Here is a 115,343-nt window from a genome sequence, read left to right as displayed (position 1 = left end):
CGACCGGGCCGAGGCCGCCGTCGAGGCCACCGCGCGGGAAGCCGACGAGCCGGTCGCCATCGTCGCCATGGCCTGCCGCTACCCCGGCGGGGTCGGCACCCCCGAGGAGCTGTGGCGGCTGCTCGCCGAGGGCGGTGACGGCATCGGCGCCTTCCCCGCCGACCGCGGCTGGGACCTGGACGGCCTGTACGACCCGGAGCCGGGCAAGGCCGGTCACTCCTCCACCCGGGCGGGCGGATTCCTCTACGACGCCGCCGACTTCGACCCCGACTTCTTCGGCATCGGCCCGCGCGAGGCGCTCGCCATGGACCCGCAGCAGCGGCTGCTGCTGGAGACGTCCTGGGAGGCGCTGGAGCGGGCCGGCATCGACCCGCACTCCGTGCGCGGCTCCCGCACCGGTGTCTTCGCGGGCGTCATGTACCACGACTACGGCAGCCGGCTGCGGCACGTCCCCGAGTCCGTCCGGGACTACCTCGGCAACGGCAGCCTCGGCAGCGTGGCCTCCGGCCGGGTCGCCTACGCCCTCGGTCTGGAGGGCCCGACGCTCACCGTCGACACGGCCTGCTCCTCGTCCCTGGTGGCACTGCACCTGGCCGCGCAGGCGCTGCGCCAGGGCGAGTGCACCCTGGCCCTGGCCGGCGGTGTCTCCGTGATGTCGACCGTCGACACGTTCGTGGACTTCAGCAGGCAGCGCAACCTGGCCGCCGACGGCCACGCCAAGTCCTTCGCCGACGCCGCCGACGGCACGGCCCTGTCCGAGGGCGCCGGCATGCTCGTCCTGGAGCGGTTGTCGGACGCGCGGCGCAACGGGCATCCGGTGCTGGCCGTCGTCCGGGGTTCGGCGGTGAACCAGGACGGGGCGTCCAACGGTCTGACCGCGCCGAACGGTCCGTCGCAGCAGCGGGTGATCCGGCAGGCGCTGGCGTCCGCGCGGCTGTCGGCGGCGGACGTGGACGCGGTGGAGGCGCACGGTACGGGTACGACGCTGGGCGACCCGATCGAGGCGCAGGCGCTGCTGGCCACCTACGGCCAGGAGCGCACCGAACCGCTGTGGCTCGGCTCGGTGAAGTCCAACATCGGGCACACGCAGGCCGCCGCCGGTGTCGCCGGTGTCATCAAGATGGTGATGGCGATGCGCAACGGCGTCCTGCCCAGGACCCTGCACGTGGACCAGCCGTCCACGAAGGTCGACTGGGACGCCGGACGGGTACGGCTGCTGACGGAGGAACAGCCCTGGCCCCGCGCCGGGCGTCCGCGCCGGGCCGGCGTCTCCTCCTTCGGCATCAGCGGCACCAACGTCCACACCATCATCGAGGAGGCCCCCGAGGAGGAGCCGGCGGACGCCGAACCGGACACGGACGCGGCACCGGCCCCGCTGCTGCCCCTCGTGCTCTCCGGCGCCACCCCCGAGGCACTGGCCGCGCAGGCCGCACGGCTGCGCGCGGTCGCCGACCGCCCCCTGCCCGACCTCGCCCGCTCCCTGGCCACCGGCCGCGCCGCCCTCCCCCACCGGGCCGCCGTCGTCGCCCGCGACCGGGACGAACTCCTCGCCGGACTCGCCGCGCTGAACGACGGCACCGCCTCCGACACCGTGGTCCGCGGCCGGCCCGCCGACGGCAAGGCCGCCGTCCTCTTCACCGGCCAGGGCGCCCAGCGCCCCGGCATGGGCCGCGCCCTCCACGCCGCCCACCCGGCCTTCCGCAAGGCCCTCGACGAGGTCTGCCAGGCGCTCGACGCCCATCTCGAACGCCCGCTGCGGGACGTGATGTGGGCGGAGCCCGGCACCGAGGAGGCCGGCCTGCTCGACCACACCCTCTACACGCAAAGCGCCCTGTTCGCCGTCGAGACCGCCCTGTACCGGCTGCTGGAGTCCGCCGGCGTACGGCCCGACTGGCTCGCCGGGCACTCCATCGGCGAACTGACGGCCGCCCACGTCGCCGGCGTCTGGGACCTGGCGGACGCCGCCCGGCTGGTTGCCGCGCGCGGCCGGCTGATGCAGGCGCTGCCCGCCGGCGGCGCGATGCTCGCCGTCGACGCCACCGAGGAGGAGGTGCTGGAGCACCTCGGCCCCGAGGTGTCCGTCGCCGCCGTCAACGGACCCCGCGCCGTCGTCGTCTCCGGCACCGAGGCCGCCGTCGCCGCCGTCGCCGAGGCCTTCTCCGGCCGCCGCACCAAGCGGCTGCGGGTCAGCCACGCCTTCCATTCCCCGCTCATGGACCCGATGCTGGCGGAGTTCGAGAAGACGGCCCGCGAGCTGCGGTACGCGCCGCCCGCGATCCCCGTCGTCTCCAACGTGACCGGCGCACGCGCGAGCGAGGACGAGCTGTGCGCGCCCGAGTACTGGGTCCGGCACGTCCGCGAGGCGGTCCGCTTCGGCGACGGCGTCCGGACGCTGGAGGCCGACGGCGTGCGCACCTTCCTCGAACTCGGGCCCGACGCCGTCCTGACGGCGATGGGCGCGCAGGCCGTCGCCGACGCCGAACGGTCGGCGTTCGTGCCCGCGCTGCGCCGCGACCGCGACGAGGAGCGGACCTTCGCGACGCTGCTCGGCACCGCCCACGTGCGCGGCGTGAGCGTCGACTGGCAGCGGGTCTTCGCCGGCACCGGCGCCCGCCGCACCGATCTGCCGACCTACGCCTTCCAGCGGCGGCGGCTGTGGCTGGACGACGAGCCCGGCGCGGTCGGCGACGCCGGCGGGCTGGGCCAGGCACCGGCCGGGCATCCGATGCTGGGCGCCGCCCTCGAACTCGCCGGCGACGACCGGGTGGCCCTCACCGGCCGGCTCTCCCTCGCCACCCACCCGTGGCTCGCGGACCACGCCGTTGCCGGGGTCGTCCTCGTCCCGGGCAGCGCCCTCGTCGAACTGGCCGTCCAGGCCGGCGACCGCACGCACTGCCCGCGCGTGGAGGAACTCACCCTGGAACGGCCCCTGGTCCTGCCCGAGCGGGGCGCCGTCCACCTCCAGGTGGCCGCGGCGGCACCCGACGCCGACGGGCGCCGGCGGCTGACCGTGCACGCCCGGCCCGAGGGCTCGGACGGGGAGTGGACCCGGCACGCCACCGGCGTCCTCGCCCCGCACACCGCCCCCGAACCGGCCCCGGTCACCGACTGGCCGCCCGCCGGAGCCGTCCCCGTGGACGTCAGCGGCACCTACGACCACCTCGCCGAGCAGGGCTACCACTACGGCCCGTCCTTCCGCTGCCTGCGCGGCGCCTGGCGGCTCGGCGAGGAGGTGTGGGCCGAACTGGCCCTGCCCGATGCCGAAGCGGCCGACGGCTTCGCACTGCACCCCGCGCTGCTCGACTCCACGCTCCACGCCATCGACCTGCTCGAAGGCCAGGACCCGACCGTGATGACCCTGCCCTTCTCGTGGGAGGGCGTCACCCTGTACGCCACCGGCGCCACGGCCGTCCGGCTGCGCCTCACCCCGCACGGCACCGACCACATGACCCTGCGCCTGTACGACGGCACGGGCGCCCCCGTCGCCGAGGTGAGCGCGCTGCGCGTCCGCCAGGTCACCGCCGAACAGCTGAACGCGGCCGCACCCGCCCCCGGCGACCTGTTCCGCGTGCGCTGGACCGAACTCCCCCTCACCCCCACCGACTCGGCACCCGAGCCCCGCACCCTCACCGTGACGGCGGAGGACGAGCCCGCCGACGGCCTGCCCGCGCTCGCCCGGGGGACCGCCGTGCGGGCACTCGCCGCACTGCGGCGGGACCTCGCCGACGCGCCGGACGGCACACCGCTGGCGGTGGTGACCCGCTCCGCCGTCGCCGTCCGCGCCGACGCCGTGCCCGACCCGGCGCAGGCCGTGCTCTGGGGCATGGTGCGCGCGGCGGCGGTCGAGCACCCCGGCCGGTTCGTGCTCGTCGACACCGACGACGACCCCGCCTCGGCCGCCGTCCTCCCGGCCGCCGTCGCCACCGGCGCACCCGAACTCGCCCTGCGGGCGGGCACGGTGTACGTGCCGGAACTGGCCAGGGCCACGGACGCGGAGCCCGGCCCGGCGCCCGCGCTCGACCCGGACGGCACCGTCCTCGTCACCGGCGGCACCGGCAGCCTCGGCCGGCTGCTGGCCCGGCACCTGGTCACCCGGCACGGCGTACGCCACCTGCTGCTGACCGGCCGGGGCGGGCGGCTGCCCGAACCCGGCGCGCTGGACGACCTGGCCGCCCTCGGCGCGAAGGTGACCGTGGCCGCCTGCGACGCCACCGACCGGGACGCGCTCGCCGCCCTGCTGGCGTCCGTGCCGGCCGAACAGCCGCTGACCGCCGTGGTGCACGCCGCAGGCGTCCTCGACGACGGGCTGCTCAGCGACCTCACGCCCGAGCGGCTGGAGGCGGTCATGCGGCCCAAGGCCGACGCCGCCTGGCATCTGCACGAGCTGACCCGCGACCTCGGCCTCGCCGCGTTCGTGCTGTTCTCCTCCGCCGCCGGCACCCTGGGCGCGGCGGGGCAGGCCAACTACGCCGCCGGGAACGCCTTCCTGGACGCCCTCGCAGCCCGGCGCCGCGCCGAGGGACTGCCGGCCCTCTCGCTGGGCTGGGGACTGTGGGACACCGGGGAGGGCATGGCGGCCGGTCTCGGTGAGACCGAGCTGCGCCGGCTGGCCCGCGACGGCATCCTGCCGCTGCCCGCCGACCGCGCGCTGGACCTGTTCGACCGCGCGCTGACCGAGGCGGGCGCCCCCGCCGCCGACCGCGCCGTGCTGCTCCCGGTCCGCGTCCAGGTCACCGCCGACGCCCCCGCCCTGGTGCGGGGCCTCGCCCCGGTGGCCGCACGCCGCACCGCCCGGGCGGGGGCCACCGAGGCGCCGGCGGCCGCCGAGCCGCTCCCGCGGCGGCTGGCCCGGCTGAGCGCCGCCGACGCCCTGGGGCTGCTCGTGGAGACGGTGTGCGGGCACGTCGCCGACGTCCTCGGGCACGGTTCCGGAAGCGCCGTCGATCCCCAGCGCTCCCTGGGCGACCTGGGCGTGGACTCGCTCGCCGCGCTGGAGCTGCGCAACCGGCTCGGCGCCGACACCGGCCTGCGGCTGTCCACCACGCTCACCTTCGACTATCCGACCTCCGAGGCCCTCGCCCGGCACCTCTACGAGGAACTGGGCGGGGACGCCTCCGGCGACCCGGTCGACATCGAGGCCGAAGTGGTGCGTCTGGAGACGCTGTTGGGCACGGCACTGGAATCCGCCGCGCTGGACGAGGAGCAGCGGGCCCGGGTGGCCGCCCGGTTGCGCACCCTGAGCGCGCGCTGGGACGGCACCGGCGAGTGGCGGGAGAGCGGCACCGGGTCCACCGGGTCCACCGGGTCCACCGAAGACACGGCACTGGAGACGGCCACGGCCGACGAACTGTTCGGCATCCTGGACGACGAACTGGGCAGCTTCAGCTGAGGCACACGCCCGACGGAGCGCGGCCCCACCGGAGGACACCTCCGATGGGGCCGCGCTCCGTCCGGTGGTCCCGGTGGCGGACGGCGAGCCGCCGGGACCGCTCAGCCCGCGGACGAGTGGGTGCTGGCCCAGCGGTCCGACAGCTTGGGTATGCGGTGGTCCAGCATCTTCGACGGCAGCTCCGAACGGTTGGCCACGTTGAGCTTGCGGTAGACCCGGGTGAGGTGCTGCTCGACCGTGCTGATGGTGACGTGCAGGCGGGCGCTGATCTCCCGGTTGGTGTACCCGAGCGCGGCCAGCCCGGCGACCCGGCACTCCGCGTCGCTCAGGATGGCGGGGCCGGCGTCGGAGTCGGCGCCGTCGGCGCGTACCGGGTCCTCCAGCAGGTGCGCGTCGACCGGCGACTCGATGCGGCACGCCTCGGCCTCCCGTGCGGCCTGCCGCGCCACCAGCCGCGCCCGGGCGTACTCGCCGAGTTCGTAGTGCGCCGCGGACAGGTCGGCGTACGCCTGGGCCAGCGCGTACCGGTCGCCGCACGCCTTGAGCAGGTCGATCGACTCGCGCAGCAGCGAGGCCCGGCGGTGCGGCTTGCAGGTGGCCGCCAGCAGGCGCAGCGCCATCGCCCGGGCCCTGGAACTGTGTCCTCCGGGCAGCCCCAGCTGTTCCTCGGCCCACTCCCGGGCGGTGCGGGCCTTTCCGATCCGCAGGTTGGCCAGGGCCAGGTCGGACCGCCAGGGGATGCCCTTCTGCAGGCTGGGGTTGCCCTCCCGGAGCAGCCGCCCGCAGGTCTCGAAGTCGCCCAGCGCCGCGAAGGGCCGGTCGGTGGCGAGGAAGTGGTGACCGCGGGCACGCAGGTACTGGATCCCGAACACGGTGCGGAACATCGGTTCGGGCACGTCGTGCTTGAGCAGCTCCTCCGCCTCGTCGTAGGAGCCCAGGGCGGTGTGCGCGGAGATCGCCGTCGACAGCGGGAGGCCGATGAGCACGCCCCAGCTCTCGGCGCGCAGGGTGCCGAGCGCGGTGAGCGCGCCCTGCGCGGCGGTGGTCACGTCCCCCTGGAGCAGGGCGATCTCCGCCCGGATGCTGCCGAGCAGGGCCTGCCAGGTCGTCGCCCGGCGTTCCTCGGCCCGCTCCAGCAGCGCGTCGCAGGCCTCGGCGGCGATCGCGGGCCGGTCCGCGTGGGCGACCGCGAGCAGGGACATGGCGACCAGCTCCAGGTTGAGGTGGTCCAGTTGGTGGCCCTGGAGGGCCTGGGCGACGGCCGCCGCGGAGTCGTCGGTGGCCTCGCCGCCGATGAGCGCGGCCACCCGGGCGGCCAGTCCGCCGGCACCGGCGTGCGCCTGCCGGCGGCGCCGGTCGAGGCCGGCCACAGGGGCGCCCTTGCCGGGCAGCGCCACGCCGTAGAACCACTGCCGTACGAACTCGACCTCGGCGACGATCTGGGCGTCTGCGGCCGAGTGCGCGTGGACGAGGGTGGCGACGGCCTGGGCGGCCAGTTCGGTGTCGCCCTGCCACAGCAGGTAGCGCAGGACGGTGGCGGCGTCCCGCATGCTCAGGTCGCCGGCGAGCGCCGCCTCGCGCAGCGGTTCGAGATGGGGCGCGGCGGCCGCCGGGTTCGTGCGCCACTCCGCGCGCGCGAGGGCCACCGACAGCGCGTGGCGTTCCTGTTCGTCGGTGCAGTCGCGCAGGACCAGGCCGAGGTAGTCGGTGCAGCGCTCCACGTCGTCCGCGGCCAGGGCCTGTTCCGCGGCGGTGCGCAGGACGCCCGCGCCCCAGCCCGCCGGGACGAGGTCCGCGAGCCGGAGGTGGTGCGCGACCTCGACGGCGGGCGCGCCGGACCGGTACAGCATCTGGGCGATCCGCCCGTGTAGCCGGGTGCGGGCGGCGGCTTCCATGTCCTCCAGCACCGCGGCGGCGGCGGTGGGGTGTCGGAAGGCGTGACCGTCCAGCAGGCCGGAGGAGTTGAGGACGTCCACGGCCTCCTGGGTGCCGGCCGGTGTGGTGCCGGCCAGGTCTCCCACGGGCACGGTCCCCGCCAGGGCGCCGAGCGCGGCCAGTGCCCGGGCCACCCGGACGTGTCCCGGCTCGCCGCGGTGCAGCAGCGACAGCACCGCCTGGCGGTAGGCCGCGCCGGCGATGGGCGGGCCGATCTCCGGGGCGAAGTGGGCGCTGTCGTCCAGCAGGGCGTGGATGAGGAGCGGGCTGCCGGCGGTGGCCCGGTGGTAGGCGTCGCGGACGTGTCCGGGCAGGGGCCGGCCGGCCTGTGCGGCGAGCAGTTCGCCGACGCTCGCCGCGGACAGCGGAGCCAGGCGCACCCGCCGGTGGGGCTGGCGGAGCAGCTCGGTGTGCGCGGGCGAGCGGGTCTCGCCGAAGTGTCCCGACGTGGCGCACACCACGAGGACCCGCCGGGAGCGGCCGCGGTGCAGCAGGTGGACGATCGTCTGTAACGAGGCCCGGTCCATGGCGTGGGCGTCGTCCACGGCGACGACCAGGGGCCTCTCGCCCCTGGCGAGACGCAGCAGCGTCTCGGTCGCGCTCTCGTGTCCGTCAAAGGCGCCGACGGGCCGGTGCCCGGAGTCCGCGGGCCGGCGGACGTCCCCCGGGATGTGGGCCGCCGGCCGGGCGTGGTGTGATATCGCGCACTCCGCCTCGGCGTTCCGGAGCAATTGCCCGGCCAGACTCATCGGCTGATCTCGTTCGGCCCAGCCGGCGCTACCGGTCAGTATGCGGGCGCCGGTGCTGTTCAGCGTGGTCAGGAATTCATGCACCAGCTGGGTCTTGCCCGATCCCGGACCCCCTGTGATGATCACGAGACGGCCGTGTCCTCGCGCGCTGTCAGCGAACGCCTCACCCAAGGCCTGCAGTTCTCGCGTACGGCCGAAAAGGTGCATCGAGGATCCCCCCTAGATTCATTTTTCCGAGCGAGATGGCGCCGCGTTTTCCCCCGGACGAGGCGGCGTCGTACGACGCGGCGTGGAGAGTTTGTAAGGCGACGGCACTGTCGCAAAGGCGGCGCGCCGGGCTGGCCTGCATGCGGTCGGAACAGCCCCTGACCGGCGGCGAAGAGTATCGCATCGATGTACCCGAATGATTTCGGCCAATTTATGGCTGACTTTGGTTCGGATGTTCGCGGCTTTGCTGGTTAAGTACCGAATAAAGATTAGGTGCCCATAGCAGGCAGAAACGCTATCTGTCCAGGCCAACGTTGTCAACTGTCGCCCGGGATCGCCTCTGGCCTAGTGCGCGGGTGGTTCACCGAGACGTCCTTTTACAGTCTGTTGATTTACCGGACGGTTAAAGAAAGGCGCCGGACACGGTCAATCGTGACATCGGTCACGGGAAAGCGCTTCCGCTGCCCGTTCGGGCGAGGACGATTGCCTGGGGAACCCGTTGAGCCCTTTAGGCCGGGACGGTATACGAAGTGGGTGTGCAGGTGTCCCACCTGTCCCATGCCCGAGAAGCGCCCCCGTTGCCCGCCGGCTCCCGCTTCCGCTGGTCACGCGCGGTTTCCCCGGCACGCAGGCGACGGGCGACGGGAAACCCGCCCACCCCGTCGCGCCGGGGAAGGCTGTGCACCGCACCACCTCTCACGACCACACCAGGAAACGGGGGTCCCGGTCCCCTGGCGGACCGGTGCCATCGGCACACTCATCGCCCTGCTGACAGCTCTCTTCCTCACCGCGCCGGCGAACGCGGCCGAACCGCCCCACCCGTCCGTCCGGCGCGGCGGACGCCGGCCGCGGCGTCCTCGCCCCGGGCGCCTCCGCCGCGGCCGAACGGGCCGTCGACACCGCCTGCGCGCAGGTCGCGGCCGGCGTCTGGTACACCTGGGGCGGCGGCCACGGCGCCCGGCCCGGCCCCACCTACGGCAGGAAGGACCCGACCGACCCGGCCGGCGAACACGACCCCGAACGCCTCGGCTTCGACTGCTCCGGACTGGTCCGCTACGCCTACGCGCGAGCCACCGGCGCCGACATCCTCGACGGCGACGCGAGCGCCCGGTACCACATCCACCGCACCGCCGCCCGCTTCACCGCCGCCGACGGCCTCGCCCCGCTGCGCCCCGGGGACCTGCTCGCCTACGGCACCTCCGCCGGCCTGCACCACATCGCCCCCTACCTCGGCGCGGGGAAGATGGCGGAGGCACGGCAGTCCGGGACCAGGCTGACGGCAGTGACGTCCGCCTGGGCGGCGACTGCTTCGGCGCGGTCCGCGTCGACACCGGCACCGTCGCGGGGCCCGTCCTGCGCACCTGGGGCACCGGCGTCTGGACCAAGGCCCAGCCCTCCGTCCGGGCCGCCCGCGTCTACGCCTTCCCCGGCCCCACGACCGTCCGCGTCGCCTGCCAGGAACACGCCGAGCCCGTCACCGCCGAGGGCTACACCAACGACGCCTGGTCCTGCCTCCCCGACTACCGCGCATGGATCACCAACATCTACATCCAGGGCCCGGCCTGGCTGGACGGCGTACCGACCTGCTCGTGCTGACGCGCCCGACGGGTCCTCGGGTCACGGACTCGTGAGGACGACCAGCTGCCGGGTCGCCCGGGTCATCGCGACGTAGTGGTCCACCGCCCCTTCGACGCCCTCCCCGAACCTCTCCGGATCGACGAGCACGACCAGGTCGAACTCGAGTCCCTTCGACAGCTCCGGCGTCAGGGAACGGACCCGGGAGGCCGGCCGGAACGCGGGATCGCCGATGACACAGGCGATCCCGTCGGCGTGCGCGGCGAGCCAGGCGTCGAGGACCGCGCGCAGCTCGGAGACCGAGCCGTGCACGACGGGGACACCGCTGCCGCGGATGGACGTCGGTACGTTGGCGTCCGGCAGTACGGCCCGGATGACCGGCTCGGCCTCCGCCATGATCTCCTTGGGCGTCCGGTAGTTGACGGTCAGGGACGCCAGCCGGATCCGGTCGAACCCGACCCGGGTGAGCCGTTCCCGCCACGACTCGTTGAACCCGTGCCGGGCCTGGGCTCGGTCCCCGACGATGGTGAAGCTCCGGGACGGGCACCGCAGCAGCAGCATCTGCCATTCCGCGTCGGTCAGTTCCTGCGCCTCGTCCACGACGACGTGCGCGAACGGCCCGGCGAGCAGGTCGGGGTCGGCGGCCGGCAGGACGCTGTCGTCGACCAGGGAGTTGCGCATGTCCTGGCCGTGCAGCATGACCAGCACGCCTTCGCCGTCGTCGTAGGTGTGGGCTTCCAGCAGGTTGTCGACGACCCTGTCCATGCGCTCGCGTTCGGCGGCGAGGGCTGCGGCGTGGCGGCGCTTTCGCCGGGCCGTCTCCGGGTCGCCGAGCCGCTGCCGGGCCGCGTCCAGGAGCGGCAGGTCGGACACCGTCCAGGCCTGGGGCTCCGCGCGCTGCAACAGCCGTACCTCCTCGCGGCTCAGCCACGGGGCGCACATCCGCAGGTAGGCCGGCACCGACCACAGGTCCCCGACGAGATCGGCCGCCTCCAGCAGCGGCCAGGCGCGGCCGAAGGCGGTCAGCAGGTCCCTGTTCCGCAGCAGCGACCTGCGCAGCAGTTCCGGCGGGGCGTCACCGTCGTGCTTGTCCACCAGGATCGTGAGCAGTTCCTCCCACACCTGCTCCCGCGCCTCGTTGTGCGGAGTGCCGGGTTCCGCAGCGTCGAACGCCACGGCCCAGTCGTCCGCGCTCAGCCGGATCTCGGACCAGTGCGTGGTGACCGTCATCCCCTCGGCGGGCGGCTCCTCGTAGAACCGCACGGCCTTCTCGATCGCCCGCACCATGTCCGCGGACGACTTCAGCCGGGCCACCTCCGGATCGGCCTCGGCCACGGCCCCGGCCCCCTCGGCGACCAGGTCCCGCAGGGTGCACGTCTGCACGCCCTCCTCGCCCAGGCTGGGCAGGACGTCGGCGACGTAGGACAGGTACGGCCGGTGCGGACCGACGAACAGGACGCCGCCCCGGCGGTGACCGAGCCGCGGGTCGGAGTGCAGGAGGTAGGCGGAGCGGTGCAGGGCGACGACGGTCTTGCCCGTGCCCGGGCCGCCGTCCACGACCAGGGCGCCGCGCGAGTCCGCCCGGATGACGGCGTCCTGGTCGGCCTGGATGGTGCCGAGCACGTCCCGCATCCGCGGCGACCGGCTGCCGCCCAGACTGGCGATGAACGCGGACTGGTCGTCCAGCGCGGCATGGCCGGCCAGCCCTTCCAGGGTGAACACCTCGTCCCAGTAGTCGGTGATCCGGCCGTCGGTCCAGCGGTACCTGCGGCGGCTCACCAGGCCCATCGGCCGGGCGTGGGTGGCCCCGAAGAACGGCTCGGCCGCCGGGGAGCGCCAGTCGACCAGCAGCCGGCGGCCCGCGCTGTCGGTGAGCCCCAGCCGGCCGACATAGACGGGCTCCCGGCTGTCCGCGCCGACCATGCGCCCGAGGCACAGGTCCAGTCCGTAGCGGCGCAGGGTGCGCAGGCGGGCGGTCAGCCGGTGGATCTCGGCGTCCCGGTCCATCGCCTGCCGGCCCTTGCCGCCCGGCGCCCTGCGCTCGGCGTCGAGACGGCCGGACAGCTCGGCGATCGACTGCTCGAGACACTCCGCGATGGCCGCGAAGTGCCGCTCGTCCTCGGCGATCAGCGCCGGGTCGTCCTTGGCGGCGAGGCGGCCGGAGAGGTCGAAGACACGGGTGGGCAGGGGAAGTTTCACGTCAGGGGCTCCCTTGTGAGGCCGGTCGTGGCCGTGGCGGGCGGTGGGACGGGGGTGGGGCGGACGGGCACGCGGCGGCTACGCGCGGCGGTCCGTGCGCCGCGTGGCCGCTCCCGGCTCAGGCCGACGGGCCCGGCCGCGCCGCGTCGGGCGGCGGCCCCGCGTCCGCCGCGCGGAGTCCCCGCCCGGTGGCACGCACACCCGCGCCTTCGCGCCGGACCCGTACATGGACTGAAGTACACGCACTTCGTGAATCACCCTTTTCCGCAGCTTCCTGGCCTCGGCCGGCAATTCTGCGGTACGACGGGGGCCTTGCCGCAAGCCCCCCGGTGCGCTATAAGTTGAGAGTGGCGAGGAGTGGGTGACTCCTTGCCCTTCTTCTTCTCCTCTTCTTCTCCTCTTCTTCTCCGGAGCACCCCCGCCCGGCGAGGTGCCGGATGCCCCGCGCCGGGTGATTCTGTAGGAATGCGGGATGAGCGAGGTGCGCGGCTCCGGGCGGCCTACGCCGCCTCCGGTCGCCGTGCCCTGCGCGTGACACTCGTGGCCGCGGCCGGCTTCTACGCCTTCCGCTACGTCTTCGACCGCCCCGTGGCCGCGACCTATGCGCTGTTCACCGTGGTCGCGCTGGGCGGGCTGGCCAGGATTCCGGGCACCGGGCGGCAGCGCGCGGCCGTGCTGACACGCCTGCTGCCGGTGTGCTGGGTGCTGGTGGTCGCGGGCACCTATCTGTCGGTGCGGACCTGGAGCGCGGTCGCCGGCATGCTGGTGGTCGGTTTCACGCTGGCCTTCGCCGCCGTCGGCGGACCCCGCCCGGCGGGCGCGGCGCCGGGCCTCCAACTCCTCTACATCCTCCCCTCCTTCCCGCCCTACGACCCCGGCTCACTCGGCGACCGGCTGATCGGTACGACGACGGGGCTGGTCCTCTTCGTCGCGGCCGAGGCGCTGCTCTTCCGGGAGCCGGCCCCGCTGCCGTACCGGGAGCGGGTCGCCCGGGCGGCGGTGGTCGCCGAGCGGTGCGCGGCGAAGCTCGCGGCACACCGGAACGGCCTGACCGGCACCGACGTCCTGGCGGCCCGGGAGGTGAGCCAGTCGCTGCGGTCGCTCAGCGTGCCCGAGGCGGAGCGTCCGGCCGGGCCCGGGGTACGCGCTCGCGCCCTCGCCCACACCGGCCTGGCCACCCGCACCCTGCTCGGCAGGCTGGCCGAGCTGCCCCGGCTGCCGCACCAGGGTCCGGCGCCCGAGGTGACCGCCGTACTGGGGGCGGTGGCGCGCATGGCCACGGCGACCACGAGCTGCCTTCGGACCGGAACGTCCCCCGGGGCACAGCAGCGGGAGCTGACCGAGGCACGCGCGGACCTGTCCGCCGTGTCCGACGGCCCCCCTGCCGCTCCGGCCGACGCCGGCCTCCCGCCCGCCGTCCTGCGCTGCCACGCCGCCGTGCTGGAGATCGCCGACGCGGCGCTGGCCATGGGCGCGGCGGCCGATCTGGCCGTGCGGGGCCGGCGCACCTCGGTGGAACTGCAGCCCGGCCGGTTCTGGTACGCCACCACCCGGACCCCCGTGCTGTGGTGGCACCGGCTGCGCGGCCATGCCGGGCGCCGCTCGGTGTTCTTCCAGAACGCGGTCCGCATCGCCCTGGCCCTGACGGCGGCCCGGCTCGTGGCCGGGGTGGACACGCTGCCGCACGGTTTCTGGGCGATGCTGGCGACCCTCACGCTGACCCGCACCACCTTGGGCGGGACCTGGAGCACCATCCGCCTGGCGCTCGTCGGCACGCTGGCCGGGGCCCTGCTGAGCGCCGGTCTGCTGATCCTCGCGGGCTCCGACACCACCGTGTACGCCGTCCTGCTGCCGCTGTGGATGCTGCTCGGCTTCACGGTGGGGCCGGTCAGGGGCGTGGGATGGGCGCAGGGACTGTTCACCGTGCTCGTGGCGCTGGTCTTCGCGCAGCTCGCGCCGCCGACCTGGCGGCTGGCGGAGGTCCGGGTGCTGAACGTGCTCATCGGCAGTGCGATCGGCGCGGTCTTCGGCGTGCTGGCCTGGCCCCGGGGCGGCCATGAGGAGCTGCGCCGCACGGCGGCGGACCTGCTGCGCAGGGCCGCGGAGATCGTCGTGGCCACCAGTGCCTCGGTGGCGTGCGGCACGGTGTCGCCCCCGCTGTCCAGGGCGCCCGGCCACCGCTGTCTGCAACGTGCCATCGTCCTCGCGGAGTCCGCCTACGCGCAGGTGCAGAGCGAGCCGACGCCGCCGTTCGGGGGCGGCGGGAACCGGGTGCCGCTGCCCGCCGTGGACTGGCAGGCGACACTGATCGCCGGGCACCACACCCTGTGGGGCTCGGCACGGCTGCTGGAGCCGCCGCTCACCCCGCTGAGCCCGGCGGCGGCCCTGTCGGCCGGCATGCTGGGGGAGCGGGTGGCGGGCCGGATGCTGCTCGTCTCGGCCGCGCTGGACCCGGGAGACGACACCCCCGTCGCGGCGACACCACTGATCGACCCGGCCCTCCCCGGCCTCACCGCCGAGCCGCCCGGCGCTCCCCGCAGGTACTACGCGACCGTGGCCTGGCTGGACTCGCTCATGACCGACCTGACGCGCATCACGTACGCCGCCCCGTGGCACCCCTCGGCGAGGGCGACGGCGGACGCCTCCTGAGCCTGCCCCCCGGGTGCCCCGCCGGCCGCGGACGGTCCCGGTCCCGTGGCGCCCGCCGCCTCCCGCGGACCGGCCGGGAAGGCGGCGGGGCCGTTCGCGTCAGGTGGTGCCTTGTGCCGTGACGCAGCCGATGGAACCGGCGGGGACGTTGTTGCCCGTCGATGTGGCGGTGAAGCCGAAGGTGACACTGCCGTCGGCGGGCACGACCCGGTTGTGGTCCGCGTTGCGGACCGTGACCGTGCCGTCGGTGCCGGTGGAAACGGTGCCGTTCCACAGGCTGCTGATCCTGGTGCCGGACCCGGGCTGCCAGGCCACGGCCCACCCGTCGAGCGGCGTGGTGCCGTGGTTCATGACCTCGACGGAGGCCTGGAAGCCGCCGTTCCAGGAGTTCACCACGGAGTACGTCGCCATGCAGGAACCGGTGTGCGGATCCGTGGGAGTCGGTGTGGGCGTGGGCGTCGGCGTACCGCCGGAGGTGCGGATGCCCGTCACCTCGCCGTGGCCGCCGTCGAAGACGATGTCCGAGCAGGAGAAGAAGTTCTCCTGGCTGTCCGAACGCACCCACTGGATGAACAGCAGGGCGTCGCCGGACCGCCCGGAGGGCAGCTTCAGGTCCCAGTAGTAGTGGCCGCCGTCGGTGCCCGGCGAGCCCTGCTGCGGTGGGTTGGTGACCGTCTGGATCAGGTCCAGGTCGGCCCAGCGCAGGGCGGAGGTGGGCGACCAGCCAGGCTTGGTGACGTAGACCCGGAAGTCACCCGGGTGCGCCGCCCAGTTGCTGTACTGCGCCTGGATCGTGGCCCCGCTGGTCAGATGGGTGCGAGGCCAGTCCGAGCGGGCCGCGTTGTAGCCGCGGAAGTCGTACGGCGACCGGTCGCCGGCACTGCACAGGGTGCCGTCCGGGACGTAACCCGCTCCCCGGCCGCCGGCGTTGGAGTCGAGCACCGCGAACCAGTTGTACAACGCCGTCGCACCGCTCTTGGCCAGTGCGTCCCGGCAGGCCGGGTTGGTCGGGTCCAGCCCGCCGGTCGTCGTGTGCGCGTCCAGGTAGCACAGGTAGGTGCGGGATCCGGGCAGCATCGCCACCCCGTGCGCCTGGGCGCTGGTCTGCCCCAGCAGGGTGAGGGCGAGGGCCGCCAGCAGCGTCGACAGGGCCGCTGCCACCGATATCAGTCTGTTGCGTCGAGCCACGTTCAGCTCCTTCCGATTCGGATCAGACGGGCGGTAAACCCCGGGCGGCCGCCGTACCGGAGTACGCGGGGACCGCCGGGGCGTGGGTGGGTGTCACGCCGGTGCCGTGGCCGGCGAACGCCTCGCCGGCACCGGTGCCGGCGGCGGGGTGCGCGGTGAGCTGCCCGGCCAGGCCCAGCGCCAGGGTGGCGAGCGCCGCGCCCAGCGAGGCCGCCCGGTGCCGTCGGCGCCCCGGTCTCGGCCGGTGCGGGGGTGTCCGGCGGTCGGGGTGTGTCATGCGTCCTCCTCGTGCGGGGTGCGGGTGGTGCGGGGCACGTGCGGCCGGCGGGCGCGCACTCAGCTCCCGGAGCAGTGCGGGTCGGGGTGCCGGCGGTGCCTTCAGCGGTGGAGCCGAACGACGTGGTGGCGCCGGGCCGCAGGGAGCCGTCGAAGGCGGTGCCGGGGACGGTGGCCCGGTCCGGCACGCGGGTGGAGGGGTCCTGGTAGGGCAGGGCTCCGGCCGGGCAGGCGGCGGCGGGCTCCGGTGCGGCGGCGGCCGGCGCGGTGCGGGCCAGGGCCGCGGCACACACGGGCAGGACCGTCGCCGGGCGGTGGCGGGCGAGCGGGAGGCTCATGCGGGCGGGCCTTTCCTGGAACGGTCCGGGAACGGGGCGGCGCTGCGGCGGAGCCGGGAGCAGGGCGGCGCCGGGGTGGGGCCGGGGTGGGGCCGGGGTGGAGCCGGGACCCGCCCGATCGGCGGGTGCGGGACGAGCGGGTCCCGGTGCTGGGGTGTGTCACCCGGGCGGTGTGCCGGGGGCGCGGGTCACGCGGTGGCGCAGGCGGCCCCGTTCAGGCTGAAGCCGGAGGGCTTGGCGAACGTGCCGCCATAGCTGCCCTGGAACCCGAAGGACACCTGACCGCCGGGCGCGATCTGCGCGTTGTAGGCGAGACCGCTCGCCGTGACCGACCCCGAGGACGGTGTCACGGTGGCGCCCCAGGTGCTGGTGATCCGCTGCCCCGTGGGCAGGGTGAAGGCGAGCTGCCAGCCGTTGACGGGGGAGGAGCCGGTGTTGGTGACGGTGACGTCGGCGGTGAAGCCGCCCTGCCAGACGTTGGTCCCGTAGGCCACCTTGCAGGCCGCCGGGCTCCCGGGGCCGCCCGGGCCGCCGCTGCCGGTGTCGACCGTGGAGGAGAACGAGGTCACAGCCAGGCCGGCGCCGTTCTGCCAGGGCTCGAAGCCCGCCTGCACGCTGGTCAGGTACCAGCTGTCCTGCGCGAGCCCGCGGGACACGGCCTGCCGGACGAAGTCCATGACGTCGAAGCTCCAGCTGGTGATCGCCGACGGCGCGACGAAGGACAGCACGTCGTTGCCGCCGTTGTTGCCGGACCACACCTGCCACTGACGCCCGGCGACGGTCGCCGTGCCGACCTGCGAGCCCACCGGCTGGATGGGACCCACCTTGTTGAACCACACCATGATCTCGGTCTTGTTGACGCCGTCGGTGCGGGGCGTGGGGTCGAGCCAGATGTCGTACGCGGCGTCGTACACCGCGTTGCTCACATAGCCGTAGGAAATGCTGGTCGGCGCACGGGAGATGCTGCTGAGCCTGGCCGGGAGGTTCGTGCCGGGCGAGCAGTTGGTGTAGTGGCAGCCGTTGTAGACGGACGGGTAGGACTTCGGGGCGCCGTTCGTCGGCACCGAGCCGTCGGCCTGGGTGACGCGGAACCCGGAGTCCGTGACGCCGATGCACTGGGTCTCGGCGGTGCCCCAGCGGTTGTTCTGGACGACGTAGCGGTCCTGGATCGTCGTCGAGCCGTACTGTTCGCAGATCGTGGTGTCGGCCTGGGCGGCGGGAGCGACGGCGAGCAGCGCCGCCAGGGCGGCGAGCGCGGTGAGCAGTGCGCCCAGCAGGCCGCGCGCTCCACGGGAAGGGTGCTTGTACGGTCGCATGCGGGTCCTCTCCATGACGGTGAGGGGAGTTCGGGAGCGCTCCCGGGGCGCAGTTGGATGGGAGCGCTCCCATTCCCTCCGTTGGGCAGGGACTGTAGGGAGAGTTCATGTCCCTGACAAGGCTCCGCGCGGGGTGAGTGTCGAAGAAGTCTCGAATTGGCAGGTGGAAGGCGGCCCGGTCGGCGCGGGCCCCGTGGACTGGGAGCGCTCCCGAAAACCGGCCCGGCCACAGGGCACCGGCGTCCGGCGGGACTACGCCGACTCGCGCACCACCAGCTCCGTACGGAGGATCACGTGCCGCCACGCCACGGGCGACTCCTCCATCTCCTCCAGGAGCAGCCGCACCATGGCCCGCCCGATCTCCTCCAGCGGCTGGCGGACCGTGGTCAGCCGCGGCTCGGTCCGCTCGGCCAGCGGGAAGTCGTCGAAACCGATCACGGCGACGTCCTGCGGCACCCGGCGTCCCGCCGCGCGCAGCGCCTCCAGGGCGCCGGCGGCCGTGGTGTCCGAGGCGGCGAGCACACCGTCGATGTCCGGGTGCTGCCCGAGCAGCCGGGCCATGGCGCGCCGGCCGCTCTCCGCGGTGAAGTCGCCTTCCGCGACCCAGGACGGCGGGGCGTCCAGCCCGGCGTGGGCCAGGGCTTCACGGTAGCCGCGCAGCCGGCACCGGGTGACGTACATGTCCAGCGGCCCGGTGATCGTGGCGATCGTCCGCCGGCCCTTGTCCAGCAGATGGGTGACGGCGCTGCGGGCGCCGCCGACGTTGTCCGCGTCGACGTAGCTGACGTGCTCGTCGGCCGAACGGCGGCCCAGCAGGACGGTGGGCAGCCGGGCCTCGGCGAGCATGTCCGGCAGCGGGTCGTCGGCGTGCACGGACATCATCAGCACCCCGTCGACCCGGCCGCCGCGGGCGTACTCCAGGAAGCGCTCCCGTTCGGTGTCCGAGCGGACCAGGGTCAGCAGCAGCTGCATCCCGGTGTCGGTCAGGGCGTCGCCGAGCGAACGGACGATCTCGGAGAAGAACGGCTCCGCGAACTTCCGCCAGTCCGGCTCCGTCATGACGAGCGCGACGGCGTCGGCCCGTCGCCCGGCGAGCGAACGGGCCGCGAGGTTCGGGACGTAGCCCAGTTCCGCGATGGCCTGCTGTACGGCCCGGCGTGTCGACTCCTTCACACCGGCCGCGTTGTTGACGACGCGGGAGACCGTGCCCCGGCCCACTCCGGCGTGAGCGGCCACCTCCTCCAGCGTCGGCGAGCCAGGGCGCCGCTTGCCCATGACCACCTCCCCCAAGAGATCACCGATATTACGGGCCCGGCGACGGCGGGCCCACGGAAAGTTTCGAACGGGCCGCCGGACGGGCGACACGACCGGTCACCCCCTCGGCCCGCTCGCCGTCCCACCCCGCGCCCCTCCAGCGCGCATATGCCATATTGCGGGTATTGCCGACGTAAGGGGTGTCATGAAGGTCGCAGTCATCGGCGGTACCGGGCTGATCGGGTCGCAGGTCGTCGGGAACCTCAGGGCCGCGGGGCACGAGGCCGTGCCGCACTCGCACTCCACCGGGGTCGACGTCATCAGCGGCCAGGGGCTCGACGCGGCCGTGGCGGGGGCCGACGTGGTGGTGAACACGACGAACTCCCCGACCTTCGACGCGGACTCCCTCGCGTTCTTCCAGACCTCGATGGACAACCTCCGGGCCGCGGCCGTCAAGGGCGGCGTCGGCCACATCGTGATCCTCTCGATCGTCGGCGTCGACCAGGTGCCGGAACTGGACTACTACCGGGCCAAGGTGCTCCAGGAGAACATCCTCGCGGCCGGTCCCGTCCCGTACTCGATCGTCCGGGCCACGCAGTTCATGGAGTTCATGGACGACGTCCTGTCCTGGACCTCCGACGGCGACACCGTGCGGCTTCCCCCGACGCCGATCCAGCCGATCGCCGCCAGGGACGTGGCACAAGCGGTGGCGGAGGTCGCCGTGGGCGCACCGCTGGGCGGCATCCTCGACATCGCCGGTCCCGAGGTCTTCACCCTGGACGAGCTCGGCCGCACGATCCTGTCCCGCAAGGGCGACCCGCGCGCTGTCGTCACCGATCCGGCCGCCGGCATGTTCGCCGTCGTCCAGGGGGACGTGCTCACCGATCCGCACGCCCGGCTCGCCCCCACCCGCTACGAGGAGTGGCTCGCCTGACCCGGCGCCGGACCGGGACGTCAGACGCCCAGGACGTCCAGGAGGGCCAGGGGATCCGGTTCCGAGGCGCCCTCCAGCCGCTGCTCCGCCCAGATGACCTTGCCGCGCGCCGCGTAACGCGTCCCCCACAGGTCCGCGAACCGGGAGACCAGGAACAGACCGCGGCCCCCTTCGTCGGTGGTGGCCGCGCGCCGCAGCCGGGGTGAGGTGTTGCTGCCGTCGGCCACCTCGCACACCAGGGTGCGGCCCAGCAGCAGCCTCACCCGTACCGGCGGGGCGCCGTAGCGCAGCGCGTTGGTCAGCAGCTCGCTGAGGATCAGCTCCGTGCCGAACGCCGTCTCCTCCAGCCCCCACTCGGCGAGCCGCCGGGCCGCCTCGCCGCGCACCCGGGGCACGGCCTCCACGTCGAAGGGGACGTCCCAGGTCGCGACGCACGCCGGGTCCAGCAGCCGGGTCCGGGCGACCAGCAGCGCCACGTCGTCACTGGGATGCCCCGGCAGCATCGTCTCCACCAGGGCGCGGCACGTCTCCTCGGGCGTCAGGTCGGCGTCGGCGACGGCCGAGGACAGCATCGCCAGGCCCTCGTCGACGTCCCGTCCGCGGTTCTCGATCAGCCCGTCCGTGAACAGGACGAGGCGGCTGCCCTCGGCCAGTTCCAGCTCACCGGCCTCGAAGGGATGCCCGCCCACGCCCAGAGGCGGCGACAGCGGGAGCTCGGGGAAGGACACCCGGCCTTGCGGGTCCACCACGGCGGGTGCGAGGTGCCCGGCGCGGGAGAGGGTGCAGTGCCCGCCGACCGGGTCGTAGACGGCGTAGAGACAGGTGGCACCCGTGAGCGGCACCTGGTCGTCGTCGGCGGCCGTCTCGGTCTGGGTGTCCAGCCGGGTCACCATCTCGTCGAGATGCCCGAGCAGTTCGTCCGGCGCCAGGTCCAGCGAGGAGAAGTTCAGCACGGCCGTGCGCAGCCGCCCCATGGTGACCGCGGCCTGGAGCCCGTGCCCCACGATGTCCCCGACGACCAGCGCCACCCGGAAACCGGGCAGCGGGATGACGTCGAACCAGTCGCCGCCCACGCCGGACTCCGCCGGCAGATAACGCGAGGCGACCTCCAGCGCGGCCTGGTCCGGCAGGCCCAGCGGCAGCAGATTGCGCTGGAGCGTCACGGCCAGCGCGTGCTCGCGGGAGTACCGGCGCGCGTTGTCGACGGCGACGGCGGCGCGGGCCACCAGCTCCTCGGCCACGGCGACGTCCTCCTCCTCGAACCGCGGGGAGCCCGCGCCACGCCAGAAGTTGACCATGCCGAGGACCACCCCGCGCGCGCGGAGCGGGACGGTGATCAGCGAGTGGAGGCCGTCGTCCAGCGCCCGTCGCGCTCCCTCCGGGTCCTGTGCCCGCCAGTCCCCGGCACAGCGCAGGTCCGGCACCAGGACGGCCTTGCCCTGCCGCAGCGCCGCCGCCATCGGCGTGTCGGCCGCCAGGAACCGGATCACCTCGCCCACCGCCTGCAAGGGGTGTCCGCCCCGCGTGGCCCGCAGCGCGGTACGACGCATCTCGCGGACCGCGCCCGAGGGCTCCTTGCCGCGCAGCACGGAGTCGAGGAGTTCGACGGTGACGACGTCGGCCATGCGGGGGACCGCCACCTCGGTCAGCTCCTCCGCCGTACGCCGTACGTCGAGCGTGGTGCCGATCCGTACGCCCGCCTCGTACAGGAACGACAGCCGGCTGCGCGCCACCTCGGCCTGCCCGGTGAGCGCCCTCAGCTCCGTGGTGTCACGGAAGGTGGCGACCAGCCCCTGGGCACCGCCGTACGGGGCGGTGGGCCGGGTGTTCACCGCCAGCAGCCGGTCACCGGCCGGGACGACCTCGTCGGACGCCGTCTCGCCCGACAGCAGCAGCCGTGCCAGGCCCGGCCCCAGCCGCAGCTCCCGCACGTGCCGCTGGTCGGCGTCCCCGGGCAGGTCCAGCAGCCGGCGTGCCTCGTCGTTGGCCAGCAGTACGCGCCCGTCGCCCCCGACGATGAGCACGCCCTCGCGCACCGCGTGCAGCACGGCGTCGTGGTGCTCGTACATCCGGGTCATCTCGGCCGGCCCGAGACCGTGGGTCTGCCGCAGCAGCCGGCGGCTGACCAGTGCCGCGCCGCCGGTCGCCAGCAGCAGCGCCCCCGCCGCCATGCCGAGCAGCATCGGGAGCTGCCGGTCCAGCACCTGGCCGACGTTGCTGTACTTGATCCCGGCGGTGACCACGCCGACCACGCGCCTGCCGGGGTCCGTCACCGGTACGACCGCCCGCACGGCGTCGGAGGGCCGGCCGTGGAAGGTCTCGGTGTACATCTCGCCCATGACGGCCCGGCCGACGCCCCCGGCCTTCGTGCCGATCAGGGTGGGGTCGGTGTCGGTGATCCGGACACCGCGCCGGTCGAGGACGCTGACGAAGTCGACGCCGGACCCCTTCCGCACCTGCTCCGTCGCCGGCTGCAACTGGGCGGCCGGGTGCGGCGACCGCAGTGCGAGCGCCGTCCCGGGCGCGTGCGCGAACGTCTCCGCCACGGCCAGGGAACGGTCCTCGGCGGTGCGCTGGGCGTCGTACCGCCCCTGCACCGCCAGGGCGGTGGCCCCCGCCGCCACCAGCAACAGCATGATCAGCGCCTGCAGCACGAAGACCTGCGCGGCGAGCGTGCGGACGCTCAGCGACGGCGGAAGACGGCGTCTGCGGGGCGGCCAGAGTCCGCGGCCACGCGCCGGACCGGGTGAACCCCGTGAGCCGGACGGCGGCGCCGCGCCCGCCCATGGCCAGCGGGAACGTCCGCTCATCTCCCTTTTCTAGCACTGTGCCGCCGGGCTCGGCGACCGGTGGGTCGGCCGATGGGGGTGGGGCGTTGCGTGGCGTGTCGTGTCAGGGCGGGCGGCTGGGTTCGTGCGGGTGGGCCTGTGTGGGTGGCCTGTGCGACTGGGGCGGGGGCGGTGCCGTGCCCTGCCGTTCCCCTCGTCCGCCGGGACCGTGGGCACCCCGGCCCGCGTGCCGGGCGTGCCGCCCGGCGGCCGGGGACCGTCACGCGGCCCGTGTCACGTGACGCCGGGTGACGGCCAGGGCCGCGGCCATGATGCTCAGCTGAGGGTTCACCTCCGGACAGCTCGGCAGGACGGAACCGTCGGCGATCAGTACGCCGTGCACGCCCCGCAACCGCCCTTCCGGGTCGGCCGGCGACCACTCGGGGTCGGCGCCGGCCGCCGCGGTACCGGTGGGATGGAACGCGGAGACGTGCAGGTGGCGCACGCTCACCGTGTCGAGCAGGGCCTCCAGCTGGGCAGGGGTGCGGGCGCGCGGCGCGCGGGGAACGCCCGTCAGCACCTCCTCGGCGCCGGCCGCGAACAGCAGACGTCCCATGGCCCGCTGGGCGCGCAGCAGCCGGCCCGCGTCACGCGCCGCGAGGTCGTAGCGCGGCAGCGGACGGTCCCGGCCGAGGACACGGCCCGACGGACGGTCGGCGATCATCGCGCCGAGCGTCGCCAGCCGGTCCGCCTGTTCGAGTTCCCGCCGCAGTGCACGGCCGATCCCCGGCGGCACGAAGGAACTCATGCCCGGCGGTGCCGCGGTCGCCTCGATCAGGATGCCGTCGGCCCGCAGGTGCTCCACACCGACGCTCTGCAGCACACCCTGCCAGGCGGTCACCGGCCGGTCGAAGCGGCCCGCGACGCTGATGGCGGGGTGCACGCTGAGGTTGCGGCCGAGCCGCCGGTGCCCGCCCAGGCCGGAGCGGCGCAGCAGCGGCGGGGTGTGCAGGGCCCCGGCGGCGACCACGACCAAGGGGCTGAGGATCTCCAGTTCGCTGCCGTCCGGACGGCGGGCGAGCACCCCGGCGGCCCGCGGACCGGCCGGCCCGTCGCGGTCGGTGAGGATGCGCCGTACCCGAGCACCCGTCACGATGCGCGCGCCGGCCGCGCACGCCTCGGGGAGCACGGACAGCTGGACGCTCTGCTTGGCGCCGGTGGGGCAGCCGACGACGCACTGGCAGGAGCCCCGGCAGCCCGGGGCGTTGCGCCGCAGGGGTGCGGCGGCCCAGCCGAGTTCCCGGGCGCCGGCCAGGGCGAGCCGCCCGTTGGCGCCGAGGACGTCCAGCGGCTGCCGCGCCACCCGCAGAACGCGTTCGACCTCGTCCAGATGCGTGGCGAAGTCCTCGGCGGCGGCGAACCCGTGCCGGCGGAGCCAGCGGGCGACGACGTGTTCCGGGGTCCGGTAGCAGGTGCCCGAGTTGACGACGGTGGTACCGCCGACCGCGCGGCCCACGGGCAGGACCAGCGGCGGATTGCCCAGGGCGACGGTCGCGCCGCCGTCCCGGTACAGGCTCGTGAAGCGGTCGAGCGGCGCCCGTCGGCCGAACGACGCGGTGGAGTGGTGCTCACCCTCTTCGACGACGACCACGCGCATCCCGGCAGCGGCGAGCGTCCGCGCGGCCATCGCGCCGCCCGCCCCCGAGCCCACGACGACCGCGTCCGCGGTGGACCGCGCGGGCCAGTCGGAGGAGGGCGTGCAGTCGAGCGGAGGATCCTCGGGCGCGTACGCCGAGGGCGCGTACGCCGAGGGCGTGGAGGGCGAGGGGGTGGTGGCCGAGGGGGTGGTGGCCGAGGGCGTGGTGGGCGAGGGGGCGGTGGGCGAAGAAGCGGGGTGCGAAGGGGCCGGGCTCGGGGCTGCGGGCTGCCAGGGCACGGGGCCCGAGGGCGCGGGGTCCGGGGGTGCGGGGTCCGAGGGCGCCGGCCCCGGCTGGGTGGACTCCGGCGGCGCGGACCGCGGCGGCGTGGGCACCGCGGGCGTGCCGTCGAGCGGCGCACGCCCCGGCGTGGAGACCGACGGGGCGGCACCGTCGTACCGCATGCGTTCGGTGCCCGCGGCCAGCAGGACCGGTACCTTGAGCGCGTCCAGCAGCGGCAGCAGGGCCGGGCGAGCGGCGAGCGACGTCATGACCTGCTCGCGTTCCTCCGCGTCGAGCGCGGACAGCCGCCTGCCGGTACGGGCGACGGCGTACGCGTCGATCGCCACGGCGGCGGCGCGCACCGCCGCGCGGGCCGGGGCCGGCATGACGCCGAGCAGGGCGGCGACGCGCCGGGGTACGGTCCTGGTCCACTCGGCCGTGCCGTCGTCGGCGAGAACGGCGGCCGCAAGTCCCGTCAGTGCCCGGGGAGTTGCGCTCATCGGCTCCCGACCTCCGCGTGCGCGGTGCCCGACAGCCGCCAGGCCGCCTCCGGCCGCCACCGGCCCCACCAGCGCTCCACGCGCACGTCCGCGTCCGCCCGCTCGCTGTTGCGGCACACGGCGGCGGAACCGTCCGGGTCGGTGTAGTCGAGGGCGAGCGTCCCGTCCGGCGGCTGGGTCACCGTCACCCGGATGCGCCGCAGGCCCGCACGGCCCTCGACCCGCCAGCGCGGCAGGCCGATGTCCGCGCGGAACCGGCCGATTCCCGCCCAGCCCACGGCGGTCCGCTCCACCCGCCGGGGCCAGGCGCGGCCGTTCCGGTACAGGCGCAGGAACACCAGAGGGGGCAGCCGGTCGAGTCCGCGCCGCGTCGACACGGCGGCGACGATCTCCAGGACGTCACCTCCTCCCAGGTCGGCGTGGAGCCAGGCCCAGCGGCGGGCGTTGCCGTGGCCGAAGATGCGCGCGCTCGCTCCGGGCGCGTCGGTCAGGCGCAGCTCGCGGGTCCCGTGGCGGACGGTTCCGGTGTAGCGGGCACGGGCGGCGGGCAGCAGGTGTGTGGCCGGCAGCCAGGGGCGCCGCCAGGACCAGCGGGGGAACGTGTGCAGCGGCGGGCCCTGGACCTCCTCGGCGAGCGCCCAGGTGAACGGCCCCGCCGAACCGGTCAGCCGGCCGGGCGCGACACGGACGCCTCCGGCGACGAAGCCGTCGATCCGGCCGGCCGGGTCGCCGGTCAGATCGCCGGTCAGGTCGTCGGTCTGCCCGGCCGGGCCGTCAGTCGGCTCGTCGGTCCGGCCCCCCGCCCACCCGTCGGTCCGTCGCCCCGCCCACCCCCGAGTCGGTCCTCCCGCCCGTCCGCTCCTCCCGCCCTTCCGGCCCGCCCAGGGAACCGGGCCGAACCGGGCGTGCTCCACCGGGCCCTCCTTCGGGAACACGGCGATCCAGCCGTGCGCATAGGCGGGTGCGCCGTCGTGGGGGGCGACGAGTTCGTGGTGCAGCCAGACACCGCTGCCGCTCGCCGGATCGGTCAGGGTCGTGTACCAGACCTCCGTCCGCCCCGGTGTGCCGTCCCAGCGCGGCGCCAGGAACCGGTCGGCGGCGGGCTCGGCCGCCCGGGGGAACCGGAACCCGGCGAGGAAGGGGAGCAGGCCGGTGGCGAGGGGGAAGCGCAGGGTGCCCTCGCCGACGCGCGCGCCGTCCTCGTAGAGCGTGTACGGCAGGACGGTCATCGAGGACAGGGGGTGCCTGAAGGTCACCGACTTCCAGCCGTCCAGCAGCATCCGCCGGCCGTCCAGGTCGAAGCCGAGCCGATAGCGGATCCGGCGGCGCGCCACCGGCGAGATCTCCAACTCGCCCTCGGCCGAGGGGTCGTCGGCCCGTCCCGCGATCCGGACGCGTCCCGTCAGCCGCGCCAGGGTGGTGCGGTGGGGCAGCATCAGGCTGTCCGCGCGGGCCAGCAGGTCCAGCCGTACGGGGCGGTCGGCGCGGTCGCCGGCCAGCCGGACCCGGCCCAGCATCGTCTCCCGGAACACCGCTCCGCGCACGGTCACGAGGCATCCCCCCGGCGGGCGCCGGAGCGCGCGAGCCCTTCGAGCATGATGCGTTCCGTCGCCGACAGGTAGTGCCCGGCGGCTCTGCGCGCCGTCTCCGGGTCGCGTGCGGCCACGGCCTCCACGACCGGTGCCAGGCGGTCGTGCGCGGTCCGGGCGTCCTCGAACGGTCCGGCCAGCGCGGCGCGCACCGGCAGGTAGGCGTTGAACAAGGTGTTGGTCAGCAGCACGTACACGCGGTTGCCCGTGGCCCGGGCCAGCGCCCGGTGCACCTCGGCGTCCGCGAGCTGCGCGGGGTCGCCGCCGTCCGCGTCGGCGACGGCCGCCAGCAGCCGGCGCAGTTCGGCGATGTCGGCGGCGGTGGCACGGGCCGCGGCGCGTTCGGCGATCAGGGCGCCGATGCCGCGGCGGACCTCGAAGACCTCGCCGATCCAGTCGGGGCTGTGGCGCACGAGCATGGGCAGCAGGTCGGCTCCGCCCAGGCGCAGGAAGTCCCGTACGCGGGTCCCCACCCCGTGGCGCGTCTCCAGCAGCCCGGACTGCGCCAGCCGGCCGAAGGCGTGCTTGAGGGTGGTGCGGGTGACCCCGAACCCGTCGGCGAGTTCGCGCTCCGGCGGCAGATAGCTCCCGGCCGGGTGGCGCCCGGCGAGGATGTCCTCGCGCAGCCTCCTCTCCAGTACGTCGACGATCGTCTCGCGGGGCAGTGCTCCCACTCCGGCCTCCAGCGGCTCAGCGGTTACGCGGTGAGTGGTTCAGTGGTTCAGTGGCTGAGCCACTCAACCAATGTCGGTCCAGGGAGTCAATGCCCCTGACGGAACATGCCGTTGAGTGGAGCAATCACGGCGCGTCGCGGCCCCGCGCACCAGGCTGGACGTCTTGTCGAGTTCCTGTGACAGGAGTCCGTGTGCGAAGACCACGTATGCCGAGGGACGGACATACCGGTCGGGAGCCGGAGGACGGAGCCGGCGCGCTCACGCGGTTGTCGGCCCCTCCGGCATGGATGCGCTGGCTACCGGTCCTGTACGTCGCGGCTCTTTTACTGCTGGAACCGGTGACGCCCGTGGAGTGGCCCGTCAGTTTCATGCTGATCGCCCTGCCGCTCGTGGCCGCCTTCGCCCACGTCCCGGCCGTCGTCGGCGGCGCCACCGTGTTCGCCGTCGTCCTGGAAGGCGTGCTGGCCGGTACTCCGTGCTGCGCGGGCCGTGCGGTCGGCTACCTGTGGGACCGCCACTACGTGGCCTCCTACATCTGCACCGGACTGGTCGGCGTCCTCGGCATGATCCTGGCCGCGCACCGCGTCCACCGTGAGCGCACCCTGGCTGACGTACGCTTCGTGGCCGACATCGCCCAGCGGGTCCTTCTGCGACCCGTTCCGCACCAGATCGGCAGCCTCCACCTGGAGAGCCTCTACCGGTCCGCCGCCGCGGAAGCCCGCATCGGCGGCGACCTGTACGAGGCCGTCCCCACCCGGTACGGCGTCCGGCTGCTCATCGGAGACGTCCGGGGCAAGGGGCTGCTCGCGGTGGAGACCGCCGCGGCGCTGCTCGGCGCGTTCCGCGAGGCGGCGCACGACGAACTCGCCCTGCCCGCCCTGGCCGACCGGGTGGAGACGAGCATGGACCGCAGGGCCGTGCTGCTCGGCGGCAGCGAGGTGGGCGAACGGTTCGTCACCGCCGTCTTCGCCGAGATCCCCCTCGGGGAACAGCTGATCCGCGTCGTCAACTGCGGCCATCCGCCCCCGGTCCGCATCCGCTCCGGCGAGGTGTGCGAACTGGACCGGGGCCGCTCGGCGCCGCCGCTGAACCTCGGGGTGCTGCTGGGGGAGCCGTACCACGTCGACGCCTACTCCTTCCGGCCCGGTGACCAGCTCCTGCTGTACACGGACGGCATCACGGAGACCCGCGACGCGGCCGGCTCCTTCTACCCGCTGCTCCAGCGCCTGCGCTCGTGGGGCTCCCTGCCGCCGCGGGAGCTCCTGGAACGGCTCCACCAGGACCTGCTGGCCTACAGCGGCGACCGCCTGCAGGACGACATCGCGGCGCTCGCCGTCCGCCTCCCGGCCGGCGAGCCGTCCGTACCGGCCGCACCACCGCCCGGCTGAGCACGGCGCGCGGCGCCCCGGGCCGCGCGCCGGATCAGAAGGCCGTGTGCGCGACCCAGCGGTCGAGGACCGTGACGTCCCCCGAGACGTCGAAGTCGGGCTCCTGGTACGACCGCCGCCCGTAGAGCAGCAGCAGGAGGTCCGCCGCCTGCCCGCGCACCGTCACCGTCTCCCGGCCGGACCCGGCACCACCGCCGGCCGGCAGCAGCCGGAAGCCGTCCGCGTCCAGCCGTACCCGCCACTGCTCACCGGCCGCGCCACCGGGGCCCGTGCAGCGGAAGGCGACGATCTCCCCGTCGCCGCGCAGCTTCGTCACACCCGGGGCGAAGACCCCCGCGTAGGGCAGGTTGACGAGGAACTCGTCCACGCCGTCCGCGGCCAGTACGGGATCGACGTCCGGCTCCCGGCCGACGGCGCGCTCCGCGTCCACCCGGTGCACCAGCGTCTCGAACAGCATCCGGCGGGCCCAGAACCGGGCGTGCCGGTCCTCGCCCCACGTCCACATCGCCGCGCCGGGGTCCGTGTCGCGCAGGACGGCCGCCACCCCGGGCACCCCGGCCGCCACCCAGTCGGCGTAGTCCCGCGGGTCGTCCGGCAGTCCCAGCTCCACGTCACGGCTGCGCGGAGGTTCCTGCACGCGCCGGGTCAGCAGGGTGCCGAACCAGCGCTGCACCGTTCCCACGTGCCGGGCGAGGTCGGCAAGCGTCCAGTCGGGACAGGAGGGCACGGCACCGGCCAGGTCGGCGCCCCGCACCGCCTCGGCGAACCGGCGGGTCTCCCGCTCGATCGCCGCTCGGTAGGTGTCGTACGGCAGGGGATGCCCCGCCCCGTTCGTCGTCGCCATCTTCTGCCGCCGTTCTGCCCTGGCACGGGTGCCGGTCTCGTCGTCGCGATCAGTGTGCGGGCTTCAGTCCACTCGAAGGCAACTCGACGCGGCGCGGGGGGCGTACCGCCGCGGGCCGGGACCGGGGTCACGGAACCCGGGCCACCGCCGCGTAGATCCCGCTGCCCTCCGGGGCCGTCTCGGTACTGGACACGCCCCACTCCGTGGCCGTCACCAGGCCGGGCGGCACGAGGTCCAGGCCGTCGAAGAAGCGCTCCACCTCCGGGCGCGTGCGGAAACCGAGCTTGATGCCGCCCCTGGCGTACTCGGCGGTGACCTGCGCGGCGAGTTCCGGATAGAGGTCGGACGCGGCGTGCGACAGCACCAGGTGACTGCCAGGAGGCAGCGTGGCGACCAGGTTCCGGACGATCCCGTGGGCGTCCTGCTCGTCGGTGATGAAGTGCATCAGCGCGATCAGCGACAGCGCGATCGGCCGGTCGAAGTCCAGGACCCGGCGGGCGTGCCGGACGATGGAGTCCGCCTCCCGCACGTCGGCCTGGATGTAGTCGGTGACGCCCTCGTCGCCGCTGATCAGCAGCGCCTCGGCGTGGCGCAGGACGATCGGGTCGTTGTCGGTGTAGACGACCTTCGCCGTCGGCACGATCTCCTGGACGATCTGGTGGAGGTTGGGCTGGGTGGGGATGCCCGTACCGATGTCGAGGAACTGGTCGATGCCCTGCCCGGCGAGCCAGGCGGCGGCCCGGTGCATGAACTGGCGGTTCTGCCGCGCCGCGTCCCGCGCCTCGGCCGGCAGCCGCACCCCCACGGCCTCGTCGACCGGGTAGTTGTCCTTGCCGCCCAACAGCCAGTCGTAGACCCGCGCGGGATGCGCCTTGCTGGTGTCGATCTCCAGGGGCGCCGGTGAATCGGTCGTCATAGCAGCTCCGTTGCGCGGGGTGAGCGGTTCAGGCCATGTGTTCGATCATCCTACTCGCGCCCCCCACGTGCCTCGCGCCGTGCGGTGAGCGGGAGTTGGACCGGCGGCCGGCCCGGCTCCCCGCCCGGCCTCCGGCCCCCCGGGCGAAAACCGGGGACCCGGACGGCGGTTGCGCGATAACCTCGGCGGGTGACGGTGCGGTACTACCTGTACATCAGCGACGCCAAGGTCGACATGCTGCTCGCGCAGATCGACCCCGACTTCGGCCGCAGGAGCACCACCGAAGCCGGCGTGAGCGTCAAACTGTTCAGCGCCAGGCGCAGCGTCGAAGCACCGGTGCCGGACCGGACGGCCAAACTGGAGCGCGTCCTGCGGCACCTGGACGAGACCGGGCAGACCGGATCGGTGGACGAACCGGGGCCGTACTTCCGCGGCACCCTGCCCATGCAGTGGGGGCCCCTGGACGGGGGGAACGGCGGGTCACTGGTGTACTTCGGCGGCCGGACCGGACAGACGATCCTCGGTCTCGGCGGCGCCGGCGGTCATGTGCTCGGCTCGAGCGCCCCGCAGGCACAGGAGTTCGCGCCGTCCTCCGTGCCGACGCTCCTGTCCGGTCTGGCCTCGGCGTTCGCCGCCGACAGCGCGACGCCGCCCGCCGAGGAGTCGTCCCTGGCCTGGGTGCACACCGCCGGGCGCCTGCTGCGGGGTCCCCGGCAGCCCGTGGAGTTCGTCGCCCGGCGCCTGCTGTCCGGCCCCAGCCCCTATCCCGAACTCGACGCCAGCCCCGGCATGCGGGTACTGCTCGGCAGTCCCCTGTACGTGGCCCTGGCGGACTGACGGTACGGCGATGGCCCTCGGCACCTGGCGGCCCGGCGCAGTGGTCCTCGAACCGTACGAGGCGCTCGACGACGTGTGCGGCGGCGGCACGGGGGCGGTCCAGCGCGTCCGGCACCGGGGCCGGAACGTGGACCTCGCGGTCAGGACGCCCCGCCCGGATCTGGTCGCCTCCGAGGCGGGCAGACACCGGTTCGAGGCGGAGGCCGGCACCTGGGTGGGGCCGGCACCTGTGTGGGTCTGTGGCCTGCACCCGCACAGGACCCCGGCCTACTGCTCCCCCGAACAGGCCCGCGCCGCGGCCGGGGCCGACTCCGTGTGCTGCTGGGAACTCGACCGGGACCACAGCTGGTGACATGCCGTCCTCCGTCACCCTGAAACCGCGCGGCGCGCCCGCGACCGCCGCGTACGTCTTCACCCACCGCACCACCTGCCTGGTCGGCCGGGCGAGCGAATGCGGGATCCGGCTGCCCCACACCGAGACGAAGGCGTCCCGGCACCACTGCCTGCTCGACGTGAACCCCCCGCACCTGCGCGTGCGCGACCTCGGCAGCCGCAACGGCACCTACGTCAACGGCACACGGCTGGCGCCGGGACCGGCCGGGCGGGACCTCGCCGACGGCGACGAGATCCGCGTCGGCGGCGCGGTGCTCGGCGTCTCCGTCAAGGCGGAGGAGGGACCCTCGCCCGCGTACGACGGCGCACCCGATCCCGTCGACGCGCTGCACACGCTCCTCGACGCGGCCGACGCCGGAGAGCCGGGACTCGCCGGCATCCGCGGCTACCGGCTGCTCCAGGAACTCGGCCGCGGCGGTCAGGGCGTCGTCCACCTCGCGCGGAACGAGGAGACCGGTGAACTCCTCGCGCTGAAGACCCTGCCGGCCCACCGCGCCGTCGATCCCTCCGCCCGCGAGGGTTTCCTGCGCGAGTTCGCCTGCACGCGCGCCCTGCGCCATCCCCACGTCGTCGCCTTCCACGACGGCGGGGTGCACGACAGCACCTTCTACTTCACCTGCGAGTTCTGCCGGCTGGGCAGCGTCGCCGGCCTCGTGGCCCGCGCCGGCGGCCGACTGGGCGTCGAGCAGGCGGTGGGCGTGACCCTCCAGGCGCTGCGGGGACTGCGCTACGCGCATGCGGCGCAGGTGCCGGTACGGCTGGCCGACGGGACGTCGGCGACGCACCGGGGACTGGTGCACCGCGACATCAAACCGCAGAACCTCCTGCTCACCGGGGCCAGGGACCACGCGACCGTCAAGATCGCCGACTTCGGGCTGTCCAAGGCGTTCGACAGCGCCGGGCTGTCCGGTCACACCCTCACCGGTGCGATGGGCGGCAGTCTGGCCTTCATGCCGCGGGGCCAGGTCATCGACTTCAAGTACGTGCTGCCGGAGGTCGACCTGTGGGCCGTGACGGCCTGTCTGTACTGGATGCTCACCGGTTCGCCCCCACGCACCTTCCCGGCGGACGCCGATCCCGTCGCCGTCGTCCTGCGCGAGCCGGTCGTGCCCGTACGCGACCGGCTGCCCACGCTGCCCCGCCGTCTCGCCGCGGTCATCGACGCCGCTCTCGTCGACGAGCCCCGTATCGCCCTCACCACCGCGGCCGACCTGGCACGTGCCATCCGCCAGGCGCTGTGAGCGGGTCGCCGGCCGCGGCCGGGAGCCGTGACGAGTGCCGCCCCGGCGCGGTGTCCGCGGCTGCGCGGCGGACGCGGCGTCGGGGCGTCGGGGCGGCGGTGTGCGGCCGGGACGGGCGGGACCGGGGCGGCCGGGCGATCAGGGCTGGGCGGCCAGCTGGAAGCTCTGGGCGCCGGAGCCGTCACAGGTCCGCTGGGTGAGCTGGACGCTGTCGGCGGCCGTGGCGGACGCGGTTAGGCACTTCCCGCTGTGCCGGGCGGTGAAGTGGTACCGCCCGGTGGCCTCCTTCACCGGCAGCCACTGCTGGTTGGTGCCCCCGCCGTAGGACCACAGCTGCAAGGGCGCGTTGTCCGCCGTGGAACGGTCGACGACGTCGATGACCTGCTGCGCATTGCCGCGGGCGGCGATGCGCGTGTAGCCGCTGTCGGTGGAGCGGAACTGGAACTGCTGTGCCGTGGTGGAGTTGCAGGTGTACTGCTGGACGACGGTGCCGTTGGCCGTGCCGGCGGCACGGGCGTCGGCACACGTTCCGTTGCCGGTGTTGCGCAGCGTGTACCAGGCGGTCTCGGAGATGCCGTCCGCGGGCGGCTGGGACGACGCCGCCCCGCCCAGCCACTTCAGCCCGTCCAGGACGAACTGGTTCTGCGTGGCGCTGGCGAAGGTGGACGACAGGGCCGTGTTGGTGTCGTAGTTCATCGCGTTGTGGCCGAAGTTCGCGTACAGCATCTTGTACTTGGTGTTCGTCCACAGGATCGGGTAATAGCCGCTGTACCAGGTCTGGTTGGGGTCCGTGCCGAGCGGGAAGCTGCTGGGGTCGATGGAGGCCAGGATCTTGATGTCGGGGTTCTGGCGCAGGTCGTTGGACCAGCTGTACCACTCGCTCACCGACGAGGTGAAGGTGGCGGGCAGGTTCCGGGTCGAGGGGTGCGTACGGTCCTCCACGCGCAGGACGGCCGTGGTCGGACCCCAGGTGTTCGAGCGGAAGTTCCCGCTGCCCAGGAACTGGTTGTGGTACCACGGCCAGCTCTGCGCGTCGGTGGTGAAGGCCGAGACGTGGAAGCCCATCCATGCGCCGCCGGCCCGCATGTACTGCTCGAAGCCCGCCCGTTGGGCGGCCGACTGGGGCAGGTCGTCGAGGAAGAGGACCACCTGGTAGCTGTTGACACCGCCGTTCGCGAGGAGGTCCCAGTTGTTGCTGGCGGTGTAGGTGAAGCCGTTCGCCGCCGCCTGCTGGGGGAACCACTGGTTGGCTTCGTGGACGAAGCTGATGTGTGCGGCGTCCCAGGTGCCGTTGTACAGCGCCAGCACACGGAACGGCTCCGCGGCCGGCGCGGCCTGGGCGGGTGGCTGCGCCGTCAGGCCGACCAGCGCCGCGAGGAGAAAGGCCAGCCACATGGGGATGCGTGCCGCGCCGGATCTCACCTGTTGCATCCGATGCTCCCTTCTCGGCCCGGCCCGGGACGGGGTCCAGGCATGAGCGAAGGCGTTCATGAACGTGAGTGCTGGTCGTATGCGTAGATGCTGCTGGCCGGTGAACCTAAAGGTCTGGACCACACCCGTCAAGAGCTGACGTCAAGAAAGTCCCCACGGGACCGGGTGCGTTGAGTACGTGTAACCAACGGGACCGGGGGAGAGGTTCCGCTTCTCCCGTCGGCCCGCGGCCGCCCCGGGCGCGGGTCCGGACACATGACCCGGATGGCGTAGCGAGGAAATGATTCGCCGGGTGAAGGGAGCAGGCGGAAGGCCTACCGGGCCGCCGCTGTCCATGAGCATGGACGCGTGTCCCGGGCGCCCCGCCGCCCGGGCGGCACAGCTTCTTCCCTCCCGCACCCCACGAGGAGTTCGTCGTGCGTGTCCGTCGTCAGCTGACCAGTACCCTCGGTGCCTTCGCCCTCGCCTTCGCCTTCCTGAGCGCCGGCACCGTCACCGCGACCCCGGCGGCCGCCGATCCGTGCGGCTTCTACGAGACCGGCTCCGACGCCTACTACAACCACTGCACCTCCGACGGCTCCCACGTGGTGATCAAGGTCGAGGTGGCACTGGCACCGGACTACGAGCGGTGCGTCGCCCCGGGCCGGACCTGGCTGGGCTCCGCCACCAGGATCCAGGGCGCCCACTACACGGGCCGCACCTGCTGACCCTCGCGCGGCACCCCGGCCCAGTGTTCCGCGAGCGCACCGGAACTGTCCTGTGAGTGCACTCTCGCGCGGGTGCCGGCCGGACCGCCACCGCAAGGGCGGCAGCTCTTCCGTGCGCTCGGGGACCAGAGGCGGTGCGCTGTGAGGCAAACACCGGGCGTCCCCCCGCCCCGGAGGGGTCCCCGGCGCGCCCCCGCCCCTCCGTACCGCCCCCACCCGGCGCCTCCCGTGGCCTCCGGCAGGGTCTTCCGCACCTTGTCGAAGATTTGAACCGGCCCTTTCACGGCTTGTAGAAAGGCCGGGTGAGCGGGAGGGAGACGCCATGGCCGAACGGCGACTGCGCGTCCGGGTGGGCAGCGACGCGCTGCAGGGACTGATCGAGCAACTCGCCGAGCGGCTGCGGCGGTCCGTGGTCGTCGACGACCCCCTGGTACGGCTGATCTGCTCCAGCCAGCACTTCGGCGACGAGGACCCGGTCCGCATACGCAGCCTGCTGCGCGGCCGCGCCGACGACGTCGCCATCCGGTACGTCCTCGACCAGGGCGTGGCCCGCTGGACGAAGCCGGGTCTCATCCCGGGCCGAGACGACCTGGGACTGCTCACCCGCTACTGCGTCCCGCTGCGCGAGCGCGGCGAACTGCTCGGCCTGCTGATGATCGTCGCACCGGACGGAACACTCACCCGCGAGGAGACCGACAGCATCGCGCAGGCGCTGCCGGCGATCAGCGCCCAGCTCCGCGCGGACCAGCTCGCGGCCTCCGCGGGCGAGGTGGACCTCCACGAGACACTGCACTCCCTCCTCGGCACCAGTGAGGCCGCCCGCGCCGCGGCAGGCCGGCAGATCCTCGAGGGCGGCCTCCTGCCCGACGCCCCGCACGCGGTGGTGAGCGTCGTCCAGGTCTCCCGCTCGACGGAACCGCCGGGACAGGTGGAGATCGCGCTGCGCGCCTCCCTGGAGGGGTACGTGCGCACCCGCTCGGCGGACGGCGTCATGGCCGCCACACCGGACAGCGCCGTCCTCCTCCAGGTCTCCGCGCGGCCGTTGACGGCACAGGAGCTGGGGGACCAGGCCAGGGCCGTCCGCGAGGCCCTCGCCGCCTACCTGGACGCCTCGGCCGCCCCCGTCCTCGGCATCGGCGGCACCCACGACGGCCTCGCCGACGCCTGGACCTCGCACGCGCAGGCCCTCGTCGCGGCCCGCGCCGCGCGCCGCCTGCCCCACCTCAAGGGCGTCGGCGCGTGGGAGTCGCTGGGCGACCTCGCCGTACTCCTCCAGGTACCCGACCACGCCCTGACCCCGTCACTGGTGCCCACGCCGCTGCGCCTGCTGCTGGACAGCCCCGGCGGCCGGCGCCTGGAGGAGACGCTGCGGTGCTTCCTCGAACACGCCGGATCCATCCCGCGCACGGCCGAAGCCCTGGGGATCCACCGCACCTCGCTGTACTACCGGCTGCGCCAGATCCAGGAGATCACCGGCCTCGACCTCGACAACGGCGGCGACCGCCTGGTCCTGCACCTGGGCCTGCGCACCCTCGAACTGCTCCAGGCCGAGAGCGATATCCAGCCCGCCGTCTGAACGGGTCACGTCGGGCGGAACCGGGCCCGCCCCACGGAATGACGCACCACGCGCCGGCCGATCACTACACGGCGCGGGGAGGCCGTACCAGCCTCCTACAGAATGACGAAGATTCCGCCGGCCGATCACTACGGAGCGCGGTGGTGCGCCGAGTTCCGGGTGGCACAGAATTCCGTATGCGGGCGCCGTGCCGAGGCCGGCTCCGTGAAAAGAAGACGTAACCCGCCGCCGCGGAGCATGCCGTGGCGGCGGAGTACGAGAAGGAGTCGATGTGGGGGCCGTGGAACAGCTGACGACCGGCGACGGAGTCCGGCTGGTGTACCGGGACAGCGGGGGAGAGGGATTCCCGCTGGTCATGCTGCACGGCTGGGGACAGACGCAGGAGATGTTCCGCCATCAGGTGCGGGGACTTTCCCCCGCGCACCGCGTCATCACCCTGGATTTCCGGGGACACGGGGTGTCCGACAAGCCGCACCACGGTAATCGCGTCGCTCGTTTCGCGGCCGATGTGCGGGACCTCGTCGACCACCTGGGTCTGGACCGGTTCGACGCCCTGGGCTGGTCGATGGGGGCCTCGGTGTGGTGGAGCTTCGTCGACCAGTACGGCACCGGCCGTATCCGGCGCTTCGTCGCCGTGGACCAGCCCGCGGCCGTCGCCGCGGTCCCGTGGATGTCGTCGCGGGAGCGACAGCAGTCGGGTGCCGTCTTCGACGTGGCCGGTCTGGTCGCGCTCGGCGCGGAGCTCGCCGGCCCGGGCGGTGAACAGGCACGGTACGAGTTCGTCCGCGGCATGTTCTCCGGCGATCCCGACCCCGGCATCCTCTCCTTCGTGGCCGAGCAGATCAGGGCCACCCCCGCTCACGCGGCCGTTCCGCTCCTCTTCGACCACTGCGCACAGGACTGGCGGGACGTGCTGCCCCGCATCGACGTGCCCACGCTGGTCATCGGATGCGACGGCAGTCATGTCCACCCGCGGTCGCAACGGTTCGTCGCCCAGCGGATCCCGGACGCGCGGCTCCACATCTTCCCGGCCACGGTGGCCAACTCCCACTTTCCCTTCCTGGAGAACCCGCCCGCCTTCAACGACGTCGTCGGCGCATTCCTCTCCGAGCAGCCGGATCCAGCGGATCCCACCGACGTGAACACCTGAACACGGCTGCCCTTTCTGAAGAACCGAACACGAAAAAGAAAACGACGGGAGCCCGATGTGACCCGGTCGATCAGCCCTGCCATGCCCGAAACCACCGGACACGAACCGTCCGCTCCACACCCGGGAAATGATTCAGGCCCATTCATCAACCTGCCGTGGCCGGCCGTCGGCGACGACGACGAGCACCTTTGTCTGGCCGTCAACGTCTCCGGTGAGCCGGTGCTCTTCCCGCACGATTCCCCGCTGCGGCTGGAGCCCGGCGACATCCTCCTCGGCGCCGCCCTCCATCACGCCCTCCTTCCCCCCGGCGAGAACCTGGCCCTCTTCCGCATCCCCCTGTGCCTGCTGGACGCGTCGGCCGCCGACCTGCGCGAGGTCGCGCACACCCACCTGGACGGCCGCAGCGGCCTGACGTCCCTGGTCTCGCAGTTCCTGACCGCACTCGCCGGAACCCCACGCCACCAGCGTCTGACCGGCGGCCGCCGCCTCGCCCTGAACACGGCCGACCTCGTGGCCCTCCTCGTCCGGGACGTCCTCCAGACACGCGGACGGCGCCCCGCCCCCGGCGGCCACGACATGCTGACGCGGATCCAGCAGCACATCCAGGACAACCTCATGGACCCGGACCTCGCGCCCGAGTCGATCGCCCGGGCACACCACATCTCGGTGCGCTACCTGCACAAGCTCTTCCAGTCCGGCGGCACCACCGTGAGCGCCTGGATACGGCAGAGCAGACTCGACGCCTGCCGCGCCGAACTGCGCGGCCGGCGCCGTACCGTGGCCGCCGTTGCCCACAGCTGGGGCTTCACCAGCCCCTCCCACTTCAGCCGCCTCTTCCGGCAGACCTACGGCATCACCCCCAGGGAGTGGCAGGCCACCGTGTCCTGCGACGCCTGAGCCGCCCGCCTCCCACCCGCCTCCCACCGCCTCACGCATCCGCCGGCCCGTCCACCCTCGTCTCCCGCCGCCGAAGCGGCGCATACCGAGACCGCCCACGAGGCCACCTGTGCCGCGCCGTTGCAGCCGCCCGGCACGCCGGCGCCCGCCCCCTGACCGGCCACCGCTCGCCGGCACACCCGTGTACCGGGAAGGAACCCCGCCATGCCCCCCACCCCCACCGTCGTCCTGGTCCATGGGGCGTTCGCCGACACGGCGATCTGGTTCGGCGTCGTCGCCGAGCTGCACAGCCACGGCATCCCGGTCCTCGCCCCGCCGAACCCGCTGCGCGGCCTCGCGGCCGACGCCGCGCACATCGCGTCGGTGGCCGCGCAGATCGACGGCCCCGTCGTCCTGGCCGGGCACGCCTACGGCGGCGCGGTGATCACCGAGGCGGGCACCGCCGACAACGTCGTCGCCCTGGTCTACGTCGCCGCCCCCGTGCTGGAGGAGGGGGAGACCCTGTCCGAACTCCACGGCCGCTTTCCGCCCACCGGACCGGCGGGCGAGCTCAGGCGGTGGAGCTACCCGGTCCCCGGCGGCGGTCAGGGCGTCGAGGTGACGCTCACCGCGGAGGCGTTCGCGACGGTGTTCGCCGCCGATGTCCCGGCCCCGGTCGCCGAGGTGCTCGCCTCCTGTCAGCCTCCCCTCGCCCTGGCCGCTTGTGAGGAGAGAGCCACTGCCGCCGCGTGGCGGAGCAAACCGTCATGGGCCCTGGTGGCGGGTGCGGACCGGGTGATCGCTCCGGACGTGGAGCGCTTCGGTGCCGCGCGGGCCGGGGCGACCGTGGTCGAGATCGACGGCGCCTCGCACGCCGTCACCCTCTCGCAGCCCACGGCCGTGGCCCGGCTCATCCGCGACGCCGTCCACGCCGTGAGCTGACCCCGCACGCGTCCGCCCGCGTGCCACCCCCCGCACGAGACCACAGGCGAAAGAAGGGACCAGCCGATGACGACACCGCTCAAGCCGCTTCTGCGGACGTGGGAATGGCAGGCCGAGGCCGCCTGCCGGGGCATGGACAGCTCGGTGTTCTTCTCACCGCCCGGCGAGCGGGGCTCCGCGCGGCGCCGGCGCGAGCGCAGGGCGCAGGAGATCTGCGGGCACTGCCCGGTGCGCGCTGCCTGCGCCGGCTTCGCCGCGGCCTCCGCACAGCGGTACGGCGTGTGGGGAGGCCGTACGGAGGCCGAACGCCGCGCCGCCTCTCCGCGGTGAGGCCGGCCGGCGCCGGAAGCGGTCGCGGCGGGCCGGTGTGTCCGGGAAGGCCCGGTCACACCGGCCGCCAGGTCATCGGACGACCTCGGCGCGCGGCCCGTGACACCGCAGGGGGTCACCGGGACGGTGACGGTGCCGAGGCGGCGGACGGCCAGGGCGCCGATGGCGGGGTCAGCGGAGGCGACCCGCGGATCGCCCGACGTCCACACGGGGGACACCGGGGCCGGTCCCTCGGGCCGTGCACCTGGAGGTCACCGTCGGCACAGTGAGCCCGGACGTCCGGCCGTGTCCGCTGTGCCGCCCAGATGCACAACGGGCCCCGCACCGCAAGGATCGCTTGTGAGGCCTGTGTGCCCTGTGCCTGGTGTGTGGCGCGCACCCGCACGTCATCGGTCGCTCGGCATCCGCACGAGCTGGGGGAAACGCCCGTTTCGGCGCTCCGACCGGATCATTGCCATGTTGATCAAACACATCCTGAACCGTTCTCCGCAGTCCCCTCAGGCGGCGGCGCGGCCCGGCGCCACGGCGGCTCCCGAAGGGCCCACGGTGACCGCTGCGGACTGTGGCCTGCTGCTCCTGCGGCTGACCTTCGGCCTGTTCATGGCCGCGCACGGCGCCCAGAAGGTCTTCGGTCTCTTCGGAGGCGGCGGCCTGACCGCGACCGGCAAGGCCTTCGAGTCCCTGGGGTTTCGCCCGGGCAAGCTCTTCGCCGTGATCGGGGGTCTGTCCGAGCTGCTCGGCGGTCTCGGTCTGGCCCTGGGGCTGCTGACCCCGCTCGCGGCTGCCGCCCTGATCGGCGTCATGATCAACGCGATGGTCACGGTGACCGCCGCCCACGGCCCGTGGGACACGGACGGGGGCGTGGAGTACAACGTGGCGATCGCTGTCGCCGCCCTGGCCGTGGCCGCCATCGGCCCCGGCCGGCTGGCCGCCGACCGCTTCTTCCGCTGGGGCAGGGGCGGCTGGACGGAGGCTGCCGTCGCCCTCGGCCTGGGCGGCCTCGGAGCCGCCCTCTCCCTCGGCTTGTAGGCCGCGACGCCCATGGCCACCTCCGCAGGGGGCGCGCAGCCCCGCCGGCACGGGGCGCGCGATATTCGGGGACAGATCGTCAGCGGTGTGGTTACGATGCGGGGGATGAAGACCTTCTCCTCGTACGGATTGGGGGAATCGTCCGCGCAAGGTGAGTGCTGATGGCACATCACTTCGCGAACGACATCCCCTCCCGCCTGTCGATGTGGCAGAGCGTGCGCGAGTACGCCGTGCCACCGTCCATGATCGAGACCGCGACCGCGCGCCGTGCGGTCGGCGACTGGTCGGGGGCCTGCGCCGCCGCCCGCGTCGACGTCGACCTCGATCTGCGCGCCGTGCGCAACCGCCACGGCACCGACGCCGCCGCCCGGCTCCGTGCGGATCTGCGCCGGCTGGCGCCGGATCTGCTGCGCTGGCACATGCCCCGGATCGCTCCCGACGGACGGCTCCGGCCCGGCCTCACCCTCTCCCTCGCCCGCTACGGCGGTTCGGGCGGCACACCGCTGCACCTGGTGGTGCGGACACCACCGGTCCGGGTGGACGCCGGGCAGCGCATGTCGCTGACCCTGTGGGAGGGGCCCGGAAGCAGCGTCCCGGGACACCACCCGCACCCCTACCCCGACCGGCGCCACCGCCTCGACCTGCACCGGCACCTCTGGGACGCCGGGCGGAGCGGCGAACTCGCGCGGCGATGCGGCGCGGACGGGCCGCCGATGCCCCCGCCCGGCCGCTCCGAGGGAACGCCTCGCCCGGCCCCGCCGGATCTCTGGGGCCGTCCGGATGACCCGGCTCGTCCGGACGGTCCCGGCGGCGACGCGTCGTGGGCGGTCTCCCGCTGGGCCGCCGAGGCGGAGCTGCTGCTGCGTGCCGAGGGCCACCACCCTCGCGGCGCCTTCACCGTGCGCCTCGGCGCCCGCAGCCACGCCGTGCTCGAACTCGTCGCACCCGACGACAGCCACGCCCCGGTGTTCCGGCCGCCGCGGGAGCCACTGCCGTCCCAGCAGGTCGCCGCGCTTCCCGTGCTCCCGGAAGCGGCGGCCCGCGTCCTGCCCGATCTGGAGCTGCTGCGCGCCGGACTCGTCACGGCCGATCGCCTGCATCCGCTCGTCGCCGCGGCACTGGCGAAGCGGAGCCCGGCCACGGCGGCCGGACCGGCGCCCGGGCCCGACGACCCGCACCGGGTGCGGTGCCGGGGCGAGGTCCACCGGATCGCGCTGCGGGACGGCGTGCTGACGGCGGTCGACCACGATCCGGGCGAACTACGGCGGGAGGAACTGCTGGGGGCGCTCGGCGGGCCGGCGCTGCCCTGCCTGCGGGCCATCGACGCGGTGCACCGCAGCCCGGAGGCACTGCCCGCGGTCCGGGAGCGGCTCCTCCACGGTGACGTCACCGGAGCGCTGACCGTGGTCGAGGGACTCCTCGGCCCCGGCGCCCTCCTGCCCGACGGGCCGCTCCGGCGGGAACTGGAGTCGGCCGCGACCCGGCGCGTCGACCACGGTCTCTTCCGCTCCGGACTGGTCACCGTGCACCCCGCCGCCCGTACCGCCGGAGGCGGGAACGTCTCGGACGCGGGGCACACCGACCCGGGCCACCGCCCCCGGCTCGACCGCCGAGCCCCGCACGCCATGCTCCGCAAGCGCAGCAGCCGGGCCCGGCCACGCACCGGCCTCATGCGCTGACCGGGCCTCCTCGGCCCGGCCCACCCGGCTCGCCCCCTCACCCGGCGGCGCCCTGACCTCGCCGCCCCCTGCCCCAAGACCACCGGACGGGCCCTCCCGTCCCCCCCATCCCACCCAGGTGATGCCCATGACCTCCAGCACCCTCCCGCGGACCGCGGTCCCGGCCGCCGGCGCGCCCGCACCCCGGCCCGCCGGCCCGTCCGGCACCCGAGCCCGGCTCGCCGTCGCCGACGACCTCCTGGCCCTCCTGCGGACCACCACCACCGAGCCCCGCCCCGACGACCAGCTCGCGGCACTCACCCTGGCCGTCGCGGCCGACCTGCCCGTACTGCTCTGGGGCGAACCGGGCATCGGCAAGACCGCGGCCCTGACACAGCTCGCCCACTCCCTCGGCCTGCCGCTGACGACCGTGATCGCCAGTGTCCACGAGCCGTCCGACTTCTCCGGGCTGCCCATCGTGGGCGAGGACCCGGCGGTGCAGGGCGTGCCGATGGCGCCGCCGCAGTGGGCCGTGGAGCTGGTGCGGGCCGGACGCGGGCTGCTGTTCCTGGACGAACTCTCCACCGCCACCCCCGCCGTCCAGGCCGCACTGCTCCGGGTCGTCCTGGAGCGGAAGGTGGGCGCCCTGCAACTACCGCGGGGCGTACGGATCGTGGCCGCCGCCAATCCGCGCGCTTCCGCGGCGGACGGGTGGGAGCTGAGCCCGCCGCTCGCCAACCGGTTCGTGCACCTGCACTGGGTGCACGACCCGGACGTGGTGGTGCGCGGGCTCGGCGGGACCTGGCCCCGGGCGGAGCTGCCCCGCCTGGTGCCCGAGCGGCTGCCGGAAGCGGTGGCCCACGCCCGGCGCGCGGTCTGCGGCTTCCTGCGGGCCCGGCCCACGCTGATCCACCGGCTGCCGGGCACGGAGACACGGCGCGGCACCGCCTGGCCCTCGCCCCGCAGCTGGGACGCCGCGCTGACCCTGCTGGCCTTCGGCACGGCGGCCGCCGTCTCCCGCGAGGTGCTGGCGTTGCTGGTACGGGGCGCGGTGGGCGACGGCCCGGGGCTCGAACTCCTCGCCCACCTGGACCGGATGGACCTGCCGGACCCGGAGTCGCTGCTGGCCGACCCCGCCCGCGCCGAACTGCCCGAGCGGGGCGACCTGCGCCAGGCGACGCTGGAGGCGGTGGTGGCCGCCGTCGGAGCGCGGCCGGAGCGGCGGCGATGGGAGGCGGGCTGGGCGGTACTGGTCCGGGCCCTGGAGACCGGCGCCCCGGACCTGCTGGTGGCGCCGGCGACCGCGCTGGCGGCGCTGCGGCGCGACGACTGGGAGGTGCCGCAGGCGGTGGAGCGGCTGGCCGGGGTGGTCGGCCTCGCCCGGCGGGCGGAACGGTCCGTGGGACGGGCCACGGCGGCCGACGCCGGGCGTGCGCCGGGGACGCGCCGATGACGGGGGACGCGAAGCGCCCGGGGCCGCCGCCACGTCCCGTGCCCCGGCCCGCGCCGCCCCGCCCGGTACGGGCCGCGGCGCCGCCCGAGCCGACCGTCTCCGGTGGGCCGTACGACCGTCCCGGGCTGCCGCTGGACCAGGAGAAGCTGCTGGCCGCCCGGCTGCACGCGGTGCGGGTCCGCCCCTACCTGGCCGCCGCCCTCTTCGCGCTGCACGTGGTGGAGGACCGCTCGGTGCCGACGATGGCGGTGGACGCGCACTGGCGCTGCTACGTCTCGCCCGGGTTCGTGGCGCGCACCCCAGTGGAGGAGCTGGCGGGCGTCTGGGTGCACGAGGTCTCCCACCTGCTCCGCGACCACCACGCGCGCGGTGAGCGGTACGCGCGGGAGCGCGAGGAGCAGGGGCCGGGCGGGCGAGGCGGGACGGCGGCCCGCGGGGCCGAGAGCCGCGAGCGGCTACGGCGGAACATCGCCGCCGACTTCGAGATCAACGACGACATCTACGGCGACGGCCTGCCCCGGCCTGCCGGAGCGGTGCACCCGTCCGCGTTGCGGCTGCCCGAGAACCTCCTCATGGAGGAGTACCTGCGCACGGCGTCGCTGTCCGGGCTCACCGCGGACCTGGCCTGGCTGGACTGCGGCAGCGGTGCCGACGGGCAGGCCCGGCCGTGGGAGCTGGGACCCGACGGGGCGCACGGGCTGAGCAGGCAGCAGCGGGACGCGGTCCGTTTCCGGGTCGCCGAGGGCATCAGGGGCCGGCCCGGCCACGCGCCGGAGGGATGGCGCCGATGGGCCGAGGAGGTGTTCCACCCGCCGCAGCCCTGGCGGCAGTTGCTCGGGGCGGCGGTCCGCTCGGCGACGGGCGCGCCGGGGGCGGGCGAGGACCACAGTTACCGGCGTCCGTCCCGGCGCTCGGCCGGTGTCCCCGGAGTACTGCTGCCGAGCCTGCGCCGCAAGCCGCCCCGGGTCTGCGTCGTGATCGACACCTCCGGGTCGGTGAGCGACGCCGAACTGGGCAGCGCGCTGCTGGAGGTCGCGGCGATCTCGCGGGCGGTGGGCGGACGGCGCGACCTGGTCTCGGTGATCTCCTGCGACGCGGCGGCCGGGATCGCCGTCCCCCTCTGCCGCGCCGAGAACCTCGCACTGGTCGGCGGCGGCGGAACCGATCTGCGCTCCGGTTTCACCCGGGCGCTGCGCTCCCGTCCCCGCCCGGACGTCATCGTGGCCCTCACGGACGGACAGACCCCGTGGCCCTCCGCCCAGCCGCCCTGCCGCACCGTCGTCGGTCTCTTCCCGCGCCCCGCCCACGCCGTGGACGAGAACGACCCCGACTACGTCCCGGACACCCCACCACCGTGGGCACGGGTCGTCACGATCGGCTGAGGAGGATCCTCAGCTTGCCGGCGACGGCGGTGTCCCGGGCCGGGACCGGCCGAGGGTCTGTGCCGCGGCCTCCGCGAAGTCGTGGACGAGGGGCGAGCGCCGGGACGCCACCCACGCCAGGGCCACCTCGTTGGGGCCGATGTCCGCCACGGGCAGCGCGATCACGTCCGGGCGGGTGTAGAAGCCGGCGGTGGACGACGGCAGCACACAGATCCCGGCGCCGGAGGCCACCAGTTCCAGCTTCTCCTCCACCTGGTGGATCGCGGGCACCCGGGGCCGCCGCCGCTCTCGCAGCTCCAGTGCCACGTCACGCCATTCGGGTACGGCGTCCGGGTCCTGGAGCAGGTGCTCGGGGGCGAGGTCGCCGACGGTCACCGACGCCCTGTCCGCCAGCCGGTGCCCGGCCGGCACCATGACGACGCGCGGCTCCCGGAACAGCGGCCGCACCTGGAGGCCCCGCTGGTCGACGGGCAGCCGCACGACGCCGATGTCCGCCCGGCCGTCGTGCAGCACCTCCACCTGGTCGTCCCAGCTGGTGCGCAGCAGACGTACGTCGACGCCGGGGCGGCGGGCGGTGAAGAGGGCCGTGGCCGGGGTGAGGGTGATGCCGGGCATGAAGCCGACGGTCAGCGTGGGGGTGCCCCGCGCCGCCGTCCGCACCCGCCGCAGCAGCGCCTCGGCCGACGCGAGCAGCGGGACGGCGTCCTCCAGCAACTGCTGCCCGGCCGCAGTGAGCAGCGTGCCGCGCCGGTCCCGGGCGAAGACCTCGACGCCCAGGTCGTCCTCCAGGCTCCGGATCTGCCGCGACAGCACCGGCTGCGCGACGTGCAGCCGCTCGGCCGCGCGCCCGAAGTGGAGCTCCTCGGCCACGGCCACGAAATACCGCAGCTTGCGCAGGTCGACATCCACCCGGACTCACCGCTCATTCTCTTCGAGACCCTGTGGGACGATCGAGGTATTCGTGCACGAATCTACCGTCCCGCTCGACGCTGAAGCCGTCACGGACGGCGCCCGCCGCGTCCCGGCCCGGGTCACTCCTCGCCGGCGAGGACGGCCAGCGGGTCGGTGTGCGCGGGCGTCCACCCCAGCTCCGCCTCGGCGCGCGCCGGAGTGAACTGCTGGTCCAGGGCGAAGGCGTCCGCGACCGGGCCCATCCGCTCACGGGCCTGCTCCAGGGTGAGGGAGGCGACCTTGCCGTCGAGGCCGACGGAGCGGGCCACGGCCAGCGCGCACTCCCTGGCGGTGGGGTTCACCCCGCCCACGCCGACGTACACCGAACCGGGCGCCGCCTTCAGCGCGGCGACGTACAGCTCCGCGATGTCGTCGACGTGCACCAGCGCCCAGCGGTTCGCGCCGTCGCCGATGTACGGAACGGCGCCCGCCTCCTTGCCCGGGACGGCGTAGAACATGTCGATCAGGCGGTTCTCGCCGCCGTACAGCAGACCGGGCCGCACCAGGACGGGACGGCCGCCCTGCCGCGCACGCCGCAGCACGGCGTCCTCCACCGGCTCGCGCCAGGCGACCAGGGACGGCGGGTTCCAGGGGGCGGTCTCGTCCACGACCCCGTCCGTGTCGCCGTGGACCCAGGTGCCGCCGGTGTGCACATAGGTGCCGGTGCCCACGCCGTCCTGCATCGCGGTGGCCGCCGCGAGGTCCTCGTCCCCGGTTCCGGCCTGCGCCAGGTGGACGACCGCCTCCGCGCGGGCCGCCGCCGCGTTCAGCACACCGAGGTCGCCCAGTCCGCCGCGCACCGGTGTCGCCCCGAGGGAGGCGACCGTCCCGGCGGCGCGGTCGTTGCGGGCCAGTGCCTCCACGGTGTCCCCGTGGCGGACCAGCGCACTGATCGTGGTCTTGCCGATGTATCCGGATCCGCCGGTGAGGAAGATCTTCATGGTCACGGCTCCTGTCTTCCGTAGCTCGGTGATGTCGCCGACTTCGCTGATCAGCCTGCGCCCGGAGAAGGAGCCGCGTCCAAGACCTCTTCCGGCGCCTGTGATACCCGAAGGGCATCACAGGCGCCGGAGAAGGGGGTGGCTCAGCCGTGCAGGATCGCGGCCGGGCCGTTGTACGCCTGGGCGGTCAGCACCGGATGCCGGGTTGCGCTCGCCCCCTTGGGCCAGGACAGCCGGACGGTGCGGGACTCGCCGGGCAGCAGCCACAGGTAGTTGTCGCTGTACAGCGTCGGCAGCACCCGCCTGCCGTGCGCGTCCTCCAGCAGCGACAGCCGGACCATGGCGGCCACCGCCGAGCCCTGGTTGCGGATCACCGCCGTCAGCTCCTCGCGGTCACCGGACCGCGACCGCCGGGTGATCGCACCCGTGAGCTTCACCTGCTTCGCCTTGTTCAGCTCCCGCAGCGCGGCGGTCTCGCGGTAGCGCCAGTAGGTGTTCCGCGACAGCTCCCTGCCCCGGGAGTCCTCCAGCGTCAGCCGCAGCAGGTGCAGGTCCGGCAGGCCGTCCGTCCACGCGGCGGTGAACGCCTCGGTGGTGGAGGACCGTGCCACGTCCACCCGGGCCGTCCTGCCCCCGCCGAGCTGCCGGCCGGACAGGTCGTACAGCCGAGCGGTGACGGTGGCGCCCCGCAGGTCCGCCGACGTGTGGTTCACCGCGATGACCCGCCACTTCACCGGGTCGGCCTGCACGTGCAGCGGCTCGCAGGCCGAACGGGCGCCGTAGTAGGTGCCGTTGACGTCGAAGTCGTAGTCGTACGTCTGCCAGACCGTGCTGTGCCAGGCCGGGTGGGACATCCACAGCATCAGACCGGAGGCGTTGTCCCACAGGTTGGCGTTCCACGCCTCGAACATGGCCCGCGTGTTCTCGTAGTTGACGAACTGCGCCTTGCGGGCGAAGTCGTCCAGGTCACCGGACTCGCCCAGCCGGGCCTCGATGGCGGCCTTGTAGTTCTGCGGCGCCTGGTTCCCGCGCTCGCTCCAGTCGTGGTAGTACCACGCACCCCGGATCGGCCACTCCGGCTCGTCGCCCGTCATGCTGCGGGTGCTCGCCGCGGTGGAGACGACGGGCATGCCGATCTCGGTGTGGAAGCCGAAGTCACGGCTGCCGTAGGTCATCGGGTCGAAGTACTTCTCCGGTTCGACCCAGCCGTAGGGGCCGCCGCCCGTGATGATGCCGCCCGCCGAGTTGTTCTGGTAGAGCACGCCGGGCACCTGCTGCTCCACCGCCTCCCGCATCCCCTTGTCGATGGCGGCCGGGGGGTTGCCCTCGTTCGCGCCGCACCAGACCACCACGGACGGGTGGATGCGGTACCGCAGCACGGTGTCCCGCGCGATCGCGTTGAAGGCGTCGTGGTCCGGCGGGTCCATGCCCCACGCGTTCGGGAAGTCGTTCCACACCAGGATGCCGTGCCGGTCGCAGGCGGCGAAGAACTCCTCCCGGTCGCTGCTGCCGACCCAGTTGCGGATCATCGTGAAGTTCATGTCCCGGTGCATCCGCACCGCCGCGTCCATGCGCTCCGCCGGCATCCGGCGCAGCAGTTCGTCCCAGCCCCAGTTGCCGCCGCGCGCCAGCACGCGTACGCCGTTGACGCTGATCTTCAGCGGATCGGGGGTGTTCGAGACGGTCTTCACGTCGGTCCAGGTGTCGCCGTCGTCGGACACCTGGATGGTGTACGACTTCGGGTACGCGGTCTCCCAGACGACGGCGACGCGGTCGAACGCCCGCGAGGAGCCGAGGTCCACCTGGATCCACTGGTGGTCCTCGTAGGCGGAGGACCAGCGCGTGTTCGGGTTCCCGTCGGTGGCGTTCGACGCGGGGTGGTCGGACTCCTCCGTGGAAGCGGTGGCCTTCTGGCGCAGGGCGAGGTCGGTGCCGGGTTCACTGCGGTCGACGACGGACAGCGACCACAACGAGTTGCCCCAACTGGTGTTGCGAAGACCGCAGTTGAGGCGCACGTAGCGCGCGGTCCGCCGGTCGAAGTCCTCCACCTGGAGACTGGCGTTGCCGTTGTTGAACGGCAGCGGCACCGCCCCGTTGTCCACCGACTTCACATCGGTCCAGTCCGAGCCGTCCGCGGAGACCTGGACCACGAAGGTCTTCGCGTACGCCTGCTCCCAGGTGAGGTCGACCCGGTCGAAGGACTGGACGGAGCCGAGGTCCACCCTGATCCACTGGTCGTCCTCGTAGGCGGAGGACCAGCGGGTGCCGGGGTCGCCGTCGGTGGCGTTGGCCGCGCCGTTGCCGTCCTGGTCGGTGCTGGACGCCTCGGCGTGGGCGTGCAGCGCGAGGTCGGTGTCCGGCCGGGTGCCGTCCCGGACGGACAGGGTCCACAGGGAGCTGCCCCAGGAGGTGGCCCGTGTCAGGCAGCGGACGCGGACGTGCCGGGCCTGCTGCCGGTCGAAGGTCACGGTCTGCGTGTAGGCGTCGCCGGACGCGGTGAACGCGAGCGGTACGTCGTACTCGTAGCCGAACTGGCGGATGCCGAAGCGGGTGGTGCGCCGGTCGCTCTCCTGACCGCCGGCCGTGGCCGTGAGTGTGAGGTCGTGCAGGCGCGCCTCGCCCAGACCGTTCGGCCACCACAGCTCGGGCTCGCGCAGCCTCAGCCGGCCGAAGGCATCCGGCGTGAAGACGACGTCCAGGCCCGCGCCCGCCTTCACGGTCACCGTCTTCGACACCCGCACACCGTCGAAGGCGGCCGTGACCGTCGTCTGGTGGTCGGCGGTGTCCGCGTTGCGCACCGGCACGACGATGGTCAGCTCGGCCACCGACACATCCGGCAGCGCGGGCAGCACGGTGTCCACGCGAGGGTCGCCGATGACGACGTGACCGGTCGATCTCAGCCGGACGTGGTTCCAGATGCCCGCGGCGCGGTCCCGTACGGCCGGCATCCAGTCCCAGCCCGAGGAGGCCAGGTAGGTCGGGGAGTTGAGGTTCATCTGCTGCGCGCCGGCGTCCACCCAGGACTCGCCCTCCGGCCCCTTGTCACCCGGGCTGCCCGGCACCGGCATCGGCGTGATCTTCACCGCGAGCGCGTTCTCGCCGCTCTCGGCGAGCTGCCGGGTGACGTCGAAGGCGGCACGGGCGAACGGGTACGTCAGGTCGCCCACCCGCTTGCCGTTGAGCCACACGTCGGCCTTGTGGTTGACGCCGTCGAACTCCAGCCAGACGTGCCGGCCGGCGCCGGCGCGCAGTGCGCGCGGCAACGCGAAGTCCCGCTTGTACCACCAGGAGTGGCGCGACAGCGCCTCCGGTACCCGCAGGTTGTTCAGACCCGCCACCGGGTCGGGCAGCTTGCCCTGCTCCACGAGCGAGCCCAGCACCGTGCCGGGAACCGTCGCGGGCAGCCAGCCGCTGGTGTCGACGGACGTCTTCGACAGACCGGCGCCGTCGGCACCGGCCCAGTCGTCCATGGTCAGCCGCCAGCCCGACTCCACGGGCACGGTCCCGTCGTCGGCGACCGTGAGCGCCGGTGCCTCGTCGTGCCGGGTACCCCAGTCGGTCCAGCCGGTGGCCGAGGGCCGGTGGCCCTTGGCGGTGCCGTACACCTCGAAGCCGTTGAGGCCGAGGGGCAGCGGGCTGGAGCGCTTGCGCGAGGTCATGCGCACCCAGCGCGCGGACACCGGGCGGGGCAGCTGGACGTCCACGACGCCACCGGTGCCGGCCGTGGTGCTGTACACCGTCGTCCAGGACTCGTGGTCCACGGACGTCTCGACCACGAAGACCAGCGAGAAGCTCGACTGGATCTCGTCGCCGGTGGTGCCGCTGTGCACATTGCCGCTGGTGGGCGGCGTGTACACCGGGTCGGAGGCGTCGGCCTCGAAGGTGAGGCGGACCCGCGTGACCTCGCAGGCCGCCTGGAGGTCGACGGCTATCCACTGCGGGTCGCCGCCCTCGGCACGCCAGCCGCTGCCCCTGACACCGGGGGAGGAGAGGCGGTCGACCACGAAGGAACCGGGGGTGGCGGCGTAGGCCGTCGAAGAGACCGAGACCGGCCGGTAGAGCGCCAGCTCACCGGGGGAGGCGGCGGAGTCCACCGGCGCGCCGCCGGGCGCGGCGACCGCGGTCGCCGCAGAAGGCAGGCCGAGGCCGAACCCGGCCAGCAGGGTGGTACCCGTGGTGACGATGGCCCGTCGCGACGGATGCCGCGACGGATCCGACTGATCTGTCATGAGCGTGACGTCCCATCAAAAAGCGGTGCGGTCCGGACCTCTCCGGGTCTGACGCAGGAGGAATGACAACGTTGCCAAAGGCTGGGTGGCGCAGCGGCCCGTGTCAACCCCTGAGGCGTGGATCGATGTCTGACCGGTTCCGCCGCCTTGTGACGGGTTCTGGCGGACCATGGCTATAGCGAATGAGGAAAGGGCACGGTCGTCGGTCCGTGCGCGTGCGGGCGGGCCGGGGTGTGCTGCGCTCCGGCCGGTGCGGCGTGCGGGGGGTTCGAGCGGATTCTCAGGGCGTCGTATTCCTGCCATGCGGCCTTGGCGGCGCGGGGCGCCACTCGGCCAGCCCTGCCGAGTGGGGTGGGAGGCCAGCATGGGTGCGCCAGGTGGTTGCACATGTGATCGATGGCGGCCGGCGAGGTGACGGCGGGACACATCCGCGCCGGGACGGGTGTGAGCGGTGGGACCACGGTCCGGCGGCACGTCGTAGAGGCGGGGTCTAGGAGGCGCTGTCCAGGCGCGTGGCGCCAGGCGGACGCCCCCTCGAAGCGGCAGCCTCATCAGCCCGGCGGCCTTTCCTGCCGCGGCGTCAGGTCAGTCGCGGTGCCACCTCGTCCGCGACCCACTCCATGGCCTTCTCGAGATGCTCGGCCGCGACGCACAGAGGCAGCGGGGCCGTGCGGCCCACCGTAGTACGATATTCAAACGGTGGATTCCAAGATTCCGGGAGGCGTCCGTGGCGCTGGAGGCGGCTGGCGTCTCGCCCGAGGAGGAAGCCCTCTACCAGATGCTCGTGACCTCCGGCCGGGCCACCCGGGAGGACATCGCCCAGCGGGCCCGCCTGACCGACGCGGAGACCGGGCGGATCCTGGACTCACTGGTCACCAAGGGCCTCGCCACCCACACGGACGGCACCCCCCGGGTGTTCCGCCCCGCTCCGCCCGAGGTCGCGCTGCTGCCCCGGCTGAAGCGCAGCGCCGACGCGCTGGACCTGGCCCGGTTCGAGGCCGCACGGCTCATCGAGTCCTATCGGGAGACGATGCGCAGGCATGACGCCGGCCAGTTGCTGGAGGTGATCACCGGTGCGGAGGCCCTGCGCCAGCAACTCCGGCAGATCCAGTCGAGCGCGCGCCACGAGATGCTGTGGTTCTGCAAGGCCCAGTACGTGGCCATGCCGTCGGGCACCAACACCGAGGAGTTCGAGGCGCTGGCCCGGGGCGTGCGCTACCGAGTGCTGTACGAGAAGGCGTTCTTCGACGACGAGGGGGCCCTGGAGAACGTGGTGGCGGGTGTCCGGGCCGGTGAGGTGGCCCGTGCCGTACCGCACCTGCCGCTGCGTCTGGCCATCGCCGACCGGTCCGTCGCCGTCTTCCCCCTCGTGGCCGGCGGACCGCACGGCAGCCCGGAGGAACCGACCACCGCACTGGTCAGGGACAGCAACCTGCTCGCGGCCCTCCTCGCCCTCTTCGACTGCTACTGGGAGGACGCCGTCCCCCTGGACATCGACGGCACCGGCACGCTCGCCGGGGCCGACGGTGCGGGTCCGGCCGACTCGCTCTCGGCCACCGACCGCAAGCTGCTGTCGCTGCTCGTGGCGGGGGTCGCCGACAAGGCGATCGCCTCGCAGATGGGGCTGAGCCGCCGGACGGTCCAGCGCCGCATCCAGGGGATGATGGAGCGCGCCGGCGCGGTGACACGTATGCAGCTCGCCTGGCAGGCATCGCGACGCGGCTGGCTGTGAACGGGCACCCGCACCAGGGGCGCGGGGTCCCGGGCGCGTGCCGGCCACTGCCACGGTCCGCCCCTGTCTCCGACGGACGCGGCGGGTGCCGGGCCCACGACGGGGCCCGGCACCCGCCGCACCGGGTGTCCGCGCGAGCGCGTCAGCGTCGTCCGCGCGTCACGCCGTACCGCGGTGCAGGTACGCCCGCTCCACGGTCTGGCGCACGCTGTCGCCGGCCGCGTCCGTGGCGGTCACGCGGAGCGTCACGTACGCGTCACCGCGCACCTTCGACGGCCGCTTGACGGTGGCCGTGAACTGCCGGCCGTCGCCGTGCCGCTCGGTGCGCGCCGTGGTCCAGGTCTTCCCGCCGTCGTACGACGCCTCGGCCTTCAGGTGAACGCCGCGCGGGGCGGCCATGCCGTCCTGCATGCGGACGGTGAAGCCCAGGCGGTGCGCCCGCGCCCGGCTCACGGCGCCCTGCGCGTCGGCCGGTACGGCGTAGTCGAGCTGGAGCAGCGGCAGCGGGGCGGGGCCGGCCGTGGTGTCCGAGCGGAACGTCCACGAGGTGTGCGTGCGCACGCCCAGGCGCCAGTCGTCCGAGACCCGGGCGGTCGTCAGATCGAGCCGGAACCGGGCGTCGCCCGGGGCCACTTCGAAGTTGCCCCACGCTCCGTTGTCGGAGACCGCGGTCTGCTTTCCGTCGCGGTACAGCACCGCCGAGGCGACGTCGTCGACGGCGGCCGCCCGGCCGGTGCCGAAGCCGCTCGACTCCGCGAACGACCAGTGACCGGCGTCGGAATCGGTGAACTCCGGGACGTACACGCTCAGGGTGTCGCCGTTGCGGACCGACGGCATGGTCCAGCCGCGGGGGACGGACGGGCGGACCGGCGCTCCGAACCACCGCTCCGTGGCGCCCTGGCCGGGACGGTAGGTGCGCGGCGCGTTGCGCATGCCGGCCGCCAGCGGCAGGTCGGGAACGTCCACGACGTCGTGGTGCACGACGTGGTTCCACAGCGTGTCCCCGCCGGTCACGTACTCGACGCGCTCCCGGCCCACCGGGACGTACCGGCTGTACTGGTTCCACGCGGTCTCCTGGTACGGCCGCCACGCGAAGCGCTGCTCGCTGGCCCACGTCGAGGCACCGGTGCGGGTGTACGTGCTGCGCACCACGGCGCTCTCCCGCTCCGAGACGGTGTGCACGACCTGCCGGGGGACGAAGTCCTTCGACACCTGCACCACGTCGTACAGGTAGGGGCTGCGCACCGTGCCGGAGAACGTCACCGTCGTGGCGCCCTTCTCGACGCGCCGCAGCAGGGCGGAGCCGTCCTTCCAGGAGGCCCGCATGCCGGGCAGCGCCGTGCGCTCACCCGTCGGCTGCCACCTGGTCCAGGCGCTGCCCTGGTCCTCGGGCCACACCATCAGCAGCGCCTTGGCCCCGGCCTTCGCGGCGGACCGGGCCAGTTCCGGCTCGGAGACGGAGAAGTCGTACCGTACGACGGCGAGTTTCCCGCGTGCGCGGCGGAAGTCGGGCGCCGACGACGTGCCCGCGTCCACGGCGGTAAGTCGTGCGCCGCGGTCCGGGAAGACGGGGGAGTCGGCCTCGTAGAACGGGGTGAACTCCCCGGAGCCGCCGGAGACCTTCGCCCGCAGTTGCGGCGCCACCAGCTGCCAGCGCGAGGAGAACTCGAAGTCGCCGTCGGTGACCCGGGAGGTCGGGCTGACGTAGAGGTGCGTGACGTCGTCGAAGTACATGACTCCCTGGATCAGTCCGTGACCGTCGATCCGGCGGTACACGGTCGTGCCGAGGATGCCGTGCTGCTCGGCCGGGCGGGGTGTGCGGATGCGCACCGGGGTGGCCTCGGCGGCGTTCAGCGTCACCGTCCGGTCCTTGGTGACCTTGACCTCGGGGACGACGACGGTGCCCGCCTCGCCGCCGTGGTCGGTCATGTCGTAGAACGCCGAACTGACGTAGTACGTGCCCTCTTCCACGAGGGCGGTGTGGGCCTGCCTGTCCGTGTAGTCCACGAATCCGTCGGGGCCCCAGATCGTGGGCAGCCAGTCCGGTACCACCTTGCCGTCGCGGCCGCGGTAGAACACGGTCAGTTCGTGCTGCGGGGCGTGCACGGCGAGGGAGACGGTGGTGTGGGTGAGTACGGCACCGTCCGCGGACTTCGCGGTGAGGTACCCGTAGTAGGTGCCGCGGACCGCGTGCCGGGCGTCGGTGCTCAGCGGCACCTCGGCCGTGGCGCCGGGGGCCAGCCGCACCGTGTCGGAGCCGAGGCCGACCACCCCGTCCGGGAGCGCGCGCCCGGATTCCGTGGCCAGGGTGAGGGCCAGGGAGAGCGTGACGGGACGGTCGCCGGAGTTGGTGTAGCGGACCGTGGCCGACTGCTGCCGCCCTCCCGGTCCGCCGGTCCGCAGCGGGGCGAGGGTGACGGTACCGCTGGCCTGCACCGGGCCGAGGGCCGTGGCCACGTCGATCCGGCCGCCGCCCTGTTCGGTCACCCGCGTGTGGGGCACGGTGTGCGCGGTGCTGATCAGCGCGTCCTTGAGCTGCTGGGCGTCCCAGTCCGGGTGCCGCTGGGCCAGGAGGGCGGCGGCGCCGGCGACGTGCGGGGTGGCCATGGAGGTCCCCGACAGGGCGACGTAGTGGGGGTCGACCGGGTCGCCCAGGGTGGTGCCGGAGGCGCGGGCGGCGACGATGCCGACTCCGGGGGCGGTCACGTCGGGCTTGACCGCGCCGTCGCCCAGGCGCGGTCCGCGGCTGGAGAACGGGGCGAGGGAGTCGTCACGGTCGACGGCACCCACGGTCAGCGCGGCGTCGGCCGCACCCGGCGAGCTGACGCTGGACGGGCCTGTCTCCCCCTCGTTGCCCGCCGCGACGACGAAGAGCGTGCCGCTGGACGCGGTGAGGGAGTCGACCGCCTGACTGAGCGGATCGGTGCCGTCGGTCGGGGACCCCGACCCCAGGCTCATGTTGACGACCTTGGCGTGTTCGCGTGCCGCCCACTGCATGCCGTCGATGACGGCCGACTCGCTCCCGTAACCGTCGTCGCCCAGGACCTTGCCGATGAGGAGGTCGGCCCGGGGCGCCACACCCCGCCGGGTCCCGCCCGACGCGGCGCCGCTGCCGCCGACGATGGAGGCGACGTGCGTACCGTGACCGAAGTGGTCGTCCGTGTTGGCACTGCCCGAGAAGTCCTCGGCTTCGGCGATACGGCCCGCCAGGTCGGGATGGCTCGCGTCGGCACCCGTGTCGAGCACGGCCACCTTGACGCCCTGGCCCTCGTCACCCGCCTTCCAGGCGGTGGGGGCGTTGATCTGCGCGGTGCTGCGGTCCAGTACGGCCTTCACCCTGGCGTCCAGCGAGACCCGCGGCGTCCGTGCGGCACGGGCGAGGCCGGCCTTGCCGCCGGGGTTCAACGTCTTCCAGAAGTCGCCCAGTTGCCGGTCGGCGACCCGCAGTGACCGTGCGTGGATGCTCGGCAGCTTCCGGGACGCGGTCCCCGGCGTGTTGAGCGCCAGGAGCCGGTCGGCGGTGGCCGCGGCGGCGCGGGCCGCGTCGGCGGTGACCCTGGCCCCCTCCCGGGACGGCTCCGAGGACACGATCAGCGGGAGCGCGGAGGTGTGTGCCTCGTCGTAGCCCTGCGAGATCAGGGCGGTCACGTCGAACAGCCGGCGGTCCAGCGCGCCCGCGGACACCAGGGCCTCGGCGTCCCACGGGAGCACGGTCAGCGACTTGTCGTCCTCCTCGAACGTCTCGAAGGGGATGTGCTCGCGACCGGGGCCGGGCCGCACCGACGCGGTGCGCCGTCCGCCGGGCAGCGATGTCACGGTCACCTGGTCCCCGGTGATCAGCCGCACGCTCGTGGAGCGTGCGCCCGGTTCTGCCGTGGGACGAGTGACGGTACCGCTGGTCGCCGTCCGCGCCACGGCGGAGCTGGGTACGGCGCCGGCAAGCAGTACCAATCCTGTTGATATCGCCGCCGTGAGGCGGAACTTTGCCATCAGGGAAACACCTTTCGAACAGCCGTGGATCACAACTGTCCGAAATCATTTGGCGAGAAGGCCGGGCCTGTCACGGGCGTGAGCTGTCACAGCTGCGACATGTCTCAACGGCGACACGCGGGAGCACCCCGGGAGCGCGCGCGAGTCGTGCCGCCGCCTTCCCCGTCAGGCGGTGCGGAACCGGAACGCGCCGCTTTCGCTGCCCAGCGTGAGCCAGATGTGGTCTTCCTCCCTGACCAGGCGCAGCGCGACGTAGGCGCACCCCGGGCAGCGAGCGGTGATGCCCGGTTCGGGCCCGTAGAGGTGCAGTTGCGCCAACGACCCCGCCCGCTTGCAGTGCGGGCATCGCCACCAGGCCGTGGTGGGCTCCACGGAGAGGATCTCCGACAACGGACCGGCAAGAGCGTTGCCGTCGAGGAAGGCGCCGGGATCTCCCATGAGAATCTCCCCTGTCCGGAGCAGAAGGGTCAGCCGAAATGTTCGGTGCGGATGGTCGCGGGTTCCTTCCCCCGGCCCGCGAACAGTTCGACGAGCAGGTCACCGACGGTCTCCACGAATCCGGTGGAGCCGCAGACGTAGACGGGACTCACCGGGTCCAGGCGGGCCGTCGGCTCCCGCAGGTCCGCCGCCGTGATGCGGCCGGACGCGCGGGCGGCGCCGTGCGGGCTCCGACGGGTGTGGAGGAACCGTACGTCGAGGAACGGGCCGCCGTCCTCGAGCTCCTCCCGGTACCAGACGTCCTCGGGACCGCGCACGGAGTACACCAGTTGGAAGAGGCTGCGCGAGCCGGCCGAGCGGTGGGCGCGGATCATGGCCATGAGCGGTACGACACCGGAGCCGCCCGCCACCGAGAGCACCGGTTCGGTCTGCTCCGGGCGCCACACGAACCAGTTGCCGAGCGGCCCGCGCATCTCGACCCGTTCACCCGGCGGCAGTTGGTCGGCCAGGTAGGGCGAGACCTCACCGCCGGACACGGCCTGCACACCCAGTTCCAGCCGGTCGTCGTCGGCGGGCGCCGCCAGGGAGTAGCTGCGGACGGCCTGGTAGCCGTCGTCGGCGGTGAGGCGCACGTCGACGTGCTGGCCGGGCAGGTGACCGGGCCAGCCGGGAACGGTGAACACCAGGCTGCGGGCGGTCGCGGTCTGCGCACGCCGCCCGACCAGCCGTGCCGGCAGCCAGGCGAGAGCCACGGTCAGTCACCCCGGTGACGCTGCTCGCGCCACGGGTCGCCGTAGGGGTGGTAGCCGGCGGACTCCCAGAAACCCGGGTCGTCCTCGGGGGTGAGCCGCAGTCCGCGCACCCACTTCGCCGACTTCCAGAAGTACAGGTGCGGCACCAGCAGCCGGGCCGGCCCGCCGTGCTCGGGCGAGAGCGCGTAACCGTCGTAGGTGTGCGCGATCCACGCCCTGCCGCCGAGGAGGTCGGCGAGCGGAAGGCTGGTGGTGTAACCGCCGTAGCTGTCGGCCACCACGTACCCGGCGGTCGTCTCCAGCCCGTCGAAGAAGACGTCGAGTGACACCCCGCGCCAGCGGGTGTCGAACTTGGACCAGCGGGTGACGCAGTGGATGTCCGTCACCGTGTCCTGCTGGGGCAGGGCCATCATCTGCTCCCAGGTCCAGCTCCGCGTCTCCCCGCGCTCGGTGGTGACGGTGAACGACCACGCCTCGGCCGGCACCCGCGGGGTGGGACCGGCTGACAGGACGGGGAACGACTCGGTCGGATACTGTCCGGGCGGCAGCCGTTGCGCCAACGAGTGGGGCCGTCCTCGGAAGCCGGGTGAGAAGGAAGTCAACGTCATTCTCCTGCGCGATGTGACCGGCCGCTGAAGGAGCGCGAAGGCTCCTTTTACAGTCTCGGACGGCGGCGGTGGCTTGACCACTCGGGCCGACGGACGGCGCGGCCGGGGAATTCTCGTCCTGCTCCTGGGTGGACATTCCGGCCACCAGGCGTAAAGGTGGGCCCCATGCCGGCCGCAGCCTCCTGTTCACTGCGCGATTCGTGGAGGAAGATCGATGCCCGTCATTGTGTCCACCGCGGAGCTGTCCGCCGCCGACCGGGCGGAGTGCTGGCACGAAGCGGTGTCGAACACCTTCGTACCGCTCGGCGTCGACCTCCTCGAGGAGGAGCCGTCACCTGGGGACATCACCAGCGACCGGCTCGGCGTGCTGCGGATCTCCCACGTCAGCGCGGGGCCGCAGACGGTGACGCGGACCAGCCGGCTGATAACCGGCGAGGACCAGGAATTCGTCATCCTCACCATCCAGGAGCGGGGTACCGCGCTGAAGGAACAGGACGGACGGCGATGCGTGGTCCGGCCCGGCCAGTTCTCCCTTTCGGATTCCTCCCGCGCGTTCCACAAGACGCTCAACGAAAGTTTCGCTTTCACCTCCTTCCAATTTCCTCGTGAAGTGCTTCCCGTACGGCCCGAGGACCTGCGGTCGCTGACCGCGACCACCTTCACCGGCGATGAGGGGAGTTCGGCCGTCCTGGCCCAGTACTTCGCGGGCCTGGCGCGCGTGGCGGCCGACGTCGACGACGCCGTCGGCCGCCGGCTCGCCGTCACCGCGCTGGACCTGCTGGCCCTGCTCGTCGACGAGCGCCTCGGTCACCTGTCCCGGCCGCACTCGGCGACGGCCGCCGCCACTTTGGTGCGCGTCAAGAACCACATCATGAGGAACCTGGGCGACCCCGCCCTCTCGCCCCGCACGATCGCCGCCGTCCACTTCATGTCGGTGCGCTACCTGCACAAGCTCTTCGAGCAGGAGGGAACCACGGTCGCCGGATGGATCCGGGCACAGCGCCTGGAGCGGTGCCGCCGTGACCTGCTCCGCCCCCGGGCACTGGAGACCGGGGTGGCGGTCATCGCACGTCGGTGGGGCTTCGTGAGCGCCGCCCACTTCAGCAGGGCCTTCCGCGACGCCTACGGCATGACGCCCCGCGAATGGCTGGTGCACGGGCTCTCGGACGCACGGGGGACGCGTCGTACGGACATGGCCGCCTGAGGCCCCCGCCCGGCGCCCCTGACAGCGCGGGCCGGACTGAGACCGCTCCGTACACGGCGGCGTCACCCGCGTCACCCGGGACGCGGGTGACGCGGGCACCGGTCCCGCCACCACGGCGACCGGGCAAGGACGACTCAGGCCTTGGTCCGCCCTGCCCGACCGTGCGGCAGGCGCCGTGCGAGGAAGACGAACTCTCTGCCAGGCCGGTCCGGTGCGTCGCGGACGTCCTGCACCTCGTAGCCGTGCGCGACCAGGTCCGACTCGACCTCTTTCCGGTCCCGGAAGCGCAGGGTCGAGTCCGATGTCAGCACCTGTCCGTCCGCCGCGAAGGCGTAGGTCCAGCGGAAGGTCACGAGCGGCCCGCTCACCTCGATCAGCTCGACCCAGCTCTCGACGGCGCCGACCCCGGCGATCTCCGTCACACGGTGGGATTTCTCGCGGGTCCACTCCTCCCAGCCCCGTCTGGCCGGATCACGGGTCTCGAAGACCAGGCGCCCGCCGGGCCGCAGCGCTCCGTGCACCCCCCGCAGCGTCTCGTGCCAGGTGTGCGGATCGACGATCGCCTGGGCGACGTTCGCCGTCATCGTCGCGAGGTCGGCCTGGAGCGGCGGCAGGGTCGTCGCGTCACCGCGGATCCAGCGCACCCGGTCACTGCCCGGTTTGCCCCGGGCGACGTCGATCGACGCCTGGGCGGGATCGACGCCGACGACCTCGATCCCGCGCTCTGCCAGGAGCAGGGCGAACACCCCTGTGCCGCAGCCGATGTCCAGGACCTGTCGTGCCCCGGACTCCTCCACGATGCGGAGGTAGGCATCCAGGTCGCTGCGGTCGGGGTCGAGCGAATCGTAGATCGCGGCGAGTCGTGGATGCGCGAAGCATTCGTCAGCCATGCGGCCGAACGTAAGCAGAACCGGCCCCGAAGGGCTACCGGGTTTCGACGTAGCCCGCCCGCCGGCGGTGAGGAGCGGGAGTGCCCCGCCCCCGCGCCCTCACCCGGAACCCACCCGGAACCTCTCGCGCAGCCGCACCGGCAGCCCGCGCGTCAGCACCTCACGCGAAAGACGGCGTGCGGGGCGTTCCCTCCGCCCCATCTTGCGGAGGGAACGCCCCGCACGCCGCACTCACACGCGGCAGGCCGACGTGCCGGGTGTGTCAGGCGAGGCCGGCCTTCAGGGCGGCGGCCACCTGGACCACGCGCTCGGCCTGGTGACGGGCCGCGTTGCGGGTCTGCTCGCCGACCGGGTTGTTGCCCTGGGCGTCGACGTGCGACGTGCCGTACGGGTTGCCGTCGACGAACTTGACGGGGTCGGTGTAGCCGGGGGACACGATGATCCCGCCGAAGTGGTGGATGGAGTTGTACAGGGCGAGCAGCGTGGACTCCTGGCCACCGTGCGCGGTGGCGGTGGTCACGAAGCCGCTGTAGACCTTGTTGGCCAGCTTGCCCTGCGCCCACAGGCCGCCGAGGGTGTCGATGAACTGCTTCAGCTGGGACGAGATGTTGCCGAAGCGGGTCGGCGTGCCGAAGACGATCGCGTCCGCCCACTCGACGTCGGCGGCCGTGGCCTCGGGCACGCCCGCGCTCTCCGCGGCGTGGGCGGCCCACGCCTGGTTGGAGGCGATGGCGGCCTCCGGAGCCAGCTCGGCGGCCTTCAGCAGGCGCACCTCGGCGCCCGCCTTCTCGGCCGCCTCCGAGATCTCCTTGGCGATCTCGGCGGAGAAGCCGGTGGAGGAGTAGTAGATGACGGCGAGGCGGACAGGGGTGGTCATGGAGTGGTCTCCGATCCTCAAGGATGCGTGCGGTGCGCCGGGGCGGGCGCAGGTCACCCAGGGGGAGGGTGGCGTGCGGCCCTCGTCCGACGCGATAGGTGAATATTAAACGAGTTCGTTTAATCGTCAACCACTGGCACCCTCGGCCCCGGAACCGGGGGCGCGCCCCGGCGGCACCGAACCGCCCCGCCCCCATGCCCCCCGCCGGTCGCTACTCGGCCCGGGCGCGACGGGCGGTGGCGAACCGGCGCTGGTAGGCGGCGGGGGAGATGGCCAACTCCCGTGCGAAGACGCGGCGCAGACTCTCGTAACTCGGGAAGCCGGCCAAGGACGCCGCCCGCGTCGCGGTGTGACCCTGGTCGAGCAGCGACTTCGCGATGTCGAACCGGATCGACTCCACGTACCGGGCGGGCGTGGTGCCCAGTTCCTCCCGGAACAGCCTGGTGAGGTGACGGGTACTGAGGTTGAGGTGACCGGCGAGCTCGGTGAGGGAGTGGTTGCCGGTGGGGTCCGCCGTGACCAGGTCGACGACCCTGCGCAGGGCGGGTGACCGGGGCGGCGGTCCTTGCAGGGGAGCGGAGAACTGGGACTGGCCGCCCGCCCGTTGCAGGTAGACCACCAGGGAGCGGGCCACCTCCCGGCTGACGTCGGGGCCGTGGTCCTCCTCGACGAGGGCGAGCGCCAGGTCGATGCCGGCGGTGACCCCCGCAGAGGTGTACGTCGTGCCGTCGCGGACGTAGATGGCGTCGGGCTCGACGCGGGTCCTGGGGTGCCGGGCGGCGAGTTCGCCCGCGATCTTCCAGTGGGTGGTCGCCCGCTTGCCGTCCAGCAGGCCCGTCGCGCCGAGCACGAAGGCGCCGGAGCACACGGAGGCGACGCGGCCGGACCGGCCCGCCAGATCCCTGGCGGCTTCGACCAGATCGCGCGTCACCGGGGTCCTTGGGTAGATGTCTCCGCCCGGCACCAGGAAGGTGCCCGGGTCCGCCGCCGCGGCGGCACCGCCGTCGACGGCTATCCGCATGCCCATCGAGGAGGCGACATCGGCACCCGTCGTCGACACCAGGTCGACCCTGTAGCCGGCCCCGAGGAGGTTCGCCTCCCCGAAGACCTCGGCCGGGCCGACGACGTCCAGCAGTTTGACCCCGTCGTAGACGAGGATCGCTACGCGATGCGTGTCGGAGCTCACAGAGCCATCCTGAGGTGACTGGATTCGAGTGGTTCATGGCCGGACCGAGGCGGCGCCGCAGGCCGCGCGGGCGGCACCGTGGAGAACGGACGCACGGTCCACTCGTAGCACATCGCACCGGAAAGCACGGACATCATGACCGACATCATCGCAGGCGTGGAAATACCGGAGACATCGGCTGTCGCGGAGGCCACGGAATTTCTCCGGGAGCGGACGAACCCCCTGATCTTCCACCACTCGCGGCGGGTGTTCCTCCTCGGTTCCCTCCACGCGCGGATGCTGGACCTGCGGCCCGATCCCGAGTTGCTCTACATTTCCGCGATGTTCCACGACACGGGCCTGCTGATCCCGTTCTCCGACACGCAACAGCGTTTCGAGGTGGACGGCGCCGACCACGCGCGGAAGTTCCTGCTGGAGCGCGGGTTCTCCGAGAGCGTCGCCGAGGTGGTCTGGATGGCGATCGCGCTGCACACGACACCGGAGATTCCCGGCCGCCTCGGCCCCGAGATCGCCGCCACCAACTACGGCGTGCTCACCGACGCGATCGGCTGGGGAATGGACAGACTGGAAAGCGGCCGACTCGACGAGATCGTCGCCGCCCATCCGCGCGGGGATTTCAAGAAGGAATTCCTCCAGACGTTCGTCGACGGCCTCAAAGACCGTCCGGACACCACGTACGGCACCGTCAACTCGGATGTCCTGGAACACTTCGTCCCCGGATTCCGCCGCACGTCCATGGTCGAGCGCGTCAACAATGCTCCCTGGCCGCGGTGACGCCCCGGCGACCGGGCACCAGCGGCCGCGACCGCCGCGTCCTCGCCGCACCCCTCGCCGTCTGAGCCGACGCGCCGCCTTCGGCGTGCTGACGGTCGCCACGGTCGTACTGATGGCGACCGCGAGCGCGCCCTCGCCGATCTATCCGCTGTACCGGGAGCGCTGGGACTTCTCCGTCACCATGGTGACAGTCGTCTTCGCCGTGTACGTCGCCGGGCTCCTCGGCGCCCTGCTGACGCTGGGCCCGCTGAGCGACCGCCTGGGACGCCGTCCCGTACTGCTCGCCGCGCTCCTGCTGGCGGCGGCCAGTACGGCGGTCTTCCGCACGGCCGGCGGTGTCCCGTCCCTGGTGGTCGCACGGGCGGTGCAGGGCGTCGCCACCGGGACCGCCGTCCCGGGACTGGCCGCCGGGCTCGTCGACTTCTCCCCGGCGCGGCGCCCGCACGCGGGGACCACGGTGACGGCGGTGGGGACGAGCGTGGGCCTGGCCGCCGGCGCCGCCGTCGTGGGACTGCTCGTCCAGTCGGTCGCCCATCCGGACACCTACGTCTTCTCCGTGCTCACCTGCGTCTTCCTGCTCCTCGCGGTGGCGGTGCGGCACATCCCCGAGACGGTCGGACCGCCGGCGGACGGGCCGGCCCGGCTGCGCCCGAGGGTGTCGGTTCCGCCCGGCTCCCGGCACCGGTTCCTGGCCGCCGTACCCGCCCTCGTGGCGGGCTGGTCGGTCACCGGGCTGTTCCTCGCCCTGACTCCCTCCGTGGTCGCCGGTGTCCTCCACGTCACCTGGGGGGCCGCGGGCGGGCTCGACATCGCCGCGCTGTTCCTGGCCGGCGGGCTGGGCGGCATCTGGTCCGCACGGCACACGGTGCGACGGGCCACGCTGCTGGGCGCCGCCGCCCTGACCCTGGGATCGGCGGGACTGGCCGTGGCCATCCCCCTGCCGTCTCCGGTCGCCTACGCGTGCGGGGCCGTCGTGGCGGGGTCGGGCGTCGGCCTGACGTACAACGGCAGCCTCCGCGCCATCGGCGAGGTCACGACCGCGCGGACACGATCGGAGGTGTTCTGCGCCGTGTACGTCGTCAGCTATGCGGCGCTGAGCCTTCCCGCTCTCGGCGCGGGAATGGTGGCTCCGGTATGGGGTCTGAGGACCACCGGCTTTCTCTACGTCGCGTTCGTCGGCTCCTTGTCGCTGCTCGCGCTGGTCCACGCGGCCCGGTCGCGGACCGGCATCCCCGCGGGGCGCGCCCCGATCCGCCGGCCACGCGACGCCGACGCTCCCACCGCCTGCGCACATCGCTCTCTGACCAGCGGCGACGGCTCCCCGCCCGACAAGCGCTGACGGGGCGCGCGTCAACGGCGCCGAGACCGACGTCTGTTCGCGGGCCGGGCTGTGGTCCGAGGAGAACACACCCGGCCCGCGATGCGGAGGGACGGCGCCGATGTCCGGCGCCGACAGGGTCGGCTTCGCCACCCCGGCCGTGGTAGTGCCCGCCCACCGCGACGTGAGGGGCGCCGGTCGGGTACCGTGCGGGGCATGCCGAGTCCTGAATCAGACAGGGTGGGGGCTTCCGGTCACGCCGTCAGCCCCCTGAACCGCTGAGCGCAGCCCTGCCGCGCGCCGCACGGCGCGACCCGGCGACGGCGGTGCCCCTGGGGCCGGCCGCGGTGACGAGATGACCTCCCGTGCTTCTCCTCACCTCGGAGTCACTCGATGCCTCTCCCTCTGTACCTGCTGGCCATGGCCGTCTTCGCCATGGGCACCTCGGAGTTCATGCTCGCCGGCCTCCTGCCGGACATCGCCTCGGATTTCGGCGTCACCGTCGGGACAGCCGGCACGCTCACCTCGGCCTTCGCGATCGGCATGATCGTCGGGGCACCGCTCATGGCCGTGCTCGCCCGTGACCGGTCCGGACGGTCGAGCCTGCTCGGGTTCGTCCTCGTGTTCCTGACAGCCCACGCAGTGGGCGCTGCCACCCCGGACTTCCCTGTCCTGTTCGCGACCCGGGTGGTCGCCGCACTCGCGAACGCCGGATTCCTCGCCGTGGCCCTGACGGTGGCGGGCACGCTCGTGACGCCCGACAGGAAGGGACGGGCGCTGGCCGTGCTGCTGTCGGGCACCACCGTGGCCACGATCGCCGGGGTCCCCGGGGGAGCGGTCCTCGGCACGCTCCTCGGCTGGCGGGCGTCGTTCTGGGCCGTCGCCGCTTCCTGCCTGCCCGCGGCCATCGGCGTCCTCACGGCGATCCCGGCGCGTCCCGCGGAGGCGGACGAGAGCGACGGGCCGGCCCTGCGAGCGGAGTTCGCGCAGCTCAAGAGCCGGCGGTTGCTCCTGGTGATGCTGCTCGGCGCGCTGGTGAACGCGGCCACCTTCGCGAGTTTCACCTTCCTCGCCCCCGTCGTGACCGGCACCGCGGGACTGGGCGAGCTGTGGGTCCCCGTGACCCTGGTGCTGTTCGGTGCCGGCTCCTTCGTCGGCGTCACCGCCGCCGGACGGCTGTCCGACCAGCGCCCCGGCCTGGTCCTCGCGGCCGGCGGTCCGCTGCTGCTCCTCGGCTGGCCGGCCCTGGCCGTGCTGGCCGACGAGCCGGCCGCCCTGCTGTCCCTCGTGTTCGCGCAGGGGGCCCTGTCGTTCGCGGTGGGCGGCACGCTGATCACGCGGGTCCTGTACGAGGCGGCGGGAGCTCCCACCATGGCCGGCTCGTACGCGACGGCCGCACTCAACGTCGGCGCGGCCGCCGGACCGCTCGTCGCCGCGACCGCCCTCGGCACCGGGGCCGGGCACCTCGGGCCGCTGTGGGCAAGCGGGCTCCTGGTCACGGTGGCGCTGCTCATCGCGTTCCCTCTCCGCACCGCGGTCGCGGGCGGCGGGAGCGCCGAGGTGCCCCGGTGAGCCGATGACACAGCGGTCCTTCGAGGGCGGGTACATCAGTCCTTCGAGGGCGTCCGGCGGGCGAGGCGTCCCGGCATGTGGGCGCTCCGGTGGGCGAGTCGAGCGCCGGGGACCGAACGTGTCGGGCCGCGGTGACGGCGCTGACGCCCCCGCGGAGCGGGCGCATAGGATCGCCGGCATGGCTTTGCGACCTGTTCACGTGATCCTCAAAGCCCTTGACGCCGCGGCGGTCGGCCGGTTCTGGGCGGAGGCACTCGGCTGGAGCGCGTACAGCCCGGGTGTGGCCACCTACGTCGGCCCCGCCGGCGGACTGGTCTGGCCCCACCCGGTCGCCGTGGGCGTCGACGTCGTTCCCGTCCCCGAACCCAGGAACGCGGCGAAGAACCGCCTGCACCTGGATCTCGCCACCACGTCCGATTCCCATCAGGCCGAGTTGGTCGCGCGCCTGAAGTCCCTCGGTGCGACGCCCGTCGACGTGGGCCAGGGCGACGTGCCGTGGACGGTCCTCGCCGACCCGGAGGGCAACGAGTTCTGCGTGCTGGAGCCTCGGGAGGTCTACCGGGACACCGGGCCGATCGCCCGGATGGTGGTCGACTGCGCGGATCCGCGGGCCATGGCCCGGTTCTGGGGTGAGGCGGTGGACTGGAGCCTGCACGAAGTGACCGGCGAACGAGCGGTGTTGCGCTCCGCCAAGGGTGTCGGCCCGTACCTCGAGTTCCTCCGCACGCCCGGGGTGAGGAGCGTGCCGGACCGCGTCCATCTCGACCTGCTGCCGTACCCCGGGGACGACAAGGCGGCGGAGGTGGCCCGGCTGCGCGCCCTCGGCGCCACCGACCTCGACGTCGGCCAGGGCGATGTCCCGTGGACGTGCCTGGCCGACCCGGAGGGCCACGAGTTCTGCGTCCTCGCCCTGTCCTGACGCCGAGCCTCCGTCACTTCCGCGAGCCGGACCGCGTCCGGGTCCGCTTCGTGCGACTGACCGGCCCCACGGGGCCCTGCCCGGACCGGCGCGGAGAGCGGCGCGCGGGAGCCGGGGGTGTCGCCAGGAGCGAGCCTCACCTGAGGTCGGCGCCTCTATGTACCCCCGTCCCCCTCACCTCGCCCGCACCCTATGTGCCGGCGCGGGCCACGAGCAGCGGCTGGAAGAAGCCCGTCTCCTGCGGCATCCGCCACCCGGGCTCGACGAACCCGGCTTCGGCCGCCAGGTCGGCCAGTCGGCTCCGGGTGAGCGCCCAGTAGGTGGTCCGGCGGACCTTGACGCGCCATTCCCCGCCATCGGGGAGGAGCTGGAAGTGCTCCATGTCGTAGCGCTCGCCGTCGTCGTGCCAGCGCCAGAGCTGGAAGGTGACGGTCCGTTCTCCGTCGTCGGCGGCCCGGTGCACCTGTGGAGGCGTCGAAGCGGGCCGGTCGCGCAGCAGGTCCTCGTAGGGGCGCGTGCTGACCAGCAGCAGACCGGCCGGACGCATCACGCGGTGCATCTCGGTCAAGGCGGCGCGCACCTCCTGTTCGGTCAGCAGGTGAGGCAGCGCGTTGTCGGCGCAGACGACGGTGTCGAACCGGCCGTCGGTGAACGGGAGACGACGCATGTCGGCGGCGGCCGTGCGCAGGCTCAGGCCCCGGCGGGCGGCCTCACGGGCCGCGCGGGCGGCTGAGCGGGGGCTGACGTCGGTTCCGGTGACGCTGTGCCCGTGCAGCGCGAGGCCGATGGCCTGCGTGCCGATGCCGCAGGCGCAGTCGAGCACCGCCGCGCGGTCCTGACCGACCAGGGCGTCCAGAGCCGCCCCCTGCCGGCGGATGCTCGCGTCCCAGTCCGGGTAGATCAGGTTGTAGTCGTCGGCCAGTTCGTCGTAGAAGTGCGCCACCGATGTCTCGGGCATGGCGCGAGACTACTGTGGCTGACCTCACGAAAGGCGCGTGTTCCTCGGTCGTCGGCGTGAACGCCCTTGCCAGGGGCCGGTTTCGAACGGCGCCGCCGCCACTGGCAGGGCGGCCGTGTGGCGCCGGATGTGAGGGCACGGGGGAGTGGGATGCTGACCGGGATCGTGATCGACGCGCTCGATGTGGCGCGCATGGACCGCTTCTGGTCCGACGCGACACGGGGCCGGACGGGCGGCCTGCGCCTGCGGTGCGTGCCGGCCACGACACCGAAGACGGCGCTGAAGAACCGGCTCCACCTCGACTTGGCCGGGGGACCGGACTGGGAGGCCGAGGTGGCGCGCCTGCTCACCCTCGGTGCGACGCGGGCCGACATCGGTCAGGGGGACGTCCCGTGGGACGTGCTGGCCGATCCGGAGGGCAACGAGTTCTGTGTGCTGCGTCCCGGTCACCCCGGTGTGCTCGCCGACTGCGGCCTCGTCGCGATCTGCCTCGACGTGGCGGAGGAGGACCGTCGCGCGCAGCGGGCCTTCTGGCGGTCCCGGGCCGACTGGCACGCGGTCGAGTCCCACGACCGGGGTGACCGGCTGCGCCGGACACCCACCAGTACGGTCTCACTGGTGATGGGGCCGCCCGCGGCCCCGAAGGAGACACGGAACAGGCTGCGGCTGGAGGTCACCCGAAGCGACGGCGAACCCGGCGAGTTCCTCGACGTCGGCGGGAACGAGTTCCACGTGACGAGGTGACCCTCCGCCTGGCGGCCGCCTGCCTCACCGGTCGTCCGGCATGGGTGTGCCGCGGGCCCCGTGCCCCGCGGTCCCGGCCGGCGGGACCCGCGCGGGCATCCGTGCGGGCGGCTGCCTCACCGCGGTCAGCGTCGCGTAGACCACGACGTTGCCCAGGTAGCCCGTGCGCTTGGTGTAACCGCCACCGCAGGTGATCAACCGGAGCTCGGGGCGGCCCGAACCGCCGTAGACCTTCTTGCTGGGGAACTCCTTCCTGTCGTAGAGCTCGACGGCGCTGACGGTGAACACCGCTGTCCGCCGGTCGGCCCGGCTGATCTCGATGGTGGCTCCCTCGGTCAGGGCGCCGAGGTCGTAGAAGACACCGGGGTCGCCGCCGGGTGTGTCCACATGCCCCGTGGCGACGGCGGTGCCCGCCGAGCCGGGCGGGGTGCCGTCGCCGTACCAGCCGGCGAGGGCGGGTTCGTCGGCCGGGGGAGTCCGTGGTGCCCCTGTCGCATCGAGACCCACCCGGGTCATCGGGGCGTCCACCCCGATCTCGGCGATCCGGATCCGGACCGGATCCGCGGGGGGCAGCGGGTGAACGGTGGAGCCGGTGGAAGGCGCGGAGGCGGAGACGGGCTGCGCCGCGGGTGGCCGCGGCGGTGCGTCCGTGTCGTGCACGGCGCTGATCAGCAGCACCGCACCGGCCGTCATCGTGCAGACCACAAGGAGCACCGCGAGGGGGAACGGAGCCCGGGAAAGGCCGATGTGGTGTCTGAGTGCCATCGCGTCACGTCTTTGCTTCACGGCGGGTGCTTCGCAGCGGACGGTAGGGGCCACACGGGGCCGGCCGGCGGAGCGGGACGACCGGACCAGGTTCGGCGGTCAGACGCGGTTGCCGTCCGGGCGGCGGCACAACCAGACCGCACCCCCGGCGGCGGCCGTGACGAGCAGTCCTCCACCCAGCGCGAGCCCGAGATCCGTGTCGTCGGCCAGGCCGAAGCCGGCGTTGGCCGCGCCGTTCGGGGTGCGCCCGGTGACCCGGTACGTCTCCGTGACCTTGGTCAGCGGCGGACACTTCACGGTGACCGTGTCATCGCCCGGCCGGGCTCCCTTCGGGATCTGGAACTCGCCCGTGAGCACCCCTTCCTCGTCGCCTGCGAACAGATGGAAGTCCCCGCCCACCTCCGAGTGGCCCTTGCCGTAGTCCGCGTCGGCGTCGCAGACACTCGTACTGACGGTGACCGTGGAACCCGGTGGGGCGTTCCACGGTTCGATACGGAGGTCCGGGTCGTCGGCGGCGGCAGCGGCCGGGATCTGCAGCCCGAGGGCGCCGAGAGCCAGGCCGATACCCGCACCCATGTGTCTGTAGCGCATGCGCATCCTCCAACGGAACGGTGACCGGCCTGCTGCGCGGCACATCTCGTGTGTTCCGCTCACGAGGCAACCGACAGCCCGTCACTCCCGCAACCCGGCGAGTCGCCGCATCTGTCACCCGGTCAGGCGCATGCGTCTTCCCTCTCGATCGCTTGCGCAGGTCACCGACGCGGAGACCGTCGGTACGCGTCACCCGCCGCCCCGTCCCCAAAACGGTGAACGCCGACCGGGCCGCCTCGCGCGGTGCCGTCGACGCGGCCGGGCCCGGGTTCAGGTCAGGGGCGGGGCCTGGACGTCGACGGGGATGTCCAGCCGCCCGGCAACGGTGGTGAGGGTTGCGCCCAGCGGGAGCGCGACCCTGGTGAGGGCGTGCCGGTCGCCTCGGGTCCGGTCGCGGTTGACGATGAGCACCGGCTTCCCGGCCTCGGCCGCCTGGCGGACGAACCGCAGTCCGGACATGACCGTCAGCGACGACCCCAGGACCAGCAGTGAGGTCGCCTCACGGACCAGTTCGCGGCAGTGCTCGACCCGCCGAGGCGGAACCGCCTCGCCGAAGAACACGACGTCCGGCTTGAGGATGCCGCCGCATATCAGGCAGGGCAGTACGCGGAAGTCCTCGACCTGCTCGTCGGTGAGGTCCGCGTCACCGTCCGGGTTGATTCCCGCGGCCACCGGCTCGAAGTCCGGATTGGCCGCTTCCAGCCGCCGGGCGAGTTCACGGCGCGGACTGAAGGCGCCGCAGCCGAGGCAGACGACCCGGTCCAGGCTCCCGTGCAGTTCGACGACGCCCTCGCTGCCGGCGGCCTGGTGCAGGCTGTCGACGTTCTGGGTGATCACGCCGGTGAGCAGGCCGTGCCGCCCGAACGCGGCCACGGCCAGATGCCCGGCATTGGGGCGGGCGCGGCCGAAGGTGCGCCAACCGAGGTGGCTGCGCGCCCAGTACCGGCGCCGGGCCTGGGCGCTCGCGGTGAACTCCTGGTAGGTCATCGGGGTGTGCCGGCTCAGGCTCCCGCCCTCGCCCCGGTAGTCGGGGATGCCCGACTCCGTGGAGATGCCCGCTCCACTGAGCACCAGCACGCCGCCGGCGCGCAGCGCGTCGGCGACCGGCTCCGGATCCGTGGTGCCGGGCGGCACGTCCTCGGTGGGGGTCCAGCTCAGAGTGGGGCGCATACGCATGCCGCAAGAGTACGAAACGGGCCGCCGCAGGGAAGTCCGGTACGGCGTCGCCCCACCCTCGCGAGCCGCGCCGCACGGACCGAGGGCGCAAGGACCGCGAGGGGCGGGCTGAGCCCCGTAGACCCTGGTGCAGGGGCTCAGGAGCGCACGCTTCCCCTCTTCCCTCAGGTCACGGACGCTCGTCCGGGCGCATCATCCCGGACCCTCACCCGTCATTCCGGTACGCCGGTGCCATCGGATGCGCGGGGTGGGCGGACGGCGGACGGCCCGCGGCGGCACGGCGGGACAACGGGTCCGCCGACGGCCGTGCCTGACCCTCCTTGGACGCACCGTCATGCACCTCCCGCCCCTGGTTCAGCGACTGCCAGGCCCGGTCACCGGCCAAGGCCGCCGAAGCCGTGCTCGGCCTGGTCTTCGCCGACCCCGTCGATCCCCGCCCCCTACGGCCGGCTCGTCCGCTTCGGCGAAGCTCTGGACCGGTACGACGGCACACCCCCGGTGGAGCAGGACCGCATGCTCCCGCCCCGAACCCGTGTGGCGCCGGTGATCAGGACCGTCGGGCGCCGGCCGACGGCTCGGGGGTCCGCGTGTCTTCGGTGAACACGGCGAACAGGCCGTGGGGCGTGTCGTCGCCGAAGAGCAGCTCGTGGAGCCGGGCCCCTTCGGCGGCTGCCTCGGCGCCGCGCGGGAACATGGCCCGCTCGTACTCGGCGAGCGCGGCTTCCGTGTCGTCGCGGTGTGCGGCCAGGGCCTCGCCGAGCCGGGCGCCGTCGTACATGGCCAGGTTGGCGCCCTCACCGTTGGGCGCCGACAGGTGCGCGGCGTCGCCGACCAGGGTCACCCCCCGCACCCGGTCCCAGCGGTGCCCGGCCGGCAGGGCGTACAGGGGGCGCAGGACCGGCGCGGTGTCACTGTCGGTGATCAGCGCGGTGAGCTCCGGGGCCCATCCGTCGAACTCCCGCGCGATCCGCGCCGCGGCCGCGGTGGCGTCGGTGAAGTCGATGGCGGCGAACCAGTCCCGCGGCTCGGTGAGCGCCACATAGGTGTGCAGGGTGTCGCCCCTCTCGCGGTGGGCCTGGATGCCCTTGCCCGGGGCGAGCGCGAACATCGACCCGCCGCCGACCGCCTTCGAGGCGGCAGGGTGCCGGGTGTCGCTGTCGTACAGGTAGGTCTCGACGAACGACCTGCCGGTGTACTCGGGCGCCGCGTCGGAGAGCAGCGGCCTGACACGTGACCACGCGCCGTCCGCGCCGACCAGCAGGCTGGTGGCGGTCACCGTCCCGTCGGTGAAGGCGACCTCGTGGCGCCCCTGCCCGAGAGGACGGACGCCGCGGACCTTGCGCCCCCACCGGGCGGTGCCGGCCGGGAGCGAGTCGAGCAGGATCCGGCGCAGCTCGCCGCGCTGCACCTCGGGGCGGCCGCCCGTGCCGTCGTCGGCCTCGTCGAACAGGACGCTCCCGTCCCGGTCGAGGATCCGCGTCGCCTGGCGGCCCTCGAGGATCAGGCCGCGGAACTCGTCGGTCAGACCGGCCGCCCGCAAGGCGACCTGGCCGTCGTGCTCGTGGATGTCGAGCATCCCGCCCTGCGCGCGGGCCATCGGTGAGGCCTCGGCCTCGTAGACCGCGGACGGGATGCCGTGGACGTGGAGGACGCGGGCGAGGGTCAGTCCGGCGAGCCCGGCGCCGATGATCGTGACATCGGTGGTCATGGTGGTTCCTTGCCTTTCCGCACGTCTGCCGGATGGGCACCCGGCAGGATGGGGGAAAGGTCGCAGACGCCGCCGACGTCCCGCCGACACGCCGCCGACACAGGGCCGACAGCCCCGGCACCGGCCCTGTCGCCGGCCCGCCGGGGCACCGCCGGCCACCGTCCCGCCCTCCCCGTGTCAGCGGGTGGCGAGGAACTCCAGGGTGTCGATCACCCGGTTCGAGAATCCCCACTCGTTGTCGTACCAGGCGACCACCTTGATGTGGCGGCCGTCCACGCGGGTGAGGGCCGAGTCGAAGATCGACGACGCGGGGTTGCCCGTGATGTCGGACGACACGAGCGGGTCGTCCGAGTACTCGAGGATGCCCGCGAGCGGACCCTCCGCCGCGGCGCGGTAGGCGGCCAGCACCTCGTCGCGCGTCACGTCGCGGGCGACGGTCGTGTTGAGCTCGACGATCGACCCCACCGGCACCGGTACGCGGATCGAGTCGCCCGACAGCCTGCCTTCGAGGTTGGGCAGCACCAGGCCGATCGCCTTGGCGGCACCGGTCGTGGTCGGCACGATGTTGACGCCGGCGGCCCGGGCGCGACGGGGGTCACGGTGCGGGCCGTCCTGCAGGTTCTGCTCCTGCGTGTAGGCGTGCACCGTCGTCATGAACCCGTGCTCGATACCGGCGAGTTCGTCAAGGACCGCGGCCAGCGGGGCGAGCGCGTTGGTGGTGCAGGAGGCGTTCGAGACGATCGTGTGCGCGGCCGGGTCGTAGGCGTCGGTGTTGACCCCGAACGCGAGCGTGACATCGGCGCCGTCCGACGGCGCGCCGACCAGGACCTTCTTCGCGCCGGCGTCGAGGTGGGCGCCGGCGGCCTTGGCCGAGGTGAAGCGGCCGGTGGCCTCCAGGACGATGTCGACACCGAGTTCGGCCCAGGGCAGGCGCGCCGGTTCACGTTCGGCCAGCACCGTGATGCGCCGGCCGTCGACGACGAGGGCGTCACCGTCGACGGTCACCGGGCGGCCGAGCCGGCCGGCCGTGCTGTCGAAGGCGAGCAGCCGGGCGAGCGCGGCGGGCTCCGTCAGATCGTTGACGGCCACGATCTCCAGGGCACTGTCGCGTTCCAGCAGCGCGCGCAGCACATTGCGTCCGATGCGGCCGAATCCGTTGATGGCGATGCGAGTCATGTGTGGTGTCCCTTCCTTTCGCCACCAGACTCGTCCGCGGGCCGAGCCGCCGACAGTGGCGGGATCGCCACGGTTCACAAGGATCTCGCCAGGCCGGGCTCACGGGGATCTCGCCGGGACTCCCTGACGGGCGTGGTGCCCCCGTGGGTCACTCGCCGCGGGTGAAGGTGCGCCGGTATTCGCTCGGAGTGGTGCCGAGGATGCGCTGGAAGTGCAGTCGCAGGTTCGCGCCGGTGCCGAGGCCGACGTCGGCGGCGATCTGCTCGACGCCGCGCTGCGAGCGTTCCAGCAGTTCGCGGGCCAGGTCGATGCGGGCGCGCATCACCCACTGCATCGGCGTGTATCCGGTCTCCTCGACGAAGCGCCGGGAGAACGTGCGGGGCGAGACCCCCGCCTGCCGCGCCATCGTGTCGAGGGTGAGGGGTTCACCGAGCCGGTGCAGCGCCCACTCGCGGGTGGCGGTGAACCGTTCGCCGAGTGGCTCGGGGACGCTGCGCGGCACGTACTGGGCCTGGCCGCCGCTGCGGTAGGGGGCCGCGACCAGACGCCGGGCCGCGTGGTTGGACGCGGCCACTCCGAGGTCGCCGCGCAGGATGTGCAGGCACAGGTCGATGCCGGAGGCGGCGCCGGCCGAGGTGAGGACGCTGCCCTCGTCGACGAACAGCACGTTCTCGTCGACCTGGACGAGCGGGTGCCTGGCCGCGAGGGCGCGCGCGTAGTGCCAGTGCGTCGTGGCACGCTTGCCCGCGAGCAGCCCCGTGGCGGCGAGGGCGAAGGCCCCGGTCGAGATGGCGGCGAGCCGCGCGCCCCGGTCGTGGGCGGCGATCAGTGCGTCGATCACGGCTTGCGGAGGGTCCTCGCGGTCCGGGAACCGGTAGCCGGGGACGAAGACGATGTCGGCCCACGCGAGCGCGTCGAGGCCGTGGGCGACGTAGTAGGCGAGGCCGTCGCCGCCGGTCACGAGACCGGGTGCCGCCCCGCACACCCGCACCTCGTACGGCATGCTCGCGCGCGTGGTGAAGACCTGCGCGGGAATGCCGACATCCAGTGGCTTCGCGCCCCCGAGCACGAGGACGGCGACGCGACGGAGGCGGGAGGGCGGCACAGGAAGAGGTTACGCCGAGCGGCACCCGTGCCGGGCACGCGTGCCGCGGGCGTCGGGCCGGTCGCCTCACAGATGGAGGGGCAGGTGGCGGGGGCCGCGGAGCATGGCGTTCTGGCGGTAGGGCGGTGGGTCCTCGACCAGTCGCGCGGTGCCGAGGCGGGGGAGCAGGGCGCCGAGCGCGGAATAGGCCTCGATACGTGCCAGGGGGCCGCCGTAGCAGAGGTGGATGCCGCTGCCGAAACCGAAGTGCTGGTTGTCCGGACGGGTGGGGTCGAACCGGTCGGGCTCGTCGAACCGCTTGGGGTCGCGGTTGCCGGAGGCCAGTACCAGGACGACGGACGCGCCTTCCGGGAGGGTGGTGCCGGCGACGTCGACGTCGGCGCGCGGGATGCGCTCGCGCATGTGGACCGGGGGTTCGAAACGCAGCAGTTCCTCCACCGCGCGGGGCAGCAGGTCCGGTCGGCGGCGCAGCAGGTCGAGCTGGTCGGGGCGGCGCAGCAGGGTGAGCACACCGTTGGTGATGAGGTTGACCGTGGTCTCGTGCCCGGCGATGAGCAGCAGGATCGCCGTTTCCGCGAGTTCCTCCCGACTGAGCCGCAGAGCCGGGTCGGGTTCGTTGACGAAGGCGGAGAGCATGTCGTCGCTGGGTTTGCCGCGGCGCTGTTCGGCGAGGTTGACCAGGTAGCCGCCCATCTCCATCTTCGCCTGCTCACCGGCCTTGTCGGTCTCGGTGGTGTCCGAGCCGGGCCTGACGTCGGCGGCGGCGACGAGGGCGTCGGACCAGGCCCGGAACAGCGGCTCGTCCTCACGGGGCACGCCGAGCAGGCGGCAGATGACCGTGACGGGCAGCGGGTAGGCGAAGTCGTCGACGAGGTCGATCCGCTCGCCTGCCCCCAGGGAGTCCAGCAGTTCCCGGGTGATCCGGTCGATCTCCTCGCGCATGCCGTCGACGCGGTGGGGAGTGTGCGGCGGACCGAAGGGCCGCATGGCCAGGGTGCGCAGTCTGTGGTGCTCGGGGTCGTCGAGCCGCAGGAACGGCAGTTGCTGCGCCTCCGCGCCGCGGGTGCGGGGATCGACGCTCATCCGCGGGTCGTGGAGGAGGGCGGCGATCTCGTGGTAGGTACCGACCAGATAGCTGCCGTCGGCCTGCCGGACCACGGGACCGGCCTCGCGCAGTTCCGCGTACAGCGGGTACGGGTCGGGGCGGCTGGAGTAGTCGGTGATGCGTGCCAGGAGGGTCTCGGAGGCCATGGCGGCTCCTCGTGGTCGAGCGGGACGTGGGCTACACCACGGTCAGCCGGCGGTCGGGAAGGTGACCGGTGAGCGCGACGGTCGGGCCGTGGGACAGCACTGACGGGTCGGGCACGTCGGAAGGGATCGTGACGTCGGCCGCGATCGCCCGGTCCGCTGCGCCGGGCGGGGGCGGGAAGGCGGCGGCCGTCTCGATCAGGTGCCGGTAGTAGTCGAGCGACTTGGCCATGTCCACGGTGACGGCCGCGGTGACCCGGCCCTTGTACCCGTAGACCATGGCGAGCCGGCGCGCCTCCAGCGAGCCCTGGGCGATGACCACGTGGTCGGAGTAGGTGGGCACGCCCACGGACTTGATGTTGAGTCCGAACTGCGTCGACCAGAACACCGGGACGGCCAGGTGCGGGCGTTGCAGGGGACCCGGGTTGACCATGTTGTGGGCCGCCACCTCGGCCTGCTCGACCGCGTTGCCCCAGTGCTCGAGGGACAGCAGCTGGTAGCCGAAGAGGGGGTGCGGGAAGCGGGAGACGTCGCCCGCCACGAAGACGTCGTCGGTGACGATCCCGTACATGTTGAACGCGCGGCATCCGGCGTCGCAGGCGATCCCGCGCGGGCCCGCCGCGAGCCCCGAGTCCGCCAGCCACTCGACGTTGCGGATCGCTCCCAGCGCCGCGACGCACACGTCCGCGTCGACCCGGCTGCCGTCGGACAGCTCCGCACCGGTGAAGGATCCGTTGCCGTTCAGGGCGGTGACCGTCACACCGGTGCGCAGGTCCACGCCGTTGTTGCGCTGCATGACGGCCGCGAGCTTCGACAGCGTGCCGCCGAGTGCGCCGACCAGCGGAGCGGGGCCGCGCTCGGTGACCGTCACCTGCACCCCCAGCTCCCGGCAGGCCGAGGCGATCTCCGAGCCGGTGAAGCCGCCGCCGATGACGAGCACGCGCTCCGGCCTCTCGGCGAGCCGCTCGGCGAGTCCCGCGCCGTCCTCACGGGAACGCAGGGTGAACACCCCGTCCAGCGCGGCCTCGTCCTCGTGGGGCCAGGGGCGCGCCCGGGTTCCCGTGGCGATCAGCACCCGGTCGTACGGCAGTGACTCCCCGTCCTCCAGCAGTACCCGCTTCCCCAGCAGGTCGAGGCCTGTCGCACGCACGCCCAGCCGCCACTCGGCGTCCGGATCCCGGCGCATCGGCAGCTCGGTGGTCTCCGCCGTCGCCTGCCCGAGCAGCACCTGCTTGGACAGCGGCGGACGGTCGTAGGGTGCGTGCGGTTCGTCCCCGACCACGGTCAGTGAACCGGTGAAGCCTTCCTCCCGCAGCGCTTCCGCGGCCCGCAAGCCGGCCAGCGACGCACCGACGACGACGATGCGGCCCTCCTTGAGGTCAGCGGGCACCGATGCTCACCTCTTCGCCCAGGAGTATGGCCTGCACCGGGCAGGCCGCGGCGGCCTGGCGCACGCGGTCCTCCTGGTCCTCGGGTACGGCCGTGGCGTAGAGAAGGCCTTCCTCGCCGTGCAGCTCGAACACGCCCGGCGCGAGGAACACGCACTGTGCGTACCCCTGGCAGCGCGTGAGATCGACAACGGTTCGCATCCTCACTACCTCCTCCGCCGTCACACCCCCTCACCTCCAGCATGGGCGGAGACCTGTCGGCCCGCACGGTGACCACTTCGCGGGCGCCCCCCGGTCAGACGTCACCCCAGGACGCCGGGCGGCGCCGATCACGCACGCGGTGGGTGAACACCCGGGAGACGGTGCTCAGTTGCCTGCTCCTCCGACTGATCTCCCCTGCGGGCGGGTCGGCATGGCCGGCGCACGGGGGCGGCGCACGGCCGAGGTGGGTGACCGACGGATCTCCCGTCACCCCGGGGGCCGCGCCGCACCGCCGACCGACCGCACGGGTGGTCCGACCGGGTGGCGGCCGGGGCCGTCGGGTCCCACCGGGAGCGTCCACGGCGCCCCCGGTGGCCCGAACGGCCCTGTCGGGAACCCCGCGCGCCGATGGAAGGTGGTCCTGCACAGGCCGAGACGCACGAAGCCCCCGAACGCCGTCCCGACACGAAAGGGATCCGGATGTCCGTCGACACGCACACGGCGCCCGCCGAACTCTCGGACGAGGAGCTGGCCTCCCTGGACGCCCACTGGCGCGCCGCGAACTACCTCGCCGTCGGCCAGATCTACCTCATGGCCAACCCCCTGCTGAGCGAGCCGCTCCAGCCCGAGCACGTCAAACCGCGGCTGCTCGGCCACTGGGGCACCTCACCCGGCCTGAACCTGGTGCACACCCACCTCAACCGGCTCGTCAAGGCCCGCGGCCTGGACGCGCTGTGCATCTGGGGCCCCGGACACGGCGGCCCGGCCGTACTCGCCAACGCCTGGCTGGAGGGGTCGTACACCGAGACCTACCCGGACGTCACCCGGGACGCGGCCGGCATGGCCCGGCTGTTCAAGCAGTTCTCCTTCCCGGGCGGGGTGCCCAGCCACGTCGCCCCCGAGACCCCCGGCTCCATCCACGAGGGCGGGGAACTCGGCTACTCCCTGTCGCACGCCTACGGAGCGGCCTTCGACAACCCGGACCTGCTGGTCGCCTGCGTGATCGGCGACGGGGAGGCCGAGACCGGGCCGCTGGCCGCCTCCTGGCACTCCAACAAGTTCCTCGACCCGGTCCGCGACGGCGCCGTACTGCCGATCCTGCACCTGAACGGCTACAAGATCGCCAATCCGACGGTGCTGGCCCGGCTCCCGGAAGCCGAACTGGACGAACTCCTGCGCGGCTACGGCCACGACCCCATCCACGTCACCGGTGACGACCCGACAGCCGTCCACCGCGCGATGGCCGCGGCGATGGACCGCGCGGCCGACCGCATCGCCGGCTTCCAGCGTGCCGCCCGCGAGGACGGGGCCACGGACCGGCCCCGCTGGCCCGTGATCGTGCTGCGCACCCCCAAGGGCTGGACCGGTCCCGCCGAGGTGGACGGACTGCCGGTCGAGGGCACCTGGCGCGCGCACCAGGTGCCGCTGGCCGCCGTGCGGGACAACCCGGAACACCTGCGGCAACTGGAACAGTGGCTGCGCTCCTACCGTCCCGGGGAACTGTTCGACGAGCACGGCACCCCCCGCGCACACGTATTGGCGTGCGTCCCGGAGGGTGCCCGGCGGCTCGGTGCCACTCCGCACGCCAACGGCGGCCTCCTCCTGCGGGAACTGCCTCTTCCGCCCCTGGAGAAGTACGCCGTCGAGGTGGACAAGCACGGCGCCACCCTGCACGAACCCACACGTGTGTTCGGCGACATGCTCGAGGACGTCATGCGGGCGACCTCCGACCGCCGCGACTTCCGTCTCGTCGGTCCCGACGAGACCGCCTCCAACCGGCTCCAGGCCGTCTACGCGGCCAGCGGCAAGGCCTGGCAGGCCGCCGTCCTCGACGTGGACGAGCACCTCGACCGCCACGGCCGGGTGATGGAGATCCTCTCGGAGCACACCTGCCAGGGCTGGCTGGAGGGCTACCTCCTCACGGGCCGGCACGGGCTGTTCTCCTGCTACGAGGCCTTCGTGCACATCGTGGACTCGATGGTCAACCAGCACATCAAGTGGCTGCGCACCACCCGCCGCCTGTCCTGGCGCGCTCCCGTCGCCTCCCTGAACTACCTCCTCACCTCCCACGTGTGGCGGCAGGACCACAACGGCTTCTCCCACCAGGACCCCGGCTTCGTGGACCACATCATGAACAAGAGTCCCGAGGCGGTACGGGTGTACTTCCCGCCGGACGCGAACACACTGCTGTCCGTGGCCGACCATGCCCTGCGCAGCCGCGACTACGTCAACGTGATCGTGGCGGGCAAACAGCCCTGCTTCGACTGGCTTTCGATGGAGGAGGCGAAGGTCCACTGCGCCCGGGGCGCCGGCATCTGGGAGTGGGCCGGCAGCGAGGACGGCACGCGGGAACCGGACGTGGTGCTCGCGTGCGCGGGCGACGTGCCGACCCAGGAGGTTCTCGCCGCGGCCCAGTTGCTGCGCCGGCACCTGCCCGACCTGGCCGTGCGCGTGGTCAACGTGGTCGACATCGCCCGACTGCTGCCGAGCGGGGAACACCCGCACGGCATGAGCGACTTCGAGTACGACGGCCTCTTCACCGCCGACAAGCCGGTGATCTTCGCGTACCACGGCTACCCCTGGCTCATCCACCGCCTGGCCTACCGCCGTACCGGGCACCGCCATCTGCACGTGCGCGGCTACAAGGAGATCGGCACCACGACCACCCCCTTCGACATGGTGGTCCGCAACGACCTGGACCGCTACCGCCTGGTCATGGACGTCGTCGACCGCGTCCCCGGCCTCGCCGTCCGCGCGGCCGCCGTACGCCAGCACATGGAGGACGCCCGCCAGCGCCACCACGTCCACATCCGGGAACACGGCATGGACCTGCCCGAGGTCGCCGACTGGACGTGGGACGGCTGAGCCGCCTCGAGGGAGGGCCCCGGCGCGGCATCGCCGGGGCCCTCTTCCCGTACGTCACCGGCGGTACGGGCAGCCGCGGTGCGGATGGGGGACCATGAGGTTGTGGTACGGCGCCCTCGCGGTGTGCCGCGCGACAGGCGGCCCCAGGAAAGGCGGTGGGGACGATGGCGGCGGGGACGATGCTCCTCCCTCTGGTCGTGGGAGTCGACGGATCGGAGCCGAGCCTCGTCGCGGTCGACTGGGCCGTGGACGAAGCCGCCCGCCACGGTCTCCCGCTCAGACTGGTCCACGCCTCCCTGTGGGAGCGCTACGAGGCCGGCCTGTCCCCGGCGGGTCCGGACCGGCCCTCCGAGCAGGTGCTGGCCGAGGACGTCGTGGCCTCGGCGGCCGACCGGGCGCGACGGCGCGACCCGGAGGTGAAGATCACCACCGGCATCGTCCCCGAGGAGGCGACGGCGGCCCTGGTGCGCGAGGGCGGCACGGCCTTCGCGCTGGTGACCGGTTCACGGGGCCGCGGCGAGCTGAGGGGGCTGCTGCTCGGGTCGGTGGGCCTGGCCGTGGCGGCCCGAGCCCCCTGCCCGACGATCGTGGTCCGCGGCGACCGGGTCGGCCTGGCGGGTGCGCACGGGCGCATCCTGCTAGGCCTCGGCGAGGCCGGCACCGGCGTGGAAGCCGTCCGTTTCGCCTTCCGGGAGGCCGAGGCGCGCGGCTGTGTCCTCGACATCGTGCGCGCCGGGCGCGGGCCAGGCCATGACGAGAGCGCGAACCGGGTGCAGGCCGAAGGACCGCTCGACACGTCCCGGGAACACGCGTCGTCCGTCGTCGACGCCCGGCTCACGGCCGCGGCCGTAGAGCATCCGCGTGTCCGGACGCGTCCGGCGGCCGCCGAGGGACCGCCCGGCAAGGTCCTCGTGGGCCGGTCGGCCGCGGCGGACCTCGTGATCGTCGGGGCACGACGCGGCAAGGGGCACTTCGGACTCCAGGTCGGCCGGGTGGGCCACGCCCTCCTCCACCACGCCCAGTGCCCGGTCGCGGTCGTGCCCGAACGGCGGTGAGCGTCGCGCGGCACGCCCTGGACCGGTGGCGGGGGAGGGGGTTCGTGGCTCGTCCTCAGCCGAACAGGCTTCGCACCCTGATCGTCTCGACGCGTCGCCACGTGCCGCCGGGCAGCAGCATCCGCTCGCCGTCGGCGCTGTGAGCGCTCGGCCGGCCCGAACCGGCCGGCCGGGCCGCCCGCCGCCGCGTCTTCCTCGCCGAGGGCAGCGCGGGACCGCGGCCGTTCCGCTCGGCCCGCGCATCAGGTTGAGTGCGTCGGCTCATCGGCCCTCCCAGTCGCGAGCAGGGGTGGTCTCCACAACGCCGGGCCCTCCTGGGCGATCGGCTCGCCCGACGCCCGGACAGCCGCCGGCCACACACCCAGCATGCTCCCTGTGTACCCGCAGGTGGGGCCGAATCGCACCACCGCGGGACCAAGGGGAACCGGCCGGGGGCTTCCCCGCGGGGGCCGGCGGTCCTCGTCAGTCCAGGATCGTGGCCATGCCGCGGCGGCGAAGGTCGGCCAGTCCGTTCAGCATGGCCTCGATCTGCTCGGGCGAGTGACCGGCCCAGCCCGTGAGCTCCGACACGACGCGCACGGGCTCGCGGGTGCGGTAGGAGCGGGTGGGGTTGCCGGGGAACTTCTTGTCGGTGACGTTGGGATCGTCCTCCAGCTCTCCGGTCGGCTCCACCACGTAGATCCGGCCCGGACCGTCCCCGGCCGCGAGCTCGGCGCCCCAGACGGCGGCGTCCAGGGTCTCGGAGACGTAGACGTGGCGGGACGTGCGCCCCTCCTCGAAGTTCGACGCGTACCCGGGGACCAGCAGATCCCCGGGGACCAGGGCCGCCTTCGTGCCGTGCAGGTAGGTTCCGGCCTCGTACACCTGGAAGGGGACAGGTGTGATGGTCATGGGCTGCTCCTCGGGGCGCGGACTCGGGGTAACAGGAAACCACAGGGACTGCGGGCGGGTTGAGGCCCGCGACGACACCGTGCGCACGGCGCCGGACACGGTGTGACTACCCTGGACCCCGATCGCAGATCAGGGGAGCCGATTCCCGGGGCGATCGCCATCCATGCGGCGGCGGCTGAGCCAGCCCGCGATGAGCGCCGCCCTGGCCCGTCTGCGCCGGCACTTCGGCGACGACCTGCTCGCCCGCGTCGGCGGCCACTACGAGCTCACCGCCCTCGGCCAGGTCCTCCTCGACCGCACCGCCACCGCGTACGACCTGCTGGAACGCCTCTTCGCCAGCCAGGCCGACTTCGACCCGGCCGAGGAGATCCGCGAGTTCCGGCTCCTCGCGTCCGACTACGCCGTCGCCGTCTTCGGCACGGGACTCGCCCGCGTCGTCCACGACGAGGCCCCGGGCATCCGGCTCCGCTTCAGCCACACCCCGGCCACCGTCGCCGACGACACCGCGACGCTGCTCAGCGCCGCCGACGGCCTGCTCATGCCGCACGGCGTCATCAGCGACTTCCCCGTCACCGACCTCTACGACGACCGCTGGGTCTTCCTCGTCGCCCACGACCATCCCGGCGTCGACGACCGCCTCACCCACGACGACCTCGCCCGCCTGCCCTGGTTCACCTATCAGCGCACCTACGACGCTCCGGCGGTACGCCGGCTCGGCATGCTCGGTGTCGAACCCCGGGCCGAGGTCTCCGTCGACAGCTTCCAGCTGCTGCCCCTGCTGGTCGCCGGCACCCGGCGCATCGCCCTGATCCAGGCACGGCTCGCGCGACTGCTGGCACCGCTCGCCGCGTACGCGTCGTGGAGCCGCCGTACGAGGCGGTGCCGCTGCGCGAGGCCATGTGGTGGCACCCGGTCCACACCCACGACGCCGCCCACATCTGGCTGCGCGAGACGGCGGCGCGGATCGGCGGACGGCTGACCGAGGCCGCCGGGGTATGACACCGGCCGAGGCCCCCGCGTCCCGCGGCGGCCCCGCCGGCACCACCGGCTGACCGGTCAGGTACGCAGCAGCCGCAGGTCGATCGCGTCGGCCATCGCCTTCATCCCCTCGTCGTTGGGGTGGATGTGGTCGCCCGAGTCGTAGGCCGGGTCGAGCGCCGCCGGGTTCGCGGGGTCACGCATGGCCCGGTCGAAGTCGATGACGCCGTCGAACGCGCCGCTCGTGCGGATCCACTGGTTGACGCTCTGGCGGATCCTCTCGGCCTCCGGCGTGTAGTACCCGTTCCCCTCGTCGGGCATCAGCGTCGCGCCGATGATGTTGACGTGGGCGGCGTGGGCCTGGCCGATCAGGGTGCGGTAGCCGTCGATGAGGTCCTGCGCGGTCAGTGGCCGGCCGTCCGGCCCCGCGTTGTTGCCGATGTCGTTGATGCCTTCGAAGAGGATGACGTCCTTGACGCCCGGCTGGCCGAGGGCGTCGTGGCCGAAGCGCTTGAGGGCGCTCACGCCCTGCCACTGGTTGGGGACGTCGGTGAGCACGCGGTTGCCGCCGATGCCGGCGTCGACGACGCTCAGTTTCTGCGGGCCCGGTCCGGAGCCCAGCCGGCGTCCGAGGAAGTCGGGCCACCGGGTGTACGTCCCGTTCGAGGAGTGGTAGCCGTCCGTGATGGAGTCGCCGAAGGCGACGACGGTGCCCCTCGCGGTCGGCGACAGGACGTCCATCCCCGCCAGGTAGTACCAGGAGGTCGTGGTGGTGCCGAACGCGGCGGCGCTGTCGTCACCGGCGTGGTTGCCGGAGGCTATGTAGGTGGTGTCGAACGCGTCGGAGTGCCAGGTCGACGTTCCCGTAGCGCCGGGTGCGTAGAGGTCGACCAGCAGGTTCTCGCCGGCGTCGACCGAGATCGGGACGACGTCGCTGACCGCCTCCTCGCCGGCGGGGATCGTGACACGGCGCGAGCTGCCGAAGGTGACGTTCCGCGTGGTGCCGCGCCTCGCCTCACCGCCGCTCGCCTGGACGGCCAGGTCCACGGTGGCGATGTCGAGCGGCGCGGTGCCGTACCGGTTCGACAGGGTGATGCGTACGCCCGAACCCGCGACGCTGCTGTGCACCACCATGCGTATGGTCTGGTTGTCGAAGGACGGGCCGCCGGTCGTCATGCTGGGTGACCAGGCACTGACCCGGGTGCCCTTGGCCTGGGGCGACGGCGCGGCGGCGGCGCCCGCCGCGTGCGCGGTGCCCAGCGGGACGACCGTGAGGACCATCCCGGTCACGGCGCCGAACACGGACAGCAGGGATCTGCGACGCGGCCGGCGGTCCGCCGCCGTGCCTTCCTTTTCCTGGGACATCGTTGTTCTCTCCACTCTCCGCGTCGTCCGCGACGGGCCGGCTCCGCGGGGAGTCCGGCCCGGTCCCGCCCCCGCACCCGCCCGGGACGGACGGATTCCGGACGGCGGGACGGTCCGCTGACGACGGGTCATCGGGGGTTGGCTCGGGGGACAGGTGCGTGCCGCACCGGCCTCAGCCGAGGTTGCTCAACGTGACGGACCCGCCGGGCCTGAGGCTGACCTTGCGCGAGGTGCCGCCCGCGAACACGGTTGTGTCCCGGCCGCCGACGCTCCTCAGCGTCAGCTGGGTGACCTTGCCGTTCCGCCACCTGAGGTCGGCGACGAAGCCGCCGCGCACGCCGACTCCGGACACCGATCCGGACGCCGCCCACGCGGCGGGCAGTGCGGGCAGCAGCTCGACGTGGCCCGGCCGCGAGTACACCAGCATCTCGATCATCGCGGAGGGGGTGCCGAAGTTGGCGTCGATCTGGAAGATGCCACGGCCCTCCCCCATGTCCATGATGTCGAACAGGTTCGGTGCGGTGCCATTGCTGCCGCCCGCGGACGGCTTCAGGTTGTTGACGACCAGCTGGTAGGCCTTCTCCGCGTTCTTCAGCCGGGCCCAGCACAGGCTGCGCCAGGCGTTGGCCCAGCCGTAGCTGTTCATGCCGCGCGCGGTCAGCAGGGCGGTCGCGCCGGCGAGGATGTCCTTCGGCGTGGAGTCGTCCGGGCGGATCCGGTCGCCCGGGAAGAGGCCGACGAGCGGGGACAGGTGCCGGTGCGTGGTCTCGCCCAGGTTGTCGGGCGACATCCACTCCTCCAGCCAGCCGGTCTTGGGGCTGACCACGGGGAGGTACAGGCGCTCGCGCAGTCCGTCGACGGTCTGGCCGTAGGAGGTGTCCCTGCCGAGCACCCCGGTCGCGGTGCGGTAGTTGCCGAAGAGGTTCCACACCAGTTCCTGGGCGTAGGTGATGCCCTTGGCGTCCAGCGGTCCCTGCTCGGGGGACCAGTCGCTGTCGGCGATGAGGACCTCGCGTGCGGAGCCGGAGGCGTCCGTGACGGTCGTGGTGAGGAGGCGGGCCTCCCAGAACTCCACGGCGCCCTTGAGGAGGGGGTAGATCTTCTCCAGGTAGGCGCGGTCCTGGGTGTACTCGTAGTGTTCGAACAGGTTCTGGCAGATCCAGGCGTTGCCGGCCGGGTGCCACCACCAGCCGCCCCCGCCGTAGGGGTTGGTGGAGATGGCCACGGTCCAGCCGGCTATCCGGCCGCTGGAGTTGCGGTACCTGTTGTCCGGGCTGTTGAACAGGCGCCGCGTGACGTCCGTCCACGAGGGCAGTTGCGCGAGGCAGTAGTCCGTGAAGGTGTCGAAGCAGTCAGGCAGTCCGGCGCGGTCGGCCAGCCAGTAGTTCATCTGGACGTTGATGTCGGTGTGGTAGTCACCCATCCAGTCCGGGTCGTTGCCGTCCAGCCACGGGCCCTGCAGACCCATCGGCAGGACGCCCCGCGACCCGGAGATCATCAGGTAGCGCCCGAACTGGAGGTAGGCCGCCTCCAGTTCCGGGTCCGGGACGTCGTCCCGGTAGCGGGTTTGTACGCGCTGCCAGGTGTCCAGCTTGCGCTGGGCGGTGGACGAGGTGCCGAGGTCGACGGCCAGTTGCTCGAACACCGGGCGGAAGTCCGCTACGTGGGTGTGCAGCAGGGTGCTCGCGGAGTGACCGGCCGCGTCCCGCACCTTGGTGCGGGCCAGACGCTCCGGGTCCAGGGCCGGGTCGCGGAACCCGGCGGCCGCGTCGGGCGCGTAGTTCGTGCCGCCGCTGACCACGACGGTGAGGTCCTTGCAGCCGCTGAACCTGATCGACGTACCGTCGACGGTGACCGTGCCGGTGCCGCTGGTCGCCGTGACGGCGGCGCCGTACTTCAGGCCGTTGGCGAGGGAAGCCCCGAACGAGGCGCAGCGCTGCGTGCCGTCCGTGGTGGTGTGCTCGCCGTGGGTGCCGGCCAGGGTGACGGTGCCCGTGTAGGTGCCGCCGCCGAGCTGGGAGAAGTACACGACGATGACGTCGTCGGGGCGGCTGGCGAAGATCTGCCGCTGGTAGGTGACGCCGGACAGGTCGTAGGAAGCGCTGACGAGGCCCTGGGCCAGGTCCAGGGTGCGGCGGTAGTCGTCGACGGAGCCCAGGTCGTGACCGGGGAGGTCGACGGTGAGCTCGGCCAGCAGTGTCAGGGAGCCGAAGTCGTCCCGGCCGTAGGGGAACTGGCCGTCGCTCTGCAGGGTGTCGTTGGCGCCGCCGGTCCACAGGGAGGCGTCGGTGATCGTCAGCAGTTCGCTGGAGGGGTCGTTGCTCACGAGCGCCCCGAGGCGCCCGTTCCCGACCGGCAGGCCCTGCCGGATCATCGAGGTGGGGGAGCCGGGAGCCCGCCACCACAGCTGGTTCTTCGCGGCGGCGGCTGCGGACAGCATGGGCGAGGAGACGGGGCGGGACGGGGCCGCCGACGCGGTGAAGCCCGGCAGACCGCCGAGTGCGGCGGCCGCGCCGGCGGTGGCGGCGAGGGAGAGGAAGCCTCTGCGGCTGGGACGGTTGTCGCGCGATGCGTTGTGCTGGGTGTCCACGTGGTGCACTCCATGTCCGGGGAACGGCGCATGCGGGAACGACGGATGCGGGGCCGTCGGGTGTGGTGCGGGGAGGGTGGGCCCGGAGCCGTACCGGGCCCACGTGCGGGTCAGGCGGTCCTGGGGACGTCGATCCTGTCGATGTCGGGGGAGTAGTCCCAGCCGCTGTCGAACGTGATGCTGTTGGAGCCCGCCTTCAGGGCGAGCTGGACGCTGACGGTCTGGACGGTGCTCCAGTCACCCGTGGAGGGGAACTTCAGCCGGGTGCCGTTGCCGCTGTTGGAGTAGACGGTCACCGAACGGGGGTCGCCGCTGACGTAGGCGACGTTGATGGTGTAGATGCCGTCCTTCTTCACCGTGACGTCGTTGAACTGCAGCCGGCTGTCGAGGTAGAGGTTGCCGACCTTCTTGCCGCCGGAGCAGGCGTCGCACGAGGCGGGGGAGGCGTTCCCGGTCAGGGTGTTGTTCCCGGACTCGGCCTCGTAGCGGGTGGTCGACAGCGCGGGACCGCCGGGCTTGACGGTGAACAGCCGTGAACCGTGCGCGGGCAGCGTCGCGGTGATCCTGTTCTTGTAGGTACCCAGGTTCTGGTGCCGCCACAGGTCGCGTACGGAGGCCGCGCCGGTGAAGCCGAACGACGCCCAGTCGGCGGTGACGGAGGCCGACGAGTCGCCGAGGTTGAACAGGGCGACGGTGTAACTGCCGTCGGGGTTCTTCGTCCCCCAGACCTGCTCGTCGCCCATCGGGGTGACGGGGCGTGCGACCGGCGAGCCGCTCTGGTCGACGGCGATGACCTCCTGGTTGGTCAGCAGGGAGAGTCCGTAGTCGTCCAGCCGGGTGAGGTCGTCACCGGTGAACAGGGGTGACTTGTTGATGGCCCACAGGGTCATGTAGCTCTGCCGCTCGGCAGGGGTGAGGCCGTCCATCTCGCCGTTGCCGACGTCGACCGCGTCGAGGTCGTTCCAGCCGCCGGGGCCGGCCTTGCCGCTCCACGCGGGGGCGTCGTTCCACCGGTCGTTGACCGAGTTCTCCCAGGTGACCAGGGTCTTGCAGTAGCACTCCACATCGGTGTCGATGCGCCAGCCGTTGGAGTACTTCTTCCAGTCGGCGGCGTGGCCGATGTCCAGCGACCAGGACAGTTCCAGGTGCATCGGGCGGCCGGTGTCACCGATGGCCTTGTGCCAGGCGGCGATGTCCGGGACGTTGTCGTAGTTGTCGCCGGACTTGAACGAGCCGGGACCGACGCCGTCGAGCTTCAGGAAGTCGTAGCCCCAGTCCGCGAGCATCTGCGCCTGCGAGTCGATGTACTTCTGCGCGCAAGGGTTGCCGAAGTCCAGCTTGTAGGCGCTGTCCCAGCCGTTGGTGGTGCGCAGGTCGGGGTAGACCACGTCCGCGGTGGTGCAGCCGGGGGCGTTGCGGATCGGCACCTTGCCCTCGCCGTAGGCCCCCTTCTCCAGGCCGACGGGCAGGTAGATGCCGGCCTTGAGGCCCTTGGCGTGGATGTGGTCGGCGACGGACTTCATGCCGTGGGGGAACCGGACCGGGTCCGGGGTCTGCCGGCCGTACTGGTCGAACTCGGACGTCCAGTTCTGGTCCATCCACCAGCCGGCGTCGATGTTGACGTACTCGTAGCCGTACTTCTTCAGGGTGGTGGCCAAGGCGTCCGCCTGTTTCAGCACGTTGGCCTCGGTGAGGTAGCTGTAGTCGCCGTTCGGATTCAGCCCGGGGTACTTGGAGGACTGCATGCTCCAGCTGGACCAGCCCATGTAGGGCTTGGCCGCGAGGCCGGAGGCGGCGTCGGCCGTGGTCGAAGCGGAACGGACGGCGGACGTGGCGGAGTCGGCGCTGGCGGCCATGGCCTGACCGGCGGCCGGGGCCGCTGTGGCCAGTGCGGCCGCGACGGCGAGCACCAGCGTCGCTTGGAGGGTACGGCGCGGGAAGCCGGGGCGGGTTCCGCGCAGGGCTGTGTACGGGGATGACCGCATGGGTCGCCTCCTGGGGGTGGGGTGAGCGGGATTGCGGTGGTACCCGGTGGGGGCGGGCGCCGGATCGGGCAGGACGCCGGGCGCGGGTGGTCGAGCGGCCGGCCGCCGGGGCGTCGCGCCGGCGGCTCCGTCCTTGCCCGGGCCGAGGGGAGCCCGCCGATGCGCTGCCGCCGTGGCGTGCGGCGCACCAGGAGCGTGGGGTCGCGGTCAGGGGAGCGCCTGCCGTGACGAACAGGGGGAGGGGCCGTCTTCGGGTCGGGCCCCGCGCCTCCGACGACGGGACCGGGCGGGAGCGGGCGGTGCCGGGCCCGGAGCGGCCCCGGCACCGGGCGGCGTCCGGGGGCCGTCCGGCGGCCGGAGGCGTCGGCGGTCTACGGGCCGCGGCCGTGCAGCGTCATGGGCTGCTCCTCGTACGTGTCCGATCCCATGAAGGACTGGATGGCGGTGGCCGCGGCGCCGCGCGCCCACTCCTCGAAGGGGAGAGGACGTGTCACCACGTCACACCGTGCGGCGGTGCCGAAGGCGGACGCGGCGAAGGAGTCGCGGATGCCCTCCGCGAAGAGGTCGTAGGCGGCCAGGCCCTCCCCGGAGATGATCACCCGCTCGGGACCGAGGAGGTTCACCAGTGATCCGATCGCCTTGCCGATGGCCTCGCCGGCCCGTGCGTAGACCGCCCGGGCACCGGGGTCCTCGCGGCGGGCCAGGTCCAGCGCCTCGGCGATGCCGGCCACCTGCTCGCCGGTGGCCGCGCGCACCGCTCGCACGATGGCGGGGTCCGCCGCGATCGCCTCCACGCACCCCCGGTTGCCGCAGTGGCACGGAGGGCCCAGCGGGTCGAGCGACAGATGCCCGATCTCGCCGGCCACGCCGTGCGCGCCCGACACCACCCGTCCGTGCACCACCAGGCCACAGCCGATGCCGGCGCCCACGGTGACCAGGGCGAAGTGCGAGAGTCCGACTCCGGCCCCGAACCAGTGCTCGGCGACCGTGAGCGCCCGCACGTCGTTGTCGACCGTGACCGGCAACCCCGTGGTGGCCGCGACGAGTTCGGCGAGCGGTACGTCCCGCCACTCCAGGAAGGGCGAGTAACGGACCACACCCTCGGCCCGGTCCACGTCCCCCGAGATCGCGATGCCCAGCCCCCGTACCCGCACCCCGAATCCGACGGCCTCGGTGAGCAACTCCTGTACCAGTGCGGTGATGGCGGGGAGCACCGCCTCCGGCGCGCGGCCCGTGAGGTGCACGTGCCGGGACATCCGGATGCGGCAGCACAGGTCGGTCAGCACGGCGATGATCTCGTCGCCGGTCACCTTGAGCCCGATGAACAGCGCCCTGCCGCCGTCCACCCACACCAGGCTGGCCGGGCGCCCCACGGCGGGCGGCGCCTCCTCGTCCACCCCCTCGACCAGATAGCCGAGTTCCATCAGCGGACGTACCGCCTTGGTGACGGCGGCGGCGGAGAGGCTGGTCCGCCGCGCGACCTCGGCCCGGGTGAGCGGGCCGTGGGAGAGCAGCGTGGTGAAGACCAGGGAAGCGGCCGGAGTCATCGTGGGGACCGACTCACGGGGGGAGGTCGGGCGCATGGCCGGAAACCTAGGCGTGACTCTTTTCCGCTGTCAATGAAAAAACCACACTTCTTCGGAAGTGCTCACCTGAGGGATGCTCAACCTCTGAAATGCCGGATCATGCACCGGCGTTGACGATGTATCCAAGGCTCTGGTGAAACGGGATGGTGACGCGCAAGGGGTTGACGGACGACGCCTGGTGGCCAAGCGTCGCCGTACACGGCGACCCGGTCCGGATCGCCTCGCCCTGCCAGACGCCGTACGCGTTCGGCGTCGGCTGCCTGACCGGGAACCGCAAGGAGGGCGTCCTCCTCGAACAGCCCGTCCACCGGAACATCACGGTCACCGTGTGGAAGAAGCCGGCCAAGGCCCTCGGACTCGTCCCCGCCGCCGAGGAGCGGAAGGCTGCACAGGACCCGGTCGACCGGCTCGGCATCCGCGACCGTGTGCCGGCGGCGGTGACCACGGGCGGGGACGCGGGGTGCAGCGCGTGGCACAGGGAGCCGCCTCCGCCCGGAGCAGCGGGAAAGGTGCCGGCCTCAGGCCGGTCAACGCGCTCCCCTCGGGGACCGGGCGCCACAGCGTGACAGTTCCCCTGCCGGGGCCCCGCGGTCCGGGAGCGGGCCGTCCGCCGGCGCCGGCCGCCAGGTCCTCTCGGACAGCGTCCACGAGCGGATCAAGGCCGTGGTCACGGACCATGAGATCGCCCCGGGCACACGCGTGGGGATCGAAGCGCTGTCGCGCGCCCTCGGGGTCTCGCCCTCCTCCACGAGCCGTTCGAGGGTGTCGAGTTGCTCGTCGGTGGCGTTGGCGGCGGCGAGGGCCGCGGCCCTCGGTTCCGGCGGGGATGCGGCCCCCCCGGGTCCGGCCGGGCGCTACGCCGACCACCGCGGCTTCGCCGCCCTGGACCAGCGCTTCCACGACACGATCGCGACGGCCTCGCACCGTCCGCCGCCCGCGGACGCGGTGGAGCGGCTCCACTCCCACCTGCCTGTCCTCCCCAGCCGAAGCGTCGGCAACACCGCCGACCCCACGCCGACGGAACACGAACGTGTCGTGCGCGCCGCACGGCGCCGCGGACCCGACCGGGCCGCGGAAGCCATGACGGAGCACCTCGCCGGCAGCTTCCGGCGCCGGCTCGGCCAGGCCCGCACGCCCCGACCGGTGCCGGCCGACGGCGTCCGGATCCAGGCGGGCACGGGCATGCCCGCCGCTGGCCGCGCGTGCCGTGCGGAAGCGGGTACCCGTGTGGTGCCCGAGGACGGGTACGACCCGAGCGGCCAGGAAAGAGGGGCGAGGTGACCGACAGCACCGGGGCGTCGCTGCTGCGGCTGATGCAGGCCAGTCACACGGCCACGCTCGAAGAGCTTCCGGGGATGATCGCCGACCACGCCGCCGCGGCCGGCATGCACGACGTGGCCCTCTTCGTCGTGGACATCCGGGAGACGGTCCTGCGCCGGCTCACCGGTCAGGGGCCGGATGCCGGACACGGCGGGCAGGAGTTCACCGTCTCGGGCAGCCTGCCCGGCCAGGCCTACCGGCGCGTGGAACTGCTGCCCGAACCCGCACGGGAAGGGGAGTGCGACCGTCCGGGCGGGCGGCGCTGGTGGGTGGCCGTCACCGACGGTGTGGAACGCCTGGGTGTGCTGCGGGCCGACACCGACACCGACGAGGAACCCGTCCGCCGAGCCCTGCGCGACCTGGCGTCGATGACGGCCCTGCTGTTGCTGAGCAAGCGGTCCTACAGCGACTCCTACGCGCGTCTGGTGCGTACGGAGCCGATGAACGTGGCCGCGGAGATGCAGTGGAACCTCACCCCGCCACCCGCCTACGCGGGGCACGAGGTCACGGTCGGCGCGGTGATGGAACCCGCCTACCAGGTGGGCGGCGACGCCTTCGACTACGCGGTGGCCGGCAGCACCCTCCACCTGAGCGTCTTCGACGCCATGGGCCACGACACCACCGCCGGCATCACCGCGAACGTCGCCGTGGCCGCCTGCCGCAACGCCCGCCGTCAGGGCGCCTCGCTGACCGAGACCAGCCGGATGGTGGAGGAGACGCTGATCGGGCAGTTCGGCACCAGCCGCTACGTCACCGGTGTCCTGGCCGACCTGGACATGCGAAGCGGCCGGCTGACCTGGATCAACCGCGGTCAACACCTGCCCCTCCTGATCCGCGGCAACCGCTGGACCACCGAGCTGGACTGCCCCCCGGCCGGTCCCATGGGCGCCGGCCTCGGCCTGCCGGTCACCATGGCCACCGAGCAGCTCGAACCCGGCGATCGTCTGCTGCTGTACACCGACGGCGTCGTCGAGGCCCGCGACAGAAACGGGACGGAATTCGGCCAGGAGCGGTTCGTCGACTTCATCCGCCGTCACCACTCCGGCCGGCACACCCTGCACGAGACCCTGCGCCGGCTGATGGCCGCGATCATGGAACACCACGACGGCAGGCTCGACGACGACGCCACCGTACTGCTCACCGAGTGGCGCGGCGGCCACCAGCAGGAGCTGACCCCGTAAGAACCGGTCCGGGACCCCGTAAGAACCTGTCCGGCGCCGGCTTCCCGGACCCCGCCGGGCTCACCTGCCTGACCGCGGTCCACCGCACGGCCCGCGGCACCGGCGCCCGTCTGGCGCCGACCGCACCCGGCGACCGCGTGCGGCGGACGCTCGCGCCGACCGGGACGGACCGGGTACCGCGCGGTTACCCCACCGTGGACCTCCGTACCCGGCTGACCGGCCGCGACCGGCGGCCGGTCAGCCGGGGTCGTCGAACATGGCCAGCAGTGCCTCCTCGTCCGTGTCGGGCGTCTGCTGCTCCGGTTGCGGAATCTGCTCGGCCCACACCGTCTTGCCCTGCGGCATGTAGCGGGCACCCCAGCTCTTGGTGAACTGCGCTACGAGGAACAGGCCGCGCCCGCCCTCCTCGGTCGTGGCCGCGCGCCTGATCCGCGGAGAGGTGTTGCTGCCGTCGGAGACCTCGCAGATCAGTGAGTCGTCCCGCAGCAACCGCAGGCCCACCGGCCCCGGGCCGCCGTACCGCACGGCGTTGGTGACCAGCTCGCTCACCACGAGCCCGGTGTTGAAGTCCAGCTCCGACATGCCCCAGGCGGCGAGCTGGGCACGGGTCAACGCCCTGGCACGGGCCACGGCCGCGGGGTCGGACGGGAACTCCCAGCAGGCCATCCGGTCCTCGGGCAGCGCGTGCACACGGGCCAGCAGCAGGGCCACGTCGTCGGACGGCCCGTTGGGCAGGAGCGCGTCCGTGACCCGGTCGCAGGCGTCCTCCAGTTCCGGACCGGCCAGGCGCAGCAAGGCCAGCAGCTGGTCGGTGCGCGCCTCGGTGTCCTCGTAGCCGCGGCTCTCCTTCAGCAGACCGTCGGTGTACATGGTCAGCAGACTGCCGGCGGGCAGGTCGACGGTGGCGGACTCGTACGGCTGCAGCCCGCCGAGCCCGAGCGGCGGACCGGTCGGGAGGCCGATCAGCCGTGCCTGCCCGTCCGGAGTCAGCAGAGCCGGCGGCGGATGACCGGCCGTCGCGGCCGTGCAGCGGCAGGACACCGGGTCGTAGATCGCGTACAGGCAGGTCGTCCCCGTCGCCGGGTCCTGCTCGTCGGCGTCTTCCTCAGGGGTGCGGCTGACCAGGTCGTCCAGGTGGGCCAGCACCTCCTCCGGCAACAGGTCGAGACCGGCGAGCGTCCGTACCGCCGTACGCAGCCGGCCCATGGTCGCCGCCGCCTGCAACCCGTTCCCGGGCACGTCACCGACGACCAGCGCCACCCGCATACCGGACAGCGGGATCGCGTCGAACCAGTCCCCGCCCACCCCGGACCTGGCGTCCGCGGGCAGATAGCGGGAGGCGAGGCCGACGGTGCCGAGCCGGGGCAGCGCGTGCGGCAACAGGCTGCGTTGCAGGGTGAGGGAGGCGTGGTGCTCCCGGCGGTAGCGGCGGGCGTTGTCCATGCTGATCGCGGCACGCGCCGCCAGCTCGCCGGCCAGCGTCAGGTCGTCCTGCTCGAACGGCCTCGTCCTGCCGCGGCGGTAGAACCCCGCCAGGCCGAGGACGGAGCCCCGCGCGGTCAGCGGAGCGCCCAGGTAGGAGTGCGCGCCCTCGCCGAGGAAGCCCACGGGGTGCGCGCGGCCGGCCGGGTGCCCTGCGAGGGCGGCGGTCACCACCGAGTCCGTGACCGGCTGCCCGGTCTCCAGGCACCGGGCCTGGGGTGTGCCGGCGGGGTAGCCGGCCGGCGTGTTCACCCCGCCGGCCGGGAGGTCGCGGGAGTCCTCGCCGGCCCAGGCGGCCACCCGGCGCAGCGGCACGCCGGGGCGCAGCGGTCCGGGCGGTGGCTCCTCACCGGCCAGGACGCTCTCGGCCAGGTCGACGACGACCAGGTCGGCGAAGCGCGGCACGGTGATCTCCGCCAGCTGCTCGGCGGTGCGCCACAGGTCCAGGGTGGTGCCGAGCCGGACACCCGCCTCGTTGAGCAGGGCCAGCCGTCCGCGCGCCTCGGCGGCGAGCCGGCCGACACCCGGCTCGCCCACGAGCAGCAGCCACGCGTCGGTTCCGCCGGTGTGCGGCTCCGCCGTCTCGGCGGAGGGGTCCAGGAGCGGCACACGACCGCCACCGGGGCCGTTCGCGGTGGCCGTACGTGCCGTGCCCGCACCGCCGTTGTCCTCGAAACTGACCTCGACCGCCGCCCCCTCCGCGTCGCCGTGGTGCAGCTCGCGTCGGCGCAGGACCGCCACACGACTGCCCGCGAGCGGCACCTCGGCGAACGCCTCACCGTTCGAGGAGATCAGGTCGACGGCACGCTCCAGCAGTGTCAGCCTTTCCTGCGAGGCCAGCCGGGGCGGCGGTCCGCCGCGCCGGGACAGCTCACCCGACTCGATGTCCAGCTCGGCGTGCCCGCCGCGTTCCATGGCCCGGCGGAAGGAGTGCGTGAGTTCGAGCTCGCGGGCCGTACTCAGCTCCAGCAGACGCTTCCCGATGCGTTCGGTGGCGTCCTGAAGGACCAGCGCCATGCCGGGGTCGGCCAGCTCCAGGGGCACCGAGAGGTTGACCGCGCCCCGCACGGTGCCGCCCACCGGGTCGCGTACCGGCGCCGCCATGCAGGTGAGCTGCTTGAGGTCGTGCAGGAAGTGTTCGTGGCCCACGACCACGAACGGCGCCCTGGTGCTCAGTACCATGCTGACGCTGCTCGTTCCCATGAACCGCTCGTCGACGTTGGCGCCCGGCACCAGGGAGGCGGCGTCCATCAGTGCCAGCCCCGCCCGGTCGCCCCACCGGTCGACGATGCGCGCGTGCGAGTCGGCCAGTGTCACGGTCACCGGTACGCCCGAGAACCGTTCGTACAGGCGGGTCAGCACCGGTGCGGCGGCCCTGACCAGCCGGGTGTCGGGATCGAGGTCGCTCTCGATCGGCAGGGCCGCCCGTTCGCGGTCGATGCCGAGAGACTGCGAGCGCTCCCAGGACGCGAGGATCTCCGGGCGTATTGCGCCGCCCAGCGGGGCCCGTCCGCCGTGATCACTGCCCGAAGCAGTTGGGTACGACTCCACCGCTCCAGAGTAATCGGGCAAATGGGGCATCTGCTCGGGTGTGGCTGCCCGGTCATGAGTGTTCCGGGGTCCTCCGGGCCCGAGGTCGGCGGGCCTGCCAGGGCATCTCAGCCGGTCTGGACCGCCGCCGCGCCTGCCGCCGGTTCCGGCCGGGAACTCGGGGCGGCCTCGGCCGCGGTGCAGAAGGAGGCGAAGGTGAACGCGCGCGGGGACGGGCCGTGGGCCCGCAGGTGCGCCAGCCGCTCCAGGGCCTCACCGACGGTCGGGAGCTGGCCGGCGGGGATCCACCAGAGCACCAGGTGTGCCTCGACGTGCCGGTGGAACCATTCGCGGCGCCGCCGCAGCACCTCCAGGTGTCCGCTGCGGTAGGTGAAGTCCCACAGCGCTTCCCGGCTCTCCCACACGGACAGGTTGACGATGACGTCCTCGCCGGCCGGGCGCAGGCCGGTGGCGTCGCCCGTCCCCTCCTCCACGAGTCGCCACACGAAGCCGGGCGTGCCGTCGGCGGCGGCGTTGACCGGGGCGAGCATCTCGGTGAACGGCGTCGTGCGCGGGTCGTCGAGGGGGTGACGGAGCGTGGCGACGTTGAGCTGGGCGAGATGGGCGGCGGGCGCGGATGCGGTCATGGCCCCATCCCAGCACGGGCCCATTTCTATGTCAATCGATGTTGTTTTTAGAACTCTCGACCACCACGCAGCATTCGCCCGGCCGGGCGTCCATGCGGGCGCGGACGGGGCCGTCCGTACCGAACAGCCCCTCCAGCAAGGCGAGGTTCATGCCGCAGACGAGGGGCGGGAAGCGCTCGGCGACGGCGTGGAAGGGGCAGTTGCGCATGCGGACGACGCGGGCGGCCGCCGTGGCCGTCACCCCGGCGCCTTCGGCGGCCTGGACGTCCCCGGTGGCCTCGGCGCCGGCCACATAGGGTTCGTAGCCGCGGGCGGCCAGCACCTCCATGGCCTCCTCGAGCCCGCCACAGGGTTCCGCCGAGCCGCGCAGGGCCTCCCCCCGGCGGCGCGCGGCCGCGCAGAGCCCGGCGTCCAGTCCGGCCTGCTCGGCGGCCTCGGCGAGCAGTTCGGCGGCGGTGCGGTAGTCGCGGGCGGGCAGCGACACGGACCGTTCGGCCCGGGCCCGCGTGTACACCTTGGCGGGGCGTCCGGCCCCCGGTCCCGAGCGGCCCGTCAGGCGGCGGCTGCCGCATTCGAGCAGCCCGGCCTCGGTCAGCTTGTCCAGATGGTGCGCGGCGAGCGTGCGTGCCACCCCGGCCGCCTCGGCGGCCTCGTTGCGGCCGACCTCGCGGCCCTGTGCCACCACGTACTCGTACAGGCGGCGCCGCACCGGATCCTGCAACACCGCGATCGAGTCGATGTCCTTCACCCCGCCCAGTCTAGGAACAACCCGCGTTGGAGATAGAGAGGCGGGTCGCTCCGGCCCCGCGCATCCGCGCGACGGCCTGATGGGCGGACTTCTGTAAGGGGCGCCGTAGGAGCCGACGGCCGGGACCGCCCTCGCCCGGTTCGTCGCCGCCGGAACCGTCGACGACCGGCCGCCGTACGCCCCGGCGACCGCCGCCCGCGTCCGCCGCTACGGCTGAGCGGCAGGACTCGCGGTGAGGCGGACGTCGGCCGACTCAGGTCAGGCCGAAGTCACCTCCACCGGCAGCCTCTTGATGCCGTTGACGGAGTTGGAGCGGACCCGGGCGGCGTCCCCGGCCGGCTCGATGTCCGCCGGACGGGAGATCAGGGTTGCGAAAGACCTCCTCGTCGCGGTTGCCGGAGGCGAACCACATGACGGCCTTGGCGCCCTCCTTGATGTGCCTGCCGACCAGTTCGACGTCGCGCGTGGCGTGCGGCCGAAGTGGTAGACGGGGGAGGCCCGGCGCGGGAACTCCTCCACGGCCCTCGGGATGAGGGAGGGGTGCCTCTGCGCAAGCGTGCGCTGGCCTTCACGTTCCTGGCCGCCGTGGCCCGCGCCACCCTCGGCCCCGCAGGCCGTGGCGGCACCCGTGCCGGGCCGGGCCGGCACGGTCACCGTGCGCCGCGCGCCCGCCTGTCACCAGTAGGCCGCTGTCCCGGGAGCGCCTGCGCGGTACCGGCGGCCGCACCGCAGGAGCCGGCGCAGGGGTACTCCGGCCCCTCAGGGGTACGCGTGTGCGGCGCCCCCTCGCAGGCGCACCTGTGGGCAGCACCTGGACAAGCAGTGGGAGATGGCATGAGGCTCCGCCAGTCGGCTCTGGCACCGTCGCGGTGTTCCGCACAGGTACTGGGCGGACGCTATCGCCTGGACGCGGTCATCGGCTCGGGTGGCGCCGGCGACGTCCACCGCGGCTTCGACCTGCGTCTCAAACGCCGGGTGGCGGTCAAGGTCTTCCGCGGCGGTGCCGGCGGCGACCAGGAGGACGGCTTCCACAACGAGGCGGTGATCCTCGCCCGGTTGCGGCACCCCGGCCTGGTCACCGTCTACGACGCCGGCCGGCACGACGGACGCGCCTACCTGGTGATGGAGCTGATCGAAGGTCCGACGCTGAAGACGCGCATCGCCACGGGTGCCCTGACGCCCGGGGAGACCGCGGCTCTCGGAGCCGGCCTCGCGCGTGCTCTGGCCCACGCGCACGACGCGGGGATCGTGCACCGTGACGTGAAGCCCTCGAACATCATCCTGGACACGTCCGGCCGCCCCCACCTGACCGACTTCGGCATCTCCCGGCTGCTGGACGCCACCACCCGTACCACCACCGGCACCCTCGTCGGCACGGCCGCCTACCTGTCCCCCGAGCAGGTGCTCGGCCGGCCTGTGGGCCCGCCCGCCGACGTCTACGCCCTCGGGCTGGTGCTCCTCGAATGCGTCACGAGCCGGCTCGAATACGACGGCACCCTCCTGGAGGCCGCGATCGCGCGGCTCCACCGGCGGCCCGAACTGCCCGGTTCCCTCCCCGCCCGGTACGCGGCGCTGCTCGCGGACATGACCGCGCTGGACGCGGAGGCCCGTCCATCGGCCGACGACTGCGCCCTGACGCTGGCCGCCCTCGCGGAGTCGGACGGCCCCGTGGCCGTCCCGTCCCCGGCCGAGGTCACGAGCCTGGTCCCCGAGCAGGTACCGGCGTGGGCCGACCGCACGCACCCGCACGCGCCGCACACCACCGGAACGGCCGCTGCGAAGGCCGCGCCCGCGCGCGGACGCCGTCTGGTCGCCGGTACGGCCGCCGCGCTGGCGGCCGCCGTGGCCGCCACGGCCGCTACGGTCGCCGTGTCCGACGGATCCGCGCACCACGCGGCGGCACGTGCGGTGAGCAGCCCCTCCGCGAGGGCCGACGCACCGGGCGCGTCCGATCCCGGTCACGAGGCGGAATCCGCCCCCGTCAACCTGTCCGCCCGTGACGTCCCCGCGGGGCGGCTTCCCGACCCCACCTCCAGCCGGACCCCCGGCTCCGCCCCGGCCGTGCCGAGCCGGGCGTCCGCCGCCGGCACGGGCGCCGCCCACGGCACCACGGCTCCGCCGCCACCCGGCACCGCCCAGGGCACACCGGGCGGTGGGGTCACGCGAGTGTCCGAGACCGTGTCGCACGGCACCAGGGGACCAGCCGGGTCCGGCGAGGGGCCCGGCAAGCCCCAGAAGGCCGAAGACGCACACCAGAAGAAGGCCGACGAGAAGAAGGCCGGTGAGAAGAAGGCCGGTGAGAAGAAGGCGGGAAAGAACAAGACCGGGAAGAACGAGGCCGGGAAGAAGAAGGCGCACTGAGAGCCCGCCCCTGGCGGCGCGGCCCCCGGTTCGGTCGCCCGTGCGCTGCTTCACGATGCGCTTGCGGTCGCCCGCCCCGCCGGACGGCGGCCCGGCAGCGCGGTACCCGGACGAGACCGCGCCTCCGCCCGGCCCACGTCCGGCCGCTGGGCGGCCCATGACCAGCCGGTGATCCGATGAGCCGCTCGACCCGGTCTGCGCCCGGGCCCGTGTCGGCAACGACCGCCGACGGCCCGGCCCGTGACCGGGCGCCGACACGGTGACGGACCGGTACGGCGGCACTCCGTGCCGGCCTCGCGCGTGCGAGGCGGCGGGTCCGTGGACGACGGCTGTGCGCCGTTCGGCGGCGACCCGCCTCACCCGGCGACGCCGGCCGCGGCCGGGAATTACCGGCCGGCGATCTGCGGGCGGTCGCGGCGGGCGTCGTGGAGGACCGAGCCCCACCACAGCAGCTCGTCGAGCATGGCCCTGGCGGCGTCCTCGGGGCCCTGCGGGTCCCGGAGCGTGCCGTCGGGGGAGAACAGGAGGTAGTAGCTGGGGAAGGCGACGTAGTCACGCACGGTGTGGGCGTGCAACTCGCTGAAGACCTGCCGCAGTTGCTCGATCGCCAGAAGACCGCCGCTGAGCCCGCTGTACCCGACGAAGCCGATCGGCTTGGCCTTCCACTGGGTGTAGTGCCAGTCGATGGCGGCCTTCAGGGACGCGGGGAAGCTGCGGTTGTAGTCGGGGGTCACGATGACGACCGCGTCGGCCGCGTCGAGCCGCCGGGTCAGTTCGGCCATGCCCTCGGGACGCGGCAGGTCGGGCTGCAGGGCCGGCGGGGTGGGCGGCAGCGCGAGCGGGAGGTCGACGTCCGCCAGATCGATCAGGTCGATGGTGAACTCGTCGTGCCGCTTGGCCTGTTCGACGAACCAGTCGGCGACCACCGGACCGAAGCGGCCCTCCCGGACACTGCCGACGATCACTGCGAGATTCAGTCGTGCGCTGGACATGGATGTGCTTCTCCTACGGCAATGGATACCGCCCCAGCCGGGGCACGCACCCCACGGTGGGGGACGGACGGCGGACGAGGGAGGCCGGGCGGAGGGTGGTAGTGGCAGGGCCACGATCCGCCGGGGCGACGGGTGTTACGTTCGCGGGATGAGCGACAACGAGCTCGGCCTCTTCCTGCGGCTGCGCCGGGAAGCCGTGACACCGGCCGAGGTGGGACTGCCCGCCGGGCCGCGCCGCCGTACGCCGGGGCTGCGCCGCGCGGAACTGGCGACGCTCGCCGGGGTGAGCGTCGAGTACGTCACCAGGCTGGAGCAGGGACGCGACCGCAGGCCCTCGGTGCAGGTGCTGGCGGCCCTGGCGGACGCGCTGCTGCTCACCCCCGGTGAACGGGTCCATCTGCACCGGCTCGCCAAGGGTGCCGACCCCGGCTTCAGCTGCCGGGGCGGGGCGGGACCGAACAGGGCCGTCAGGCCCACGGTGCGGGCGCTGCTGGAGCGGCTGGAACCGGCGCCCGCCGTGCTGGTGAACCGGCTGAGCGAGATCCTGGCCTGCACGGACGGGTACCGGCGGCTGGCCGAACCGCTGGGGCTGCTGGACGGCGTCCGGCCCAGCCTCGCCCGCTTCGTCTTCACCGATCCGCGGGCGCGCTCGGTGTACCCGGACTGGGACACGGTCGCCGACCAGCAGGTCGCGGCCCTCAAACAGGGACCGGGGCAGACCGACGTGCATGTCGGCGCGCTCATGGACGAGTTGACGGTGTCCTCCGGTGAACCCTTCGCCGGCCGGCTGCGGACGCTGCCCGGGCTGCCGCGGGCCAACGGAGTGGTGCGCATGGTCCACCCGCACGTGGGCGAGGTGCGGCTGGCGTACGAGACGCTCGGGCTGCCCGCCGACGACGACCAGCACCTCGTCGTCCACCTGCCGGCCGACGACGCGAGCGCCGCCGCGCTGGACCGTCTCGCCGGCCGCCGCCCGGGAGCCCTCCGGGCGGTCTGAGCGGTACGCCGGCAGCCGCGTCGGCGAGCCGCGCGGGCCCGGGCCCGCGCGAGCCCGGGGCAACCCCGGACTCCGGCCGGCCGGGACTCGCGGCTCGGTCCTTCCGGCGCGCGCGGGACTCCGGCCCCTGCCGCACTCCAGGACACCCGCGGACCCCGCTTGGCACATCCGGCACCGGCGGCACCTCTGCCACCCGGACACTCTGGCACCGCCTCGCCGACGCCGCTCGCCCCAACCGCCCGAGGCCCCCCGCACGGACGGCGCGGGTCGCCGCCGCCGTCGGCCGGTCTCACGCGCTCTTCGCGCACCTCGTACCGGTCCCGCCGCCGGCCCGGCCGCGCGCTTCCCCGGTCGCCGGCCACGGCACCGTCATGCCCGTCGCGGCCGGCCGAACCGGCACTCGCGCGACGCTCGTCTGACGTTCCCCTGTCCTTACCGCCCGTTCCTGCGCAACCCGTGTACAAGATGACGCAGTCCTGAACAGGCGCGCCTTGATCGGCTGTCGGCGGCCGAAGAGGCTTGAAGCCGGGAAACGGGGCACAGCTCCTCACCCGCCGCCGGCCCCGACACCGGACCGGCCCCGCGCGTCCGGCCCCGCACACCTCGCCCGCGCACGTCCGCCGTCCGGCATGCCCGTACCGAAGGAGTGTCACGTATGCACAGCACGCTGATCGTCGCCCGTATGGCGCCCGAGGCCAGTACCGAGGTGGCGCAGCTGTTCACCGCGTTCGACTCGACCGAGATGCCGCACCTGATGGGGACACGGCGCCGTCAGCTGTTCACGTACCGGGGACTGTACTTCCACCTCCAGGACTTCGACGCCGCCGACGGAGGTGAGCGGATCGAACACGCCCGCAACGACCCCCGGTTCGTCGGCATCAGCAACGACCTCAAACCGTTCATCGAGGCCTACGACCCCGCCACCTGGCGCTCCCCGGCCGACGCGATGGCCTCCCGCTTCTACTCCTGGCAGGCCTCCGCATGACGGCGCGCCGCGTGGTCGTCACGGGCGTGGAGGTCCTCGCACCCGGCGGGATCGGCACGAAGGACTTCTGGAACCTGCTCAGCGAGGGCCGGACCGCGACCCGGCGCATCACCTTCTTCGACCCCACGCCGTTCCGCTCCCGAGTGGCCGCGGAGATCGACTTCGACCCGTACGCCCACGGACTGACCCCGCAGGAGGTCCGGCGGATGGACCGGGCCGCCCAGTTCGCCGTGGTCGCGGCACGCGGCGCGGTCGACGACAGCGGGATCGACCTGACGGCGCTGGACCCCCACCGGGTCGGGGTCACGATCGGCAGCGCCGTCGGCGCGACGACCGGACTGGACGCGGAGTACCGGGTGGTGAGCGACGGCGGGCGGCTCGACCTGGTCGACCACACCTACGCCGTGCCCCACCTGTACGACCACTTCGTCCCCAGTTCGTTCGCCGCCGAGGTGGCCTGGGCCGTCGGTGCGGAGGGGCCGGGCACCGTGGTGTCCACCGGATGCACCTCGGGCATCGACTCCGTGGGCCACGCCGCCGAACTGATCAGGGAGGGCTCGGCGGACGTGATGGTGGCGGGGTCGTCGGACGCGCCGATCTCCCCGATCACCATGGCCTGCTTCGACGCCATCAAGGCCACCACCCCCCGCTCCGACGATCCGGCCACCGCCTCGCGTCCCTTCGACAGGACCCGCAACGGGTTCGTGCTGGGCGAGGGCGCCGCCGTCTTCGTCCTGGAGGAGCTGGAGAGCGCGCGCAGCCGTGGCGCCCACGTCTACGCGGAGATCGCCGGCTACGCCACCCGCAGCAACGCCTACCACATGACGGGCCTGCGCCCCGACGGCGCGGAGATGGCGGAGGCGATCCGCGTCGCCCTGGACGAGGCCCGGCTCAACCCGGACGACATCGACTACGTCAACGCCCACGGCTCGGGCACCCGGCAGAACGACCGGCACGAGACCGCCGCCTTCAAACGCAGCCTCGGCGACCACGCCCGCCGGACCCCGGTCAGCTCCATCAAGTCGATGATCGGGCACTCGCTCGGCGCGATCGGCTCCCTGGAGATCGCCGCGTCTGTCCTGGCCATGGAGTACGACGTGGTGCCGCCCACCGCCAACCTGCACACCCCCGACCCGGAGTGCGACCTCGACTACGTCCCCCTGCACGCCCGGGACCAGCTGACCGACGTGGTGCTCACGGTGGGCAGCGGATTCGGCGGCTTCCAGAGCGCGATGGTGCTCGCCGAGCCGGGACGGAGGCGGACATGACCGGCACCGCGGTGGTCACGGGTCTGGGCGTCGCCTCGCCCAACGGACTGGGCACGCCCGCGTACTGGGCGGCCACCCTGGCCGGCCGCAGCGGCATCGGCCGGATCACCCGCTTCGACCCCGGCCGCTACCCGGCCCGGCTGGCCGGTGAGATCAGCGGCTTCGTGGCCGAGGACCATCTGCCGAGCCGGCTGATCCCGCAGACCGACCGGATGACCCGGATCGCCCTGGCCGCCGCCGACTGGGCCCTCGCCGACGCGGGAGTGAGCCCCGGCGAGCTGCCCGGGTTCGACATGGGCGTGGTCACGGCGAGCGCCTCCGGAGGCTTCGAGTTCGGCCAGAACGAACTGCGCAAACTGTGGAGCCAGGGCAGCCAGTACGTGTCCGCGTACCAGTCCTTCGCCTGGTTCTACGCCGTCAACAGCGGCCAGATCTCCATCCGCAACGGCATGAAGGGACCCAGCGGTGTGGTCGTCGGCGACCAGGCCGGGGGCATCGACGCCCTCGCGCAGGCCCGCCGGCAGATCCGCCGGGGCACCCGGCTGGTCGTGTCCGGCGCGGTGGACGCCTCCCTGTGCCCGTGGGGCTGGGTCGCCCAGCTCGCGGGCGGCAGACTGAGCACCGGCGAGGACCCCGACCGGGCCTACGTGCCCTTCGACCGGGCGGCGCGCGGCCACGTACCCGGCGAGGGCGGTGCCCTGCTCGTCCTGGAGGAGGCGGAGGCGGCCCGCGCCCGGGGTGCGCACGTCTACGGCGAGATCGCCGGGTACGGCGCCACCCTCGACCCGAAGCCGGGCTCGGGACGTCCGCCCGGACTGCGCAAGGCCGTCGAGGTCGCCCTGGCCGACGCGGGGACGGACGCCGCCGACGTGGACGTCGTCTTCGCCGACGCGGCCGGCGACCCCGGCCTCGACCGGGCGGAGGCGGAGGCCCTCACCGCCGTCTTCGGCCCCGGGGGCGTCCCCGTGACCGCTCCGAAGACCATGACCGGACGCCTGTACTCCGGCGGGGCCCCGCTCGACGTGGCCGCCGCCCTGCTCGCCCTCCGGGACGGCGTCGTGCCGCCCACCGTGCACAGCGATCCGGCACCGGAGTACGGCCTCGACCTCGTCCTGGACCGGCCGCGCACCCTGCCCGTGCGCACCGCCCTGGTGCTGGCCCGCGGCCACGGCGGCTTCAACTCCGCCCTGGTGGTCCGCCGCGCCGCCCGTTGACCGCGCCGGTCCACCACCCCTACGACGCTCCCCGTCCTGCATACCGCCTCCCATCCGAGCCCCGCTTCCCACCCCGCGAAAGGACCCCTGGTGGCCACCGACGTTTTCACCCCCGACGCGCTGCGGCGCATCCTGCTGGAAGCCGCCGGCGCCGACGAGACCGTCGACCTGGACGGCGACATCCTCGACACCGACTTCACGGCCCTGGGCTACGAGTCCCTGGCCCTGCTGGAGACGGTCGGCCGGATCGAGCGGGAGTACGGCGTCTCACTCGACGACGACGTGCTCTCCGAAGCCCCCACCCCCCGGACCCTGGTCGACCTCGTCAACGAGCGGCTGTCGGCCGCCCGGGCCGCCTGAAAGGGGATCACCATGACGACCGAGACGACCGAGACGAGCGCGCATCCCCCAACACCCGGGCCGACCGCGCCGGTCGCGCTCGTGACCGGCGGCACCAGCGGCATCGGACTGGCCGTGGTCCGGCTGCTGGCCGCCGGCGGGCACCGCGTGTTCCTCGCGGCCCGCGACGCCGACCGGGTCGCCGCGACCGTGAAGGAACTGACCGCCCAGGGACTGGAGGTGGACGGCACCGCCTGCGACGTCCGGGACCGGGCCGCAGTGGAACACCTGGTCCGGGCCGCCGTGGACCGCTTCGGCACCATCGACGTCCTCGTCAACAACGCGGGCCGGTCCGGCGGCGGCGTCACCGCCGACATCGAGGACGCCCTGTGGGAGGACGTCCTGGAGACCAACCTCACCAGTGTCTTCCGGGTGACCAGGGAGGTGCTCAACGCCGGCGGCCTGCGGCACAAGTCCCGGGGCCGGATCATCAACATCGCCTCCACCGCGGGGAAGCAGGGCGTGGTCCTGGGCGCCCCCTACTCCGCCTCCAAGCACGGCGTGGTCGGCTTCACCAAGGCACTGGGCAACGAACTCGCGCCCACCGGCATCACCGTGAACGCGGTGTGCCCCGGCTACGTCGAGACGCCGATGGCCCAGCGGGTGCGCCAAGGGTACGCCGCCGCCTACGACACGACCGAGGAGCAGATCCTCGAGAGGTTCCAGGCGAAGATCCCGCTCGGCCGCTACTCCACCCCCGAGGAGGTCGCCGGGCTGGTGGGCTACCTGGTCTCCGACAGCGCCGCCTCCATCACCGCGCAGGCGCTCAACGTCTGCGGCGGACTCGGCAACTTCTGACCCGGCCGGGACACCGCCGTACCCGTCACGCGCCGGGCCCCGCGCCCCCGCACCCACCGCATCCGCCGAGGAGACACCGCCATGACGACCCGCGAGGTCGAGCACGAGATCACCGTCGGCGCGCCCGCGCCCGCCGTCTACCGGCTGCTGGCCGACGTCGCCCAGTGGCCGCGTATCTTCCCGCCCACCCTCCACGTCGACCAGGTGGAGCGCGGCGGGACCGAGGAACGCATCCGCATCTGGGCGACCGCGGGAGACGGGGCGAAGAGCTGGACGTCCCGCCGCACGCTCGACGCGGACGCGCTGCGCATCACCTTCCGCCAGGAGATCACCGCACCGCCGGTGGCCGCGATGGGCGGCACCTGGATCATCGAACCCGTCACGGACGACACCGCCCGGGTACGGCTGCTGCACGACTACCGCGCCGTCGGCGACGACCCCGGCTCCCTCGCCTGGATCGACCGGGCCGTGGACCACAACAGCCGCACCGAACTGGCCGCGCTCAAGGACAACCTCGAACGCGCCCACGCGCACGAGGAACTGACCTTCTCCTTCACCGACAGCGTGACCGTCGCCGGCGCCGCCAAGGACGTGTACGACTTCGTCAACGACGCGGGGCTGTGGCCCGAACGGCTGCCGCACGTCGCCTCCGCCCGCCTGACCGAGGACACCCCCGGGCTGCAGACCCTGGAGATGGACACCCGGGCCAAGGACGGCTCCACGCACACCACCAAGTCGTACCGGGTGACCTTCCCGCACCACCGCATCGCCTACAAACAGGTCACCCTGCCGGCCCTGCTGACCCTGCACACCGGGCTGTGGACCTTCGAGGAGACCCCGGAGGGCACGGTCGCCTCCTCCCAGCACACCGTGACCCTGAACCCGGACAACCTGGCCGTGCTCGGCCCGGACGCCACCGTCGAGGACGCGCGCGCCTACGTCCGCGGCGCGCTCGGCGCCAACAGCCTCGCCACCCTCGGCCACGCCCGCGCGTACGCCGAGGGGAAGGCCTGACCGTGGCCGGGACCCGGCTGGACACCCAGGTCGTGGTGGTGGGCGCGGGGCCCGTGGGCCTGCTGCTCGCCGGTGAGCTGCGGCTCGGCGGCGCCGAGGTCGTCGTACTGGAACGCCGGCCGGAACCCACCACCGAGTCGCGCGCCTCCACGCTGCACGCCCGCACCATGGAGATCCTCGACAGCCGCGGTCTGCTCCCCGCCCTCGGTGACCCGCCGCGCCAGCCCCGGGGACACTACGCCGGGATCCCCCTCGACCTCACCCTGCCCGGCCCGTACGCCGGGCAGTGGAAGGTCCCGCAGTACGACACCGAACGGCTGCTGGAGCAGTGGGCGCGCGGCCTCGGCGCCGACATCCGGCGCGGCCACGACGTGCACACCGTCACCGCGCGCGCCGCCTCCCACGTGGAGACGGCGGCCGAGGGCCCGGGCGGCGCCGTGCGGGTGCGGAGCCCGTACCTCGTCGCGTGCGACGGCGAGGACAGCACCGTGCGCCGGCTGCTGGACGCCCCCTTCCCCGGGCACGACGCCCGGCGGGAGCTGGTCCGCGCGGACGTCGCCGGCGTCGACGTGCCGGACCGGCGCTTCGAGCGGCTGCCCGACGGCTTCGCGGTCGCGGCCCGCCGGGCGGACGGGGTCACCCGTGTCATGGCGCACGAGTTCGGCGTCCCGCCCCGGCCGCGCACCGGCGCACCGCGGTTCGCGGAGATCGCCGAGGTGTGGAAGCGGGTGACCGGCGAGGACATCAGCGGCGGCACCCCGCTGTGGGTGAACGCCTTCGACGACACCAACCGGCAGCTCGACGCCTACCGGCACGGCCGTGTCCTGTTCGCCGGGGACGCCGCCCACCGCCAGATGCCCATCGGCGGCCAGGCGCTCAACCTCGGCCTGGCGGACGCCTTCAACCTCGGCTGGAAACTGGCCGCGCACGTCACCGGCCGCGCCCACCCGGACCTGCTCGACACCTACCACCTCGAACGGCACCCGGTGGGCCGGCGCGTCCTGGCCGGCATCCGCGCCCAGGCGCTGCTGCTGCTCGGCGGCCCCGAGGTGCAGCCGCTGCGTGAGCTGATGACCGAGCTGATCGCCCTGGAGCCGGTGCGCGCCCACCTCGCCGGACTCGTCAGCGGCCTCGACGTCCGGTACGACGTCGGCGGCCCCGCCCACCCCCTGCTGGGGGCACGCCTGCCGCACCTGGCCCTCGACACCCCCGGCGGGCGCACCAGCACCACCGAACTGCTCAGGGCCGGCCGCGGACTGCGGCTCGGCGGGCCGCACGGCGGACCGGGCCCCGGCGCCGACGGTCCCGTGCTGGTACGCCCCGACGGCCACGTCGTACGGGCCGGACCGGAGCGGGCCGACGACGAGGCGACGGCACGCGCCCGCTGGTTCCCGGCCGGCGTCACCCTCCCCACCACGGAAGGAACACCATGCCCTTGATCTCACCCGACGACGGCCACCTCACCGTCTTCAACCTCTTCGAGACCGACACCCGCGCCCTCCAGGATGACGTCCTCGACGCGATGCGCGACATCATCGACCACGCGGACTACCCCGGCTGGATCTCCTCCACCCTGCACGCCGGCGTCGACAGCCCCGGCACCGCCAACTACATCCAGTGGCGCAGCCTCGCCGACCTCGAAGCCCGCTACCAGGGCCGGAAGTTCCAGCAGAAGACCGTACCCCAGTTCCACAAACTGGCCCGGACCGTACGCCTGTTGAAGACCGAGCTGGAGTTCACCCAGCATCACCCGGGACTGGGCGACGGCATAGAGATCTCACCCGACCGGGACGACTACACCGTCCTGATCGTCCTCGACACCACCCCCGACCGGCAGAAGGAACTCCTCCACACCCTCGCCAAGCCCGACGAGTGGATCACCACCGTGCCCGGCTACCGCTCCCACACCTACTTCCGCGGCCTGGACGGCACCTTCGTCGTCAACTACGCGCAGTGGGACAGCAAGGAGCTGTACGACGCCTTCCACCACCTCCCCGAGGAGCAGCGCCCGGCGGACGTCCGCGCCGGACGCGTCCGCGCCCGGGAACTGGTCACCGGGCGCCAGGCCAACACCTACCGGGTCACCCACTCGCGTTCCGCGGCGGGCTGAGGGAGGAGCGGCCATGGACACGGACGTCATCGTCGTCGGCGCCGGGCCGACCGGTCTGATGCTCGCCGGCGAACTGCGCCTGGGCGGCGCCCGGGTGACCGTCGTCGAACGGCTCGCCGCACCGACCGGGCAGTCCCGCGGCCTCGGATTCACCGCCCGCGCGATGGAGGTCTTCGACCAGCGCGGCCTGCTGCCCCGCTTCGGCCGCGGCCCGGTCCCGCCGATCAGCCCGGTGGGCCACTTCGGCGGCGTCCGGTTCGACTACACGGTCCTGGAGGGCGCCCACTTCGGGGCCCGCGACATCCCGCAGTCCGAGACGGAGGCCGTGCTGGAGGAGTGGGCCACGGAACGGGGGGCGGACGTCCGGCGGGGCCGGGAACTGACCGGCCTCACCGCGGACGACAGCGGCGTCGAGGCCGTCCTGCGCACCCCGGCCGGCACCGAACGGCTCCGCGCCGCCTACCTGGTGGGCTGCGACGGCGGCCACAGCACCGTCCGGGACCTGGCCGGCTTCGGCTTCCCCGGCACCCCCGCCACCCGCGTGATGTACCTCGCCGACGTCGCCGGCCAGGCCCTGCGCCCCCGGCCGCTGGGCGAACGGCTGCCGAACGGCATGGTGATGGCCGCACCGCTCGGTGACGGCGTGGACCGGATCATCGTCTGCCCGCACGGCTCCCCGCCGGACGCCCGCACCGCACCGGTCGGCTTCCCGGAGGTCGCGGCCGCCTGGCGGCACATCACCGGCGAGGACATCGGCGACGGCCACGCCACCTGGGTCAGCTCCTTCACCGACGCCACCCGGCAGGCCGACCGCTACCGGCGCGGCCGCGTCCTGCTCGCCGGGGACGCCGCCCACATCCACCTGCCCGCCGGCGGCCAGGGCCTGAGCACCGGGGTCCAGGACGCCGTCAACCTGGGCTGGAAGCTGGCCGCCGTGGCGCGCGGCACCGCACCGCAGTCCCTGCTCGACACCTACGACGACGAACGGCGCCCGGTCGGCGCGCGGCTGCTGATGAACACCCGCGCCCAGGGCCTGATCTTCCTCGGCGGCGCCGAGGCGGACCCGCTGCGCGAGCTGTTCACCGAACTGCTGGAGTACGACGACGTCAAACGCCATCTGGCGGGCATCGTCAGCGGACTCGACGTCCGCTACCCGGCCGGCCCCGGCCACCACCCGCTGCTCGGCCGCCGCGTCGGACACCGCGAACTCGTCGCAGCGGCGGGCGGCACCAGCACCACCGAACTGCTGCACCCGGCGCGCGGCGTCCTGCTCGACCTGGCCGACGAACCGGCCGTCCGGGCCGCCGCCACGGGCTTCTCCGACCGGGTCGCGGTGGTCACCGCCGTACCCAAACCCGTGGACGGCACCGACCCCCTCGCGGGCACCACCGCGCTGCTCGTCCGGCCCGACGGGCACGTCGCCTGGACGGCACCCGGCACCGGCGACCCGGCGGCCGGCCTCCAGGACGCGCTGCGGACGTGGTTCGGCCCGCCCCGCGCCCCCGCCGAGAACCCCCCGACCTCCCCGACCAAGGACGCATGATGGCCTCACGCCTGTTCACCTCGGAGTCCGTGACCGAGGGGCATCCCGACAAGATCGCCGACCAGGTCAGCGACACCGTCCTCGACGCGCTCCTGCGCGAGGACCCGTCCTCCCGGGTCGCCGTGGAGACGCTCATCACCACCGGCCTGGTGCACGTGGCCGGCGAGGTGACGACCAAGGCGTACGCGGACATCGCGTCGCTGGTGCGCGAGAAGATCCTCGAGATCGGCTACGACTCCTCGACGAAGGGCTTCGACGGCGCCTCCTGCGGTGTGTCGGTGTCCATCGGAGCGCAGTCCCCGGACATCGCGCAGGGTGTCGACGCGGCGTACGAGGCCCGGGTCGAGGGCGACGAGGACGAACTCGACCGGCAGGGCGCGGGCGACCAGGGCCTGATGTTCGGCTACGCGACGGACGAGACCCCGGAGCTGATGCCGCTGCCCATCCGGCTCGCCCACCGGCTCGCCCACCGCCTCACCGCCGTACGCCGCGACGGGACGGCCCCCTACCTGCGCCCCGACGGCAAGACGCAGGTCACCGTCGAGTACGACGGCGACCGCGCCGTACGGCTGGACACGGTCGTGGTCTCCGCGCAGCACGCGAGCGACATCGACCTGGAGGGACGACTCGCCCCGGACGTACGGCGGTTCGTCGTCGAGCCGGAGCTGGAGGCACTGGCGCAGGACGGCATCAAGCTGGACACCGCGGGCTACCGGCTGCTGGTCAACCCCACCGGCCGCTTCGAGATCGGCGGCCCGATGGGCGACGCCGGTCTGACCGGCCGGAAGATCATCATCGACACCTACGGCGGCATGGCCCGGCACGGCGGCGGCGCCTTCTCCGGCAAGGACCCGTCCAAGGTGGACCGCTCGGCGGCGTACGCGATGCGCTGGGTGGCGAAGAACGTGGTGGCGGCGGGCCTGGCCTCCCGCTGCGAGGTCCAGGTCGCCTACGCCATCGGCAAGGCCGAGCCGGTGGGCCTGTTCGTCGAGACCTTCGGCACCGGGACCGTACCGGTGGCGCGCATCCAGACCGCCCTCACCGAGGTCTTCGACCTGCGCCCGGCCGCGATCATCCGCGACCTCGACCTGCTCCGCCCGATCTACGCCCGCACGGCGGCCTACGGCCACTTCGGCCGCGAGCTGCCCGAGTTCACCTGGGAGCGGACCGACCGGGTGGACGCGCTGCGCGCGGCGGCCGGACGGTGAGCGGGCCACGGCGCGTCCTGGTCACCGGTTCCGTCGCCACCGACCACCTCATGGCCTACCGGGGACGCTTCGCCGACCAGATCGTCCCGGACCGGCTGGACCGCGTCTCGCTGTCCTTCCTCGCGGACACACTGGAGGTCCGCCCCGGCGGAGTGGCCGCCAACATCGCGCTCGGACTGGCCCGGCTGGGACTCGCGCCGGTGCTCGCCGCGGCCGCCGGGCGGGACTTCGGACCGTACCGGAGCCGGCTGCGGGACGAAGGGGTGGAAACGGGAGCGGTACACGTCAGCGACACCCTGCACACCGCACGCTTCGTGTGCACCACGGACACCGAGCAGAACCAGATCGCCACGTTCTACGCGGGGGCGATGGCCGAGGCGCGGCACATCCGGATCGCCGACGTCAGCGCCCGCCACGGTCCCTTCGGCATGGCCCTGATCGGACCGGACGACCCCCGCGCGATGCTGCTGCACACCGGGGCGTGCCGCCGGCAGGGCCTCCCGTTCGCCGCGGACCCCTCGCAGCAACTGGCCGCACTGGACCGGGCGCAGACCCGGAACCTGGTCACCGGATCGCGGTTCCTGTTCACCAACGAGTACGAGGCCGCCCTGCTCCAGGAGCGCACGGGCTGGACGCACCAGCAAGTCCTGGACCACACCGGCACCTGGATCATCACGCGCGGCGCCGACGGCGTCGACCTCACCGGCGCCGGACACCCACCGCTGCGCGTCCCCGCGGTCCCCCCGAGGGCCACGGGGGAACCCACCGGCGTGGGCGACGGCTTCCGGGCCGGATTCCTCGCCGCGACCGCGTGGGGACGGCCGCCGCGCGCCGCGGCCCGGCTCGGCTGCGCACTCGCCACGGTCGTGCTGGAGACCGTCGGCCCCCAGCAGTACGTCCTCGACTCCGAGGACCTCGGCCGGCGCCTACGGCAGGCCTACGGCCCGGCCGCGGCACGGGAGCTCACCCCCTGGCTCAACCGCCTCGGCGGAGAGACGGGTTCCCGTCGGGGCGGGAACCGGCGCGCCGGCGGTGACACCGGTCCGGACCTGGGCGGGGTCAGGCGCGCCGGCGGTGACACGGGTGCCGACGCGGTCGAGGACCGACGTGCCGACGAGGGGACGCGTTCGAGCCGGGACGAGGGCCGGCGCACCCGCGAGGACGCGGGCTCCGGCCGG

At 73.5% G+C, this 115,343-nt stretch carries 84 protein-coding genes and 3 pseudogenes (1 of these 87 running past the window's edge); 44 read left to right on the top strand and 43 right to left on the bottom strand.

Going from position 1 to position 115,343, the window contains the following annotated elements:
• Positions 1-5,389 carry the 3' portion of a type I polyketide synthase gene (locus LG395_RS19975; protein WP_225810713.1) on the top strand. 5,144 nt of this gene lie to the left of the window's left edge, so 5,389 of the gene's 10,533 nt are visible here — the last part of the coding sequence; its start codon lies beyond the left edge, outside the window; its stop codon occupies positions 5,387-5,389.
• Between the two features lie 101 nt (positions 5,390-5,490).
• Here LG395_RS19975 and LG395_RS19970 read toward each other — a convergent pair whose 3' ends face one another.
• Positions 5,491-8,280 carry an AAA family ATPase gene (locus tag LG395_RS19970; RefSeq protein WP_225810712.1) on the bottom strand — a complete coding sequence of 930 codons (2,790 nt, stop codon included), beginning with the start codon at positions 8,278-8,280 and terminating at the stop codon, positions 5,491-5,493.
• A gap of 982 nt (positions 8,281-9,262) precedes the next feature.
• Between LG395_RS19970 and LG395_RS19965 the strand changes: the two are divergent.
• Positions 9,263-9,952 (top strand): annotated as a pseudogene (locus tag LG395_RS19965) (NlpC/P60 family protein); the annotation flags it as partial.
• On the opposite strand, the gene helR reads toward LG395_RS19965, so the two are convergent.
• On the bottom strand, positions 9,898-12,054 hold the full coding sequence (helR, locus tag LG395_RS19960; protein WP_225810711.1) for an RNA polymerase recycling motor ATPase HelR: 2,157 nt from the start codon (positions 12,052-12,054) through the stop codon (positions 9,898-9,900). The pseudogene LG395_RS19965 and the gene helR overlap by 55 nt on opposite strands.
• A 465-nt stretch (positions 12,055-12,519) precedes the next feature.
• Here helR and LG395_RS19955 point away from each other — a divergent pair, with 465 nt between their 5' ends.
• Positions 12,520-14,703 (top strand): FUSC family protein, encoded by a 2,184-nt coding sequence (locus tag LG395_RS19955; RefSeq protein WP_225810710.1) that lies wholly within the window; start codon positions 12,520-12,522, stop codon positions 14,701-14,703.
• A gap of 99 nt (positions 14,704-14,802) precedes the next feature.
• Here LG395_RS19955 and LG395_RS19950 read toward each other — a convergent pair whose 3' ends face one another.
• From LG395_RS19950 to LG395_RS19940, 3 genes are all read right to left on the bottom strand, one after another.
• Complete coding sequence (locus LG395_RS19950; RefSeq protein WP_225810709.1) at positions 14,803-15,891, bottom strand: lytic polysaccharide monooxygenase auxiliary activity family 9 protein; 1,089 nt, start codon at positions 15,889-15,891, stop codon at positions 14,803-14,805.
• 802 nt (positions 15,892-16,693) lie between these two features.
• Complete coding sequence (locus LG395_RS19945; protein ID WP_225810708.1) at positions 16,694-17,821, bottom strand: glycoside hydrolase family 12 protein; 1,128 nt, start codon at positions 17,819-17,821, stop codon at positions 16,694-16,696.
• A 252-nt stretch (positions 17,822-18,073) separates the two neighbouring features.
• On the bottom strand, positions 18,074-19,096 hold the full coding sequence (locus tag LG395_RS19940; protein ID WP_225810707.1) for a LacI family DNA-binding transcriptional regulator: 1,023 nt from the start codon (positions 19,094-19,096) through the stop codon (positions 18,074-18,076).
• A gap of 184 nt (positions 19,097-19,280) precedes the next feature.
• Between LG395_RS19940 and LG395_RS19935 the strand changes: the two genes are divergently transcribed.
• Positions 19,281-20,009, top strand: coding sequence for an SDR family oxidoreductase (locus LG395_RS19935; protein ID WP_225810706.1), 729 nt, complete (start codon positions 19,281-19,283; stop codon positions 20,007-20,009).
• Between the two features lie 20 nt (positions 20,010-20,029).
• Here LG395_RS19935 and LG395_RS19930 read toward each other — a convergent pair whose 3' ends face one another.
• The 4 genes from LG395_RS19930 to LG395_RS19915 all read right to left on the bottom strand — a co-directional run bounded on the left by LG395_RS19930 (position 20,030) and on the right by LG395_RS19915 (position 27,459).
• Positions 20,030-22,819, bottom strand: a complete 2,790-nt coding sequence (locus LG395_RS19930; protein ID WP_372463444.1) for a SpoIIE family protein phosphatase — start codon at positions 22,817-22,819, stop codon at positions 20,030-20,032.
• Positions 22,820-23,057: 238 nt separating this feature from the next.
• Positions 23,058-25,196 (bottom strand): GMC family oxidoreductase, encoded by a 2,139-nt coding sequence (locus LG395_RS19925; protein ID WP_225810705.1) that lies wholly within the window; start codon positions 25,194-25,196, stop codon positions 23,058-23,060.
• Positions 25,193-26,746 carry a tocopherol cyclase family protein gene (locus LG395_RS19920; protein ID WP_372463443.1) on the bottom strand — a complete coding sequence of 518 codons (1,554 nt, stop codon included), beginning with the start codon at positions 26,744-26,746 and terminating at the stop codon, positions 25,193-25,195. The genes LG395_RS19925 and LG395_RS19920 overlap by 4 nt, the downstream gene beginning before the upstream one ends.
• Complete coding sequence (locus LG395_RS19915) at positions 26,743-27,459, bottom strand: FadR/GntR family transcriptional regulator (RefSeq protein ID WP_225810704.1); 717 nt, start codon at positions 27,457-27,459, stop codon at positions 26,743-26,745. The genes LG395_RS19920 and LG395_RS19915 overlap by 4 nt, the downstream gene beginning before the upstream one ends.
• A 287-nt stretch (positions 27,460-27,746) precedes the next feature.
• On the opposite strand from LG395_RS19915, the gene LG395_RS19910 reads away from it, so the two are divergent.
• Positions 27,747-28,847, top strand: a complete 1,101-nt coding sequence (locus LG395_RS19910) for a PP2C family protein-serine/threonine phosphatase (RefSeq protein WP_225810703.1) — start codon at positions 27,747-27,749, stop codon at positions 28,845-28,847.
• A gap of 34 nt (positions 28,848-28,881) precedes the next feature.
• Here LG395_RS19910 and LG395_RS19905 read toward each other — a convergent pair whose 3' ends face one another.
• Together LG395_RS19905 and LG395_RS19900 are read right to left on the bottom strand one after the other, a co-directional pair.
• Complete coding sequence (locus LG395_RS19905; protein ID WP_225810702.1) at positions 28,882-29,691, bottom strand: maleylpyruvate isomerase family mycothiol-dependent enzyme; 810 nt, start codon at positions 29,689-29,691, stop codon at positions 28,882-28,884.
• A 127-nt stretch (positions 29,692-29,818) separates the two neighbouring features.
• On the bottom strand, positions 29,819-30,607 hold the full coding sequence (locus tag LG395_RS19900; RefSeq protein WP_171159185.1) for an SAM-dependent methyltransferase: 789 nt from the start codon (positions 30,605-30,607) through the stop codon (positions 29,819-29,821).
• A gap of 189 nt (positions 30,608-30,796) precedes the next feature.
• On the opposite strand from LG395_RS19900, the gene LG395_RS19895 reads away from it, so the two are divergent.
• From LG395_RS19895 to LG395_RS19885, 3 genes are read left to right on the top strand one after another with little or no spacing between them, the layout of a single operon-like run.
• Positions 30,797-31,444 (top strand): DUF7019 family protein, encoded by a 648-nt coding sequence (locus LG395_RS19895; RefSeq protein ID WP_225810701.1) that lies wholly within the window; start codon positions 30,797-30,799, stop codon positions 31,442-31,444.
• A 10-nt stretch (positions 31,445-31,454) separates the two neighbouring features.
• Entirely contained in the window at positions 31,455-31,796 is a 342-nt protein-coding gene (locus LG395_RS19890; protein WP_225810700.1) for a hypothetical protein, read from the top strand.
• A gap of 1 nt (position 31,797) precedes the next feature.
• Positions 31,798-33,078, top strand: coding sequence for a protein kinase domain-containing protein (locus LG395_RS19885; protein WP_225810699.1), 1,281 nt, complete (start codon positions 31,798-31,800; stop codon positions 33,076-33,078).
• A 138-nt stretch (positions 33,079-33,216) separates the two neighbouring features.
• Here LG395_RS19885 and LG395_RS19880 read toward each other — a convergent pair whose 3' ends face one another.
• The gene (locus LG395_RS19880; protein WP_225810698.1) at positions 33,217-34,509 is read right to left on the bottom strand and encodes a ThuA domain-containing protein; all 1,293 of its coding nucleotides are present in this window, start codon (positions 34,507-34,509) and stop codon (positions 33,217-33,219) included.
• 416 nt (positions 34,510-34,925) lie between these two features.
• On the opposite strand from LG395_RS19880, the gene LG395_RS19875 reads away from it, so the two are divergent.
• From LG395_RS19875 to LG395_RS19830, 10 genes are all read left to right on the top strand, one after another.
• On the top strand, positions 34,926-35,216 hold the full coding sequence (locus tag LG395_RS19875; protein ID WP_171159190.1) for a DUF6355 family natural product biosynthesis protein: 291 nt from the start codon (positions 34,926-34,928) through the stop codon (positions 35,214-35,216).
• Between the two features lie 322 nt (positions 35,217-35,538).
• Positions 35,539-36,792, top strand: coding sequence for a PucR family transcriptional regulator (locus LG395_RS19870; RefSeq protein ID WP_225810697.1), 1,254 nt, complete (start codon positions 35,539-35,541; stop codon positions 36,790-36,792).
• Positions 36,793-37,072: 280 nt separating this feature from the next.
• Complete coding sequence (locus LG395_RS19865; RefSeq protein WP_225810696.1) at positions 37,073-37,942, top strand: alpha/beta fold hydrolase; 870 nt, start codon at positions 37,073-37,075, stop codon at positions 37,940-37,942.
• Positions 37,943-38,023: 81 nt separating this feature from the next.
• On the top strand, positions 38,024-38,839 hold the full coding sequence (locus tag LG395_RS19860) for a helix-turn-helix domain-containing protein (protein WP_225810695.1): 816 nt from the start codon (positions 38,024-38,026) through the stop codon (positions 38,837-38,839).
• Positions 38,840-39,043: 204 nt separating this feature from the next.
• Positions 39,044-39,760 carry an alpha/beta fold hydrolase gene (locus LG395_RS19855; RefSeq protein WP_225810694.1) on the top strand — a complete coding sequence of 239 codons (717 nt, stop codon included), beginning with the start codon at positions 39,044-39,046 and terminating at the stop codon, positions 39,758-39,760.
• Positions 39,761-39,826: 66 nt separating this feature from the next.
• Positions 39,827-40,090, top strand: a complete 264-nt coding sequence (locus LG395_RS19850) for a WhiB family transcriptional regulator (RefSeq protein WP_171159195.1) — start codon at positions 39,827-39,829, stop codon at positions 40,088-40,090.
• A gap of 456 nt (positions 40,091-40,546) precedes the next feature.
• Positions 40,547-41,119, top strand: coding sequence for a DoxX family membrane protein (locus tag LG395_RS19845; RefSeq protein ID WP_372463442.1), 573 nt, complete (start codon positions 40,547-40,549; stop codon positions 41,117-41,119).
• 161 nt (positions 41,120-41,280) lie between these two features.
• The gene (locus LG395_RS19840; RefSeq protein ID WP_225810693.1) at positions 41,281-42,798 is read left to right on the top strand and encodes a hypothetical protein; all 1,518 of its coding nucleotides are present in this window, start codon (positions 41,281-41,283) and stop codon (positions 42,796-42,798) included.
• Between the two features lie 127 nt (positions 42,799-42,925).
• On the top strand, positions 42,926-44,230 hold the full coding sequence (locus LG395_RS19835; protein ID WP_225810692.1) for an AAA family ATPase: 1,305 nt from the start codon (positions 42,926-42,928) through the stop codon (positions 44,228-44,230).
• Positions 44,227-45,612, top strand: coding sequence for a vWA domain-containing protein (locus LG395_RS19830; RefSeq protein ID WP_225810691.1), 1,386 nt, complete (start codon positions 44,227-44,229; stop codon positions 45,610-45,612). Before LG395_RS19835 ends, LG395_RS19830 begins: the two co-directional genes overlap by 4 nt.
• A gap of 9 nt (positions 45,613-45,621) precedes the next feature.
• Here the strand turns inward: LG395_RS19830 and LG395_RS19825 are convergent, their stop codons facing one another.
• From LG395_RS19825 to LG395_RS19815, 3 genes are all read right to left on the bottom strand, one after another.
• Positions 45,622-46,521, bottom strand: coding sequence for a LysR family transcriptional regulator (locus LG395_RS19825; RefSeq protein ID WP_225810690.1), 900 nt, complete (start codon positions 46,519-46,521; stop codon positions 45,622-45,624).
• A gap of 122 nt (positions 46,522-46,643) precedes the next feature.
• A complete protein-coding gene (locus tag LG395_RS19820) occupies positions 46,644-47,504 on the bottom strand; it encodes an NAD-dependent epimerase/dehydratase family protein (protein WP_225810808.1) in 861 nt (286 codons plus the stop codon).
• Between the two features lie 143 nt (positions 47,505-47,647).
• Positions 47,648-51,733 (bottom strand): discoidin domain-containing protein, encoded by a 4,086-nt coding sequence (locus LG395_RS19815; protein ID WP_225810689.1) that lies wholly within the window; start codon positions 51,731-51,733, stop codon positions 47,648-47,650.
• Between the two features lie 727 nt (positions 51,734-52,460).
• Between LG395_RS19815 and LG395_RS19810 the strand changes: the two genes are divergently transcribed.
• Positions 52,461-53,465, top strand: a complete 1,005-nt coding sequence (locus tag LG395_RS19810) for a helix-turn-helix transcriptional regulator (protein WP_171159260.1) — start codon at positions 52,461-52,463, stop codon at positions 53,463-53,465.
• Between the two features lie 159 nt (positions 53,466-53,624).
• Here the strand turns inward: LG395_RS19810 and LG395_RS19805 are convergent, their stop codons facing one another.
• The 4 genes from LG395_RS19805 to LG395_RS19790 all read right to left on the bottom strand — a co-directional run bounded on the left by LG395_RS19805 (position 53,625) and on the right by LG395_RS19790 (position 59,247).
• Positions 53,625-57,455, bottom strand: coding sequence for a S8 family peptidase (locus LG395_RS19805; protein WP_225810688.1), 3,831 nt, complete (start codon positions 57,453-57,455; stop codon positions 53,625-53,627).
• Positions 57,456-57,620: 165 nt separating this feature from the next.
• A complete protein-coding gene (locus LG395_RS19800; RefSeq protein WP_171159261.1) occupies positions 57,621-57,893 on the bottom strand; it encodes a DUF6510 family protein in 273 nt (90 codons plus the stop codon).
• A gap of 29 nt (positions 57,894-57,922) precedes the next feature.
• Positions 57,923-58,645: an FAD-binding oxidoreductase gene (locus LG395_RS19795; protein ID WP_225810687.1), complete on the bottom strand. Its 723-nt coding sequence runs from the start codon at positions 58,643-58,645 to the stop codon at positions 57,923-57,925.
• Between the two features lie 2 nt (positions 58,646-58,647).
• A complete protein-coding gene (locus LG395_RS19790) occupies positions 58,648-59,247 on the bottom strand; it encodes a molybdopterin-dependent oxidoreductase (RefSeq protein WP_171159263.1) in 600 nt (199 codons plus the stop codon).
• A gap of 220 nt (positions 59,248-59,467) precedes the next feature.
• Between LG395_RS19790 and LG395_RS19785 the strand changes: the two genes are divergently transcribed.
• Positions 59,468-60,457, top strand: a complete 990-nt coding sequence (locus LG395_RS19785) for an AraC-like ligand-binding domain-containing protein (protein ID WP_225810686.1) — start codon at positions 59,468-59,470, stop codon at positions 60,455-60,457.
• A gap of 134 nt (positions 60,458-60,591) precedes the next feature.
• Here LG395_RS19785 and LG395_RS19780 read toward each other — a convergent pair whose 3' ends face one another.
• The 3 genes from LG395_RS19780 to LG395_RS19770 all read right to left on the bottom strand — a co-directional run bounded on the left by LG395_RS19780 (position 60,592) and on the right by LG395_RS19770 (position 63,410).
• Positions 60,592-61,347 (bottom strand): class I SAM-dependent methyltransferase, encoded by a 756-nt coding sequence (locus LG395_RS19780; RefSeq protein WP_225810685.1) that lies wholly within the window; start codon positions 61,345-61,347, stop codon positions 60,592-60,594.
• A 262-nt stretch (positions 61,348-61,609) separates the two neighbouring features.
• Positions 61,610-62,224 (bottom strand): NAD(P)H:quinone oxidoreductase, encoded by a 615-nt coding sequence (wrbA, locus tag LG395_RS19775; protein ID WP_171159266.1) that lies wholly within the window; start codon positions 62,222-62,224, stop codon positions 61,610-61,612.
• A 211-nt stretch (positions 62,225-62,435) separates the two neighbouring features.
• Complete coding sequence (locus LG395_RS19770; protein ID WP_225810684.1) at positions 62,436-63,410, bottom strand: GlxA family transcriptional regulator; 975 nt, start codon at positions 63,408-63,410, stop codon at positions 62,436-62,438.
• Positions 63,411-63,545: 135 nt separating this feature from the next.
• Between LG395_RS19770 and LG395_RS19765 the strand changes: the two genes are divergently transcribed.
• The 4 genes from LG395_RS19765 (at position 63,546) to LG395_RS19750 (ending at position 67,993) form a co-directional block, all read left to right on the top strand.
• Complete coding sequence (locus tag LG395_RS19765) at positions 63,546-64,184, top strand: HD domain-containing protein (protein ID WP_225810683.1); 639 nt, start codon at positions 63,546-63,548, stop codon at positions 64,182-64,184.
• Positions 64,105-65,523: an MFS transporter gene (locus LG395_RS19760; protein ID WP_308071278.1), complete on the top strand. Its 1,419-nt coding sequence runs from the start codon at positions 64,105-64,107 to the stop codon at positions 65,521-65,523. Before LG395_RS19765 ends, LG395_RS19760 begins: the two co-directional genes overlap by 80 nt.
• Positions 65,524-65,895: 372 nt before the next feature.
• Positions 65,896-67,074 (top strand): Cmx/CmrA family chloramphenicol efflux MFS transporter, encoded by a 1,179-nt coding sequence (locus LG395_RS19755; protein ID WP_225810681.1) that lies wholly within the window; start codon positions 65,896-65,898, stop codon positions 67,072-67,074.
• Between the two features lie 178 nt (positions 67,075-67,252).
• A complete protein-coding gene (locus LG395_RS19750; RefSeq protein ID WP_225810680.1) occupies positions 67,253-67,993 on the top strand; it encodes a VOC family protein in 741 nt (246 codons plus the stop codon).
• 190 nt (positions 67,994-68,183) lie between these two features.
• Here the strand turns inward: LG395_RS19750 and LG395_RS19745 are convergent, their stop codons facing one another.
• Entirely contained in the window at positions 68,184-68,951 is a 768-nt protein-coding gene (locus LG395_RS19745) for a class I SAM-dependent methyltransferase (RefSeq protein ID WP_225810679.1), read from the bottom strand.
• 150 nt (positions 68,952-69,101) lie between these two features.
• On the opposite strand from LG395_RS19745, the gene LG395_RS19740 reads away from it, so the two are divergent.
• Positions 69,102-69,695, top strand: a complete 594-nt coding sequence (locus LG395_RS19740; RefSeq protein WP_225810678.1) for a VOC family protein — start codon at positions 69,102-69,104, stop codon at positions 69,693-69,695.
• Between the two features lie 24 nt (positions 69,696-69,719).
• On the opposite strand, the gene LG395_RS19735 is transcribed toward LG395_RS19740, so the two are convergent.
• The 9 genes from LG395_RS19735 to LG395_RS19695 all read right to left on the bottom strand — a co-directional run bounded on the left by LG395_RS19735 (position 69,720) and on the right by LG395_RS19695 (position 79,053).
• A complete protein-coding gene (locus LG395_RS19735) occupies positions 69,720-70,460 on the bottom strand; it encodes a class F sortase (protein ID WP_225810677.1) in 741 nt (246 codons plus the stop codon).
• 99 nt (positions 70,461-70,559) lie between these two features.
• Positions 70,560-71,051 carry a sortase gene (locus LG395_RS19730; protein ID WP_171159274.1) on the bottom strand — a complete coding sequence of 164 codons (492 nt, stop codon included), beginning with the start codon at positions 71,049-71,051 and terminating at the stop codon, positions 70,560-70,562.
• 270 nt (positions 71,052-71,321) lie between these two features.
• Positions 71,322-72,227 (bottom strand): NAD-dependent protein deacetylase, encoded by a 906-nt coding sequence (locus LG395_RS19725; protein ID WP_225810676.1) that lies wholly within the window; start codon positions 72,225-72,227, stop codon positions 71,322-71,324.
• 547 nt (positions 72,228-72,774) lie between these two features.
• Positions 72,775-73,935 (bottom strand): FAD-dependent oxidoreductase, encoded by a 1,161-nt coding sequence (locus tag LG395_RS19720; protein ID WP_225810675.1) that lies wholly within the window; start codon positions 73,933-73,935, stop codon positions 72,775-72,777.
• Positions 73,936-74,112: 177 nt separating this feature from the next.
• On the bottom strand, positions 74,113-75,111 hold the full coding sequence (gap, locus tag LG395_RS19715) for a type I glyceraldehyde-3-phosphate dehydrogenase (protein ID WP_225810674.1): 999 nt from the start codon (positions 75,109-75,111) through the stop codon (positions 74,113-74,115).
• A gap of 148 nt (positions 75,112-75,259) precedes the next feature.
• A complete protein-coding gene (locus tag LG395_RS19710) occupies positions 75,260-76,216 on the bottom strand; it encodes a GlxA family transcriptional regulator (RefSeq protein ID WP_225810673.1) in 957 nt (318 codons plus the stop codon).
• 66 nt (positions 76,217-76,282) lie between these two features.
• Positions 76,283-77,467: a cytochrome P450 gene (locus LG395_RS19705; protein WP_225810672.1), complete on the bottom strand. Its 1,185-nt coding sequence runs from the start codon at positions 77,465-77,467 to the stop codon at positions 76,283-76,285.
• A 31-nt stretch (positions 77,468-77,498) separates the two neighbouring features.
• Positions 77,499-78,854, bottom strand: a complete 1,356-nt coding sequence (locus LG395_RS19700) for an NAD(P)/FAD-dependent oxidoreductase (RefSeq protein ID WP_225810671.1) — start codon at positions 78,852-78,854, stop codon at positions 77,499-77,501.
• Positions 78,844-79,053, bottom strand: a complete 210-nt coding sequence (locus tag LG395_RS19695; protein WP_171159281.1) for a ferredoxin — start codon at positions 79,051-79,053, stop codon at positions 78,844-78,846. The genes LG395_RS19700 and LG395_RS19695 overlap by 11 nt, the downstream gene beginning before the upstream one ends.
• A 480-nt stretch (positions 79,054-79,533) precedes the next feature.
• Between LG395_RS19695 and LG395_RS19690 the strand changes: the two genes are divergently transcribed.
• Complete coding sequence (locus LG395_RS19690; RefSeq protein WP_225810670.1) at positions 79,534-81,918, top strand: phosphoketolase family protein; 2,385 nt, start codon at positions 79,534-79,536, stop codon at positions 81,916-81,918.
• 164 nt (positions 81,919-82,082) lie between these two features.
• A complete protein-coding gene (locus LG395_RS19685) occupies positions 82,083-82,973 on the top strand; it encodes a universal stress protein (RefSeq protein ID WP_225810807.1) in 891 nt (296 codons plus the stop codon).
• 55 nt (positions 82,974-83,028) lie between these two features.
• Here the strand turns inward: LG395_RS19685 and LG395_RS19680 are convergent, their stop codons facing one another.
• Positions 83,029-83,238 (bottom strand): hypothetical protein, encoded by a 210-nt coding sequence (locus LG395_RS19680; protein WP_171159283.1) that lies wholly within the window; start codon positions 83,236-83,238, stop codon positions 83,029-83,031.
• A gap of 197 nt (positions 83,239-83,435) precedes the next feature.
• Entirely contained in the window at positions 83,436-83,864 is a 429-nt protein-coding gene (gene arr / locus LG395_RS19675) for an NAD(+)--rifampin ADP-ribosyltransferase (RefSeq protein ID WP_171159284.1), read from the bottom strand.
• 175 nt (positions 83,865-84,039) lie between these two features.
• Between arr and LG395_RS19670 the strand changes: the two are divergent.
• A pseudogene (locus LG395_RS19670) lies at positions 84,040-84,863 on the top strand (LysR family transcriptional regulator); the annotation flags it as partial.
• Positions 84,864-84,920: 57 nt separating this feature from the next.
• Here LG395_RS19670 and LG395_RS19665 read toward each other — a convergent pair.
• From LG395_RS19665 to LG395_RS19650, 4 genes are all read right to left on the bottom strand, one after another.
• Positions 84,921-86,207 carry an SGNH/GDSL hydrolase family protein gene (locus tag LG395_RS19665; RefSeq protein ID WP_225810669.1) on the bottom strand — a complete coding sequence of 429 codons (1,287 nt, stop codon included), beginning with the start codon at positions 86,205-86,207 and terminating at the stop codon, positions 84,921-84,923.
• 172 nt (positions 86,208-86,379) lie between these two features.
• A complete protein-coding gene (locus LG395_RS19660) occupies positions 86,380-88,797 on the bottom strand; it encodes a glycosyl hydrolase family 95 catalytic domain-containing protein (RefSeq protein WP_225810668.1) in 2,418 nt (805 codons plus the stop codon).
• A gap of 110 nt (positions 88,798-88,907) precedes the next feature.
• Positions 88,908-90,782, bottom strand: a complete 1,875-nt coding sequence (locus LG395_RS19655) for an alpha-galactosidase D (protein ID WP_225810667.1) — start codon at positions 90,780-90,782, stop codon at positions 88,908-88,910.
• A 371-nt stretch (positions 90,783-91,153) separates the two neighbouring features.
• Positions 91,154-92,365, bottom strand: a complete 1,212-nt coding sequence (locus LG395_RS19650; RefSeq protein ID WP_225810666.1) for an ROK family transcriptional regulator — start codon at positions 92,363-92,365, stop codon at positions 91,154-91,156.
• Positions 92,366-92,511: 146 nt separating this feature from the next.
• Between LG395_RS19650 and LG395_RS19645 the strand changes: the two genes are divergently transcribed.
• From LG395_RS19645 to LG395_RS19635, 3 genes are all read left to right on the top strand, one after another.
• On the top strand, positions 92,512-92,934 hold the full coding sequence (locus LG395_RS19645) for a hypothetical protein (RefSeq protein ID WP_225810825.1): 423 nt from the start codon (positions 92,512-92,514) through the stop codon (positions 92,932-92,934).
• 97 nt (positions 92,935-93,031) lie between these two features.
• Positions 93,032-93,649, top strand: a complete 618-nt coding sequence (locus LG395_RS19640) for an FCD domain-containing protein (protein WP_225810665.1) — start codon at positions 93,032-93,034, stop codon at positions 93,647-93,649.
• Positions 93,646-94,869, top strand: a complete 1,224-nt coding sequence (locus LG395_RS19635; protein WP_171159289.1) for a PP2C family protein-serine/threonine phosphatase — start codon at positions 93,646-93,648, stop codon at positions 94,867-94,869. The genes LG395_RS19640 and LG395_RS19635 overlap by 4 nt, the downstream gene beginning before the upstream one ends.
• A gap of 237 nt (positions 94,870-95,106) precedes the next feature.
• Here the strand turns inward: LG395_RS19635 and LG395_RS19630 are convergent, their stop codons facing one another.
• From LG395_RS19630 to LG395_RS19615, 4 genes and pseudogenes are all read right to left on the bottom strand, one after another.
• Positions 95,107-97,902: a SpoIIE family protein phosphatase gene (locus tag LG395_RS19630; protein WP_225810664.1), complete on the bottom strand. Its 2,796-nt coding sequence runs from the start codon at positions 97,900-97,902 to the stop codon at positions 95,107-95,109.
• A 107-nt stretch (positions 97,903-98,009) separates the two neighbouring features.
• Positions 98,010-98,528 carry a DUF3291 domain-containing protein gene (locus tag LG395_RS19625; RefSeq protein WP_225810663.1) on the bottom strand — a complete coding sequence of 173 codons (519 nt, stop codon included), beginning with the start codon at positions 98,526-98,528 and terminating at the stop codon, positions 98,010-98,012.
• Positions 98,529-98,559: 31 nt separating this feature from the next.
• Complete coding sequence (locus LG395_RS19620) at positions 98,560-99,276, bottom strand: helix-turn-helix transcriptional regulator (protein ID WP_225810662.1); 717 nt, start codon at positions 99,274-99,276, stop codon at positions 98,560-98,562.
• A 258-nt stretch (positions 99,277-99,534) separates the two neighbouring features.
• A pseudogene (locus LG395_RS19615) lies at positions 99,535-99,825 on the bottom strand (cytochrome P450); the annotation flags it as partial.
• Positions 99,826-100,110: 285 nt separating this feature from the next.
• Here LG395_RS19615 and LG395_RS19610 point away from each other — a divergent pair.
• Positions 100,111-101,637, top strand: coding sequence for a serine/threonine-protein kinase (locus LG395_RS19610; protein ID WP_225810661.1), 1,527 nt, complete (start codon positions 100,111-100,113; stop codon positions 101,635-101,637).
• Positions 101,638-102,023: 386 nt separating this feature from the next.
• On the opposite strand, the gene LG395_RS19605 is transcribed toward LG395_RS19610, so the two are convergent.
• On the bottom strand, positions 102,024-102,629 hold the full coding sequence (locus LG395_RS19605) for an NADPH-dependent FMN reductase (protein ID WP_171159295.1): 606 nt from the start codon (positions 102,627-102,629) through the stop codon (positions 102,024-102,026).
• Between the two features lie 148 nt (positions 102,630-102,777).
• On the opposite strand from LG395_RS19605, the gene LG395_RS19600 reads away from it, so the two are divergent.
• The 12 genes from LG395_RS19600 to LG395_RS19545 all read left to right on the top strand — a co-directional run.
• Complete coding sequence (locus LG395_RS19600) at positions 102,778-103,626, top strand: helix-turn-helix domain-containing protein (protein WP_225810660.1); 849 nt, start codon at positions 102,778-102,780, stop codon at positions 103,624-103,626.
• 655 nt (positions 103,627-104,281) lie between these two features.
• Positions 104,282-104,611 (top strand): TcmI family type II polyketide cyclase, encoded by a 330-nt coding sequence (locus LG395_RS19595; RefSeq protein ID WP_171159297.1) that lies wholly within the window; start codon positions 104,282-104,284, stop codon positions 104,609-104,611.
• Complete coding sequence (locus tag LG395_RS19590) at positions 104,608-105,879, top strand: beta-ketoacyl-[acyl-carrier-protein] synthase family protein (protein ID WP_225810659.1); 1,272 nt, start codon at positions 104,608-104,610, stop codon at positions 105,877-105,879. Before LG395_RS19595 ends, LG395_RS19590 begins: the two co-directional genes overlap by 4 nt.
• Positions 105,876-107,093, top strand: a complete 1,218-nt coding sequence (locus tag LG395_RS19585; protein ID WP_171159299.1) for a ketosynthase chain-length factor — start codon at positions 105,876-105,878, stop codon at positions 107,091-107,093. The genes LG395_RS19590 and LG395_RS19585 overlap by 4 nt, the downstream gene beginning before the upstream one ends.
• Before the next feature lie 90 nt (positions 107,094-107,183).
• Positions 107,184-107,453, top strand: coding sequence for an acyl carrier protein (locus LG395_RS19580; protein ID WP_103815545.1), 270 nt, complete (start codon positions 107,184-107,186; stop codon positions 107,451-107,453).
• Between the two features lie 12 nt (positions 107,454-107,465).
• The gene (gene fabG / locus LG395_RS19575; RefSeq protein WP_171159300.1) at positions 107,466-108,290 is read left to right on the top strand and encodes a 3-oxoacyl-ACP reductase FabG; all 825 of its coding nucleotides are present in this window, start codon (positions 107,466-107,468) and stop codon (positions 108,288-108,290) included.
• Between the two features lie 81 nt (positions 108,291-108,371).
• Positions 108,372-109,304 carry an aromatase/cyclase gene (locus tag LG395_RS19570; protein ID WP_225810658.1) on the top strand — a complete coding sequence of 311 codons (933 nt, stop codon included), beginning with the start codon at positions 108,372-108,374 and terminating at the stop codon, positions 109,302-109,304.
• Positions 109,305-109,306: 2 nt separating this feature from the next.
• The gene (locus LG395_RS19565) at positions 109,307-110,743 is read left to right on the top strand and encodes an FAD-dependent monooxygenase (protein ID WP_308071277.1); all 1,437 of its coding nucleotides are present in this window, start codon (positions 109,307-109,309) and stop codon (positions 110,741-110,743) included.
• A complete protein-coding gene (locus tag LG395_RS19560) occupies positions 110,734-111,414 on the top strand; it encodes an antibiotic biosynthesis monooxygenase family protein (RefSeq protein WP_171159303.1) in 681 nt (226 codons plus the stop codon). Before LG395_RS19565 ends, LG395_RS19560 begins: the two co-directional genes overlap by 10 nt.
• A gap of 13 nt (positions 111,415-111,427) precedes the next feature.
• Positions 111,428-112,957 (top strand): FAD-dependent monooxygenase, encoded by a 1,530-nt coding sequence (locus LG395_RS19555; protein ID WP_225810657.1) that lies wholly within the window; start codon positions 111,428-111,430, stop codon positions 112,955-112,957.
• Positions 112,957-114,165: a methionine adenosyltransferase gene (metK, locus tag LG395_RS19550; RefSeq protein ID WP_171160347.1), complete on the top strand. Its 1,209-nt coding sequence runs from the start codon at positions 112,957-112,959 to the stop codon at positions 114,163-114,165. The genes LG395_RS19555 and metK overlap by 1 nt, the downstream gene beginning before the upstream one ends.
• Positions 114,162-115,343: carbohydrate kinase family protein (locus LG395_RS19545; protein WP_372463441.1), on the top strand; the 1,182-nt coding region annotated here is incomplete at its 3' end. The genes metK and LG395_RS19545, both read left to right, overlap by 4 nt.

This window comes from Streptomyces spinosus, from assembly GCF_020400655.1.
Lineage (GTDB): Bacteria > Actinomycetota > Actinomycetes > Streptomycetales > Streptomycetaceae > Streptomyces > Streptomyces argyrophylli.
Note: the sequence above shows the minus strand (reverse complement) of the source record. Positions and strands in the feature narration are given on the sequence as shown.

Coding starts and splice junctions, on each gene's coding strand:
- LG395_RS19925 (WP_225810705.1), bottom strand. CDS start 25,196: ATGAGCGCAACTCCCCGGGCACTGACGGGACTTGCGGCCGCCGTTCTC.
- LG395_RS19685 (WP_225810807.1), top strand. CDS start 82,083: ATGGCGGCGGGGACGATGCTCCTCCCTCTGGTCGTGGGAGTCGACGGA.
- LG395_RS19695 (WP_171159281.1), bottom strand. CDS start 79,053: ATGCGAACCGTTGTCGATCTCACGCGCTGCCAGGGGTACGCACAGTGC.
- LG395_RS19555 (WP_225810657.1), top strand. CDS start 111,428: ATGGACACGGACGTCATCGTCGTCGGCGCCGGGCCGACCGGTCTGATG.
- LG395_RS19890 (WP_225810700.1), top strand. CDS start 31,455: ATGGCCCTCGGCACCTGGCGGCCCGGCGCAGTGGTCCTCGAACCGTAC.
- LG395_RS19735 (WP_225810677.1), bottom strand. CDS start 70,460: ATGGCACTCAGACACCACATCGGCCTTTCCCGGGCTCCGTTCCCCCTC.
- LG395_RS19935 (WP_225810706.1), top strand. CDS start 19,281: ATGAAGGTCGCAGTCATCGGCGGTACCGGGCTGATCGGGTCGCAGGTC.
- LG395_RS19930 (WP_372463444.1), bottom strand. CDS start 22,819: ATGAGCGGACGTTCCCGCTGGCCATGGGCGGGCGCGGCGCCGCCGTCC.
- LG395_RS19570 (WP_225810658.1), top strand. CDS start 108,372: ATGACGACCCGCGAGGTCGAGCACGAGATCACCGTCGGCGCGCCCGCG.
- LG395_RS19870 (WP_225810697.1), top strand. CDS start 35,539: ATGGCCGAACGGCGACTGCGCGTCCGGGTGGGCAGCGACGCGCTGCAG.
- LG395_RS19820 (WP_225810808.1), bottom strand. CDS start 47,504: ATGAAGATCTTCCTCACCGGCGGATCCGGATACATCGGCAAGACCACG.
- LG395_RS19745 (WP_225810679.1), bottom strand. CDS start 68,951: ATGCCCGAGACATCGGTGGCGCACTTCTACGACGAACTGGCCGACGAC.
- arr (WP_171159284.1), bottom strand. CDS start 83,864: ATGACCATCACACCTGTCCCCTTCCAGGTGTACGAGGCCGGAACCTAC.
- LG395_RS19855 (WP_225810694.1), top strand. CDS start 39,044: ATGCCCCCCACCCCCACCGTCGTCCTGGTCCATGGGGCGTTCGCCGAC.
- LG395_RS19585 (WP_171159299.1), top strand. CDS start 105,876: ATGACCGGCACCGCGGTGGTCACGGGTCTGGGCGTCGCCTCGCCCAAC.
- LG395_RS19605 (WP_171159295.1), bottom strand. CDS start 102,629: ATGTCCAGCGCACGACTGAATCTCGCAGTGATCGTCGGCAGTGTCCGG.
- LG395_RS19760 (WP_308071278.1), top strand. CDS start 64,105: ATGTCCTGGAACACTTCGTCCCCGGATTCCGCCGCACGTCCATGGTCG.
- LG395_RS19945 (WP_225810708.1), bottom strand. CDS start 17,821: ATGCGACCGTACAAGCACCCTTCCCGTGGAGCGCGCGGCCTGCTGGGC.
- LG395_RS19560 (WP_171159303.1), top strand. CDS start 110,734: ATGCCCTTGATCTCACCCGACGACGGCCACCTCACCGTCTTCAACCTC.
- LG395_RS19645 (WP_225810825.1), top strand. CDS start 92,512: ATGGTGACGCGCAAGGGGTTGACGGACGACGCCTGGTGGCCAAGCGTC.
- LG395_RS19665 (WP_225810669.1), bottom strand. CDS start 86,207: ATGTCCCAGGAAAAGGAAGGCACGGCGGCGGACCGCCGGCCGCGTCGC.
- LG395_RS19655 (WP_225810667.1), bottom strand. CDS start 90,782: ATGCGGTCATCCCCGTACACAGCCCTGCGCGGAACCCGCCCCGGCTTC.
- LG395_RS19840 (WP_225810693.1), top strand. CDS start 41,281: ATGGCACATCACTTCGCGAACGACATCCCCTCCCGCCTGTCGATGTGG.
- LG395_RS19900 (WP_171159185.1), bottom strand. CDS start 30,607: ATGACGACCGATTCACCGGCGCCCCTGGAGATCGACACCAGCAAGGCG.
- wrbA (WP_171159266.1), bottom strand. CDS start 62,224: ATGACCACCCCTGTCCGCCTCGCCGTCATCTACTACTCCTCCACCGGC.
- LG395_RS19725 (WP_225810676.1), bottom strand. CDS start 72,227: ATGCGTATGCGCCCCACTCTGAGCTGGACCCCCACCGAGGACGTGCCG.
- LG395_RS19705 (WP_225810672.1), bottom strand. CDS start 77,467: ATGGCCTCCGAGACCCTCCTGGCACGCATCACCGACTACTCCAGCCGC.
- LG395_RS19970 (WP_225810712.1), bottom strand. CDS start 8,280: ATGCACCTTTTCGGCCGTACGCGAGAACTGCAGGCCTTGGGTGAGGCG.
- LG395_RS19830 (WP_225810691.1), top strand. CDS start 44,227: ATGACGGGGGACGCGAAGCGCCCGGGGCCGCCGCCACGTCCCGTGCCC.
- LG395_RS19650 (WP_225810666.1), bottom strand. CDS start 92,365: ATGCGCCCGACCTCCCCCCGTGAGTCGGTCCCCACGATGACTCCGGCC.
- LG395_RS19800 (WP_171159261.1), bottom strand. CDS start 57,893: ATGGGAGATCCCGGCGCCTTCCTCGACGGCAACGCTCTTGCCGGTCCG.
- LG395_RS19595 (WP_171159297.1), top strand. CDS start 104,282: ATGCACAGCACGCTGATCGTCGCCCGTATGGCGCCCGAGGCCAGTACC.
- LG395_RS19955 (WP_225810710.1), top strand. CDS start 12,520: ATGCGGGATGAGCGAGGTGCGCGGCTCCGGGCGGCCTACGCCGCCTCC.
- LG395_RS19850 (WP_171159195.1), top strand. CDS start 39,827: ATGACGACACCGCTCAAGCCGCTTCTGCGGACGTGGGAATGGCAGGCC.
- LG395_RS19845 (WP_372463442.1), top strand. CDS start 40,547: ATGTTGATCAAACACATCCTGAACCGTTCTCCGCAGTCCCCTCAGGCG.
- LG395_RS19860 (WP_225810695.1), top strand. CDS start 38,024: ATGCCCGAAACCACCGGACACGAACCGTCCGCTCCACACCCGGGAAAT.
- LG395_RS19835 (WP_225810692.1), top strand. CDS start 42,926: ATGACCTCCAGCACCCTCCCGCGGACCGCGGTCCCGGCCGCCGGCGCG.
- LG395_RS19805 (WP_225810688.1), bottom strand. CDS start 57,455: ATGGCAAAGTTCCGCCTCACGGCGGCGATATCAACAGGATTGGTACTG.
- fabG (WP_171159300.1), top strand. CDS start 107,466: ATGACGACCGAGACGACCGAGACGAGCGCGCATCCCCCAACACCCGGG.
- LG395_RS19755 (WP_225810681.1), top strand. CDS start 65,896: ATGCCTCTCCCTCTGTACCTGCTGGCCATGGCCGTCTTCGCCATGGGC.
- LG395_RS19690 (WP_225810670.1), top strand. CDS start 79,534: ATGTCCGTCGACACGCACACGGCGCCCGCCGAACTCTCGGACGAGGAG.
- LG395_RS19815 (WP_225810689.1), bottom strand. CDS start 51,733: ATGACAGATCAGTCGGATCCGTCGCGGCATCCGTCGCGACGGGCCATC.
- LG395_RS19730 (WP_171159274.1), bottom strand. CDS start 71,051: ATGCGCTACAGACACATGGGTGCGGGTATCGGCCTGGCTCTCGGCGCC.
- LG395_RS19940 (WP_225810707.1), bottom strand. CDS start 19,096: ATGGGCAAGCGGCGCCCTGGCTCGCCGACGCTGGAGGAGGTGGCCGCT.
- LG395_RS19785 (WP_225810686.1), top strand. CDS start 59,468: ATGCCCGTCATTGTGTCCACCGCGGAGCTGTCCGCCGCCGACCGGGCG.
- metK (WP_171160347.1), top strand. CDS start 112,957: ATGGCCTCACGCCTGTTCACCTCGGAGTCCGTGACCGAGGGGCATCCC.
- LG395_RS19590 (WP_225810659.1), top strand. CDS start 104,608: ATGACGGCGCGCCGCGTGGTCGTCACGGGCGTGGAGGTCCTCGCACCC.
- LG395_RS19905 (WP_225810702.1), bottom strand. CDS start 29,691: ATGGCGACGACGAACGGGGCGGGGCATCCCCTGCCGTACGACACCTAC.
- LG395_RS19600 (WP_225810660.1), top strand. CDS start 102,778: ATGAGCGACAACGAGCTCGGCCTCTTCCTGCGGCTGCGCCGGGAAGCC.
- LG395_RS19610 (WP_225810661.1), top strand. CDS start 100,111: ATGAGGCTCCGCCAGTCGGCTCTGGCACCGTCGCGGTGTTCCGCACAG.
- LG395_RS19880 (WP_225810698.1), bottom strand. CDS start 34,509: ATGCAACAGGTGAGATCCGGCGCGGCACGCATCCCCATGTGGCTGGCC.
- LG395_RS19910 (WP_225810703.1), top strand. CDS start 27,747: ATGCGCTGGCTACCGGTCCTGTACGTCGCGGCTCTTTTACTGCTGGAA.
- LG395_RS19625 (WP_225810663.1), bottom strand. CDS start 98,528: ATGACCGCATCCGCGCCCGCCGCCCATCTCGCCCAGCTCAACGTCGCC.
- LG395_RS19680 (WP_171159283.1), bottom strand. CDS start 83,238: ATGAGCCGACGCACTCAACCTGATGCGCGGGCCGAGCGGAACGGCCGC.
- LG395_RS19765 (WP_225810683.1), top strand. CDS start 63,546: ATGACCGACATCATCGCAGGCGTGGAAATACCGGAGACATCGGCTGTC.
- gap (WP_225810674.1), bottom strand. CDS start 75,111: ATGACTCGCATCGCCATCAACGGATTCGGCCGCATCGGACGCAATGTG.
- LG395_RS19720 (WP_225810675.1), bottom strand. CDS start 73,935: ATGACCACCGATGTCACGATCATCGGCGCCGGGCTCGCCGGACTGACC.
- LG395_RS19750 (WP_225810680.1), top strand. CDS start 67,253: ATGGCTTTGCGACCTGTTCACGTGATCCTCAAAGCCCTTGACGCCGCG.
- LG395_RS19885 (WP_225810699.1), top strand. CDS start 31,798: ATGCCGTCCTCCGTCACCCTGAAACCGCGCGGCGCGCCCGCGACCGCC.
- LG395_RS19780 (WP_225810685.1), bottom strand. CDS start 61,347: ATGGCTGACGAATGCTTCGCGCATCCACGACTCGCCGCGATCTACGAT.
- LG395_RS19740 (WP_225810678.1), top strand. CDS start 69,102: ATGCTGACCGGGATCGTGATCGACGCGCTCGATGTGGCGCGCATGGAC.